A 115,343-nucleotide genomic window follows, 5' to 3' on the forward strand; every position below is an offset into this window, starting at 1 on the left:
CGCCGAGCTGGTGAACCAGCTGTCGCAGGGAGGCGTCCCCCCGGCCGGCGGAGACATCCCGCAGGTAATCCCGGGCGTTATCGTCGAGGCGCAGCCACAGCGGCAGCCACAGGCGCTCATAACAGAGTGCACGGGCACCGTTCCCAACACCTGCACGGCACAGGGCTGCCAGCGGGGCCACTGTCAACAGCGGCATGTCGACGGGGACAGCGAGGATTGCCGGCGGTCCCGCGCCCCCAGCGGCCGGTTCCAGCACCCCGGCCAGATCCTCGGCAATCGCATGCAGCCCACTGACCGGTCCCCGCGACGAACCGATATCCGCCACCCCGCCCCAGGCTGCCCCACTGACCCTGGTAGCCAGCCAGCGAGCGGGAAACTGCCGGCGCAACTCCTCCAGATGCCCCACCGCACGCTCTAACAGCGTTTCTCCGCCGGGCAGCACCATCGCCGCCTTGTCCTGCCCCATGCGACGGGACCCTCCGCCAGCCAGCACCACGGGGCAGATAATACTGGTACGTGTATCGGCCACGATCAGCCCCCCAGCATTGACAGGTTACGGGTTGCGCCGACCTGTTCCTGCTGCAGGTAGTGGCTCGGTTCCTTGGCACCGATTTCCCGGCGGATCCTCTCCGCAAGGGCAGCACTGTCGCCGGCAGCAATTTCGGGATAGAGGTCAATGCCGTGCTCGGCGAACAGGCACAGGTGCAGGCGGCCCTGGGCGGACACCCGCAGCCGATTGCAGCTATCGCAGAAATCTTCGCTATACGGGGTAATAAAACCGATACGGCCGAGGTAATCCGGGTGACGATATTCGCGGGCAGGCCCGGCATCCCGTGGCCGCTCTACCAGTTGCCAGCCATCCCGCACCAGTTCCCGCTCCACGGCGTCACCACGAATATGGTTGCTGGCAAAAAACTCGCGATTGTCACCGGTGCGCATCAACTCGATAAACCGCAATGTCACCGGCGTATGCCGCAGCCAGCCCAGGAACTCACGCAGGCGCCGGTCGGCGCCGCCCTGCAGCAACATGGCGTTCACCTTTACTTCAAGCCCCAGCGCCCGGGCCTGCTCGATACCGCGCAGTACCCTCGGCAGGCAGTCATGCCCGGTAAAATCGGCAAACTCCGCCGGGTCCAGCGTGTCGATGCTGATATTCAGCTGGTCGAGGCCGGCGTCACACCACTGGCCGATCACCCGTGGCAGCTTGTAGCCGTTGCTGGTCACCGCGACCCGGCGGATACCCGGGGTGGCCTTGGTGGCGGCAATGATTTCCGGGAGGTCTGCACGCAGGGAGGGCTCACCCCCGGTCAGCCGCACTTTCTGCGTACCGAGGCTGGCAAACGCGCGCACCACGGTCGATATCTCCGCAGTGCCCAGGTGGGGGGAATTGTCCGTCGCCTGGTACCCATCGGGCAGGCAATAGTCGCAACGGAAGTTGCAGACATCTGTGACGGACAGCCGCAGGTAATAGAACCTGCGCCCATGGTTGTCTGTAAGCATCAAACGCCTTTCCAAGTCAGCGAGCCCGCAGGGATTGCAGGCTCTCGGGAGGCCGGAGGATTTCTCCGCCGACCCTGGTGGCCCGGCCAGTGTGGAAGTTCCGCCAACTGGTGGCCACGGCCCGACTCCCCTATCCAGCCCCGGTACTCATGGGCTGGGCCGGACTTAGGGAAACGGGCTCGGTGTTTGTGATCGGTATCAGTGGTTTTATTGTCCTGCTCGGGACGCTCTCTCCTGTCAGGATTGTTTCTGTTTCCGGAAAAGGCGCTCCCGAAGTAAATATTCCCAACAAAAGGAAATATCCGGTTTCTTCGATTTACCTCTCCCGGCGAATTCACGGGGTGCCGGCAATTCCACAGGCAGCCACCCGATCCATAGCACGCAAGCTTTATGCCATAGATCGGCCAGGCCCGGCCAGCCGAGTGGCGCCCCAATACCCGCACAAAGCGAACTTGCCTGTTACGGTATCCCCGGCGCGCATCTGCGAGTGCCCACTCCCGGGTCACCGCACGCGCCATACCGGACGGCTCGCACCAAAAAAACACTTTGCAGGCAGGCTGGCACCAAAACGGCGCAAACTGCCCCGGGCCAATACCCAAAATAGCACGGGGCTTCACGCACGGACCATGGCATTTAGTGCTTTGCCTTAATTGGTATGATTCTTGATTGCCAATACCACAGGCAACGGGGCCCGGCGATAACAGGATTTATCGCCGGGCTTTTTTGTGGGCGCCTGCCCGGCCCAGCCTCCCGCAGTAACAGCCGGTGCGGTCTGGCACTGCGCTTGCACCGATTTAACCAGTGACACCCGGAACCAGAAAGACTCAAGCGACAAGACGGTGAGACAACAGCAGGTCCAATGAACGAACCCCTTGGCATCATGCTGGTCGACGACCAGCCAGAACGAGCAGAAATGGTCTGCCGGCAGCTCCGCGCTGCCGGTTACCGCCTGCTCGTGCACCTGAATAGTGCTGCCGGCCTGCTGCAACAGGTGGATAACCATCGTCCGGATATTGTCCTGATCGATATTGAGTCACCGGACCGGGATATCCTGGAGAGCCTGTCGATCATCAATCGACAGAACCCCACCCCGGTGGCCATGTTCTCCGCCCGCGGGGGCGCTGACTTTATTACCAGTGCTGTGGAGGCCGGAGTCAGTGCCTATATGGCCGAGGGACTGAGTGCCGAACGCGTGACACCGGCGATCGAGATCGCCATGGCGCAGTTTCGCAGCTACCAGCAGTTGCGCGCATCCCTGGAGCGGACCCAGCAACAACTGCATGAACGCAAGACCATCGAGCGTGCCAAGGGCCTGCTGATGGCAAGGAAAAACCTCGATGAACAGGCGGCTCACAAGACCCTGCGCAACCTGGCCATGAACAGCAACTCCACCATGCTCGCGGTGGCGGAACAGATCATTAACCACTTACAGTCCCAGTCATGACCCCAGCCTCACCACTGCACCTGGAAAAGCGACATATCAAACTGCTGTACCTGCGGCTGACCGACAGCGCGCCGCTGGTAGTAGCGCAGGAGGAGGGATTTTTTGCCCGGTTTGGCCTGACGGTGGAACTGCAGCGGGAAACCTCCTGGGCGACTCTGCGTGATCGCCTGATCAGCGGCGTCGCCGATGGTGCAGCCATGCTCGCCCCCATGCCGCTGACCCTGTCACAGGCCCTGCCCCAGTGCGAGGAGCAACTACTGACCGGCCTGATCCTGAGTTGCAATGGCAACGCCATTACGCTTTCGCAGAACCTTTTCGAGTCACTCGGACTGGGCAACGGTGGGGGCGATAGCAGCACCACCGGTGCGGCACTGCGGGACTACCTGCATGCACAGCCCGCGTCGGCCCCGCCATTGAAACTGGCGACGGTTTATCCCCACTCCAGCCACACGCTACAGCTGCGCCACTGGCTACGCCTGGCCGGTATCGATCCCGACCGGGACCTGCAGCTACATATCCTGCCGCCGGAACAGATGGTAACGGCACTGCAGCGGGGTGATATCGATGGTTACTGCGTGGGTGAACCCTGGAACACCATTGCCGCACAACGGGGACTGGGCGTAATCGTGGCAGCCTGCAATGCCCTGCTGCCGGCCATGCCGGAGAAAGTGCTTGCCGTTACTGCGGGCTGGCACACCAGGCACCCACAGACGCACCTGGCCCTGCGCGCCGCATTGCTGCAGGCCTGCACCTGGCTTGGCGACCGCGCCCAGCGACGTGATGCGGTGGCGCTGCTCGCGCAACAACACTACCTGGACCTGGATGCCGACAGCCTGGCCCCCTCACTGAATGACCAGCTGCACTGTCAACATGGCCTGCCCCCGGCAGCCAATCCCGGCTGGCACCTGTTTGCGCACACCGACAGCGACTGCGGGCGCCCGACCCGGGAAAAGGCAACGCAACTGCTGGAGCTATGCGGCAAGTTCTCACCGGTGTCCCCGCAAGCTGCCGGGGCTTTCCGCGAGGAGCTGTACCAGCAGGTGCTGGATTATCTCGGCAAGCACTGAACCCGGACAGCGTGCCCGGCAAATTGCACCGGCACCAGGAAATTAAAGCGGCGAATGCCGCTCACAGAGAAAACTAGAAACCTGGACAACGAAGTCCACCGGCCGCAGCCAAGGCTGCACCCGTGGGCTTTTTTTATGCCCGCGGCCGCGCGCGGTGTGCCATCGAGACCAGAGGATATCGACCGGCATGCCCGCATTGCACAGCGATAAGAGGAAGCAACCATGTCCAGCCAATCACTGAACCTGTTTTCATTCCGCGGGAATATACGGATTCTCCACCTCACCTGGGTGGCATTTTTCATCAGTTTTTTTGCCTGGTTTAACCACGCGCCCCTGCTGATGGCAATCTCCGCTAGCCTGTCGTTAAGCCCCGGGCAGGTAAAGACGCTGCTGATACTGAACGTGGCACTGACCATTCCCGCGCGTATCGTGATCGGAATGCTCACCGACCGCTATGGCCCACGCTTGACCTACTCCATACTGCTGGCAGTTGGCAGCATTCCCTGTTTTATTTTCGCCCTCGCTGACAGCTTCGTGCAGGCGGCCCTGGGCCGCCTGCTCCTCGGTTTTATCGGCGCTGGCTTTGTGGTGGGGATCCGCATGGTTTCCGAATGGTTCCCGGCCCGACAGCTGGGCACGGCTGAGGGAATCTACGGCGGCTGGGGTAATTTCGGCTCGGCGGCGGCAGCCATAACCCTGCCCACGATTGCCCTCCTGTTCGGCGGTGATGATGGCTGGCGCTACGCAATCGGCCTCACCGGCGTACTCGCGCTGGGATACAGCTTTGTGTACTACCGCAGTGTGACCGACACCCCCAAGGGATCGACTTACTTCAAGCCGCGCAGGATGGGCGGCATGGAGGTCACCAGCCGCGGCGACTTTGCCCTGCTGCTGGTGATGAAACTGCCGCTGTACGCCGCCCTGGCCCTGCTCACCTGGAAGTTATCCCCCGCGGGGGTAGCCTTGCTGGACGGAACCTGGGCCAGCCTGGTCTATACGGCGCTGGTACTCCTCTATGTCCTGGACGCCCGCCGCTGCTGGGAAATCAACCGCGAGGTACTGCAGACACCACCGGCGCCCGCGCATCGATACCAGTTCAAGCAGGTCGCGATCCTCAACCTGCTCTATTTCGCCACCTTTGGCTCTGAGTTGGCGGTAGTCTCCATGCTACCGCTGTTTTTTTCCGAAACCTTCAGCCTCGACCCGGTGCGGGCCGGGCTGCTGGCCTCCGGATACGCCTTCATGAACCTGGTGTCCCGCCCGGTGGGCGGCCTTTTCAGTGACAGGTTCGGTCGCCGGGCCACGCTCCAGGTCCTGATACTGGGCCTGATGGCGGGTTACCTGGCGATGAGCCAGATCGACAGCACCTGGCCACTGCTACTGGCCGTGGCCGCCGCCATGGGCTGTTCCTTTTTCGTGCAGGCCGGTGAGGGTGCGGTCTTCGCCGTGGTGCCCCTGATCCAGCGGCGCCTTACCGGACAGATTGCCGGCATGACAGGCGCTTACGGCAATGTGGGGGCAGTGTTTTACCTGACGGTATTGAGCCTGGTTTCCTACGAAGCCTTCTTCCTGGTGATTGCCGCCACCGCGCTGGTGGGCTTTGCCGTGCTCCTGCTGATGGAGGAACCGCAGGGGCAGATGGCGGAAGTGCTGCCGGATGGCAGCGTCTCACTGATCGATGTGACCTGAATACCATGCCTTCCGCGACCGACACGCACGTCCCGCAAGGCACAGACAGCCGAGCCAGGGCGGATGACAGGCGGCAGGAAGCGCTGGTCATGACCAGCGCTTCCTGTGCCGGACGGCGGGTCCATAACGATGATGCATGTGCGGTCTGTGCGCCCAGTGGCTCCGCACGCCTGTTCCGCGGAGCCCTGGCAGCGGTCGCAGACGGGGTTGCCAGTGCCGAAGCCGGCGGTGAGGCGGCGCGCGCGGCGATCAGTGGGTTCCTGTCCGACTACTACAGCACGCCCGAAACCTGGTCCGTCAAACAGGCGGCCGCGCGGGTGCTGCACGCACTGAACAGCTGGCTCTACCGCCAGGGCGGCGGCAGCCGGGAACTCCGCCAGGGCTGGCTGACCACATTTTCCTGCGTGATTTTCAAGGGCGCCAGTGCCCACCTGATCCATATCGGCGACTCCCGTATCTACCGGTTGCGCGGCGACACCCTGGATTGCCTTACTTGTGACCACAGCCGCGCTTTAGGACGCAACCGCACCTTCCTGGCCCGCGCCCTGGGTATGGACGCCCATATTGAGGTGGACTACCGCTGTGAGCAGCTGGAGCAGGGCGATATCTTCCTGGTCTGCAGCGACGGGGTGCACGACTACCTGGCCCCGGCGCGCATCGCGACAATACTGCGAGCACAGACCGACGACCCCGCCCGGGCACTTCTGGACGCGGCGCTCGCTGCCGGTTCGGAAGACAACCTGAGCGCAGCTGTGGTCCGTGTCCGGGTGTGCCCGGAACCGGAAAGCGAGGACCTGCTGGGGCAGCGCGACAGGCTGCCCTTCCCCCCGGACCTGCGCCCCGGCAACCGGCTCGATGGTTTCCTGGTCCTGCAGGAGCTGCACGCCAGTGCCCGCAGCCAGCTCTACCTGGCCCGCGATATCGGCAGTGGTGCCCTGCGTGTCATCAAGACACCGTCGGCCAATTTTATTGATGACCCGGCCTACATAGAGAACTTTATTGCCGAGGAATGGACCGGCAGGCGGCTGGATCACCCGGGTATCGTGCGCATCTATGCCCCACCGGCGTCTCAACAGTTCCTCTACCACGTGATGGAATATGTCGAGGGCCAGAGCCTGCGCCAGTGGCTGGAACTGAACCCGGCGCCGCCAATCGAGCAGGTGCGGGAACTGGTGCAGCAACTGGTCAGTGCACTGCGACGATTGCAACGGATGGAGATTATCCACGGCGACCTGAAACCCGAGAACATCATGATCTCCGCCGACGGACGCCTGAAGCTGGTCGACCTGGGCGGCGCAAATGCGGCAGGACTCAGGGAGCACCTGCACCATCGCAGCGACCGGGTCCCGGGAAGCAAGAATTATATTGCTCCCGAATACTTTCTCGGCGATGCCGCCAGTCACCGATCAGACATTTTTTCCCTCGGGGTAATCACCTATGAGTTGCTCACTGGCCATTATCCCTATCGCGAGCGAGCAGGCGACCGGCTTTACCGGCTGCACAACTACAGCGCGCTCCACTATCGGCCAGCCAGGAATCACCGCCCGGAGTTACCGTTGTGGATCGACAGGGCCCTGCAGAGGGCCTGCCATCCCAACCCCCGCCATCGCTACGCGGCCCTGTCGGAGTTTGTCCACGACCTGCACACACCCAACCCCGAGTTCACCCACGCGGACAGCGCGCCACTGATGGAGCGCAACCCGCTGCTGTTCTGGCAGCTCGTAGCACTGCTGTTACTGCTCTCGCACCTGCTGCATTTCCTGCAGTGACAAACCGGAACAAAACCTTGCGCAACACCCTGCCGGCACCAACGCGGTGCAACCCGGCCGCCCCTGCACCAGCTTGCCGCACACCAGTCACAGGCAGCAGCGGCAAACCCGCATAAACCGGTGAGACGCGTTTGGCACAATCCTTGAATCCCTGATTACACCAATACAGAAAATCCCTTACGAGGCAACGGCGCCTGTACCCTTCGGCAGAAGGGGTAGAGGCCGTGCCTACACCACCCTCCCCGCCCCACCCTGCCGGATCATTCAGAGACAACACGGCAGGAACTCACATGGTTGAACCGCGGGCTAAGCAAAAACTAATCGTTATCGGCAACGGAATGGTGGGCCACCATTTCCTTGAGCAGCTGGCTGCGCGCCCCGAGAACGCACTGTTCGAGGTCACCGTCTTCTGCGCCGAGCCACGACCGGCCTACGATCGCGTGCACCTGTCTGAATATTTTGCCGGCCGCAGCGCCGACGACCTGGCGCTGGGCAGGATCGACCAGTACCGCGACTGGGGCTACGACCTGCTACTGAACGATGCCGCAGTCTCCATCGACCGGGAAAAGCGGACCGTAACTTCCGCCAGCGGTGTGGAGAAAACTTATGACCGCCTGATCCTGGCCACCGGCTCCTACCCGTTCGTACCACCGATTCCCGGCCATGAGCACGGGAAATGCTTCGTTTACCGCACGCTTGAGGACCTGGACGCGATTCGCGCGGCCAGTGAAAACGCCACCACCGGCGTCGTTGTCGGCGGTGGCCTGCTGGGGCTCGAAGCTGCCAACGCGCTGAAAGAACTGGGACTGGAAGCCCACGTAGTGGAGTTCGCCCCGGGCCTGATGGGTATCCAGCTGGATGAGGGCGGTTCCGGACTGCTGAAAGACAAGATTGAGGACTTGGGCGTAACTGTCCACACCAGCACCGCTACCGAACTGATCGAGGAAGTAGACAGCGGTCGCCTGCGTATGCAGTTCAAGGATGATCGCGAACTGGTCACCGACCTGATCGTTTTCTCCGCCGGTATCCGCCCCGAAGACAAGCTGGCACAAGCCGCCGGACTGCAACTCGGTGAGCGCGGCGGTATCGTGATCGATGAATCCTGCCGCACATCCGACGGGAATATCTTCGCCATTGGCGAGTGTGCGCTGTACGAAAACTTCATCTATGGCCTGGTGGCTCCCGGTTACACCATGGCCCGCAATGTGGTCTCCCTGCTCTGCGGTGAGGAGGCCAGCTTTACCGGTGCCGACATGAGCACCAAGCTTAAACTGCTGGGCGTTGAGGTAGGATCCATCGGCGATGCCCACGGTCGCGCCGAGGGCGCCGCAGCAATCACTTTTGTCGACGAACAGAGCGGCATCTACAAACGCATAATTACTGACGGCGACGGCAGGAAGCTGCTGGGCGCCGTGCTGGTGGGTGACACCGGCGACTACGACCAGCTGCTGCAGTATCACCTGAACGATATCGACCTGCCGGAGCACCCGGAGCAACTGATCCTGCCCGCCGCGGACGGCGACGCCCCCACACTCGGTGCCGGGGCACTGCCCGCAACCGCCACCATCTGCTCCTGCCACAATGTCAGCAAGGGCCAGATTGTCGATGTGGTGCAAGGGGGTTGCTGTTCACTGGGTGAGGTCAAGGATGTCACCAGGGCATCTACCGGCTGCGGTGGTTGCTCCGCGCTATTGAAAAACGTTGTCGACGAGGAGCTCGCGGCACTGGGCATGGAGGTCAACAACCACCTGTGCGCGCACTTTGAATTTACCCGCCAGGAGCTGTTCCATATTGTCCAGGTGGAAGAAATCCGTACGTTCGAGGACCTGTTGCAGAAGCATGGCAGCGGTCGCGGCTGTGAAATCTGCAAGCCCACCGTGGCCTCCATCCTCGCCTCCCTGTGGAATGACCATATCCACCACAGGCCCCATGTGGGCCTGCAGGACACCAACGACACCTTTATGGCCAACATGCAGAAGAACGGCAGCTACTCGGTGGTACCGCGGGTACCCGGGGGCGAAATCACCCCGGACAAGCTGATCGTGCTGGGCCAGGTGGCCAAGAAATACGACCTCTACACCAAGATCACCGGCGGCCAGCGCGTCGACCTGTTCGGTGCCCGGCTGGAACAGCTACCCGAGATCTGGCGGGAGCTGATTGAGGCCGGCTTCGAAACCGGGCACGCCTACGGCAAGTCACTGCGCACGGTGAAGTCCTGCGTGGGCAGTACCTGGTGCCGCTTCGGGGTACAGGACAGTGTTGCCATGGCCCTGCATATCGAGAATCGCTACAAGGGATTGCGTTCACCGCACAAGATCAAGATGGCGGTATCCGGGTGCACCCGCGAATGTGCCGAGGCGCAGAGCAAGGATGTGGGCGTAATCGCCACCGAGAATGGCTGGAACCTGTTTGTCTGCGGCAATGGCGGCATGCGCCCGCGCCACGCGGACCTGTTCGCCACCGACCTGGATGACGAGACCCTGGTGCGCTATATCGACCGCTTCCTGATGTTCTATGTCCGCACCGCCGACAAGCTGCAGCGCACTTCAGTGTGGCTGGAAAACCTCGAGGGCGGGCTCGACTACCTGCGCGAGGTCATCATTGACGACAAGCTGGGCCTTGGCGAGGAACTGGAGGTGCAGATGGCGAACGTGGTCGGCACTTACCAGTGTGAATGGAAAACGGCCATCAACGATCCGGAGATGCTCAAGCGCTTCCGCCAGTTTGTGAATACCGACGAACCGGATGAAAAAATCGTTTTCGTGGAAGAGCGTGGCCAGCCACGACCCGCCCGTGAAGAAGAGGTCGTAAAGATCGCCGAGCCCGCTTGAGCGCGGCTGTTTTCCAGCAAACTGCACCAAAACGGCGCAATTAAATTAATTTTCGAATTTTGCTGCACAATCATTGCATTCTGGAGTATAAATAATGACAGAAGTTGCCATAACCCCCACTCCATGGCAGCCGGTCTGCCAGCGATCAGACCTGGTTGCCGATTCCGGAGTGTGTGTTCTCGTAGGCGATGTTTCTGCGGCCGGGCCATTAGCGCCCCGCAGGAGCATCGCCTTATTTTTTATTCCCCATGCCGAGCAGCAGCTCTACGCCATCGACAACTGGGACCCGATCGCCGGTGCCGGCGTGATTGCCCGGGGCATAATCGCCGAGGTAGATGGTGAACTGACGGTTGCCTCGCCCCTCTACAAGCAGCATTTCCGCCTGCGCGATGGCCAGTGCCTGGAGGATCCGGGGATCCGCCTCGACACCTTTGCTGCCGCATTTGATGGCGATACCGTCGTCATCGCCAGCATGCCGGACTCGCCCTGACCATGGCACCGCGGGAGCTTCTCCGCGCGCACCGGACGTGCACCACCTGTCCCTACTGCGGCGTGGGTTGCGGGGTGGCCGTAACCCGTGAGGCAGGCGACGACGGCGAAAACACCAGTGCCTGCGGCGATGAGCAGCACCCGGCCAACCTGGGGCGATTGTGCGTCAAGGGCTCGGCACTGGCAGAGACACTGGGTGAGCGGGACCGGTTGTTGAGGCCGCGCCTGCGCGGCGCAGATTGCGACTGGGAGACCGCCATGGACTTTATGGCGGCGCGCTTTGCCGAAACCATTGCCGAGCACGGCCCGGACTCGGTCGCGTTCTACCTTTCCGGGCAGCTGCTCACCGAGGACTACTATGTTGCCAACAAGCTGATGAAAGGTTTCATCGGCAGCGGCAATGTGGATACCAATTCCCGCCTGTGCATGTCCTCGGCAGTGGCCGCCTACAAGCGCGCCCTGGGTGCAGACGCCGTTCCCTGTAATTACGAGGACCTGGAACAGGCCGACCTGGTGGTGCTGGTGGGCTCCAATGCTGCCTGGACCCACCCGGTGCTGTTCCAGCGCATGCAGGCGGCGCAGACGAGGCTGGTGGTCATTGACCCGCGCGGCACCGCTACCAGTGATATGGCAGATATGCACCTGGCCATTGCCCCGGGCAGCGACGCGGCCCTGTTCAGTGGCCTGCTCAACTACCTGGCGACAACCGGTTGCCTGGACCGCGAGTTTATCAACCAGCACACCAGCGGTTTCGAGGGAGCGCTGGCCGCGGCAGCTGACTGGCCGCTGGAAAAAACCGCCCAGGCGTGCGGCCTGCATACCGGGGAAGTGCGGGCATTTTTCCAGGCGTTCGCTGAGACCGACAGGACCGTCAGTTTTTACTCCCAGGGCGTCAACCAGTCCAGCAGCGGCACCGACAAGAACAACGCAATTATCAATTGCCACCTGGCCACCGGCCGTATCGGCCGGCCCGGCTGCGGCCCCTTTTCGATTACCGGACAGCCCAACGCCATGGGCGGCCGTGAAGTGGGAGGCCTGGCCAATATGCTCGCCGCGCATATGGATTTCCGCGCCGACCATATCGACCGGGTCGGCCGCTTCTGGCAGGCGGAAAATATCGCCCGGCGACCGGGCCTGAAGGCGGTGGACCTTTTTCGCGCGGTGGAGTGCGGCGAGATCAAGGCCATCTGGATCATGGCAACCAATCCCGCAGTAAGCATGCCCGATGCCGGCCGCGTCACCCGGGCACTGCAACAGTGCCCGCTAGTGGTGGTGTCCGACTGCGTCGCTAATACTGATACCGCGCGCTGTGCTGACCTGCTGCTGCCGGCCACCACCTGGGCGGAAAAGGACGGCACCGTCACCAATTCGGAGCGCCGTATATCCCGGCAACGCAGCTTCCTGCCCGCGCCCGGGGAGGCCCGGCACGACTGGCAGATCATCTGCGACCTGGCGGAACGGCTCGGCCACGGCGACGCGTTCCGCTACCAGAAGCCAGTGGAAATATTTCGCGAGCACGCCGCCCTGTCCGGGTTCGAGAACCGGGGTGAGCGGGCCTTCGATATCTCTGCGCTGGCCGGGATTACACCGCGCCAATACGACCAACTGGCACCGCTGCAGTGGCCGGTCAACCGGGACAACCCCGCCGGAACTCCACGTCTGTTCACCGATCGGCGATTCTTTACCGACTCCGGCCGCGCCCGCTTCGTGACTATTGAACCCCGCGCACCTACCCAGCGCCGCAGCGAGTCGTTTCCCCTGTGGCTCAATACCGGTCGCCTGCGCGACCAGTGGCATACGATGACCCGCACTGCGCGCGCCAGAAAATTGCTGGATCATACCGAGCTACCAGAGCTGCGACTGAGCCCGGCGGATGCCAGCACTTACCAGGTCGAGGATGGCCAGCTGGCGGAAATTGCCAGTAGCCACGGCCGGATGCGCGCACGGGTGCTGGTCGATGCATCGCAGCGGGCCGGTGAACTGTTTGCACCGATTCACTGGAGCGAGAGCCTGGCCGGCCTCAGCCGCGTCAGCGCACTGGCGGGGGCGGTGACCGATCCCCATTCCGGACAGCCCGAATTCAAGCAGGTGCCGGTACAGCTTCACCCGCTCAGGGCAAAAGCTTACCTGAGCCTGGCCTGCCCCCCTGCCACTGCCGCCCGTGTCGGTGGCCTGCTGGAGGACATGACGGCCTCTGGCGAGCTGCTGCACTGGTACCGTGTTCCCTGTGAGGGCGGTGATCGCTTCGAGCTGGCCCTGTCGCTGCCGACAGACTGTCGCGCTCTGGCCCGGCAGCTGGTTCCCGAAGACAGCGTGCCACTGCGCTGGCAACGACTGCAGCTGCTGCAGTCGGAGCGCTGGCTGGTGCATACGGATACCCTGCAACTGCTGCTGTTCAGTGCCAGCCACTGGCGCCAGCTGCCGGACCGCAGGGCAATGGAACGATGGCTACTGCAACCGCTGCCCGATCAGCCGGCTCAGCTGTTGCGACGGGCTGCGCCGGCGTCCGCGATGGTCTGCAGCTGCATGCAGGTTTCCCGGGAGCAGATCGAAACTGCAATCAGGGACGGCGCCGCCAGCGTGGAAGCACTCGGCGAGCAGCTGGGCTGTGGCACCAATTGCGGCTCCTGCAAGCCCGAGCTCGCGGCACTGTTGCGAGCGCAGGCCCGGGATGTTGCCTGACCCATCCACCAATTTTCTTTTTCCGGCAATCGCGCTAAGGTCATGGGAAGAGCAGAATAAAGCCGTAACCCTGAGAAGCTGACAGTCCCATGACCATCGATTCCTGCCTGACCACTGGCCTGATTACCGTAGAGCAGGCGCGCGAAGCACTCCTGCAGACCATTACCCCGCTGCGGGAAACCGAAACCCTGCCGCTGGGCGAGTGCTGCGGCCGCGTGCTGGCAGAGCGCGCGCCGGCACAGGTTGACCTGCCCCCCTGCGACAATTCGGCCATGGATGGTTATGCCCTGTGCGGCGAGGCGCAACGCTATGAGCTGGTCGGCAAGAGCCTGGCCGGCCATCCCTTCACTGGCACCCTGCTCGCCGGCCAGTGTGTGCGCATCACGACCGGCGCCGCCCTGCCCCCTGGCGCCGACCGGGTGGTGATGCAGGAGCACGCCCGGGTTCATGGCGACGCTCCCGGAGATTCGGCGCCTGGACAAATACTGGTCCCCGAGACGGTTCCCGCCGCCGGCAGCCATATCCGCCGCCGGGGCGAGGATGTCCGCTGTAGCGATACGCTGGCGGCACCGGGCCGGGCAATCACCGTGCCGGATGTTGCCCTGCTGGCGGCCGCCGGTGTAAGGGAGCTGGTAGTGATGCGCCCGGTGCGCGCGGCGCTGCTGTCCGTGGGCGACGAGCTGCGACCACCGGGAACCCCCGCTGCAGATCTCGGCCCCGGCGAAATCTACGACAGCAACCGTATCGCCCTGGACGCGGCCCTGCGGCAGCTGGGTATCGAGACCATCGATATCGGCTGCCTGCCAGACTGTCCCGACAGTATTCGCGCCGCTTTCGAGCGCGCCCGCGACTGTGCCGATATAGTCATCACCAGCGGCGGGGTGTCGGTGGGTGAAGCCGACTATACCCGGGCGGTACTCGAGCAACTGGGGCAACTGGACCTGTGGCGACTGGCGATCAAGCCGGGCAAACCCTTTGCCTTCGGACGCTTGCCGAAAGCCGGGGGCGAGACGCTGTTTTTCGGCCTGCCGGGCAACCCGGTCTCCGCCCTGGTAACCCTCTACCAGCTGGTCCTACCGGCGCTGGAAAAGTTGCGGGGCGTTGCCGACAGCGAGCGGCGGGCACCCTTCCAGGGCCGTGCACGCCTGCTCAACCCGATTCGCAAGTCACCGGGACGGACCGACTACCAGCGCGGTTTCACCTACCGCGACAGTGATGGCCTGCAGGTGGTGGAAAGCACCGGCATACAGGGCAGCCATATCCTGTCGGGACTCTCCCGCGCCAACTGTTTTATCGTGCTCGCGCGGGAAAGCGGCGACCGCGACACCGGTGACTGGGTCACCATCGAGCCCTTCCGGCCGCCCCTGGGATAGCCGATATGTTCCGTATCCTGCAGATCGACCATGTTGTCCTGCGCGTGACCGACCTGGAAGCAATGCGGGATTTTTATGTCGACGTACTGGGTTGTGTCCCGGAGCGGGAAGAGCCGCACATCGGCCTCTACCAGCTGCGCGCGGGCAGCAGCCTGATTGACCTGGTACCGGTGGACAGTGAACTGGGACGTGCGGGCGGAACAGCCCCCGGGCGGTCGGGCCATAACCTGGACCACCTGTGCCTGCGGATCGAGCCATTTCACGCCGCCGCCCTGGTCCGCCACCTGCGTGCCTGGAATATCGAACCGGGCCCGGTTGAATACCGCTACGGCGCCGGTGGCCAGGGACCCTCACTCTATATACGCGACCCCGAGGGCAACACGGTGGAGCTGAAGGGAAACGTAACTGAGAGCTAAGATAAACGCTGCACAGGGGTTGAGACTGCCAGGGTTTGCCGCCTATATTCCCCCGATGGTAAACCGCCAACTGCACATTCAGAACAGGAGAGCCCGAATGCACAGTGAAACCGTGGAGTACACAGTCGATAGCGAATCTTTCACCGGTTACCTTGCCTGGGACGACAGCTCCAGTGGCAAGCGACCCGGCATCCTCGTTATTCACGAATGGTGGGGCCACAACGATTTTGTCCGCGAGGAGGCCGACAAGCTCGCCGCCGCCGGTTATACCGCCTTTGCCGTGGATATGTTTGGCACCGGCAGGCAGGCCGACAATCCGGACGATGCGGGCGCATTGATGAACGCTGCACTCGAGGCACCAGGCGCCATCGAACAGCGATTCCGCAAGGCGATGGAAATCCTGCAACAACACGACTCCGTCGACTCGCGACATATCGCCGCCCAGGGATACTGTTTCGGTGGCGCAGTGGCGCTGAATATGGCCCGCCTGGGACTGCCGCTGCAGGGCGTGGTCAGCTTTCACGGCGCACTGGAGAGCGATATCCAGGTGGAACCCGGCAGCGTCAAGGCGCAACTGCAGGTCTATACCGGCGGCGCCGACGACATGATCCCGCCGGCACAGGTAGCCGCATTTGTCGAGGAAATGCAGAAAGCCGGGGTGAAATTCGAACTCACCAGCTATCCCGGCGTAAAACACGGCTTTACCAACCCCGCTGCTACCAGCCGGGGGGAAAAGTTCGGCATTCCACTCGCCTACAGCGATGAGGCGCGACAGGATGCCTGGAGCGGCGCCATGGCGTTTTACCGCAAGCTGTTCGGCTGACAGGGTGAAATTCCAGCGGGCGCGCCGGGTGCAGGTTCCCGTGAGCGCCCGCAAGCGAAAGGAAGCCGACCTGAGGACAGTTGCATCATTCTTGAAGTCGCCCAGCTGGATATCCGGCCCGGCCAATGCGACGCCTTTGAAGCCGCGTTCAAACGCGCGCAGGCGATCATCTCCAGCATGCCGGGCTATCTTTCCCACCAGCTGCAGAAATGCATTGAGAAGGATCATCGCTACCTGCTGCTGGTGCAGTGGGAAACCCTAGAGGACCACACTGAGGGCTTCCGCCAGTCGCCCGCTACCAGGAGTGGAAAGCGCTCCTGCATCATTTCTATGAGCCATTTCCCGATGTAGAGCATTACCAGTTAATGCGCGAGCAATCCACTGGCTGACAGCCACTGGCCGCGGCCTACCCCCGCATCAGGTAGCGGGCTCCGGCTCCCTCTTTCCCGGCTTCGTCGCCGGGGTTCCACATCGGGCAGGTTTCCAGTGACAGGCAACCACAGCCGATACAACCATCCAGCCGATCCCGTAGGCCCCGCAGCTGCTCAATGCGGCGATCCAGCTCTGCACGCCACTTTGCTGACAGCCGTTGCCAGTCGCGCTTGTTGGGCGTACGAGCGTCCGGCAGCTCATCCAGTGCTGCCCTGATTTCCGCCAGGGAAACTCCCATACTCTGCGCCACCTTGATCACCGCCACCCGTCGCAGGACATCCCGGCTGTAACGGCGCTGGTTACCGGCAGTGCGCCAGCTCCTGATCAATCCCCGGCTCTCGTAGAAATGTAGCGTGGACACCGCCACCCCGCTGCGCCGGGCCACCTCCCCGACACTTAGTTCCCGCGCCGCACGCGACGATTTATCCCCCATGGGCATCCTCCCGCTAATCCCGGATGGCGTTGCTGATCGCTACCGGGAATTTTGGAATCCAGGCATTGACCTCAAGTTTACTTGAGGTTTTACACTGCTCCGCACCAGATGACAAGGACATGGAGAACAACGATATGATGGAAGGTATGGCTACCCATAAAGGCCCGGGCAACCAGGGGCACAAGAATCCAAAGCGGGACCGTAACGGGATACCGGTGGCACCAACACCGTACCGGGAAAACGGGGCTGATTCCGGACAGGCAGGGAAGGCTCCGGTAAACTCCCGCGAACGCGTTCAGCGATTCACGGCGGCGATCGGCAGGGCCGCATTGCGCCTGACGGTGCGCTGGGCAACCAGGGCTCAGGCGGCCAGCCCGCGCGGACCCTGGATCCCGAAGTGAGCGGATCCCCAAACAAGCCACCCACAAGCAAGGAGTTTCTGTGGAACCCATTATTTCGGCCAGGGGTGTTGGCAAGACCTACCAGGGAGGCTTTACCGCCCTGCGGGATGTCGACCTGGATATACGGCGGGGAGAGATCTTCGCCCTGCTCGGCCCCAACGGCGCGGGCAAGACCACGCTGATCAGCATCATCTGCGGCATCGTCAACCCATCGAGCGGCACGGTACTGGCAGACGGGCACGATATCATTCGCGACTACCGCGCCGCCCGCAGCAAAATCGGGCTGGTGCCGCAGGAACTTTCCACCGATGCCTTCGAGAGTGTCTGGGCCACCGTCAATTTCAGTCGCGGCCTGTTTGGCAAGGCACCCGATCCGGAATATATCGAGAAGCTACTGCGCCAGCTTTCCCTGTGGGAGAAAAGGGACAGCCGCATCATGGCCCTTTCCGGCGGCATGAAGCGCCGGGTAATGATCGCCAAGGCACTGTCCCACGAGCCCAAGATCCTGTTTCTCGACGAGCCCACCGCCGGGGTCGATGTGGAGCTGCGCCAGGATATGTGGCAGATGGTGCACGGCCTGCGGGAATCCGGGGTGACAATTATCCTCACCACCCATTACATCGAGGAAGCCGAGGAAATGGCCGACCGTGTGGGTGTGATCAACCGGGGCCGCCTGGTGCTGGTGGACGACAAGCGCACCCTGATGCAGAAAATGGGCGAAAAGGAACTGCGACTGCAACTGGCCCGCCCGATGAATGCACTGCCTGAGGCCCTGGCCGGCCTGCCGGTGGAGCTGGGTGAGGACGGCCAGCAACTTATTTATCACTTCGATATCAGGAGTGAGGATACCGGCATTACCGAATTCCTGCGCCGGCTGAATGACGCCGATATTGATTTCCGCGACCTGCACACCCGGGAAAGTTCACTGGAGGAGATCTTTGTCGGGCTGGTCAAGGGCGCACGAGAGGAGTCAATGGAAGAGGAGTCACAGCCATGAACTGGTACGGAATTCGCGCCATCTACAAATTCGAGATGGCACGCACCTGGCGAACCCTGATGCAGAGTATCGCCTCACCGGTGCTGTCGACCTCCCTCTACTTCATCGTATTCGGTGCTGCTATCGGCTCCCGCATGGGTGACATCGACGGCGTCAGTTACGGTGCCTTTATCATTCCCGGGCTAATTATGTTGTCGCTTCTGAGCGAGAGCATCTCCAATGCCTCGTTCGGGATCTTCTTCCCCAAATTCTCAGGCACCATTTATGAGGTCCTCTCGGCGCCGGTGTCGGCGTTTGAGGTAGTAGCGGGGTACGTTGGGGCCGCAGCCACCAAGTCGATTATCCTCGGCGGGCTGATCCTGCTGACCGCTCGCTTCTTTGTCGACTACGATATCCTGCACCCGTTCTGGATGCTCGCCTTCCTGGTGTTGACCGCCGTCACTTTCAGTATGTTCGGCTTTATCATTGGCATCTGGGCCGATGACTTCCAGAAACTGCAGATTATCCCGCTGATGGTGGTAACCCCGCTGACGTTTCTCGGCGGGGCCTTTTACTCCATCAATATGCTGCCGGAATTCTGGCAGAAGGTGACGCTATTCAATCCGGTGGTCTACCTGATCAGCGGCTTTCGCTGGGCCTTCTATGGCGTGTCCGATGTCAACGTCGTCATCAGCCTGGGAATGACCCTGCTCTTCCTGCTGCTTTGCCTGACCGGTGTCTGGTGGATATTCCGTACCGGCTACCGGATCAAGACCTGAATAGAAAATGGCGGCCTGCGCCGCCACTTTCTCCTTCCAGCAAATCCCCGGACTAACGGGCCAGGGAGTCATAGACTATGCCGGTCCAGACATCCGGCTTCATAAACCCCTGCCCGTACTGGTCGTCGTATTCCCGGGTAGGCTGCGCCGCAATCACCTCCTCACGACTCATTCCCTGGTCCACCAGCGCCTGGATCTGGTTACGCAGTTTTACCAACAGGTCCCGCTGGGCTTTCAACTCAGCCTTGTTGCTGAGGGGCCCGTGCCCGGGAATGATTCTGGTTGAATCATTCGCCAGGGACAATACATTATCCATCGCAGCCACTACACCATCCACGGAACCGCCGGAGGACAGGTCGATAAACGGGTAACTGCCGTTAAAGAAAGTATCCCCCATGTGGATCACATTGGCATTCCTGAAGTGCACGATGGAGTCTCCGTCGGTATGCGCCGGGTCCACATGCTGCACGTGCACATCCTCGCCGTTCCAGTGAAACGTGGTCGCATCGGTAAAGGTGATTACCGGCAGGGCCTCCGCCGGGGACGCCGGCACCTTGCGGTCGAACAGCTTCATAAACTGCTCAGTGCTCATCCGCTTGCGCACATTCTCGTGTGCCACCACCAGTGCGCCTGCCTCTCCAAAGTTCTCATTACCGCCGGTGTGGTCGCCATGCCAGTGGGTGTTGACTACGAAGCGCACCGGCTTGTCACTGATTGCCGCCACCGCGGCACCAATGCGCTCGGTGAGTGGCGCATACTGGTCATCCACCATAAAGACGCCGTCCTCACCGGAGAAAACCGCGATATTGCCACCGGCGCCCTGCAGCATATGGATATGATCGGTGACTTTCTGGGTACTGATTTCAACTTCCGCGAAGCGATCCTGGGCCAGCGCCGTGGATACTGCCGTGGTCGCCAGGGTCCCGAGGATGCCCGCAGTAGCGGTTTTCAACAGACTACGCATTATGAACCTCCTGCTTATTATTGGATTCAATACGGTTGATATTTTTCATGATGTCGGGCCGGTCAGTAACAATACCGTCTACCCCGAGCCTGGTGAGGTGTGCCATCTGACCGGGCTCATTGATGGTCCATACGGATACGTGCAGGCCCAGCGCGTGGGCGGCCCGCAAGAACCGGGGGCCAATCACCGGCAGGCCAAAATATCGCAGCGGCAACTGCATCGTCTGGTAGGCGGGGCGCAAGAGTTTCTCCAATCCCAGCAGCTGGGCGGCATAGAACAAGATGGCATCCCCCATGGCAGCGCCGGTAGTGACCTCGGGGCATATCCGGCGAAATTCATCGATCACACGCTTATGGAAGGTGGAGACAATTACCCTTTGCTGATGGCCCGTTCGCCTGATTACTTCACACATGGCCCGGGCGGCGGCCAGGTCGTTGTTCTTTAATTCGATGATCAGGGGCATATCGGGGATAGCCTCGAACACTTCATCGATGGTACAGATTCTCAGCGGTGCATCGCGATAGGGATAATGCTCGCCGTCACGGGTCCAGCGCATGCCCAGGTCAAGCTGCTGTAGCTCCGCGAGGGTATGGTCGATCACACGGCCTCTGCCACTGGTGATACGGTCCAGTTCCATGTCGTGCATCAGGACAAGGTGGCCATCCCTCGTCAGGTTCAGGTCCAGCTCTATGGCATCGACGCCCAGGCGGGACATCTCACGCATGTATAGAAGCGTGTTGCCGGGGAAAAGGCCACTGCCGCGCTCATCGCCGTGGGCAATCGCCATGGGAACCGGGGCATCAGGCAACTTTATCGTCAATGGGGGCGCGGGACGCCCCCGTGCGTAAAGCCAGAGTGCCGCCAATAGGCCGCAGAAAAGGACAAACCACAACATGGGGGCAGAAGGCCTCCTCACTTCATAACAGGAAAGGCCCTGGCAGCCATGGCCTCAGGGCAGGATTGCCTCGAGTTGGCCCAGGTCGTTCAGGACCCGCCAGGTGCCGCCAGTCTCCTCGACACGCTCCTGCCAGCGTGAAATACGTTCCAGGTATTCGTTCGGATCAACATTGTCACTGCGGAGCTTGGTGACGTTGAGCGCCACCAGATCGAATCCCTGCAGGTCCAGAGGCACATCGCGGTTATAGCCCGCCTTGATCTCTTCCTTCAGGTCGGAGAAGAGGAAGATTGTCTTGTGCCCCGGGTCCTTCTCATTGAGGAACTCGATCGCCTGCAGCAAGCCACCGGTAATATCGGTGTACTCCGCCGGCCGCGCGTCGTCCACGAACGTTGCCACCGACTGCTGGAATGCCTGCTTCTGGCGGTTGGTGACGCTGGGGCGGTCATCAAAAGTCACCTTGGCGTGGATATTTTTCTCGCTGAAGCTGGCCGTATTAATACTGGCCACGGCGAAGGTATCACCGGGCTGTAGCCTGGCCAGGGTGTAGTTGATCACCTGCTGGGCCTTGTCCAGCTCGCGGGTGTAGGTGCCCGAGGTATCCACCAGCATATAGATGCCGCGGTTATGCGCCCGGGACTCCCCACAGGCTGCCAGCAGTATTGTGGCCAGTGCCGTGACCAGCCCGACAATCATTGTCCATTGCCTGCTCATCCCGCCTCCTCCAGTGCCTTGCCCTGCTGGCCGGATTCGCGCCAACGCTCGAAACGGGCTTCCAGCCACAGGGGGAAGAAAATGACAATATCGTACAGACGGATCAGCATTGCGCTGCAGCGCAGCGATGCCGTCCCCAGCAGGCGCATAATCACCGACAGCGTGCGCAGCAGGAATGCAGCAAGCACGCCAATAACGGTCCGCGCCGAGGCAATAAAGTTCTCCAGTGGTATGGCGACAAACGTCAGGGCAAATGGCAGGATAAAGCCGAGTCCCATCTGGGCGGCGGTAGTAATCCAGTAGACCCCCTCGGTGGCTGCCGCCACTTCCTCCCCGCGCAATTGTGCGCTCACGGCCAGGTCTTCCTGCATCAGCACCTCGCGCATAAAGGCCAGGCCCGCCTCCACACAGGCCAGGAAAAACAGCAGCGCAAAAGCTACCCACATCATGCGCGTACGGAGCTTGTCATTAAGCGAACCGATGACCGGGAACAGGCGTGTGATCCGCAGGCACTCCATCAGGAAGAGTCCCATGGTGATTTCCAGCAGGATAATCACCAGGGCGGATATATCCGCCATCTTGAAATTACCGATATAGCTGGTGCCGCCCACCATCTCGGTCATGGGCCGCGCAATCAGGTGAAAATTGATCAGCGCGCCACCCACGGCGATTACCAGTACAAAAGCAGAAATAAAGAACTGGCTCATAGAGGAAGAGGAGAGTCCTCGCAGCGCCCGGTCGGTGCCCTGCTGGATCTCCTCGTAACGACGCATATGGCCGTCCAGGGCAGTCGCCCGGCGAATTACCGATTCCACATGCTTGTTCACCCGTCCCAGGCTTTTCAGGATCGAGCGCCAATGGGGCATCATGCGCTTGAGCAGCTGGTGGCGTTCACGGGCAGACTCGCGGTAGGCCTCCAGCGCCTTGGCCTCAGACTTGCGCATGGACTGGTGAATGATCTCGAGCACATCCCCGACTACCGGATCCTGCTTGGCCGGGATCTCGGAGACGGCCTTGATCGCCTTGGCCCAGTTAGTGGGCTCCGGCGGCACCTCGGCACTGCGCACATAATCCTCATCGATGGCAGTCAGCTGCTCACACAGCCGCCGGTGCAGGGCGGGGTATTGCGCCAGCTCCCGCTTCATGGTCGCTTCAATCCGGTCGAACTCCCGCTCCACATAGCGCTCGGCGGCTTCCTGGCCGGATGCCAGCAACACCTCGCGGTTACGCTGTTGCAGGCGCCGCTCCGCACCAGCCACCGCACTGGCCCCCATACGCAGGGACTGCTGGAAAAAGCGCCCGAGGGCACTGATGGCCTGATGCACCGGGCGACGCGCCACAAACAGGGCCACGAGTGCCAGGATGAACCACAACCAGAGCGGCAGACTGTCTATCATTTCCGTCACTTGCTCTCTCCTGTGTTTTTCTGGCGAAAAATTGATCACCCGCCGGTTACGACGGGCCCGGAGTCGCCAGAAAGCTCGAGAAACTACTCCGGATGTCAAAATACGACACTTTAGGTTTATGAACCAGTGCCGCGCGCCCGCGGGCTCCCGCAGCCCAGGGGTCGGACACCACGATCAAGGACGATGCCGCTCTCCCGTGTGTTACCTGACATTGCGACATTACCGCCCTGCTTGCCTGCCCGTATTGCCTCCCCCTGCCGACAACGTTTTCAGCTACACAGGCGCGCTTTGTCCTCACCATTGGAAAGGGGAGTGGCCGGGTTTGCTATGGATACACCTGCAGCGGCACAGTTCATTGCCGGCCAACAGTGCAATTACCTCCCCCGCCAGCGGGGACAAAATCCGTGCCCAAAGGCATACGGAAAAACCGAATCGACAGGCCTGTCAGGGACCTGAAGGGTACCTATTACGTTTGAGGCTAACAGGCCCTTTTTTAAAACCAAACCATTATCCCCCTGTAACCCCCTGTGACTCGCAAACCGGCAGGCACGGTCTACACTCCATACTAACTTCTCACCCGCTAAGTTTTTCGGCCTATCGAAAAATATTCGGTCGGAATTATGAGCGAGAAGCTCAAGCGAGCGGCAGAGGAGCGCAGACGTTCAATTTTCTGTCTGCTGTTGAAGACTGCGAAAGATTGAAATGGAATTTGAGGCGAAGTGATGGAAAATCCTATGCCGGCTCTTTTTTACAGCAACTCCGGCCTGCATGGAGAACTGCTGTTTTCCCTGGTTTCGGGGTCCCTCCCTTACAAATGGGAGAGGGCGGAGTTCGGCAAGCAACGTCACTGCCTGCCACATTACTTTGCCATCATTTTCGACTGTTCGCAGATCGCCGGCAATCAATACCAGGGCGCAACCCTTCGCTTTTTACTGTCGCTGAACCACCCGAAAATACTGCTCATCAATTATCCGCCTGACCTGGCCGACAACCTGACCGCACAGATTCGCAATCGCGGCATGCGATTCATTTGCGATTCCCACGGCAGCCAGGAAGTTCTGGTTGAGCGCCTTGCCAACGCCCTGCGCGAAGACGGCCGCGAAGAGCCGGCCGCGACCCATACCCCGCTGCTGACCCGACGGGAACAGGAAATACTGGCGCAGCTAACCTCCGGGGAATCGAATAGCGTCATTGCCACGCGGCTGCACCTGAGCGAACACACCGTCAAAAACCACATTTACAACATTTTCCGCAAGATCGGTGTCAAGAACCGTCTCCAGGCCAGCAACTGGGCAAAGCTGCACCTGGAAGGGGAGCGAATATGAGGCCACTGCCGGTGATGCTTGCCGTGCTCCTGAGCCTGCCTGTACTGGCACAGGACGACGAGCTGGAGGAGACCGTCAAGGCCGGCACCCTGGAAGAGTCGACCGGTCGTCTCGAGGATGAGATCAGTGGGTTCAATATCGACCAGACGATTACCCGGACCGGGCACGATTTCGCCCGCTATATGAGTGAGTACCGGAATTACCACTACCCGGACGCCCAATACAACCTCACCATCCGCGAAAGACCCTCGGCTCGGTGGGGCAACCTGATCTGGGTAACGTACAACTATAAAGTTGTATACCGGCGTTTTCTCCAGCCAAGAAACGCCGACGTGCAAAAACAGGCTGAACAGGCCGCCATACAGATTCATGAAATGGTGCAGAAAGAAAAGCTGCGCCAGGCACTGGAAGACCACTTTGACCTGGGAAAGGACGAATTTTAATGAAAGCAAAGTACATCGCTTGTTATTTCCTGGCTCCCGCCCTGACAGCCAGCTTTAACCCGGCCATTGCCACCGAATTGATTTACGAGCCAACCAATCCAAATTTCGGCGGCAACCCCCTGAATGGCAGTTACCTGCTGTCCAATGCACAGGCCCAAGATGACAACGAGGACCCGGATCGGCCTGAAGACCTGTTTGAGCAACCCAGTCCGCTGGACCGGTTCACAGATTCACTGGAGACCCGACTGCTCAACCAGTTACTGACGGATGTTGGTAATGGCAATAGCGGTGAACTGATCACCGACGATTTTATTGTGCAGATAGTGGATACGGATGGCGTCCTTACCATCCTGGTCACCGACCGGGACACAGGAGATGTGAGTGAAATCATAGTGAGTGGCCTGAACCCGACAAACTAAACGCTACCTAGCCTGGCCGAAGATAAATTCAATAATTCGCGATTCTCTATAGGAGAGATGTGCCATGCGAAAAATAATCAGCAAGTGTGGAGTGCCCCTGTTGGCGCTGGTTACAACATTGAGTGGCTGCACCCTGGTGAAGAGCACCAGCGATTCCCTGTTTGGCCCCGGACAGAATGACGCTGGCCTGACACCGAGGCACGCCACGTTCCGCGACCTTCTCAACCTGCCCGCACCCAAGGGCAAGATCCTGGTGGCGGTCTACAATTTCCGCGACCAGACGGGCCAGTATAAGCCAGCCCCTTCCAGCAGCTTTTCTACTGCGATTACCCAGGGTGGCGCGTCGATGCTGATGGATGTCCTCAACCAGTCGGGCTGGTTTATCCCGCTGGAGCGAGAAGGGCTACAGAACCTGTTGACGGAGAGGAAAATCATCCGCGCCGCGCAGAACAAGCCCAATATGCCCGCGAACAACAGTCATCCGCTGCCCAGTCTTGTCGCCGCAAACGTTCTGCTTGAAGGCGGCGTGGTCGCTTACGATACGAATATCCGTACCGGTGGTGCCGGTGCCCGCTACTTCGGGATTGGGCTGGATGACCAGTACCGGGTCGACCAGGTCACCGTCAACCTGCGGGCTATCGATATCCGCTCCGGTCGCGTATTGCACTCGGTACTGACCTCAAAAACGGTCTATTCGAAGGCAATCAGCGCGGATGTCTACCGGTTTGTGAGTTTCCGCCGCCTTCTGGAAATGGAAGCGGGAATGACACGCAACGAACCTGCACAGCTGGCCACCCTGTCTGCGATGGAGTCGGCCGTAATTCACCTGATCAGTGAAGGTATCGTTGCCAATTCCTGGGCACTGCAGAACCCGGACGAAATCAACAATGAGGTCCTGCAGTACTACCTGAATGAACCGGTCAGGTTCATGTGATGCCCCGACGGCATCCGGATTAACCAAGACAGAGATAAGTGAATGAAACTGTTCTGCCTGCATGGCAGCCGGCAGCGGCCCGCCCGGCTTTTTTCCCTGGCCATCGCCTGCCTGCTTTGTGCCGCGGCAATGACACAGGCGCAGGAACTGCAAGTCGCCGCTGAACTACCGACGCAAAGTGAGCTGGATGCAGCAACCGCTGTTTCCATCGCCAACCTGGCAGTAATTGTCCAGGACGGCAGTCTTAACACGCTGGACGGCCGCCAGGTTGGCGTGCTGAACTTTCTCTCGGCACTACAGCAGGGCAATCAGAACTTTCTCTCCGTAAACCAGTCCGGCATCGACAATGCGGCAATTGTCCGGCAATTGGGTGAGATCAACCTGGCGTACCTGCTACAGGTTGGCTATGAAAACCTGATTCAACTGGACCAGCTGGGCTTCGGGCACCGGGCGGGTGTCTCCCAGTATGGTATCCAGAACTCAGCCAACATCGAGCAGCTTGGTGCGGCACATAAAGTGGACATCTACCAGAGCGGTAATGGCCTGAGCACTTCCGTGTCACAGCAGGGCACCTCAATCACCACTGTCGTGAACCAATACAACTGAGCGGGCAAACACAAGCGGGGTCACGGAATGACAAGTTTCCACGGCGTAGTCCTGTTCTCGATGACGGTGATGACTGCATCGCTGGCAGCGGCGCAAAGCAACTCTATCGATCAGGAACAGGAGGGTTCCGGCAATTTCGCTTCTGCTGAACAGAGGCGCTCCAGTGCCCGGGGTAGTGCCATCGACCAGGACCAGGACGGCACCTACAACAGTGCCTATGCTGTACAGCAGAGTGAGCAGGGTGGCGAAATCCTGCAACTCCAGGAAGGTGGCCTCAATGAAGTCTATTCCCTGCAACAGTACGGGGACGACAATACCAGCATCCAGATACAACTGGGTGGACGTAATAGCGCATTGAACGTGCAACTCGCCAGTTATGGCAGCGAGACAATCACACGCCAGCGCGGCTTATCCAACAGTAGTGAAATCCGCCAGACACTGACAGTCCGCAACAAGGCACAGGTCGACCAGTCCGGTATCCTGCAGGATGCGAGTATCCGGCAATACGACAGCTATATCAGCACGGCATTTATCTCCCAGGCTGGCACCGATAACAATGCCGATATCGAGCAGTCCGGGATAGGCAACAGCGCGGTGGAAAGCCAGGCAGGTGAACTGAACCTCGCGGACACAGGGCAGGCGGGTTTTTTCAATAATGTCGATGTGACACAGGACGGTATCGCCAATCGTGCCCTGGCGGAACAGGACGAATGGTACAATAGTGCCGACATCACGCAGGGCGGCAACTTCAACGCTGTAACCCTGCAGCAGACCGGCGCCTATGGCCAGGGTGGAAGTCACCTGGCGATCATTTCCCAGGCTGGCAACCTGAATAGCGTGGGATTACTCCAGCAAGGGTTCTCTGCGACCGCCATCATCTCGCAGACCGGCGGCGGTAACACTGTGTCCCTGTCACAATAAACATCTTTACCCCCCGGACTAGCGCCCCCTCCTCCCATCCCCGGGAATGTCCCCCCGTTCGTCTCACTCACCTGATTGCGCCATATTCAACGTAAGCGGCTATTCATTCAACAGACTGATCAAAAAACGAACTTTTTTCCTAGTGTTTCGACACTTCCCTCCCATAGCGACATTCCGGCCAGCCAGCAAAACTGACAGTCGAGCGATCAAGTTTTGACCATAAAGATCGAAATTTGCTCGCCGAGCAGTGCCAGCTGATCCCAGGGATCTGCGGGCATGACTGGCAGGCGATCCATGCGCCTCCAGGGAAGGAATAGAGCCACATGGCTCAGGAGGATTTCCCTCCGATCAAAAAGGAATGCGCCGCTAGGCCAAGGGGCGTATTCCAGCCAGTAATAGCTGTACTGGTTTCTTAGCGTCAGAAGTAAAGGAGCAACTCATGAAGACGTTAACCCCGATCGCCGCCGCTGTACTGTTTGCTGTGAGCGGAACCGCACTTGCCGCAGGCAATACCGCCACACAGACCCAAATCGGCCTCGGCAATACTGCCGGCGCCTTCCAGATTGGCCCGGGAGTCGATGACAACACCATCGACCAGCTGCAGATCGGCATTGTCAACGATGCCGATGCTGTGCAGTTCGCTGGTGAGAACGACAGCAGCATTTCCCAGACCCAGGTTGGTATCGCTAACGATGCCTATTCACTGCAAGCATTCGGTGCGTTTAACAACGCTTCCGTACTGCAGGTTGGTATTGCCAACGATGGTGACACCTTCCAGCTGGGACAGCTGGGCAGTAACGCGCTTATTGTGCAGGTCGGTGCGGGCAACGAGGCAGACGTTCTGCAGGTCCTCGGTGCATTCAACACTGGCGTAGTACTCCAATCAGGCGCGGGTAACGAAGGTGAGGTGAACCAGTTCTTCAGCGTCGGCTCACTGGGTATCGTGAACCAGAGCGGACTGGCTAACGATGCCGATACCGACCAGGTAGGCCTGTTCAACTTCTCCGATACCACCCAGGTTGGCGTTGCTAACAATGCATGGGTCGATCAGGTAGGTATCCTCAACGTATCAGACGTTAACCAGTTCGGTCTGGCAAACACGGCTGACGTAGAGCAATTCGGTATCCTCAACAGCCAGACCACCAACCAGCTCGGTATCGTCAACTTTGCTGCGACCACCCAGGTGGGTCTGGGCCATATGTCCACAACCAACCAACTGGGTATCGCGAACGCGCACCTGACCTTCCAGTTTGGCTTCGCTGAAACAGCGATGGCCACCCAGGTTGGTCTGGGCAATTTCGGCGTGATCGTGCAGTAAAGCGATCCCCGGAAATAGCCAGCGTGACGCGGCTCCGCGCCCGTCACGCACCCACTGTCAGCGGCTTTTCACGGCCGCTGACTTTTACATGACTCAGGAGCAGAAAACCCTTACGGCCCACAAGGCCACTCAACCCACACCGTGAAGTAATCCTTTGAGGTGCGACGTAAAGGAGATGCGTGTGAAACCCTTCACTCCCATTGCGGCAGCTGTTCTACTGGCGACAAGCGGGTACGTCCTCGCAGCCAACAACACTGCCGACCTGTCACAGGATGGTGTCGCCAACAGTGCAGTGGCTGTCCAGGACAACCCAGCCACGATTGATAACACCATCATTCAGCGACAATCCGGTTTCTTCAATAGCGCCGAGGCAGTACAGGCTGGCGAAACCGGCAGCATGATCTACCAGGTCCAGGATGGCGCGCTCAATGACGCCTATTCGCTACAGCAAGGCGGCACAGGTAACACAGCGCACGTCAGCCAGTCCGGGATACTCAACCGTGCTTCGACATTCCAGATAGCCACAAGCAACAGCGAAGCTCGTATCGGCCAAACCGGCTTTGGCAACGATGCGTCAATCACGCAGGTAGATGGCAGTGGTAACGTGGCGGTCATCGAGCAGGTAGGTTCAGTGCATGGCGCGGCAATTGGCCAGTACGCGGCCTATGACTCCGAAGCCTATATTTTCCAGTCCGGTCAGGGTAACGAGGCATCAATTCTCCAGGCCGGTTCTGGACAATACGCCAGCATCGGCCAGGACGGCCTGCTGAATACGGCCAATATTACCCAGCTCGACCTGTACAACGAGGCAGAAATCTACCAGCAGGGGCTGGGTAACGAAGCCAACATCCTGCAGGCCTCCCAGTACAACCAGGCTGTCATCAACCAGAGCGGCCTGTTAAACCGTGCAGATATTTTCCAGTTTGGACCTGGTGGCAACCACCGGGCACTGGTGAACCAGTCCGGCGTACAGAACGAAGCACTGGTCATCCAGAACGGCTATTCGGAAACTGCCATCATCAACCAGGTTGGCGTAGGAAACTCGGCCAGCATCTTCCAGTAAGCATGGTCGCTTTCCAGGGAGAGGCCCACACCTGATAACCAGGGCCACCAAGCGCCGCCGCCCTGCCTGCGAAGTTCACTGGCAGGGCGGCGATTCCTGGTTCCGGGAGTCTCTCACGGGCGCTGTGGCTGTGACAGGTCCGCTTATCTGTTTGTCTCTACGCCGCCCGCGTCTGTTAACACTTTCTTCTCAACCAACTCCGTACTTCCTTCCCATGGCACCTCCACCAAGAACTGGCAACACTGTCATTTAGAAAGCACATTCATTGTCGAAACAGGCAGTACGACCCAATGAATCGAAGCAGTATCTGTACCCTGCAAGCGGATTGCCCCTTCCCCGGCCTGTCGTGCCGACAGGTTCCCCACCTGATTCCCAGTCTCAGCCCGGCTCCCCAGTGGACACGGATGGCCTGTGGCTGGAGCCCTCTATGGTGCTGAGTAAGGCACCATAAGAGATCGGTGCAAACTGGCACCGGTTTTACCAACGTCGGAAACTCAATGCAGTAATGGAGACACTCATGAAGACGTTAACCCCGATCGCCGCCGCCCTGCTGTTTGCTATCAGCGGCTCAGTCTTTGCCGCCGGCAATACCACCACACAGAACCAGTCTGGGGTCGGCAACAATGCTGCTGCCAACCAGACCGGCTTCCTGACCGTGAATAATACGATCACGCAGGATCAATCCGGCTTTTTCAATAATGCCTCGGCGACCCAGTCGGTGCAGTTCAACAGCTCCATCACCCAGGTGCAGGATGGTGCCCTGAACAATGCCGCGGCATTCCAGACTTTCGGTGCAGGCAACTCCGCCAACAGCATGCAGAGCGGGCTGCTCAATAACTCACTGACAGTGCAATCATTGCAGCTGGGCAGCAACTCAATGCATATGCAGGATGGCGCACTGAACAGTGCGGTCACAGTGCAGACCCTGGGTTTTGGTAACAACGCCAACATTAACCAGTCTGGACTGCTGAACTCGGCTTCAGTGACTCAGGTGTTCAGTTTCTTCAACACCGCCACCATCAACCAGACCGGCATCCTGAACAATGCCGATGCGCTCCAGAGCGGCCTTGGCCATACCTCAAGCATGACCCAGAACGGTATCCTCAATGATGCCGACACCCGCCAGTTCGGCTTCGGTAATGATGCGACCATTGCACAGAGCGGCATCGGAAACGAGGCAGATATCTCCCAGGCAGGTGTGAACAACGCTGCATTTGAAAGACAGGTTGGTATTGGCAACGACGTGTACGTCGGACAGATCGGCTTCGGTCACCTGGCCGTAACCTCTCAGACCGGTCTTGGCAACAACGCCCTGGTCGGACAGTTCGGCCTGGCCGAAACAGCCCTTGTCACCCAGATCGGCGCATTCAACAACTCCGTTGTGTTCCAGTAAAAGGGCAAAAAAAAGGGCGGCCTGCTGGCCGCCCTTTTTTTATTATCGTCCCGCTGCGGGATCAGATATGCTGCACAGTATCGATCTCGTACTCCACCGATCCTGACGGAGTCTGCACCTCGACAACATCCCCCACTTCCTTGCCGATCAACGCGCGGGCAATCGGCGAGTTCACCGAAATCTTCTTCTCTTTCACGTCAGCCTCATCATCGCCAACAATCCGGTAAGTCACTTCCTCGTCGGTTTCCATGTGGATGATGGTCACTGTGGTACCGAAGATCACCTTGTCGCTGGGCTCGATGGCTTTGACATCGATGACCTGCGCGTGTGACAGCTTGGCCTCGATTTCCTGGATACGTCCCTCGATAAAGCCCTGCTTCTCGCGGGCCGCGTGGTACTCGGCGTTTTCCTTCAGGTCGCCATGTTCACGGGCCTCGGCAATCGCCTGGACCACGGCGGGGCGCTCTACCTTCTTCAGGTTTTCCAGTTCGGCGCGCAGGGCCTCGGCGCCCTCGACAGTCATTGGTACCCGGTTCAAGTTGGGACCTCCAATTTTTATTACTAGAAAACCGGGCCTCCCCATGGGGAAGCCCGGCCGATATATCACTGATTGGTTGTGGCCGGTGGCCGCTCCGGGCAGTGCCGGATTTATTTCGACAACTCAACCACGCGCTGATGCAGGTCCTGCAAACGGCGTACCTGGAGCGGCTCGCCCTGCTGCATGGCCAGCGCCATGGCCTTGGCCGCCGCCAGCGTGGTGGTGTAACACACCTGGTGGTTCTCCGCGCTGCGACGGATATCGGCGGAGTCGCGTATCGCCTGGCGCCCCTCGGTAGTGTTGACCACCAGGGCAATCTCGTCGTTCTTGATCATATCGACGATATGCGGCCGGCCCTCGCTCATCTTGTTGACGGTTGTAACCGGAATATCGCTGTCTTGCAATACCTTGGCGGTACCACGGGAGGCAACCAGCTCGAAGCCGAGTCCCACCAGGTCCCGTGCCACATGGACTGCGGCATCCTTGTCGAAGTCACGGACCGAGATAAAGACCTTGCCTGATTCCGGCAATGTGTCGCCGGCGGCCAGCAGCCCCTTGTCGAAAGCTTCCGCAAAGGTGGCACCAACGCCCATGACCTCGCCGGTGGACTTCATCTCCGGGCCGAGGATCGGGTCCACCTTCGGGAACTTGTTGAAGGGGAATACAGACTCTTTCACGGAGAAGTAGTCCGGTACGATTTCCTTGGTAAAGCCCTGATCCGCGAGGCTGATCCCCGCCTGGCAGCGCGCCGCCACCTTGGCCAGGGAGGTACCGATGCACTTGGAGACAAACGGCACCGTGCGGGAGGCGCGGGGGTTGACCTCGATCACGTAGATCTCGTCGTCCTGCCAGGCCAGCTGGGTATTCATCAGGCCTACCACGCCCAGTTCACGGGCCATGGCCTTGACCTGCTCGCGCATCTGGTCTTGCACCCCGGCGGGCAGGTTATAGGGCGGCAGGGAGCAGGCGGAATCACCGGAGTGCACACCGCACTGCTCGATATGCTGCATGATGCCGCCGATGACCACATCCTGGCCATCGGACACCGCATCGATATCCACCTCGACCGCGGCATTGAGGAAGTGATCCAGCAGAACCGGCGAGTCGTCGGATACCTGTACCGCTTCCTTCATATAGTTGAGCAGCTCGTCTTCCTTGTAGACGATTTCCATCGCCCGGCCACCCAGTACATAAGAGGGGCGCACTACCAGCGGGTATCCCACGTCCTTGGCGGCCTGGATGGCCTCGGAGACGGAGCGCACGATGGCATTCTTGGGCTGCTTCAGCCCCAGGCGCATGATCATCTGCTGGAAGCGCTCGCGGTCCTCGGCGCGGTCAATCTGCTCGGGGGTGGTGCCAATGATCGGCACCCCTTCCGCCGCCAGGTAGCGCGCCAGTTTCAGCGGAGTCTGGCCGCCGAACTGTACGATCACACCTTCCGGCTTTTCCTTGGCCACGATTTCCAGTACATCCTCCAGGGTCACCGGCTCAAAATAGAGGCGGTCGGAGGTATCGTAGTCGGTGGAAACCGTTTCGGGGTTACAGTTGACCATGATGGTCTCGTAACCGTCCTCGCGCATCGCCAGTGCGGCGTGCACACAGCAGTAGTCGAACTCGATGCCCTGGCCGATACGGTTCGGGCCACCACCCAGCACCATGATTTTCTTGCGGTCGGACGGGTTCGCCTCGCACTCCTCGTCATAGGTGGAGTACATGTAAGCGGTGGACGTGGCGAACTCGGCCGCGCAGGTATCCACGCGCTTGAAAGACGGGAACACCCCCAGCTTGTGGCGGAACTCGCGCACGGTTCTCTGGCTTACCCCCAGCAACTTGGCAAGGCGCATGTCGGAGAAGCCCTTGCGCTTCAGGAAGCGCACGTATTCAGTCGTCAGGGCGGATGTGGGCAGGGCCTTGAGCGGCTCCTCGATCCTGACCAGTTCCTCGATCTGCACCAGGAACCAGGGGTCGATGCCCGAGAGCTCATAGACCTCCTCGACCGTCATCCCCATGCGGAAGGCGTCACCCACATACCAGATACGCTCTGCACCGGGAACGGACAGCTCGCGCCGCAGGCGCTCCTGCGCACCCTCCTCCTCGGGGTCAATCTTGCTCTCGAGGCCAAAGCTGCCCACTTCCAGGCCACGCAGTGCTTTCTGCAGGGACTCCTGGAAAGTGCGGCCGATGGCCATCACCTCGCCCACGGATTTCATTTGTGTGGTCAGGCGCGCGTCTGCCTCGCCGAATTTCTCGAAGGTAAAGCGCGGGATCTTGGTAACCACATAGTCGATGCTCGGCTCGAAGGAGGCCGGGGTCGCACCGCCGGTAATCTCGTTCTGCAGCTCGTCCAGGGTGTAGCCCACTGCCAGTTTGGCCGCTACCTTGGCGATCGGGAAGCCGGTGGCCTTGGAGGCCAGGGCGGAGGAGCGGGATACCCGCGGGTTCATCTCGATGATCACCATGCGCCCGGTGTTCGGGCAGACGCCGAACTGCACGTTGGAGCCGCCGGTTTCAACGCCGATCTCGCGCAGCACCGCGAGGGAGGCGTTGCGCATCAGCTGGTATTCCTTGTCGGTCAGGGTCTGCGCCGGGGCCACGGTGATGGAGTCACCGGTGTGCACGCCCATGGGGTCAAAGTTCTCGATGGCACAGACAATGATGCAGTTGTCGTTCTTATCGCGAACCACCTCCATCTCGTACTCTTTCCAGCCGAGCAGGGATTCGTCGATCAGCAGTTCGTTGGTGGGGGACAGGTCCAGGCCGCGCTTGCAGATTTCCTCGAACTCGGGCCAGTTGTACGCCACACCGCCGCCGGAGCCGCCCATGGTGAAGGACGGGCGAATGATAACCGGGAAGCCGAACTCTTCCGGGACTTTCATCGCCTCTTCCATGGAATGGACGATCTTGGCGCGCGGCGTCTCCAGGCCAATCGCACGCATGGCCTTGTCGAACAGGTCCCGGTCCTCGGCCTTCTCGATCGCCTCCTTGTCGGCACCGATCAGCTCTACACCAAACTTTTCCAGGACACCGTGCTTGTCCAGTGCCAGCGCACAGTTGAGCGCTGTCTGGCCACCCATGGTGGGCAGGATGGCATCGGGGCGTTCCTGCTCGATGATCTTGGCCACCGTGCGCCATTCCACCGGCTCGATATAGGTGGCGTCGGCCATGGCCGGGTCGGTCATGATGGTGGCGGGGTTGGAGTTCACCAGGATCACCCGGTAGCCCTCTTCCCGCAGCGCCTTACAGGCCTGGGCGCCGGAGTAGTCGAATTCGCAGGCCTGGCCGATAACAATCGGACCGGCGCCGATAATCAGAATGCTTTTGATGTCTGTGCGTTTTGGCATCTTTCTTCCGTCTCGCACCGGCCGCACCGGTGATGGTCAATTCAAAATTCAGTCAGTGCGTATGCACGTGTCCCGTGGCCGGCCGCAGCCGGCCCCTGTTACGCCTGGCGGCGCGCCTCCATCATTTCGACGAACTGGTCGAACAGTGGCGCCACATCGTGCGGGCCGGGGCTGGCTTCCGGGTGTCCCTGGAAGCTGAATGCGGGCCGGTCGGTCAGGCGGATACCCTGGTTGGTATTGTCAAACAGGGACACGTGGGTGATCTCCACATTCTCCGGCAGTGAATCGCCGTCGATGGAGAAGCCGTGGTTCTGGGCAGAGATCATCACCCGGCCACTCTTGAGGCATTTCACCGGGTGGTTGCCCCCGTGGTGGCCGAACTTCATTTTCTCGGACCTGGCGCCCACGGCGAGGCCCAGCAGCTGGTGCCCCAGGCAGATACCGTAGGTGGGGATCCCGGCGTCGAGAATCTCGCGAATGGCCTTGATGGCATAGTCACAGGGCTCGGGATCACCGGGTCCGTTGGACAGGAATACGCCGTCGGGATTCATTGCCAGCACCTCGGAGGCCGGAGTCTGTGCCGGCACTACGGTGAGTTCGCAGCCGCGATCCACCAGCATGCGCAAAATGTTGCGCTTGACGCCAAAATCGTAAGCCACAACCTTGTAAGGCTGCGCTGCCGGCGCCGGCTGGTGGCCCTGCCCAAGTTCCCAGGTGCCCTCATTGAAGTTGTAGGGCTCTTTGGTGGAAACCACCTTCGCAAGATCCATGCCCTTCAAGCCGGCGAATTCACGCGCCCTGGCCAGCGCCGCGTCCCGGTCGATATCGTCGCCGGCGACGATACAACCGTTCTGGGCGCCCTTGTCCCGCAGCAGGCGGGTCAGGCGGCGGGTGTCGATATCGGCGATGCCCACCACATTGCGGTCCCGCAGGTAGTCCTCGAGTGACTTCTCATTGCGGAAACTGCTGGCCAGCAGGGGCAGGTCGCGGATTACCAGGCCGGTGGCCCAGATATCCGCGGCCTCCTCGTCCTCACTGTTGGTGCCGGTATTGCCGATATGGGGATACGTCAGGGTGACAATCTGGCGCGCGTAAGACGGGTCGGTCAGGATTTCCTGGTAACCGGTCATGGAGGTGTTGAACACGACCTCACCGACGGCGCTGTCAAGGGCGCCAATGGCGCGCCCGTGAAACTCGCTGCCATCGGCGAGTACCAGCAGCGCTGGCGTAGTGCTTGGCATCAGGGGGCTGGGCATCTGGGGCTCCGGCGTGGGGACAGCTTTAGTCAACTTGATCTCCAATCTTCAGAACTGCTTCCGGGCGGGATTTGACGTGAGGCGCGGTGATACTGCTCCAGCTGGCCCGGGCGGCCCGACGGCGCCCCGGCAGCAGCGCTGTCCTTGGACAGGGCACCCTGGAACCGGGCCCCTATAAAAAAGCGAGATGAAACTCCTGCTTCATCTCGCTTTTTGGATTTCTTCACGCGCAGCTCTCACACTGTGGCCGGCGCTTGCCACCGGCGTTGATGGGACTCACTGTCCGGCGCGCAGCGAGCGCGCGACATGCCCAAACCGGGCGCAGATTCTACTCGAAATGCGCCCCAAGCGCCAGTATAAAAATACGCCAGTAGACGGCAACGGGCCATGCGTGAGGTTCGGTGACAACCGAGCGCTGCCAGAGCGTCCAGGGCAAGCCGGGAAAGCGCCACACTGGCAGCACAAATTCAGGCTTTCCCGCCGCAGGACCGGACATCCTGGCGCGGTGAACTGTCACCGGACCTTGCCCGCAGCGCGCTAATCTGCCCCGTTGGTCAACCGGAACAGGCTGCTGCCAATCTTGAGTTCCGAGCGGTCGAACATGGTTTTGTTCAGGCGCACCGCCACCTGTGGCCCCCGTCCCACAAAGCCGATCATGCCCCCCGCGGCAGTAAAGCCGCGGACATCGCTGACCGTCAGCACCGGGAAGAACTCCAGTGCCAGCATCAGCTCGCGCCAGTAATCCGGGGACACCTCGCCCAGCACCAGGATCTGGCAGCGGCGCGCCTCCAGTTTCTCCCCCGGCGGAAGGCCGGCAACCTCGACCGGTCGCCCATCGACACGATGGTACTTGAGCTGGGATGCCAGCGGCGCCAGCAGGTCTGGCTGCTCCAGCAGGCAGATTCGGAACGGTGCCCCGGTGCCGCTGAAAACCTCGATCGGCCACTGCAGGTGATGGGCGAAATGGACAATATAGTTGATCATCAGCCGGCGCCCCGCCTCGGTATCCGACAGCCGCGAGGGCGCCGCGGCGGCTCCTGCCGACAGGATCAGCTGCAGCAGCAACAACAACATAAGGTGCCCGAGCAGCTGCACTGCCAGGCGACGGAAGGAAGGGTCGGGGTGTCGTTTCATGCCCGCTCGCATGGCTTTATCGGTCTCGGTGGCGCGGGAATACGCTCACTGGCATCGACTTCGCTGCCACGACTACATACCAGCGTGTCTCAACACCAGATTAGTATCGCGGCGGGGCCTTCGCCAAAGGGGCAGGAAGAGGAAGCTGCCAGCCGTAACCCGGCCGGCGCAGGGGAGAGGACCCCGGGACCCTCGCCCCGGGACAGGGCCGTCAACCGGCCCCTTCGTCGGGAACCACGCTTTCAGCGCCATTGACCGGCGCCGCCGGGCGCCATTTCAGCGCTTTCTCGATCGACATGATCATGCTGCCGGCCACGTCCTTGCGGGTGGCGCTCTCAATGCCCTCCAGGCCCGGTGAGGAATTCACCTCAAGCAGAAGTGGCCCCTTGCGGGAGCGAATAATATCCACCCCAGCCACCTTCAGGCCCAGGGTCTTTGCCGCCTTCACTGCCAGGCGCTTCTCCTCGGGAGTAACCTTCACCACCGAGGCGGTGCCGCCCTGGTGGATATTGGCGCGGAACTCCCCGGGTGCGGCCTCCCGCTGGATGGAAGCCACCACCTTGTTGTCGATCACGAACAGGCGCAGGTCCTTGCCCTGGGCCTCCCGGATAAACTCCTGCACCAGCAGGTTGGCCTTGAGGGACTTGAATGCGTTGATCACCGATTCGGCCGCCTTGCGCGTCTCGGCCAGCACCACCCCGCGTCCCTGGCTACCTTCGAGCAACTTCACGATCAGCGGGGCGCCGCCAACCATTTCAATCAGCTCGTTGGTATCCACCGGCGAGTTGGCAAAGCCCGACGTGGGGATATTCAGGGCCGCCTGCTGCAGCAACTGGAGCGAGAACAGTTTGTCCCGCGACTGGCTGATGGCGTCGGAACCATTGAGGGCAAATACGCCGAGGCTCTCGAAGTGGCGCGTGAGGGCACAGCCATAGAAGGTCTGGCTGGGCCGGATCCGGGGAATCACTGCATCAAGGTTGTTCAGGATCCGCCCGTCGCGGTAGTGGACCTCCGGCTCGCTGGGATCCAGCTTCATATAGCACTGGCGGATATCGAGGAAGCTCATGCGGTGCCCGCGCTCGGCGCCTGCCTCCATGATGCGCTGGTTACTGTACAGGTCCGGGTTGGACGCCAGCAGCCCGATCCGCAGGCCGGTGCCCGCCATGTGATGCTCGTCCCGGTAGTACTCCTCCAGCTCACTGACGCGCATATCGCCGAGACAGAAGCTCTCCGCCGGGTCCACCATCATCCGGCCCATCATCGCCTCGCGGCCCAGCAGCATCCGGTAGCCCATGGAGTCCCGGTTGGTCAGGGTCAGCTCGATATCCCAGACACTGCCACCAATCGACAGGGCGGTACGGATGACCGGGCGCTTCTCTGCCTCCCCGGATGAACTGCGCACCGTGCGCTTGTCCAGCAGGCGCGCCTCGCAGCGTACCGACGGGCGCCGCTGGTGCTGCAGCGGGTGCGCCTCGAAGCTGACCCAGGACTCGCCGTCGCGCTTGAAGGTATGAATGTTGTAGGCGTGCAGGCAGGAGGTCTTGGCCCCCGAATCAACCCGCGCCTTGATGGCGGGAATCCCCAGCCCGGGGAAGCTGCACCACTCCTCGCTACCAACGATTATCTTATGTTCCAACGCCAACTCCTGTGACCTTGATGTTGCAAAATTCAGTCGCGATCAGGTTAACCGACTTTCAGCCCCAGTACATCGCGCATATCGTAGTGGCCCGGCACGCGGTCGCCCTTTTGTTCATTCCCAAGCAGCCACAGCGCCGCCCGCACCGCACCGCGGGCAAACGACAGGCGGCTGCTGGCCCGGTGGCCGATTTCAATGCGCTCGCCATCGGCGAGGAACATTACCGAGTGCTCCCCCACTACATCGCCGCCACGAACCGTGGCAAAACCAATGGTTTCGCGATCGCGCGCACCGGTTTGCCCCTCGCGCCCGTAGACCGCCACCTGCTGCAGGTCCCGGCCCAGTGTTTCAGCAATCACTTCCCCCATACTCAGGGCGGTGCCCGACGGGGCGTCCACCTTGTGACGGTGGTGCGCCTCGACAATCTCGATATCCGCCTCTTCCCCCATTACCCGGGCAGCAGTCTCCAGCAGGTTGAAGCAGAGATTGACGCCAGTGGAGAAATTGCTCGCCAGGCACAGCGGGATATGCTGTGCATGTGCCAGTAACGTCGCTTTTTCCGCCTCACTGAAGCCGGTGGTGCCGATTGCAATCGGCTTGCCCTGGCCGGCACAGAAGGCCGCATTTTCCAGGGTGGCAGCGGGAGCGGAAAAGTCGATCAGGACATCGAATTGAGCGCCGCCAAGGCTATCCACGATCGGCAGTCCCGACCGGCCCAGCCCGGCAACCTCGCCCGCATCGCTGCCCACCAGGCTGGACCCGGGGCGCACGATTGCCGCGGACAGTTCCGCGTTATCGGCCTGCGCCAGCGCCTCTGCCAGCGCGCGCCCCATGCGCCCGGCGAACCCCGTTACGGCTACCTTGACTGTCATCTCTCCTCCTTTCTGACTGCCGCCCTGAAAGCCGCGGATTCTACCCCGGCGCCGGAACATAGCTGTAGTAGTATTCCCCTTTATAACAACAAAAATGGCCCTACTGCATGAACGAATCGGAACTCGCGGACTTCCGCCTGCGGCTGCAGGCCCTACGGGCAGAACTGTTGTCGCTGGAAGAGACAGCGCAGCGCGGCAGCCAGACGGTAACCCTGGACCAGTCCAGCGTCGGCCGCCTGTCGCGCATGGAGGCCCTGCAGGCGCAGCAGATAGCACTGGACTCCGACCGGCGGCGGCAGGCCCTGCTGCGGGGCATCGACGGCGCCCTGCGACGCATCGACAGCGGCGACTTTGGTTTCTGCTTTATCTGTGACGATGCCATCGAGCCGGCCCGACTCAGCGCAGACCCCACCATCACCCGTTGTATCGACTGCGCCGGCAAGCCGGGCTGACTGCGCCAGTACAATTCAGGCGGACGGTTCCGCCCGGGGACCCACCGCACTGCCCGTGCCATCTAGAATCTGGTGCATACCCCCCTGGAGAGGCAACCATGCACCACCTGAGAAACACCAGATTCCCCGCCAATGCCGGCCTGGCCCTGGCTATCCTGGCCCTGCTGCTGGGGCTGGCCAGCGGCTGCGCCCGGGAGGAAGAAAAAGGGCTGGGGGAGGATTTCTGGGAAAAATATGACGACGTCACCGACTGGGTGACCCTGAAGCTCAACCTGACCCCCGAGCAGGAGGATACCGTCCTGCCGATCCTGCAGGAGAACTTCCGCCGCAAAAAGGAAATGCTGAAGGGCTATGGCTTCCTCTCCGGGGAGCCACCGGAACTGACGCAGAAACAGCGCGAGGAAATCGATGCGAAGATGATTGCCATTCGCGCCGAGACTCGCGCACAACTGGTGGACATCCTCGATGAACAGCAGTTGCAGTCTCTCAAGGAGTTACAGCTCGAGTACCACGAGGAGTTTCGCCGGCGACTGGCGGAGATGTGAGGGATTCCCTCCCGCTTCCCCGTGCCGGCCGGCGCGGTAAGAAGCGGGAGGGAGGAATTGGGGCCCAAGGCCCTTAAAGCTTCATGTCCCCGAAGAAATTCTTCACGCCCTCGAACCAGCCGGTCTGGCGGGGTGAGTTTTTCTTCTCACTCAGGGTGCCGGAAAATTCCTCCAGCAACTCCTTCTGGCGAGTGCTCAGGTTGACCGGTGTTTCCACCACCACCCGGCACAGCAGGTCGCCCGGGGCACCGCCGCGCACGGGCGTGACGCCCTTGCCGCGCAGGCGGAACAGCTTGCCGGTCTGGCTCTCTGCCGGGATCTTCAGCTTTACCTTGCCGTCCAGGGTGGGCACTTCCATTTCACCGCCCAGGGCCGCGGTGACAAAGCTGATCGGCACCTCGCAGTAGAGGTTCTTGCCGTCGCGCTGGAACAGCTCGTGCTCCTTCACCACCACCTGCACATAGAGGTCCCCGGGAGGACCGCCCTCTGGGCCCGCCTCGCCCTCGCCGGACAGGCGGATACGGTCGCCGCTGTCCACGCCGGGAGGAACTTTAACCGACAGGGTCTTGGTCTCCTCGAGCCGGCCGGCACCATGGCAGCTGCCACAGGGATCGGTAATGATGGTGCCGCGACCGCGGCAGTTGGGGCAGGTCTGCTGCACGGCAAAGAAGCCCTGCTGCATACGCACCTGGCCTACACCGCCACAGGTACCACAGGTCTGGGGATTCGAGCCCGGCTTGGCCCCGGAACCGTCACAGGTCTTGCAACCCACCAGGGTCGGCACGCGAATCTGCACAGTCGTACCGCGCACGGCGTCCTCGAGATCCAGCTCCAGGTCGTAACGCAGGTCCGAGCCGCGCTGCGGGCCGCCGCGACGGCCGCCGCCACCGCCAAAGATGTCGCCGAACACATCGCCGAAAATATCGGAGAATCCACCAAAACCGCCGGCACCGCCACCGCCGCCCATCTGGCCTTCCACACCGGCGTGGCCAAACTGGTCATAGGCTGCTTTTTTCTGCGGGTCGGACAGGACTTCGTAGGCCTCGTTGGCCTCCTTGAACTTGTTCTCCGACTCTTTGTCGTCGGGATTCCGGTCCGGGTGATACTTCATCGCCACCCGTCGATAGGCCCTTTTCAGGTCTTTTTCGGAGGCGTCCCGCTCGACACCGAGGACTTCGTAATAATCGCGCTTCGACATAAAAAGTGTGTTCTGTCTTAACTAACTGAGGCGCGGTGGCCAGTTCCGCAGAATTGCCGCCGCGCCTCGAAGGTTTGTCTTTGCGCGGGAAGCCACCAGCCACCCGCGCGCAGGGAGGGCTTACTTGTCCTCTTTCTTGTCGTCCTTCACTTCCTCGAACTCCGCGTCCACCGCGTCGTCACCACCGGACTGCTGGCCGCCCTGCTCCGCCTCGGCTGCGCCCTCGGCACCCTGTGCCGCCTGCGCCTGCTCGGCGTACATCTTCTGTGCCAGCGGGCCGGAAGCCTCGGTCAGCTTGTTGGTGGCCGCTTCCATGGCGTCCTTGTCGTTGCCCTTGACGGCCTCTTCCGCTTCGGAGATGGCCGCCTCGATCGCGGACTTCTCTTCGGCAGTGGCCTTGTCGCCAGCCTCTTCCAGGGTCTTCTTGGTGGCAGAGATCATGCCGTCGAGGGTATTGCGGGTGGTTACCAGCTCCTCGAACTGCTTGTCCGCCTCGGCATTGGCCTCGGCGTCCTGCACCATCTTGTCGATCTCTTCCTCGCTCAGGCCGGAGGAAGCCTTGATCACAATGGACTGCTCCTTGCCGGTGGCCTTGTCCTTCGCGTGCACGTGCAGGATGCCGTTGGCATCGATGTCGAAGGCGACTTCGATCTGCGGCACACCGCGCGGCGCCGGCGGGATGTCAGCCAGGTCAAAGCGACCCAGTGACTTGTTCTCGGACGCCTGCTTGCGCTCGCCCTGGACCACGTGGATGGTCACAGCGGTCTGGTTGTCATCCGCGGTGGAGAACACCTGGGACTTCTTGGTCGGGATGGTGGTGTTCTTCTCGATCAGCGGGGTCGCCACGCCGCCCATGGTCTCGATGCCCAGGGTCAGCGGGGTAACGTCCAGCAGCAGTACGTCTTTCACATCGCCGGCCAGGACCGCGCCCTGGATTGCAGCGCCCATGGCCACCGCCTCATCCGGGTTGACGTCCTTGCGCGGCTCCTTGCCAAAGAATTCGGTTACTTTCTTCTGCACCAGCGGCATACGGGTCTGGCCGCCCACCAGGATCACCTCGTCCACGCCGGAGGCCGCCAGGTCGGCATCAGCCAGGGCGGTCTTGACCGGCCCCAGGGAGCGCTCGACCAGCTCTTCCACCAGGCTCTCCAGCTTGGCGCGGGTCAGCTTCACCACCAGGTGCTTGGGACCGGAGGCATCTGCGGTGATGTACGGCAGGTTGACCTCGGTCTGCTGGCTGGAGGAAAGCTCGATCTTGGCTTTCTCGGCCGCTTCCTTCAGGCGCTGCATGGCCAGCGGGTCGCCTTTCAGGTCGATGCCCTGGTCCTTCTTGAACTGCTCTGCCAGGTAGTCGATCAGGCGCAGGTCGAAATCCTCACCGCCGAGGAAGGTGTCACCATTGGTGGACAGCACCTCGAACTGCTTCTCGCCGTCGACATCGGCAATCTCGATGATGGAGATATCGAAGGTACCACCACCCAGGTCGTAGACCGCCACGGTCCGGTCACCGCCCTGCTTGTCCAGGCCATAAGCCAGCGCGGCCGCGGTGGGCTCGTTGATGATGCGCTTTACGTCCAGGCCGGCGATGCGGCCCGCGTCCTTGGTGGCCTGGCGCTGGGAATCATTGAAGTAGGCCGGGACGGTGATCACCGCTGCATCGACGGTCTCGCCCAGGAAATCCTCGGCGGTCTTCTTCATTTTTTTCAGTACTTCGGCGGAAACCTGCGGCGGCGCTTTCTTGTCGCCCTTCACTTCTACCCAGGCATCACCGTTATCGGCCTCGACGATGCTGTAGGGCACCATCTTGATGTCCTTCTGCACCACATCGTCCTTGAATTTACGACCGATCAGGCGCTTGACCGCATACAGGGTATTCTGCGGGTTGGTAACCGCCTGGCGCTTGGCAGACTGGCCCACCAGGATCTCGTTGTCATCGGTGAACGCCACGATGGACGGGGTGGTGCGATCGCCCTCGGCGTTCTCGATCACGCGCGCCTTGTCACCATCCAGGACTGCCACACAACTGTTGGTGGTTCCCAGGTCGATGCCGATAATTTTTCCCATCAGTATGTTCCTCACTTTTTCGCCGCTTCCCGCCCGATACCGGCGGGAGCGCAAGTTTTCGTTCAGTTGCCAGCTATATTGGTGCCGGCCTTACAATTTCAAGGGGCTTTATGCCCGATCCTCTGCCCGGGCTGCCCGATTCTCCGGGCCTGCCCCCGACAAAGGGGTGTGCAGTCACGACGGGGACTTGCTCACCACTACCATTGCCGGCCGCAACAGGCGGCCGTTCAGTACATAGCCCTTCTGGAATACATCCAGCACCGTATTGGGCTCCACATCACCACTGGGGACCTGGGTCATGGCCTGGTGCCGTTCCGGGTCGAATGGCTCGCCGGCCGGGTTCACCACTTCCACGGAATGCTTGGCCAGGGTGTCCACGAAGGACTTATGGGTCAGCTCGATACCCTCGATGATGGCCTTGTTGGCCTCGTCCTCGCGGTCGATGCTGGACAGCGCCCGCTCCAGGTTGTCCACCACCGGCAGGAAATCCTGCAGCAGCTTCTCCACGCCGTACTTGTGCGCCCGCTCCACATCCTGCTGGGCGCGGCGGCGCGCGTTCTGGGCCTCGGCCTGTGCGCGCATGGCCAGGTCCTTCTGGATCGCCAGCTGCTCCTGCAGGCCCAGGATCTCCCCCTTGAGTGCCTCGGGGCTGTCGGGCTCCGCGTGCAGGGCCTCCTCTGCCTCGTGCTGCTCTTCGGGGGAGGGTTCCTCTACCTCGGCACTCGCACTGGTTTCCTCGGCTGCCGCCTCTTCCGCGGTCAGTGCCTCGGGATGCGGCGTCCCCTCGTCAATCTGATCTTCTTCGCTGCGCTCTCTGGCCACTGCTCTCTCCGTCGCGTCGACTGTCAGTTGGTTCAAATATGATGTCCGCCGGGGGCGCCAAGCCGGGCGTGCCATGCCAGGCGGACAGTGCAGGTGTATATGGGGCCTTGCCCATGCAGTTCAAGGGGTTATCCCGGAAACTCGCCACGCGCCCCGCCACCGCGGCGCTTGACCGCCTCCCCGCGCACTGTAATGTCACCGGGTGGCGGTAGCGACCCGCCGGCGATTACTGTATAAATACACAGATAACAATTGAGCCAGAAGCGATCCCTATGTTGCTGCACCTGTCTATCAGCCAATTCACCCTGGTGGACCAGCTGGAACTGGAGTTTGGCTCCGGCACCAGCACCCTGACCGGCGAGACCGGGGCCGGTAAGTCCATCACCCTCGACGCCCTGGGCCTGGCCCTCGGCGACCGCGGCAATGCGGAGCTGGTCCGCGCCGGGGCGAAACGGGCCGACATCCACGCGACTTTCGATATCAGTGACCATCCGGAGGCCAGCACTTGGCTGGAAGAGCAGGAACTGGACACCGGCCACGAGGTAATCCTGCGGCGCACCATCAGTGCCGACGGACGCTCCCGGGCCTATATCAATGGCCAGCCGGTGACCCTGCTGCAGCTGCGCGCCCTGGGCGAGCAGCTGATCGATATCCACAGCCAGCACGAGCACCAGTCCCTGCTCAAAAAAGACACCCACCGGCGACTGCTGGACGAGTTCGCCGGTGCCGGCGAGCTGGCTGCGGAGACCCGCATTCATTTCAAGACCTGGCAGGACCAGTACCGCCGCTACCGCAGCCTGGCGGACAGTGCCGAGGAAACCGAGGCGCGCCGGCAGTTGCTGCAATACCAGCTGGAGGAGCTGGACCAGCTGGACCTGCAAGCGGGCGAAATCGCTGAACTCGAGAGCGAGCAACGCCAGCTGGCCAATGCCGGCCAGATCCTCAGCGGCAGTTACCAGCTTGCAGCCATGCTCACCGGCGGGGAGGGGGATATCTCCGAGCACCTGCACCGGGCCCTGCAGCTGCTCACGGCCATGCCGGAGCAGTCGCCGGAGCTGACCGAGGTGGCGCAGATGCTCGACAGCGCCCGGATCCAGGTGGACGAAGCCGCCGGCACCCTGACGCGGCATATCGATCGCTTCGAGATGGATCCCGAACGCCTGGCAGAGGTGGAGGAGCGGCTCAGCGCCATTTACCAGGCCGCACGCAAGCACCGCGTGCAGCCACCGGAGCTGCCCGGGCTACAGGAGCAGCTGCAGGCGGAACTGGACGAAATTGGCGCACCGGATGCACTGGACCGGCTGGAATCCGAGTGCCGGGAACTGGAACAGGCCTACCGGGCCACCGCCGGCAAGCTGGGCAAACTGCGCGCCGGCGCGGCCGAAAAACTGGCCGCCGCGGTGAACGGGCAGCTGGCCGACCTGGCCATGCCCCACGCCCGGGTGGAGCTGGCGCTGCAGCCACAGGAAAAACCGGCGGCCACCGGCCTGGAAGAGGTGGAAATCCTGATCGCCACCAACCCCGGCCAGCCGGCACGGCCGCTGGGCAAGATCGCCTCCGGGGGCGAACTGTCGCGGGTCAGCCTGGCAATCCAGGTAGTCACCGCCCAGACCTCCCGCACCCCCACCCTGGTTTTCGACGAGGTGGACGTGGGTATCGGCGGGGCCACCGGCGATGTTGTCGGGCGCCTGCTGCGGCAACTGGGCGAGGGCCGCAACGGCCGCACCGGCCAGGTGATCTGCGTAACCCACCTGGCGCAGGTGGCGGCGCGGGCCCACCGGCAGTACCTGGTGGAGAAGCACAGCGACGGAGACGCCGCATTCGTGGCGCTGCGGGAACTCAAGGACCAGGAGCGCCGGGAAGAGATCGCCCGCATGCTGGGCGGCGAAACCACCGCACAGTCCCTGGCCCACGCCGGGGAGATGCTCTCCCGCGCCTGACGGGGGAGCATAGCGCCCCGGCTCCCGGGCCTTCCCTTTCCACTCTGGCGGGCGCCCCGGCTGTTGCAGCCGCGTGGCGGGGACAATTCACCCTACACTGATAAAAGCCGCAATTAACCGGAATTGGCGCCGAAATGCCTCTATAATTCGCCGCCAACATTCAATCTGGCTGATTTCATGCAGAGAACCATTTTCAACACACCGATTGTCACCCCGATCCTGCGCCAGGTCGCGAAGCTGTTGCTGAAACTGCACGGCTGGCGGGTGGTCGCTGACGAATCGGCGCTCAAACTGAAGAAATACGTACTGCTGGGCGCCCCGCATACCACCAACTGGGATGGCTACTACTTTATCCTCACCGCCCTCAAGCTGGGCCTGGTGCCCCAGTGGATGGGGAAGGACAAGCTGTTCAAGTTCCCGCTGGGCGGCATGATGCGGTGGTTTGGCGGCATCGCCGTGGACCGCAGCAAGGCCAATAACCTGGTCGAGGCAACGGTGGAGCAGTTCAAGCGCAGCGCCTCCCTGGTGATCGCCGTGCCGCCGGAAGGCACCCGCGGTATGGCGGAACGCTGGAAGACCGGCTTTTACCATATTGCCCGCGGTGCCGGTGTGCCGGTGGTATGCGGGTTCATCAATTTCCCCAGGAAAGAAGTGGGCATGGGGCCGGCCTTTGAAATGAGCGCCGACCTGGCCCGCGAGCTGGAACGGTTCCGTGACTTCTATGCCGACAAGATTGGCAAGTTCCCGCAGCGCTACACGCCGCCGGCGTAAGGCGCTCGGCGCAACCGATCACGACCATGGGCCGTCCCCACAAATAACGCAGCCTGCACACCCGCAGGGTGCATGGACCGCAGCGATATGCACCAGCCACGGGGCAAGGCCCGAGGCTGGTGGCCCGGGGCGCCTGACCCTAGCCTTTGGCGAGTCAGCGCTTTGTGAGGTGCCAGGCCATGCAGGAACTTCCCCACCAGTACCGGGTGGCCGCCCGGGCCGATCCCGGCAGTGATGTCGAGTTATCCACAGATGGGGTTGAACCCCTTACCTCCGCGCCGCCGGTACAGTTTGGCGGGCCCGGGGATCACTGGTCGCCGGAGGACCTGCTGGTGGCAGCGCTGGCGGATTGCTTCATCCTTACTTTCCGGGCGATCGCAACATTCAAGCAACTGGAGTGGCACTCCCTGGCCTGCGAGGCGAACGGCACCCTCGACCGGCGCGACCGCAAGACACAGTTCACCGCATTTACCATCTCGGCCGAACTGGAGATACCCGCAGGTGGTGACACCGGGGAAGCGGAGCGGCTACTGCACAAGGCGGAGGAAAGCTGCCTGGTGACCAATTCGCTGGTGGCCGGGGTAACGCTCGAGGTGAGGGTCCGCCAAAGACAGGCATGAAGGGAGGGGGAGAACCCGGGTTAACAGCCGGGTTGTCGCGGCCATGGGCCGCCCCCATAGTGGGGGAGCGGCTTTCCGGTTGACCGGTCAGGAATCCTTTTTCTTCACATACAACACCAGGCTGTGCCCGGTGAGCTCATAGCCGTGCTCCTCGGCGATCTGCTGCTGCAGGCGCTCGATTTCCTCATTGTGGAACTCGATTACCCTGCCGCTATCGGTACACACCATATGGTCGTGGTGGTCGCCGCGATCCAGCTCGAACACCGAGTGCCCGCCATCGAAGTTGTGTCGCATCACCAGCCCGGCACTCTCAAACTGTGTCAGGACGCGATACACCGTCGCCAGGCCAACATCCTCCCCGGCGTCCAGCAGCAACTTGTAGACATCTTCAGCGCTCAGGTGCTGCTCACTCGCGTTCTCGAGCAGCTGCAGGATTTTGACTCGCGGCAGCGTCACTTTGAGACCGGCTTTGCGCAGTTCCTGGTTTTCGTTCGACATGGATCAGTTTCCCGGGAAAATTCTTCTGGTTTCGGCGATACAGCCAGTTACCGGCCCGGATGTAACCGGGGCGGCCGGACACAGACAGGCACTCCGATGCCTGTCAGCTCGCCAACTCTTGCGGTATTATCCACGCCGAGCGTAGTCAGCGGAACCCCGGCGCTCCCTGGCCCGGCCCCGGCACAGCCGCCTCCCCTGATATGAGGGGGCGTGAGGCGCCGGCAACGGGAACTTTCAGCGCCCCGGGGCGCCTACCCTTACCCAGGTGGACCATTCCCGGCCCGGCAAGCCGGTTCCGCCAGCATCGAGATAACAATGGAGCATTGAATGCCAACGACCCTGAAAGCCCTCGCCATTGCCGGCCTCTGCGCACTGATCAGCGCCTGCAGCCTGTTCAAGTTTCCGGGCGTGCACCGGATCGAAGTCCAGCAGGGCAATATCATTACCCAGGAAATGGTAAACCAGCTCAAGCCGGGCATGACCCGCCGGCAGGTGCGCTTCGTGCTGGGTACACCGCTGCTCGAAGACACCTTCAACGCCAATCGCTGGGATTACGTGAACCGCGTGCGCGACCCAAAGGGCGAAGTGGAACAGAAGAAGTTCTCCGTCTACTTCAATGGCGACCTGCTGATTGCCACCAGCGGCGACTGGCAGCCGGCCGGCTGGCCGCAGTAACAGCGCCCTCCTTCAGCGGCGCCCGGCGGCGCCCCGGCTGCTGCCTGCCCAAAACACCGGGCAGCGCGGCCATTTAATCCGCTTTACCACCGGCCTCCTGCGCCTTGCGCCGGGCCTTCTCCGCACGCTGCTTGCGGGCCTCTTTCGGGTCTGCAATCAACGGCCGGTATACCTCCACCCGGTCTCCCGGCTTCAGCTCATACTGATCGGCCACCGCCAGCCCCTTGGTCCCCAGCGCCTGGCCGAAGATGCCCAGCCGCGCCGTCGCCGGATCGATCCCCGGGTACTCTTCCGGCAACCCGGAACGGACCAGGGCCTCGGTCGCCGTGGTGCCGGGCGGTACCAGCAGGCTCACCAGCCGCTGTTCGTGCGGCAGTGCGTACACCACCTCCACGGCAATTGTCTTCATATCGGTCATTGCGGTTTCCCGTATACGTGCTCGGCGCGTTCACACATGACCCGCACCATCTGGTTGGCCAGCTCACTGAACAGCTTGCCCACAGCCGCTGCCACCAGCCGGTTGCGCAGCCGGAAAGACAGCGCAAAGCTCACCTTGCAGGCGTCGTGTGCCAGCGGCGAGAAGTGCCAGAGCCCCTCGAAGTGCTCGAACGGGCCGTCCACCAGCTCCAGCGTCATGCGCGTCGGCCGCTCCAGCTGGTTGCGGGTGACAAAGCTCTGGTGGATACCGGCCCGGCTGAGCTCCAGGCGCGCCTCCAGGGTATTCTCGTCACTGTGCAAAATTTCAGCACTCTTGCAGCCGGGCAGGAACTGGGGATAGCTCTCCACATCGTTCACCAGGTCAAACATCTGCTCTGCACTGAACATCACCAGTGCACTGCGCTCTATCTCTGCCATGCTTTCCAATCTTTCCAATACTGCCGCCCACACGGCCATTTCCGCGCGCGGAGCGGGCAATTTTGCCAGTCGGCGCTACTCAAGCAAGTCAATTCCTGCAACAATCGCAGCTTTATCCGGCCGGGGTGCCCGGCCGGTCGCCGCTGCCGGCGGTGTAAAGACAAGAATAACAGGCAAGCGAGAGTACTATGTCCGCAGCAAGAGAGCATTTTGGATCGCGACTGGGGTTTATCCTCGCCGCGGCGGGTTCCGCCGTGGGAATCGGCAACCTGGTGGCCTTTCCGGTCGCCGCCACCAAGAGCGGCGGCGGGGCCTTCCTGCTGGTATATGCACTGTTTGTGTTCCTGATCTGCCTTCCCGTGATGATGGCCGAGCTGGCACTGGGTCGTAAAAGCGACAAGGACCCGGTTGGCGCCTACCGCCAGGTCTCCGGGGGCTCCATTGGCTGGCGTATTCCCGGCTGGTTTGCCCTGATCACCCCATTCATGATCGCTGTCTTTTACCTGGTGGTAACCGTCTGGGTACTCGGCTACCTGGTGGCAACCCTGGGCGGCAACCTGGACCAGCTGGCTGCCGGCGAGCATTTCGGCCAGTTCATCAATTCCCCCATCGTGTTCGCTTACCTGGTGGTGCTGATGCTGATCATCAACGGCATCCTCGCCATGGGGGTCAAGGACGGTATCGAGCGCGCCGCCAAGACCCTGATGCCGATGCTGTTCGTGATGCTGCTGGGTTTGGTGATATTCGTGCTGACCCAGGAAAACGCCATGCTGGGCGTCAAGTACTACCTGACCCCCGACCTGTCCAAGCTCAACGCCGAGGTGGTCAACAATGCCATGGCGCAGGCCTTCTTCTCCCTGTCGCTGGGTATGGGCATCATGATTACCTACGGCTCCTATATGAAGAAGCGGGACTCGATACCGGGTTCCGCCAAGGCCGTGGCCCTGACCGACACCCTGGTGGCATTTACCGCGGGCCTGCTGATCCTGCCCACCATTTTCCACTTCAATCCGCAGATCGACCCCACCGAACTGAGTGACTCCTCGGCCGGCATGATTTTCCTGTTCCTGCCGAAGATCTTCCTCGCCCTGCAGGAAAATATCGGCTACTTCGGGGCCAGCGCCTTCGCAGCGGTATTCTTCTTCCTGGTGCTGGTGGCCGCGATCACTTCGCTGGTCTCCATTATCGAGGTACCGGTAGCGACCCTGTGTGACGAGCGCGGCATGGAGCGCAAGAAAGCGATCTACAGCATCGCCGCCATACAACTGGTGCTGGCCATTGCCTGCGCCATGTCGTTCGGCATGGCCGACTGGCTAACCCAGTTTGTATCCATCGCCGGCGAGAACAAGTCTTTCTTTGATCTGGTAGAGCTGATCTTTTATTCTACGATCCTGCCACTGAACGGCCTGCTGGTATGCCTATTCGTCATCTACAAGTGGAAGCGGGCCAATTTCGACCGCGAGCTGCAGGAAGGTGACCCCAGCTTTGCCGGCAGCCTCTCCCAGAAGTACGTCAACTTCTCCCTGGGGACTTTCATCCCCCTGATCCTGCTACTGGTGTTTATCAACACAGTAGCCGAGAAGTACTTCGGGCACAGTTTCTTCTAATCAGGCACTTGTTGTATCCATGGCCAAAAAGAAAAGCGCAAACTCCTCCCGTACCATCGCCCTGAACAAGCGGGCGCGCCACGACTACTTCATCGAGGAGAAGTTCGAGGCGGGTATGGAACTGCAGGGCTGGGAAGTGAAAAGCTGCCGCGAGGGCAAGGCCCAGCTGACGGACAGCTACGTTATTTTCAAGAATGGCGAGGCCTGGCTGCTGGGTGCGCGCATCCAGCCGCTGCCCAGCGCCTCTACCCACTTCGTCACCGAGCCCGACCGCACCCGCCGCCTGCTGCTCAACAAGCGCGAGCTGGCCAAGTTGATTGCGTCTGTCGACCAGAAGGGCTATGCCGTCGTCTGCACCGCGCTCTACTGGAAGAAGCACCTGATCAAGTGCGAGATCGCCCTCGCCAAGGGCAAGGCCCATCACGACAAGCGCGAGACCGAGAAGAAGCGCGACTGGAACCGCGAGAAACAGCGCCTGATGCGCACCGAACACAAGTAGTAGGGCGCCGGCGCCCGATAGAAAAATAATTACAGGGTTACTCATGAGTGCACCGAGAGGACAATTCAGCTCCAACATCGGCTTCCTGATGGCCGCGGCGGGCTCCGCCGTTGGCCTGGGCAATATCTGGGGCTTCCCCACCAAGGCCGCCGGCAATGGCGGCGCCGCCTTCGTGGTGGTTTACCTGATCCTGGCCTTCCTGCTGGCCTACCCGGCCCTGATGGCCGAGCTCACCATCGGCCGCCACGCGCGCCGTAACATGGTCCAGGCGCTGCGCGGCGTGGCCGAGGGCCCGGTAAGCCGCTTCTTTGCCAACCTCACCGGCTTCGGTGGCATCCTGGTGGCATCGCTTATCCTGAGCTTTTACTCCATTGTTGCCGGCTGGATGGTCGCGCACCTGGTGGAGCCCTTTGCTCAACTGTGGGGAGCCGGCGGCGCCGCCGAGTGGCTGACCGGCAGCAGCACATCCCGCAACCTCCTGTTTACCGCCCTGTTCAGCTCCATCACCATGGTGATCATTGCCAGCGGCGTGGAGAAGGGTATCGAGCGCTGGTCCACCCTGCTGATGCCCGCGCTGATCATCCTGTTGCTGCTGTTGATCATCTATGTACTGACCCAGCCCGGCGCCATGACCGGCCTCGAGGTCTACCTGATGCCCGACTTCAGCCACCTGTCACCGCAGCTGCTGGTGTCCGCCATGGGCCAGGCCTTCTTCTCCCTGTCGCTGGGCGTGGGCACTATGCTGATTTACGGCTCCTACCTGAGCAAGCAGGAGAGCCTGCCGCGGCTGGGCGCCCTGGTAACCCTGATCGACGTGGGCATCGCCTTCACCGCCGGCCTGCTGATCCTGCCGGCCATGTACGTGGCCCAGGAAGCGGGCACCCAGATCTTCTCCGAAAGCGGCGAGCTGATCGCCGGGCCGGGCCTGATCCTGCAGGTGCTGCCGGCCCTGTTCGACACCATGGGCACCGCCGGCCTGTTCGTGGCCATCGCCTTCTTCGCCCTGATGACCATCGCTTCGGTGACGTCCTCCATCTCCATGCTGGAAGTCCCCGTTGCCTTCTCCATCGAGAACCTGAAGCTGGGGCGCAAACGGGCGACCATGTTGGTCGGCCTGGTCATTTTTGCCATCAGCAGCCTGATCATCTTCAATTTCGATGCCCTGTTCGGGCTGGTCATCAGCATCAGCACCGAGTACGGCCAGCCCCTGCTGGGCGTGTCCCTGTGTATCTTCGCCGGCTGGATCTGGCGCCGTGACCAACTGCTCACGGAGCTGGAGAAGGGCCACGAGGGCATCGAGAGAACCCTGTTCTGGAAGATCTGGCCCTGGTACGTGCGCATCGTGTGCCCGCTGCTGATCTTCGCCGCTTTCGCCCAGTCGGTATTGCTGGGCTGATGACTTTCTGGTCGCGACTGGCCGTCCATAACTGGCCATCCGCGACCATCTTCACCATCTGGTCGTGTCGGGGCATATTGTCCGGGAACAAAATCCGGTATACTAAGTCCTAGACCACACAGGGTTTTGCATCGGGGATGACTTGGATTCGACGCCGGTGACGAAACCATGGGTGCATGCCGTGATGGTAGCGAATCACGTAAATCCAAAGCTGCAATCTATTAGTTGCCAACGACGACAACTACGGTGCCCAACTCGCTGCGTAAGCAGCCTGTGAAGCACTAACTAAGGGTTCGTCCCTTAGCAGCCTTCAGCAAGGTTCCAGTACCGCGCTGCTGGCTGTCATACAGAACTGGATCGCCCTGAAGCGTGCCTGACGTGGAAGGGTTAAAACTTATTCAGGCTCGCCAATTACGTCCTGCCCATCGGGCTGTATGCGGCTAAATCAATAGATGGACCTAAGCATGTAGAGCTCATGGCAGAGTGCTGACGGACGCGGGTTCGACTCCCGCCATCTCCACCAAACAACTGTCTCAGACAGACTCAAAAAGCCCCGGAAGCCCAGCGTTTTCGGGGCTTTTGCTTATCTGGCTTATCCCAGTTAATCTAATTCAACCCGTCCAAATCTAGGAGTTTCTGGACGGGTTATTGGACGGGTTGAGCCCAGCGCCCCCGCCCAACCCGTCCAAACCAGCACGGAAGCCGCAGCCAATGCCGCTGTCAGACACCAAGCTACGGGCGCTCAAGCCCCGCGACAGGAAGTACATCGAGGCCGACGAGAAGGGCCTCGCTATCGAAGTCACCCCCACCGGCGCCAAGCGCTGGGTATTCCGCTTCCGCCTCCACGGCAAGCGCCCGGAGATGGCGCTGGGCCTCTACCCTGATGTGACCCTAAAGCGCGCGCGGGAACTGCGCGACGAAGCCCGTCGCCACGTGGCCGAAGGCATAGACCCCCGCGACGTCAGGCGCGCCCTCAAGGAATCCGCCCTGGAAGCCAACCGGAACAGCTTTGCCGCTGTCAGCCAGGAATGGTTTGCGGCCCGGATGGCCCACCTCTCGAAGTCATCCAGGGACCGGGCAAACCTCGCCCTCGACCGTGACCTGATTCCCTATCTGGGGAAGCGCCCCATTGCCGAGATTACGCCGCCCGAAGTGCTGCGCTGCCTGCGCCGGATCGAGAGCCGGGGAACCCTGGAAACCGCGCACCGGGTAAAGCGGGTAGCAAGCCAGGTATTCCGCTTCGCTGTGGCCACCGGCAAGGCCGACCGCGACCCCACCACCGACCTGAGCGGCGCGCTCACCCCTACCAAGAAAAAGCACTTGGCGGCCATTACGGACCCCGTGGAGGTGGGCCGCCTACTGGCAGGCATAGATGGATACCAGGGGACCCCCATAGTGCGAACGGCCCTCAAGCTATCCCCGCTGCTGTTCTGCCGGCCCGGCGAACTGCGCAAGCTGGAATGGACGGAAATCAACTGGGAGGCCCGCCAGATAGAGCTACCTGCCGAGAAGATGAAAATGGGCGAGCCGCACATTATTCCATTGGCTCAGCAGGCCCTGGCGCTGCTGCGGGAGCTGGAGCCCCTAACTGGCCGCGGCAAGTACGTTTTCCCATCCGCCCGGGGCCAGAGTCGCCCCCTGTCCGATAACGGCGTCAGGACGGCGCTACGTTCGCTGGGCTACGACAACAACACCATGACCGCCCACGGCTTCCGCGCAATGGCGAGAACACTGCTGGATGAGGTTTTGAGCTTCCGGGTGGACTACATCGAACACCAGCTGGCCCACGGAGTGAAGGACACTCTGGGGCGCGCCTATAACCGCACTAAGCACCTGCCCCAGCGGGCCGCCATGATGCAGAAATGGGCCGATTATCTGGACAACCTGAGAGTTCAGGCCGGGGCCGATAACATAGTTAGCGCGGCCTTTGGCGCAAATGGGGCAAGGTAAGCAAATAATAATCATTCCATAAAACTGGCCCATTGGCCGCACCCGACAACCAGAGAAGAACCCACCATGGATTTACACACGTTAGAGCAGCTCCAAGACTTGGAGCGACTGAGCGCCGGTCTTTCTCATGCACTCAAATGCGAGGACCCCGACACTCTGCGGGAAATGGTGAGGGTACTGGGGCAAGAAATTTCTGCGGTAGGGGGTGGGATTCGCTACCGGGTGGAGCAGCCCGCAAGGGTAGCGGCGCAGGTGGCTAGAGCACACGGCCACACTGAACAGCGAGCACAGGTGGTAGAGAAAGCCGTTATCCAGGATTTGACCTCAATGCACTCTCAGTACTAAGAGCGTAGCCACCGAATTTCAGCACCTAGGGCAGCTCACGAAAAGCCGCCGCCCGGCCTGGTGCTAATCCTATCGTAAGGGTTGTCTGCAAGGGGGAGAGCGTGAAACCTGTATTGGAGTGTGTACCCGCAGCCATGGCTAGACACTACCGCCTCATAATGGGCGGGGAAGACGGCGAATTCTGGGAGCATGGCGAAATTAAAGGAGCTGGGGCCGGATGCGGACTGCGCGCTACATACGGGCGCCCTAAAAGCGAGCTAGCCCCGGTAATTACCAAATTGTGCACCAATCCTGAGATGGTCACCGTTTGGCGGCACCTGAGACGAGCATTCGCAAAATTGGAGCTTATCGACTGGGAAACCGGCTTTTTTCAGTATGTGCTCATGGCTTTATACGACCGGTCCCCATGGGACTATGCCACCCCTGGAGAGCGCGAAGATAGCCATGCTGACATAACCAAGAAGCTGAATGAATTAGTAGCCCTTCTGCGCAAGTTCGAGTTAGACCACCCCGTTTGGAACTTGATGCGACCACTAGAATTTGAGGCCGCAATCAAGCGGCATTTCTACACAGGTTTCACCCCAGCCTACAGTGAGCCGGGGGGCATCGAGGGGCGTCGGGAACCAAGCCTTTTCCTTTGTGGGAATCGCCCGTATGTGTCGGAAGTGTTGGAGCGCTTGCGACAAAGAATAGCGGAGGAAAGAGTTCACGAGCGGGCACTAGTACAAAAGAACAGCAGTCCGCATGGCCCCGAGTACCTGATAGTTACCCGCCGCTTGGGCGTCTATTTCACACGCTTCCTGGGCTCTCCCCAATATGGAACAGTCAGAAAGTTAGTGTGGGTGCTATTGGGGGTGGACGTCAGCATGGCAACCGTGCGCGACACTGTAGGGAAGTCACCATGTGACAAGGAGGGAATTTTCTATATGCCGGAATCTACCCCCTGTGACTAAGAGCAGGAAATTTCTCTTTTTAGGCAGATTACGTCACGGCCGCCCGTTGTAAAGAATCCGTATTAGCCAATCTAACCCCAACCCGAAAAGGCTAATACATGAACACAACCAACCCAATTCCCGAAACAATCAACGCCGCCGCCATGTACCGGGCTCCAGAGTGTGCCCGGCTGTTTGGCATCGGCCTGTCCACTTGGTGGCACTGGAGTAAGACCGGACGCGCCCGACGTGGAATCAAGCTGGGACCGAAAACCACTGTATGGGAAGGCTCCTACCTGCTGGAGCTGAAGCAGAAGCTCATTTCAGAATCTCAGAACTGAGGGCGCGGCCATGAAAGGAAACAGAACCGCCCCGGCACAGGGCGATCCCGATACGGCAGATAGCAAGGCTAATGGTAACACCTCCACCGCGCTACACCTCACACCACGGCAGCGCCGTGCCCTGACAGCACTCTTGGAGCGCCCCCGCAGCCGCGAGGAACTGGATCGAATAGCGGGCACCAGTAATAGCCCTGACCTTGTAAGCCGCCTGAGACAGCGCGGGGTACTCATTCTGTGCGAGCACGTAAACCATACCGACCGTGACGGCGTCAAAGGCTGGCACGGCGTCTACAGGCTGCCAGAGAGCGAGAAACAACGCCTTGGGGGTGCCCTATGAGATACGTGGTCGAAATCGAGCAGGCTATTACCGTGCCCCTGGTAGTGGACGCCCGCAACGACGGGGAAGTATGCAAGCTGGCTAAGCGACTGCTGCTGCACACCATTGGCACTGATCCGGAAGCGGTCGGCGACCCTGTAGCAAAACCGCGCCAGATCCGCTCGGCGAGCAAGCCGGAGGACTGATGAGCGGGTCTGCTAGAGCGCTGCTAACGCAGCTTCTGGCGCGTGGAGACGTTATCGCGGTGGAGTGTGGCCGACTTACGATAGTCCCCGCCAGTGGCAGCCCTGTGCCCGCTGACTGGCTGGAACGGCACGAGCGACAATTAGTTATCGAGGCTGCGCGGATGGCCGACATGGCTGCACTGGAGTACCTGGACTATTCAGTCGGCAACTACGGCCCCAGCAAGCGTGGCGGTGTGGCACTGCAATTCCGCAACCTGATTGACGGTAGCGAGCGCTATTCCATATTCAACGCGGAGACGCGCCGTAATAGGAACACCAAGCACGGGAAGAAGGGCGGCCCCCTCCCGCGCAGGCAATTTCGGATAACCGAGAGATTCAAGTTCTACGGCTTCTGGGTATCCACAGGCTTACCTGTGCCCCGGCGTCTGAGCGCCTTTCACGATTACATGGGCAAGCTGGCCAGTCTGGTATTCACCTGCTCCACAGCCAGCGGTGAGCGGCTGCACGATCCGTCGCCACTGTCCCTGAGCCATATCGACCTGGTGCGCTTGGTGGGGGTGAATGCGGCATCAGACATCTCGGCGCCACGTAGGGCTGGAACGACCATTGTGAAAGGCGCTGATACTCTGCCCATAGAGGTGCGAGCCGGAGAGCTTCCGGACAGTTGCCTGACAGTTACCGGACAAATCCCGGACAACTGCCGGACAAGTGCGCCGGACAAGGAAACCGCGCAAAGCCAGCAACCACCGGAGATACAGCCGGATGGAAGTACGGGGCGACAAAAGAACGGTAATACGGTAACAAGGGAACACGGGTATACGGGCACCATGAGCCCCTCCCCCACTACCCCTGAAGAACAAACCAATGAGCAGTGGCTTGCCGACTACGTGGGCGCGGATTGAGTCGGCCCTCAGGGTGGCCCTTGTCACGCGGCCTTCTTAGCCATTGAGTGGCACGGGTCCTTCCCTGGGTGTTGCCCTCACGGGTCCGCAGCAGCGCGAGGCTCCACTATTTATAGGATTTTTCTTCAGGGGGTGGGTGGTTGGTCATTCGCCCATCACCATCCAACGGAACAGGTTAAAAACTACCATTTTTATAGGCTATTCAGCGAACCATTATGGAGCCACCGACCCACTGCAATGACCAACCTCTTACCTTAAGCGAAGCTCATCACCAGCGATTGAGCCTGACCTAGAAGCCAGCGCCGCCTCAAAATAACGCTTTAGTATCACATGAATAAGGTCATCGGCTTTGTTTTCGGCCTAAAACATCAATCCAAGCGCATCCATTTACGGCTACGAAAACCTATACGATAGATGATAGAATCCCTGCAACTAGAGTAATACGCGATTAGTGACAGCCTTGCCCGGAAATCCTTATTTCCAGAGAATTCGTCGGTTAGAGGCTTCTCGCAAGGTGACACACACCCCGGATCCCAGGATGCGCATAAAAATAACTGATCTGCCAGAATCATTACCATTAATCAGCGAATTCAAGGCTAAATTAACTGTAGTCGATTCACTCGACCTACTTCGTCGCCACATCATCTTTGGCCAAGCATTTGTATACCCTAATCCCGACGACGAATTTGAATTAGCCAGGTCAATTGCTGACCACTTTGACACTCACCCAGCGAATGTCATCTTGGTTGGATCAGGAAAACTGGGGTTCAGCATTGCTCCGCATAAACGGTATGTACCATTTAACGACAAGTCTGATGTCGATGTAGCTATCATTGACCAACGGCTTTTCGACACCATATGGTGGGAAATTCACAAGGCTAACATGACAAGTTCAAATTGGCCGAATCGTGATGCTTTTGCGAAGTATCTACTTAGAGGATGGATTAGGCCTGATAAATTCCCCAGCATTGAAGCACCAGAGGTTAGTGATTGGTGGGACTTCTTTAACAGTTTGTCGAGGTCAGTGGGAATAAAGATCCGAGGCGCAGTTTATAACGACTGGAAGTTCTTTGAGAGCTATCATGTACAATCCGTTAAAAAATGTGCAGATGAAATTGAACTCTCCACAAATGGATCCAGATAAAAAGGGAACAAAAAATGGCTGAGGTTAAATACGAATTAAGAACCAATGCGACCAACAGAAGGATCCGCGAAATAATATCTGCAGTTCGAACCGAAACGCTATTACCTAGGCCAGACTTCCAACGGCGACTAGTCTGGACAAACAAAGATAAAGTAGCCTTTATCGAGACAATCCTCCAGCACCTTCCATTTCCCGAAATATATGTTTGTGCCGGCGCAGTTGATCCCACCACAGCTCAGGGCACCGAGTGGCTTGTTGACGGTCAACAAAGGGTTTCAACTATAGTCGCATATTTTAACGGCGATAAAGACCTTAAACTCCCTTCAGAGGTTCCAGCTTACGAAAAGCTTGACCCTGATACAAAAACTGCATTTCTAGAATACACGGTTGTAGTCCGTGATTTGGGAAATGTTCCTGTGGATTACGTTAAGGAAGTTTTTCAACGAATTAACTCGACCAAGTATGGTCTTAACGCCATGGAATTAGCCAATGCGAGGTACGACGGCGCGATTAAGAAGACCGCCGAAACCCTTGCAGCGCACCCATTTTTTTCAGAGCACGGCGTATTCAAAATTTCTGACATTCGTCGCATGGGAGATATTTCATTTCAGCTATCAGTGCTCATCACTATTGAGCAGGGGTACTTCGATGATAGCGATGCACACGATGCTTTCCTCGAACGCTACAACGATGAGTATCCTAGAGGTGAAGAGTTCCAGTACCGAGTGACCAAATCTCTAGAGTTCATTGATTCCATGAGCCTAGACCCTAAGTCACGGTGGTTCAAAAAGGCCGACGTATTCTCACTCATCATTGAAATTGACCGGGCTCTACATGACGATAAACTAACTTTAGAACCCTCGGAAGTTCGCGAAATTCTTGAAAACTTTGAAAACCATCTTGAGAGAATTCGAGCTCATGAAGAGGTAGAGGGAATTTCCGATAGCTATAGGAATGCACTAGCTAACTATGCGCATGCCGCTGCTCAAGGGAGCAACCACAGAAAAAGTCGCACAGTTCGAGGCGAAACCATTGAAAAACTCCTACGCAACCAACTGCAACAATAGAGGGAATCTGCAAGGTAGAAGCGCCGAGAGCATTCATTTCCGCCGGCGCCTCTGCAATTAGCAGCAGCCCAGGCCTCCAGCTTGGAGCCCCTCTCATGGCTTCCATGCAATGGCCCGCACGCTGCTGGGAATAAGTACTGAGCTGCCGCCTGGACCAAATAGCGCACCAATTAGCCCACGAGATAAAACATCGAACACTTTGCTCAGCTGGACTGGTTTTGTGACGGGTTAGCCACCCTAGAACCCACATTACTCCTTTAATATCATATAGTTACAGCACCTTTTCGACTCCCGCCATCCCACCAAATTAAAAAGGCCCGCTACCGCAAGGTAGCGGGCCTTTTTTAATTTGGCAGAGCTGTCGCGAGTGGAATGCAAATGCGCCGGGTTCGATCAACGCGCGTCAGCGCGTTAAGACGGCCGAACGGCCGCCCCGAAGGGGTGAGGAGCGAAAGCGACGAATCACTCCCGCCATCATGAGTTCCAGCTCTCTACAACATCCGCTGACGGAGCAAGAGTGGAATACATAGCGCCCGGGTTCGATCAACGCGCGAAGCGCGTTAAGACGGCCGAAGGGCCGCCCCGCAGGGGTGAGGAGCGCAGCGACGAATCACTCCCGCCATCAGACTATCAGGGCGCCACCACAATCTCTGACTAAGCTATTCACAAGGCGCCCGGGGCCGCCCCGAAGAGCTCTAGTTGGATTGCAAGGCGTCTAGCCACTCCTGTCATCCCCCTTTCGCCTCCCTCCTGGGGCACCAACGGCCAGATCTACGTTTCTCTATCGGCATTATTGGCAGTAAAACCTCCCTCCAATGCCTGGAAATGCAGTACCGATATACCCAAGGTCCGCCCCTCTAAAAAACCTTTGACTTACTTCCCAAGAGGCCCTACAGTGCCTACAGTTAAAAGTAAGCCTCTTGTTTAAATCCTCAGTTTCGTCGCATCTGTATTTCTTCGTCCTGCAGCATCTAAATTCCAGTCTTTTTTTACTACCCGCGCCCCATAAAGGCTGATCAATAGTTGTTTACAGGAAATCACCATGTCTAATTCGACGACCGGTACCGTTAAGTGGTTTAACGAGTCAAAAGGCTTTGGCTTTATTGAACAGAAGTCTGGCCCTGATGTGTTCGCACACTTCAGCGCAATCGTCAGCTCAGGATTCAAAACCCTGGCCGAAGGCCAGGCTGTTGAGTTCTCCGTAACCCAGGGCCCCAAAGGCCCGCAAGCTGAAAACATTGTTTGTGTCTGAGCCAACAGGCTCACATTTACAGCCGGCCCTGCAAAGGTCCGCTGCTGGGTGGCCCGGATGCCACCCCGGTTGAGAGGCAACCTCCGGGTCTCCCAACCTGAAAGACCGGCCTTCAGACTTGTGACAGTCTGAATGGCCACTAGTAACACCCGCTCAACACCATTGAGCCATTCCGCCTGTATACCTTGCCGAGTAACACCTGATCTGCCCTGCCACATCACTCAAGTTCTCACCAAGCGCAATTTTATTGGCGGTTTTCCCGAGAGAATTTTATGAGAAAAGCCCCAGTAGCTGCGTTTAATCCCAGCGATGCTGAAAAATACAGCCACCCAATTCCCGCGCGCGAGTTCATTATGAGCTTGCTCGAGAACAATAAAAAAGCCCTTGACCGTGAGAAGCTGGCAACAGTCCTTGAACTCAACAGCGATGAACAGAAAGAGGCATTGCGCCGCCGGTTGCGGGCAATGGAGCGTGACGGACAAATTGCCTTTGACCGCCGCAAGGGCTACAGCCTGGTTAAAGCAGAGGACCTGGTAAGCGGCCGTGTCATCGGCCACCCGGATGGTTTCGGCTTCCTGAGTACTGATGCACTGAAAGAAGACCTGTTCTTGTCAGACAACGAAATGCTGACCGTCTTTGACGGTGACCGGGTGCAGGCCCGCATCAGTGGTACCGATCGGCGCGGGCGCAAGCTCGGCGTTATTGTCAGTGTCATTGAACGCAATACACAGCAGCTTGTGGGCCGGCTGCAGTTTGAGGATGACCACTATTTCCTCAAGCCGGAAAACAGCCGTATCGCCCACGAAATTGACCTCGATCGAGACGAATTGATGGGCGCAAAGCCCGGCCAGTACATCTCCGTAGATATCACCGAGTTCCCGAGCCGTCGCTACAATGCCTTCGGGCGCGTAACCGAGGTGCTGGGCGACTCGATGGGGCCGGGCATGGAAATCGATGTAGCAATCCGCAGCCATGAGATCCCCCACAGCTGGCCGCAGGATGCCCTGCGGGCGGCGAAAAAACTGGGCAGTGAGGTACCCGAGGCAGACAAGCTGCATCGTGCCGACCTGAGAAAACTGCCATTTGTAACCATCGACGGCGAGGACGCCAAAGACTTCGACGATGCCGTCTACTGTGAAAATGTTGCGTCCGGTGGCTGGCGCCTGTTCGTGGCAATTGCGGATGTTTCGCACTACGTAGCCCCGGGAAGTGCGCTCGACGAGGAAGCCCGGAAGCGCGCAACCTCGGTGTACTTTCCCGGCCGCGTGGTACCCATGTTGCCGGAATCACTGTCCAACGGTTTGTGCTCGCTCAACCCGCAGGTTGACCGGCTGGTTATGGTCTGTGAGATGACAATCAGCAAGTCCGGGAAAATGACTGGTTACACCTTTTCAGAAGGTGTTATTCACTCTCATGCCAGGCTGACCTATAACCAGGTAAACGCGTTCCTGACAGCCCCGGACTCCAAGCTGGGTCGCCAGACCGCTCGCCAACTCAAGGAAACGGCACCTCACATCCACGCACTGCATCAGTTGTATGCGGTATTGAAAAAAGCCCGTACCAAGCGCGGCGCAATGGATTTTGAAAAGCCGGAAGTGCAATTCAGGTTCACCGAAGACCGCAAGATTGACAGGATAGTACCCGTCATCCGCAATGATGCACACAAGATGATTGAGGAATTCATGCTGAGCGCCAACGTGGCGACCGCAGACTTCCTCAAGCAACGGAAGATGCCGGCACTGTACCGGGTGCATGAAGGCCCGCAGGATAAAAAGCTGACTACCCTGCGCGCCTTCCTTAACGCCAGGGGACTCAAGCTGGCCGGCGGCAACAAGCCCCGCCCCGCGCATTTCGACCAGCTACTGACCCAGGCAGGCGAACGTAGCGATGCACAAACCATCCGCACCATGATGCTGCGATCACTCAGCCAGGCGGAGTACAGCCCGGATAACCGTGGCCATTTCGGCCTGGCCTATTCCGCCTATGCCCATTTTACTTCGCCCATTCGCCGGTATCCGGACCTGATGGTACACAGGGCCATTCGCTCAGTGATCCGCCAGCCAGTGCAGCGTAACCTTTTGCCCCGGGCGATTAGATCCATCTTCGGCGCAGGCAAGGCAGCGGTGAAGCGCTTTGACAGCGCGGAACGCCTCGCCCCGCACAAGAGCTACCCCTACGACATGGCGGCAATGGAGACTCTCGCTGTACATTGTTCTACCGCCTCGCGCCGCGCCGACAAGGCGAGCTGGGATGTGGAGGCGTGGCTGAAATGTGAGTTCATGCAGGACTTTGTTGGCGAGACCTTCCCCGGCCAGGTAAGTAGCGTCACCAACTTCGGCCTGTTTATCGAGCTTGACGAGATTCAGGTTGAAGGCCTGGTACACGTGACGGCACTGAAGAAAGACTACTATCACTTTGATGCCGCCAGGCAGTGCCTTACCGGCGAGCGCAGCAATACGAGTTTTGCCCTCGGAGATGAGATCGAGGTGCGGGTAGTACGCGTTGATATGGAACGTCGCAAGATTGAATTTGCACTGGTCGATTAAGGCCCCGCCTGGAAATCTTGAGCAACAGTGAAGCAGCCGACTGTGATCTACCCGGATACCCCAGTCCCTCGCAACTGAGTTTGGGGGGCGGGGTTAGGTATCGACCAACAACCACCGGGGCATGCCTTGGTGGCTGTCATCCAGCAAAAGCCTGGGCTGCGCATGGTTGGCGGCCAATGACTTCTCCTCTCCAGCAAATGAAGCCTGCCAGCAGTCGCCTGTAGCCTTGCTGTACCGAATGGCAACTGGATCCAGCTCCACCCGGGTCAAATACGACTCCCCGTTCCGGCACACAAACAGCTCACTCGTACCATACCCAATAGACACTGCGGCCACGCGAGCCTGGTTAATCGAGCGAGCAAATATGGGGGAGGCATCGGTATTGGATGTCCCCTGTCCTGATTCACTCTCCCTGTCTTGTGCCAGAGAACCCCAAAGCTTCCCCTCAGTCCTAGTGAAAATATTTCCTATAAAAAGTGTGATGCGAGGCACTTTTTTCTACATCAGGCAAAAAATAGGTTGCACTGTGCCAGTTCCTCGTTGACTCTCGAGTGGTGAAGATGAATTTGGCGCTAGGGCTTATTCCATTCCCGCGCCGATCATTTCGCAAACAAACCTAGCTCCCAACCTGCACCATTACGGGGCTGGCAATTCATAGATGCAAAGGACCGTCGCTCATTGACGCAAGGGCAATTTGCAGTAGACGAGGGGGAACAGGGGGTAAAACACTTCGGGCAAAAGCTCGGCAATAGTAGTGAAAGGCCGCGACAGACGGCTCCACGAGCGATGTGACTTCCAGACACAACGACACACAACACTGTCGTACGCGAAATACCTTGGTTAATAAGCAATAAAACAAGGACAGAAGTGTATGAAAAATCAGCTGCAATCCGTCACAGAGACCCTCCAGCACCACGAGCTCTACCGGAGCATTACCACCCTTGACCAGTTACGTGACTTCATGAGCATCCACATATTTGCGGTATGGGATTTCATGACCCTCGTGAAACGGCTACAGAACTCCCTGACCTGCGTCACGCTCCCCTGGAAAAACCCGGAAAACATCTTCGCCGCCCGCCTGATCAATGAAATCGTGTTTTACGAGGAAACCGACCTGAACTTTGACGGGCAGCCTGCGAGCCACCTGACCATGTACCTTGAGGCCATGGAAGAAATCGAGGCGGATGCATCCTGCTTCCTCACGTTTATCGCAGCACTGGAACGTGGGGAGGACCTGGAAACAGCCCTGGAGGAAGCCGACACACCGGATTTCGTGCGGGAGTTCGTGCGCGCAAACATCCAGCTTGCCCTGACCGGTGGCAATGAAGAGGTTGCGGCAAACTTTCTCTACGGTCGGGAGGATGCCATCCCCGAGATGTTTACCCGGCTACTGGACCAGTGGGGGGTGGATGAGCACCGCATTCCCCGCATGACATATTACCTGAAGAGACACATTGATCTTGATGGGGATGAGCATGGACCTGCCGCACAGAAGATTCTCGAAAACCTGATTGGGGGTTGTGATCACGCTCGGGCCCGCGCGTTCAGGGCCGCGGAACAAGCGATAGAGGGGAGAATCCGACTCTGGGACGGCATTCTGGTGCAGATCCAGCAAGCCGAGCCATCTGCGCGAATCGCCGTCTAGGTATATCGCCAGGCCCCGGCAAGCCCGGTATCGGCGCTTTCCGGGGCGCTCACTCCCCCCGTCTTACCGATGTGCCCCGCCCCACCCTGTATTCCAGCGCACAAAGTTCCAGTTGGCCTATGGTGACAGCCATGGTTTACGGCGCCACTTTATTGGCAGCCCGGCAAGAAATAGGCTGGACACGAAATCTTGTCCTAAGTTGCTACTGCAAATCCCTCCAATACGATTAGGAGTATACAAATGGCAGGCAAAGTCATGTTAATCACCGGCGCCTCAAGTGGCATCGGGCGAGCTACGGCATTGAAAGCCGGCCACGCAGGAATGCGACTGGTCCTCACCGCCCGCAGGGAGGACGCCCTGGATTCGTTGGTAACAGAGCTGGGAGCTGATAACGCCGTGGCTGTCCCGGCCGATGTTGCGGATTGGAACCAGCTTGAAAAAGTGGTGAAAACAGCCATCAACCGGTTCGGGCAGCTGGACGTGGTATTTGCCAACGCCGGCACCGGCATCTCACAGCCAGGGACCGAGGCGGGTGACCCTGGCGAATGGCAAGAGGTGATAGACGTCAATATCCGCGCCCTGCTCTGGACAGCAAAGCTCGCCCTGCCGCACCTGCGCAGTTCCCGTGGTCACTTCATCATGACCGGCTCCCAGGCTGGCCGGATGCCGATCAAGGGATCGGTCTACGGTGCCTCCAAGTGGTTCGTACACGGCTTCGGGGCCAACCTGGCAGAGGAAATGGCGGAGTGGAACGGGCGCTGTACCGTTATTGCCCCGGGGATGGTAAACACGGAGTTCTTCGACGAGCCGAAGCCCGACAAACTCGACCCGGAAGACATTGCCGACGCTGTACTGTTCGCTGTCAACGCACCACCTAGGGCCAATGTCCGCGAGGTATTCGTAGTTCCCACGGAGTAACACCGGGCTGCCTACAGGGTCTGCTGGCCGGGTTCAGCTCAACGCCCCGGCACGTCGGGCATCGGGGCAGTCCCCGAGCTAACCGGAGTACAACCCTCTGCATCGGTAAAAATCTGGTTCTCGTCGTGCAACTCGCCATTATCCTGCCGGCAAGCTGGATTACTGTCATGGTACTGATTGCCCCTCAGAACAACATCTACGCCACCGACACGGACCTGGGCGGCAAGGTTATCCACGGTATCGGGGAAAAAGCGGCTGTTGAACATACCTGAATACAGGTAACCGGACGAGAGCTCGACAAAGGCTGCCGAATCGTGTTCCGGCATCAACACTGTGTCATTGAAAAAGCTGTCTACAACGAAATTGAATCTCGGTGCCCAGTGGTTACTGATATCCCCGGTGCGCAGGTAGTCCGTGCCAGATAAGTCCTCAGGATTTTTCGTGGTATTCAGGTTCTCGAATCCACCACTGCCCCGCAAGGCGAGCCGGTGCTTACCGCCACGCCCACCAATATGATTTCCCCTGTGCCAGACATTAGAAACTACCAGTCCCCACACGCCCATAAAGCGTGCATTGTGCTCCATCGCTGTGGTCACATCGTTTCCAATCAGGCCACCGTTGACCATCTGGCAACTGTCCATACAACCGATATTGACGTTGGGAAGATTGTCCGGATGACTTTTCAGCACGGAATCGGACAGGAAGATACCGTAGGGCCAGTGGAGCAGCGAGCAATCGAGGATGTCCGGATTCTTGCCGCAATAATTCGCCTGCGAGGTAAAGCTGAAGGTGCCCCAATATTGCCCGGTCTCCGACCAGTCCATATCCACATTGTGTACAGTCACCAGGGTTGCGGCCATACCACCGCTGATATTGCCAGCACGGATGCCAGTGACAGTCACATTGTAACTCCAGCCCTGGACAATATTACCCTGATTATCCTGAACAAGCTCCGGATACCCCTGGGCCTGTGCCGAAGTGGGGCTGCGGTCTTCACAACGCCCCGCGACACCAATACGCACGTCCTCGACTACGGGTCGTGCACCCTCACCGTAGCGGTCAATGGTGATATTCCCCTCGCCGTAATCGGTGCAGATTCTCCCGAAACTTTCGCCCGCATGGAGCAACACGCGCTTGCCAGCATACTCGCCAGTAGCCGGCAGGTCCGATGCCTGGACGGCCCCTGCAGGACAACCATTGTAGTCCCCGGCAGGAGAAACACAGATTGTGCTATCCGGCGTGTAGTAGGCCTCCTGTGCCAGTACCCGTACCGTCGTAAAAGCATCTTCGTAATCACCACTCGGGTTCTGCACCCTGACACCGACATTGTACTCGCAGGCACCGTCGACATAGCGGCTACTGGAGGGCGTACAGACAAACGTATGGATGGCACGGGGACTGGACCCTACCTGCTGGTTTCGGCTGCGCATTGTTGTGCTGAATTCACCGGACTCGGGATCGTCGAAATTGAAGTGATAGGCGAACCACTGGCCGGTGGCACAGGCCACCGGATCGGTGCCACCGGAAAGATCCTGGCAGGCAGTATCGGTTGAATCCTGGGCGGAGAAATAGATCGTCTCCGGCGACACCCCGCTGCTGCGCGTCAGCACCCGCAATATGGCGTCGATGTTGGCGCTACCCCCACCGCCATCATCACACTCACAGGGATCCTTCTTGGGCCCGTTGCCATTCCCCTGCCCCTGGCCTGCGACCAGAGGCATATCGGAGGGATCGACAGACTCCGGCGGTGACTGCATTTTTAGCACCCCGGTCAGGAGAATCAGGATCCCGGCGATGGCGATTGCCTGTGATATCCGGGGCATAGCGCACTTCCTGTGAATTGCCGCTCATTGTTACGATTAGAATAGGTTGCCTGACCAAAGAACATTGAATAATTACGTGGCAAGAAGGGTCAACCCTGCAACAGGGTTCTCATTTATCAACGGTCGTGCCGCGTTCCTTAACATCCATATCCCCGATTCAACACAGCTTAGTGCATGTATCAGCCCATCCGAAGGCGGACCTTACACATGCCCGGATTCCGGTCGACGGATATTGCCTGCCTGCGGTAACCTCTGGAATCATCGTCCCAGAAGGAGAACACCATGCTCAGGACAACCACATCCACTGTCGATGGTCGGGAAATTCGCGAGTATCTCGATGTCGTCGCAGGCGAGGCAATTATGGGTACCAATGTTTTTAAAGACTTCTTTGGTGCCATTCGCGACTTCGTTGGCGGCCGCGCTGCTGCTTACGAAAAGGAAATGTCCAGGGCAAGGGCGATCGCCTTCAAGGAAATGGAGGAGCAGGCCCGTGAACTGGGCGCCGATGGCGTTGTCGGTATCGATATCGATTACGAAGTTGTCGGCGCTGAGGGCGCAATGATGATGGTCAGCGTCAGCGGTACGGCGGTCAAATTCCGCTGAAACTGGCGCTCAATAATCACATAACAGCTGATCCGAATTGCAGGGTAGAGGAATGGACAAGGACCAGTATCTCGCTGAGGTGGAATCGCGGCTGCGGCGTATGTTCTCGGCCTCCAAGAGCGGTTACAAGACACCGGCGGTGGACCGGCACCGATTGGAGGGTTTTATGCAGGCCGGGGTATTTTTCGGGCTGACCGACAACCGGGAATTGACGCAGCTGATGGAAGAGACGCATTTCAGCGTATTCGGCAAGACGATCCGCGAGCGCCGCGAGGATAACCCGCTGAACTGGCAGAGCGAGCCGGTCGACTACCGGGCCTACGAGGCCCCCACCTTTATCCGCAACGGTGAACCCGGGGTTGAATAAAGCCGCACCCGACCGGGAACGGCTTCAGTGAAGAGAGAGGCAATAGTGGCTGGGATTCGGGCCTAGAAGCGTGAGAAATCCGCGGGGCGCTTCTCCATAAACGCGGTAGCCGCTTCCTTGAACTCCTCGGACTGCAGGCGCTTCTGGAAGTGACCGGCCTCCTCCTGGATCACTTCCAGGCCCCGGTCATGGGTGCCCTTACGCAACAGTTGCTTGCTCAGGCGCACCGCCTCCGGTGCTCGGGTTGCCAGCTCTGCCGCCACCTGGCGCGCCCGCGGCAATGCCTCTTCCGCCGCTACTGCGGCATTGCAGATGCCCAGCTCCACCGCCTCGGCGGCATCGAATTTCTTGCCCAGCAGGAGCAGCTCCGCTGCCCTGGCATGGCCCATGATGCGCGGCATAAAGTAGCTGGAAGCGTATTCCGGGCAAAGGCCCAGGTTCACAAACGGCATCTGGAACAGCGCGTCCTCGCCGGCGAACGCCATATCGCAATGCAGCAGCATGGTGGTACCGATCCCCACCGCCGGGCCGTTGATGGCAGCGATCACCGGCTTGGGGAAGTTGTACAGGGCCACCATGAACTGGAAGACCGGCGATTCCTCGCTGGAGGCGGACCCCCCGAGGAAATCCATCAGGTCATTACCGCTGGTGAATACGCCTTCGGCACCGGTAATGACCACTACGCGGACATCCCGGTCCTCCGCTGCGGTATTCAGCAAATCGGCCATGGCCTGGTACATGGCCATGGTGAGGGCGTTCTTGCGCTCGGGGCGCACGATGGTGATTTCCAGTACGCGGTCGGATACCTGCGCCTGGACTTCTGCACATGAGCTTTGCATGGGCATCTCCGGTTACAGTCTGCTGACAGGCGCCAGTCCCGGTGGGGCCGCGCGCCGCGATAATGCCACCATCTTAGCTGCTGGGCCGGGGCTTGGGAGTCCCGAATCGACCACATCCGTTGACCGGAGTCACCGCATCATGCAAAAACGCCGCCCCTGGGGCGGCGCCTGCCAGTGGCTGCTTACTTCGCGACCGAATCCCGGCGCAGGGGCTGGCACATGCAGTGCACGCCACCGCCTCCGGGGGTGATCATGGAGATATCCGGGTCGATCACCTCCAGGCCGTGGGCGCGGCACTTCTCCGCCAGCCCCTTGTTGGCACTGGGCAGCATCACCCGGTCATTGCCCAGGGCCACTACGTTGACCCCGAGCTCAAGCACCTGTGGGAAGGGGATATCGATGATCTCGATCTTGCGGTCGCGGAACCACTGCACCAGCTCAGGCTCCACCGCGTCGACACAGATAGCCGCCAACTTTTCCGCCAGCATTGCCACCATCACGTCGATATGCAGGAAGAAGGGGTCAAACGGGTAGCCCTTCACTTCCCAGCCCTCTTGCTCGATCCAGCCTTTCATCTGCTCGAAGCCCTGGGGACTGGTGCGCTCACCGGAATAGCCGCAGAGAATGACGCCCGGCTCCAACACCATAAAGTCCCCCCCCTCCAGGGAGCCGGCGGTGATGATGTCGTAGATGGGGATATCCAGCTCCTGGTAGAGCTTTACGATCGGCGCCCATTCGCCGCGCCGCCAGGGGCTGTACATCTGCGTGACAATCGGGCCCCAGGGGGTCATCACCGAGGAATCACGGCCATAGATCTGGTAAGGCAACGCGCTATCGGCGGGAATAATGTGAGTATTCACTCCGGCATGGCGATAGGCATCGACCATTTCTGCATGCTGGGCTGCAGCCACCTTGTGATCAAACTGCATCCCCAGACGCACCGCCCGGCGGGCACTGGCATTGCCGGTGCGCCAGCTGAAATTATCCACGGGCCCTATCAACACGTCGCGCAGGGTTCCATATTCGGAGTCCATGCCCCACTTATCCAGGGGCGGGGTACCGCCATTGTCGAGGCGGCGGCGAAAGGTGAAGTCACTCATTACGGCTCTTTCCAATTAACTGCTGGATTCCCGGGGCGACCGCAGGTCGCCCCTCTTTCTTTGCCGGCTGCTATTGCCATTCAGTCACTGGCGACGCCGGCGCGGGCGAGCATGGCCTGCAAAAGGACATTGCAGCCCTTCTCCAGGTGATCCGGTTCGGCGGATTCCGCCTCGTTGTGCGACAGGCCGCCGGCACAGGGGACAAAGATCATCGATACCGGGGCCACGCGGGAAACGTATACCGAGTCGTGCCCTGCCCCGGACACCATCCTGCGGTGACTGTAACCGAGCCCTTCCACCGCGGTGTTAACCGCGTCGATACATTGCGGGTCGAACGCCACCGGCGGGGAATGCCACTCATCGCGGATTTCGATCCCGCAGCCGGTGGCTTCCTGTAATTCCTGCGCCACCCGGTGCAGGGACTGGTGCAGGTGCTCGAGTCCCTCCGGTTGGGGATGACGCAAATCCAGCGCCAACACCACCTTTTCCGGGACGGTATTGCGGCTGCCCGGCTCTGCGCGCAGGTCGCCGCAGGTCATCCGCGCCTCGTCACTGTAAGCCTTAACCTCGCCATAGAGGCGCTCGCACAGCTGTGACAACGCCTGTACCGGGTCTCGGCGGTCCGCCATGGGCGTGGGTCCGGCGTGGCACGGCGTGCCATGGAAGGTAACGTCATACCAGCGGATGCCCTGGACCCCGGTCACCACCCCGATGACCTGGTCCTCCTTCTCCAGGATCGGGCCCTGCTCGATATGCGCCTCGAACGCCGCGGTAATAGGGAAGGGTTCCGCCGGCTGGTCTCCCAGGTACCCGATGCGCTCCAGCTCGGCACCGATGGTCCTGCCGTTCTTGTCCTCGCGGCCGTGGCCGTAGTCGAGGCTGAACTCCCCGCACCAGACCCCGGAGCCGATCATGGCAGGCGAGAAGCGCGCCCCCTCTTCGTTGGTCCACACCACCACTTCCAGGGGCGCGCGTGTCTGTAGTCCATGTTGTTCCAGGGTCCGCATCACCTCCAGTCCGGCGAGGACACCAAAGACACCGTCGTACTTGCCTCCGGTGGGCTGGGTGTCCAGGTGGGAGCCGGTGATCACCGGTGGCAAGTCCGGGTCAGAGCCCGGCCGCCGGGCAAAGATATTGCCCATGCGGTCCACCCGGATCTCACAGCCGGCCTCGCGGCACCATTCGGTGAACAGGTCACGACCGGCCCTGTCCTCGTCGGTTAGTGCCTGGCGGTTGCAGCCACCGGCCGGTGTGGCGCCAATACGCGCCATCTCCATTAGGCTGTCCCACAGGCGGGCGCCGTCGATTCGCAGATCTTGCGCGGTGTTTTTCATTCGAGTCGCTCCAGACCTTATAATGTGTCTAATATTACGCTTTTTCCCGCAATTTTAGTTTTGATCTGCGGCGCATAAAGAAAGCAAAGTTTCGCCGTTGATCAAAATACAGACAGGCAGTAAAGATTCCATGACCGTAACCTATAGCTCTTATCTTAAAGTCGACGACCTACTCAAGTGCCAGCAGCCGCTTTCCGACGGCCCCGAGCACGATGAAATGCTGTTTATTGTGATCCACCAGAGTTATGAGCTGTGGTTCAAGCAGTTGCTGCACGAGCTGGACTTCCTGATGGGCCTTTTCAATGCCGGGGAGAAGTACCGCGCCCTGCATACCCTGAAGCGGGTGGATGCCATCTACCGGACCCTGATCCAGCAGGTGGACATTCTCGAGACCCTCACGCCGCTGGAATTCCTCTCCTTCCGTGATCGCCTCTCCACCGCCAGTGGTTTCCAGTCGTTCCAGTTCCGGGAGCTGGAATTCGTCTACGGAGCCAAGGATGCCAAGAAACTGGAGAACTACCCCCGGGGCTCGGAGCACCGCGCCCGCCTGCAAGAGCGCCTCGAGGCCCCAACATTGTGGGATGCCTTCGTGACTTTCCTTGCCAAGGAGGGGCATTCAATTCCAGAGAGCGTGCTCAAGCGGGACTTCAGCCAGGTGGCAGAACCCTCCAGTGCGGTGCAGAAGGTGCTGATCGATGTCTATCGCAACGACCCGCTGGTAGGCGAGATCTGTGAAGCACTGGTGGATATCGACACATCCCTCCAGCAGTGGCGCTACCGCCACGTAAAGATGGTGGAGCGGACCATCGGCGCGAAGATGGGCACCGGCGGTTCGAGCGGGGTGGGCTACCTGCAGAGCACCCTGTTCCGGCCGGTATTCCCGGACCTGTGGGCAATTCGCTCCGAGTTCTAGTCCCGGCCGGGCAAGCCGGCGCTGCGGCGCCGGACAACCGCAGCGCTGCCCCGGGCAACTGCCAGGCATAAAAAAAGCCAGCATAAGCTGGCTTTTTGCTTTCCGGAGCAACTCCGGACAGTGAACCGGGACCTCAGTCCTCGAACGGTACCAGGGAAACCTGGATACCGGCATTCACTTCCTTGGCCGCGTCCGCGATGGTGACGTAGGTGTCGGCACTGGACTTGTTGTGCGCGCGTACAATCACAATCGCCTGCGGGTTCTCGGCGAACAGCTGGGCGATACGGGCACGGACAGCGCGGGAGTCAACACGGCTGGCGCCCATATAGATGTCGTCGTTGGCATCCACGGTCAGCAGGATGTTCTGCTTGTCGGGATCCGGCGGAGTCTGTTCTGTCTCATTCGGATCGGGCACGTTCACATCCAGCGCCTTTTCCTTCACAAAGGACGCCGTCACGATAAAGAAGATCAGCATGATGAACACAACGTCCAGCATGGGCGTCAGGTCGATATCTGCTTTTTCCTCTTCTACGGCCTTACCGCGTCGTCTACTCATAAAACACCGTACAATTATCTAATGCGAATGGCGCCGGATTGACCGGTCTGATCAGGGGGGCAAGATTGCCGCGAAATGCCCATCTTTGCAAGTGAAACCTTCACCGTAAGGAAAATATCCTTTTGAATCAAGCGCTTAAGGTCTATTCCAGGCAGGCAAAAGCATTTTTTGGGTAAAAATTGCACTATCGGGTCGACAGGTAGCTTTCGTAGTCCGGAACCTCGCGCTCAAAGCTGGTATCCATCAGGGCGGACTGGACCATCATATCGGCACTGCTCGAGTTACAGGCCACCGGGATATTCCACACCGCGGCGATCCGCAGTAGTGCCTTGACGTCCGGGTCATGGGGCATGGGCTCGAACGGGTCCCAGAAAAACACCAGCACGTCGATCTCCCCCTGGCAGATCTTCGCCCCCAGTTGCTGGTCCCCCCCCAGGGGGCCGCTGAACAGGCGCTCAACCGGCAGACCGGTGGCGGACTCGATCTTCGCCCCGGTAGTCCCGGTGCCGAGCAGCTCGTGCTGCTCCAGCAGTGCCCTGTGACGGTTGCACCAGTCGATCAGTGCCTGCTTGCGATTGTCGTGGGCGACCAGGGCCACCCGTTTCCTGGCCGGGAGGGGTTGGGCAATAAACTGCATCTTATATAGTGTCTCTTATTGGTCGGTAGCGGCTTGGAACCGGGGCCGGCCGTAGCGAGGCCCGGGCCAGGGTTGATTTACGCAATTTTGGCAGCGCGACACAAGCCTTCCCCCGAAGGCCGGTTCATCCCCCCCCCGACGAAAGCGTGCTGCCCGGTTATACTGCGCTACCACTCAAATATCGAAATCAGGAGGTGATCGCATATGAGCGTTGGTGCCTGGGAGCCGGAAGACACGGCAAGCAACAGCGATGCACAAGTCGCCATAGACCGCGCGCAACTGGAAAGGTTTATCGACGCGGTGCGGGACAACAACCAGTTGCCAGGCCCGCTGGGCCAGGATGACCTGGCTGCATCGGCCCTGATGCGGCTGCCGGCCGGCCAGTGGCTGGAAGCCTGCGAATCCCTCGACAATGAACAGGTGTGGAACCTGATCCGCTTCTTTACCCTGGCCGAGATGCAACTGTCGGGCTGGGATGGCGGCGCCGAGTCGCCCGTGATTCCACTGGCAAAGTCCCTGCGCCGGCGCAAGGCCGCACTCGATCGCGAGCAGTTGCTGTGGATTCGCGAGCACTCAGACAACCGCTACCTTCCCTACGGCCCCCTTTAACCTGCCGCCCTGGTGCCATCCCCTGGCAACAGGGACGGTGACGGCGACTGTCGACAGGCGTGCGGCCTGGCTCAGTCGCCGAGGCGCGACAGCTGGCTGCGCAGCAATTGGACGGGCGCTGGCTTGCGATAATTATCCGGGACAAATCGCCACAGCACATAGCCATCCCGGTCAAGCAGCCAACAGGATGGCCTGGCCGCACCTATCCCGGCCCGCCAGCGGCGCCCCGCACGCTTCACGCCAAAGATCCTCACCCACAGGGGCACCGCCCCGGCCTCTATCCAGGCCTGGTTTTCCCGAGCCACAATGTCCAGGCTGAGATAGCCCTGCCGCCTCCCGTTCGGGGGGCGGGGGGCGGACCAGTGCTCTTCCGGTTCGGCTGATGCCAGCAACAGCATCGCATCGTGTTTTTCCAGTGCCGGCGCCAGGCTGGACACTTCCGCGAGCGATTCCCGGCTACTGGCACAGAAGCTTCCCCGCAGCACTACCAATAGCACGCCGGAAACATTCTGTTGCCGCAGGTAATCAGAAATCTCTAATTTTTTGCCATCGGCGGTTACCAGCGGGGGGAATTTCGCTCCGGGCTCCGGCAGGGGGGGATGCTGAAGCGAGGAAAAATGGAAAAGGTACAGCAGCACCAGGCCCAGGTTAAGCAGCGCCAAGTACAGGGCATTTCCAATTTCCCTGTCGGTAAGTAATACAACTGCCAACCCTGACAAAACTACCGTCAGTCCCGCCGATTCGCGCTCGTCTGCCCTGAATTTTTCTGGCCGCCAGTAGCGCAACAATAACCAGCCGGGCAGGCCCCAGCCACTGAGAAATGTTCCCAGCCAGGCCAGTTTTCCACTGGCAATCCACTGGTCGATTGCAAAAAAACCGCAGCCCCAGAGCCAGGCAAACGCGATAAAAGTAAAAAATCCCTTAAATTTAGCCATAAAAGGTCATATTGGCCCAAAAACACTTGCAATTGATTATATAAATACGCTGCAATTAGCGCGATGAAATTCTTTCGTCCAAAACAAATTTAATTACAGGGATATTTTATGGCTGCAAGTAAAAAATCTGCCGGTTCGGTCAGTGATGTTACCAAGCTGCAAGCGGAACTGACTTCACTGAAATCAAAACTGGATAAAGCCCGCGAAAAGCAGGAGAAGGACGCGGCAAAAGCTGCCGACAAGCTGGCCAAGGACGCTGAGAAAGCGGCCAAGAAAGCTGCTGCGGCCCAGAACAAGCTGAAAACAGTCCGCGCCAAGAAAAAGACCGCGGCCCAGAAAGCCCAGCTGGCCACGGCCCGCTCTGCGGCAACAGCGGCCAAGAAGGCCGCCGACAACGCCAAGGCGGCAGCCAAAGAGGCCAAGACCCAGCTCGCTGCCATCAAGGAAGACAACAAGATGGCGGCCAAGGTGGCCAAGGCTGTAGCGAAGGAAGAGGCCGCCATTACCAAGAAGCTCGCCGCTGAGGCCAAGAAGAAGGCCGCCGCCGAGGCCAAGAAGGCAGCAGCTGCTGCCAAGAAGAAGGCTGCTGCAGAGAAGAAGAAGGCCGCCGCTGCTGCCAAGAAGAAGGCTGCTGCAGAGAAGAAGAAGGCCGCCGCCGCCAAGAAGAAAGCTGCTGCAAAGGCCAAGAAGGCCGCCGCCAAGGCCAAGACCAAGGCCAAAACTGCCGCCAAAAAAGGTCCTGGCCGCCCGAAGAAGGCTGCTACCAAGAAGGCTGCCACCAAAAAAGCAGCGACCAAGAAGAAGGCCACTGCCAAGCGCGGTCCCGGTCGCCCGAAGAAAGCCGCAGCCAAGAAGACTGCAGCTAAAAAAACTGCCACCAAAAAGACTGGCGCCAAGCGCGGCCCGGGCCGTCCGCCCAAGTCCAAGTAAGGCAGACTACGGCACGCCGTCGCCGGCCTGCCCGCAATGCAAAACCCCGGCCACAGGCCGGGGTTTTGCTTTTCCAGTAATGTTCGGTCGGGCTCTCAGCGCACTATTGGTTCAGGCGCAACCCGCAGACCCGGTGATCGCGACCCAGCTCCAGGACGCAATCCGCCCGCCGGGGCATTTCATCCAGCAGGGTGCGGGTCACCCGCTCATAGTGCTGCACGAACCTTTCCACCTCCGCATCACTCATTCCACCACCGGTAGCCTCACGTAGCTTCTCCTCCTGCAGGCGCCGCCACTCGAGCACACTGGCCATGTCTGGCACCCGCAACATCAATAACAGGTGGAGCCGGGAAAAGAGCTCCCGGTAGGGCCCATCCAGCTGTGCGCGGACGTAGTCGCGCCAGATCCCCCGGGGATCCTCTGAGCGTTCCAGCTCGTTGACCGGAGTTTCCTGGTCCTGCCAGGGAAGCGCACCGACACACCAGCCCTCAAACAACAGGATATCCACCGGCGAGTGCCGGCATGACCAGGTTTCCCGCGGAGCCCGGTCATCGGTGGCCTTGTCAAAGCGCGGAATTGGCACCTCCTGCCCGCCGGGCAAGCGGGTCAGGCGATCGATGGTATCTACACCCAGTTGCACATCGTGGGTGCCGGGTACGCCGCGTGTCGCCAGCAACGGATGTACCCGGCGGGCGAGTTGCTGGCGTTCGGCGCGCGTCAGGTAAATATCATCGAGGGAAAAGCCGGCGCTCTCGATGCCCAGGGATTGCCAGACCAGCTGCAGGAAAGCGGTCAGGGTCGACTTGCCCGATCCCTGGCCACCGCATAGTCCCACCACCAGAGGGCCTCCCCTGTCGCGCTGCTGCCGGGCAAGCCATACCGCCAGTGGCAGGTAATAGTCTTCAACAAGTTGCATGAATGCCGCAGGCAAGCGGTGCGTGGCGATAAATTGCCGGATTTCACCTTCCAGCTGTGCCTGTAGCGCCTGTGCCCGCTCCGACACCGCAGCAGGCCAGTGAGAATCCGCCATATTGGATTTTCCCTATTTTATTTTCTGGCCCTGGCCGTCCCGTCCAGAGGACGGTCATCCCCTGCCGGCCTTTAATCCTCACCCCACTGTGCACCGCGAATAACGGGTGGCGAAAAGGCGGCAAGGCCCTCGCGAATGCGCCCCGGCAACACCAGCATGATTGGCGTCACCACCAGCGTGAGCAGGGTGGAGAAAGTAAGGCCATAGACAATCGCACTGGCCAGTTGCACCCAGAAGGAGGCGATTACCCCGCCCACCACTATATCCCGGCCCAGCATATCGACGCTCACCCCCAGGGCCAGCGGCAACAACCCCAGGATCGTGGTGGCCGTCGTCAGGAAGACCGGGCGCAGTCGCTGCGCCGAAGCTTTCACCGCCGCCGCTGCGGGTGACAGGGCTGGCTCGTTACTGCGCACGAAATTGTAGGTATCGATCAGTACAATATTGTTGTTCACCACGATCCCGGCCAGGGCGACAATGCCGACACCGGTCATGATCACACTGAATGTGGTCTGGGTTAGCAGCAGGCCCAGCAGTACACCGATGGTGGACATAATCACCGAGGACAGTATCAACAGGGACTGGTAAAAGCTGTTGAACTGCGTCACCAGCAGGATAAACATCAGGAACAACGACAACAGGAATGCCACCCCCAGGAAAGCCAGCGACTCATTCTGTTCCTCATCGGCACCGCGAAACAGCAATTCGACGTCCGCGGGTACCGGGTTGTCCTCGAGCCAGGCCCGGATTTCCTTCACCTTGTCGTCGGCCAGCACGCCCTCCTCGGCATCCGCCTTGATCTGCATGCGGGTTATACCGTTGATCCGCTCGATCTTATCCACCTTGGGGCGCGCCTCGGTAGCGACAAAGCTGCTCACCGGCACTGTGCCCCCGGGTGTGTTCACCTTGAGCCGGTCCAGGGCGGCGATTCCGCGCGCCCGCTCCGGGTAACGGATGCGGATATCCACTTCCTCGTTACTGTCGTCCGGCCGGTACTCCGCCACCCGCACACCGGTGGTCACCAGTTGCACCGCGCGGCCCACCTCGGTGAGGTCGGCACCGTAGAGGGCCGCTTTCGCCCGGTCCACAGTCACTTCCCACTGGATGCCCGGCAGGGGCGCCGTATTGACGATATCCCGCAAGCCATCAAAATCGTTCTCCAGCGCGCGGTGCAGTCGCCGGGTCTCCGCCAGTAACTGGTCGTAGTCGCGACCGCGCAATTCCAGCACGATGTCCTTGCCGATCGGCGGCCCCCCCTCAAATACGTTGGCCGTCACCTTGATACCGGGGAAATTGGCGGTGCGAGCGCGCAGGTCGGCAAATATATCGCGGCTGCGCCGCTCACGTTGCTGCGCCGGGTAGAGCTCCACCAGCATATTGGCGATCTGGTCCGGGGCGCGGTCGCGATTGCCCGACAGGCCACCAGATCCCACCGCGGTATAGGCAATCCGCACCTCGGGCACCTCCAGTACAGCCTGCTCCACTTCCGCCACCAGGGCACGCTGCTCGGCAACTGACAGGTTCCCCTGTGCGCGTACCTCCACATTGCCGTACTGCTCTTCGGTATCGGTAAAAAACTCAACCCCGGCCCCGAAAGAACCATACGCAACAACAATGCCAACCAGTGTCGCCACGGCACCGAAAAAAGCCATTAGTGGCCGTCGCACAATGGCGTCCAGGGTTCGCGCAAAGGTCCCGGTAATGCCCGTGAGTTCCGTGGGTTGGCCGCTCTCCAACTGTTTCAGGTATTGCTGGGTGCGGCTGTCCAGGTTGCCCTTGCCAAACAGGCTGCCCAGCACCGGGGCAAAGAACAGCGCATACAGCAGCGATCCTGCCAATACCGCAAAGACAGTAACCGGCAGGTAGCGCATGAAATCGCCCACCACGCCGGGCCAGAACATGATCGGCAGGAATGCCGCCAGGGTTGTGCCGGTGGAGGCCACCACCGGCCAGAACATGCGCCGCACCGACAGGGTGTAGGCAACCCGTGCCGACATGCCCTCGGCCATTTTGCGGTCGGCGTACTCGGTGATCACGATGGAGCCATCAATGAGCATGCCCAGCGCCAGCAGCATGCCGAACATGACCATGAAATTGAATGAAAAACCCAGGTACCAGGTGATGATCGAGCCGAACAGGAGCGAGAACGGAATCCCCAGGCCCACCAGCAGGCCCGAACGCAGCCCCAGTGCCGCCACCACGATAATCATGACCAGCAACATCGCCGTGAGGATATTGCCCTCCATCTCGCTGACCATATCGCGGGCAAACCGTGACTGGTCAAAGACAAAGTTCACTTCCACACCACGGGGCAGGCTGTCGAGCTCTGCATTGACTACCTCGCGCACGCGATCCGCCAGTGCGACCGAACTCGCGTCGTTGCGCTTTTCCACGTTGATCGCCAGGCCGGGACGCCCGTTGACGCTGGTGTAGCTGGAGGCGTCCTTGAAAGTGCGCCGCACATCCGTGACCTCACCCAGCTTGACGACACCGTCCGGGGAGGACTTTACCGGGATCTCATAGACGTCGCGGGCGGTCTCAATCAGCCCCGGCACCTTGACCGAAAAACGCCCGCGCTCGGTCATCAGTTCCCCGGCGGGAATCAGCAGGTTATTGCCCACCACGGCATTGATCAGCTGGCCACTGGTGATCTGGTAGTGCTCGAGCCGCACCGGGTCGATGAGGGCCTCCACCACCTCTTCGCGGTTGCCGCGCAAATCCGCACTCAGGACCTCGCTGATATTCTCGATCCGGCGCTGCAGGTATTGTGCCGTCTGCAGCAGGACCCGCTCCCCGACACCCTCGCCCGCCAGCGTCACGACGATCGCCGGAAACGGCTGTGCCGCCGCCTCCTCCACAATCGGTTCATCGGCATCCCGCGGTAGTTCCGCCTTTGCCCGGTCAACGGCATTGCGCACCTCGTCGAGCGCCTCATCGACAGGGATTGCGGTATCGAATTCCACCACCAGGTAAGCCAGGGACTCACGTGCGGTGGCAATCATTTCCTGCACACCCTCCAGCGCCCGGATTTCCTGCTCCAGCGGGCGCACCAGCAGGCGCACACCGTCTTCGGGCGAAATCCCCTCATGGCGCACCTGCACGATCACAAACGGCGGATTCACTTCCGGATTTGTCTCGATCGTCATCATCTGCCGCGCGACGATCCCCACCAGTACCACCAGCAGCATCAGGCTGATGGTGCTGCGCGCGCGGGACACTGCGCTGTCGAGAATACTCATGGGCGGCCCCCGTCCCCGTCTTCGCCGACCGGATCCGCCACCTGCTGCATAGCCGGCAGGCCGGAATCCCGCTCGGGGGGTGGCAGGGCCGATTGCCCCTGCTCCTGCTCTACTGCCACCACCTGCCCGGCGGTGACATATTCCTGGCCCACGGTTATCAGGTTGGTTTCCCGGGGCAGCCCGGTCACCCAGACCCCCTCGCTCCCGTCCCCGACCAGCTGGACATTGGAAAACTGTACCCGGTTCTCGCTGTCCAGGTGGCGCACCCCGAGTTCGCCCCGGTCGTCCAGCGTCAGCAACGAGGAATTGATCAGGTGTGCCTGAACCTCACCGGTGGGCAGGGCCAGCTGGCCGCTGAGCCCGGCACGCAGTTCGCCGTCGCTGTTATCCACCGACACCTCGATCCGGTAGGCGCGGGTCACCGCGTGTGCCTCCTGGCTCACATAGCGCAGGCGCCCCTTCGCTACCCGGCCCCGATGCAGTTCCGCAACCGCCGGCGCGCCCGGGACCAGGCTGCCCACCTCTCCCTCGGCAACCTCGCCTACCACCAGGATGGGGTCCAGGTCGAGGAGGGTTGCGCATTCCTCCCCGCGGCGGATGTAATCCCCCAGTTCCACTGCCCGGCGGTTGATCACGCCGGCAAAGGGGGCCCGGATCTCCAGGTTGTCCATTTCCACACGGGCGCGCTCGTATTCGGCCCGGGCGTTGGCCAGCGCCACTTCCTGCTGCGCCAGTTCAGTCTCGGACTGCAAGCCCTTCTTGCGCAGCCGCTGGGAACCTGAAAAGTCCAGCTCGGCCTTGCGCAGGGCGGCGCGCGCACGTTCCAGGCGCTGTGGGCGATCTTCGGCCTCGAGGCGACAGATCACCGTTCCTTTCTCCACTGCCCGCCCCTCCTCGACTGGCAGCTTCGCCACCACACCATCGAGTTCAGCGCGCATCCGCACGCTTCGATTGGCCTCGGTATGGGCATTGACGGTCACCCGGGTAGTGTAGGGCCGGGCCTCCAGCCGGCGGGCCCGCACACTGATCGGTGCCATTTCCCCGCCGGCGCCAGCACGGCCAGCAGGCGACTCTTCCTGCTCACCGGAATCGAGCAGGCCGCTCGCCAGCCACAGCAGCGCCGCCGCCGCGACGCCCAGCGCGATCCGGTAATTCTTCCGGCGCCAGATATCAGACAAGGAACTCATTACCCAAACCCATCCTTCTAAAAAATTTGATTAACACGCATGCGCAGGTTCCCGAAACGGGAGCTGGAGTATAGGGGCCACCACCAGCGCAAAGTCTGCCGGAATGCGAAAATCACAAGCGCCACCCGCACGATTCCAGAATACACCCGGAAAATGACCCTGAGATAGCGCGGCCGGTCGGGAAGGCCAGGAGCGGAGTACAATGGCGGGGGAACCCGCCAATTGATACCCCGCCGGAGGGGATTCAGATCAGGAAAGCATGGATTCGAGGAAATCGGACATGTCGGATTCCTCATCCATCAGCTGGCCACTGCCGAATTCGGCATTCCAGTCGAGCAGGAATCGCGCCAGGGCACGAGCCTGGTCGGCGAGGGCCTTCAGCTCGTCGCGGCTGTTCTTCGGACCGGTATACAGCTTGACCCGGCGATGGCTGTCAGCCAGCTCATGATCCGGATACTTGGAACGGTATACTTCCAGTTTCCAGCGCAGCGAGTGCACCATATTCCGGTAAAAAATCAGCTTGGTGGAGAGATGCAGGAGCGAGAAGTCATCCAGGTCACCGAAGAGGGTACAGTCGACCCCTAGCACCTGGGTGTCCCGGCTGGTCGGCGCCGCGCTGACATTGGCTGTCCGTGGCTCCGCCAGCAACATCGACAGGTCCCCGAACACCTCGCCCGGCCGGATTACCGCCAACGGCCGGCCTGCAGCCAGGCTATCGTCGTCATCGGAATCTATGTGGACGTTCAGCTCGCCGCGCAGCAGGAAATAAACCCACTGATCCACATCTCCTTCCGCCAGCAGAGACTCCCCCGGGGCGAGCCCAACCAGGCGCGAGCGCTGCAGCACGACGTCATACTGCCAGTCGCTGGCCGCACGAATGTCACGAAACAAATGAATGACACTGAGAAGGCGGTCCACCGCCTCCCGGGGGTAGTCACTGAGAGGTTTTATATCCATCGGGTTATTTGCAAAAGAAATCTGTTGGATCGCGTTATGGCTTTGTGTGTTACAGGCGCGCCGGGGCGCCCATGCCGAAAATTTCATCAGGGCGGGTATATTTCCCGCGAAGTCCAATCCGTTTTTACGGGGCTCTCCTCACTGAGGAACACTATCCGGCTCGTCCCGATTGTACCGGCCCTATGACCACTGTCTCCCTGTTGCAAGTGCATTTTCGGAAAAACGAGACATTCTACCCGTTTTAGGCTTGAACTCCATTGCAGTTGAAGTAGAGTTAGGAACAGTCCGGACTAAATGAAGGGTTTGTACTACCGGGACGTTTTTCGACGCATCCAGTAGGACAAAATTTTTACCGGGCAACGCGCTTCGGGGGAGGAGAGCGTAAAGTAACCTATCCTACGGATTAATCCCATCCGGAAAGACAGACACCAAAATAAAATGAAATCGTTAAAATTCATCACCGCTGTAATGGTGTTTGCCGCGGCAGTGTCCGCCAGCGCTGCACCGTTATTGAACGGCCTTGCACTTGAACAACAATTTAACAAGGATCGCTACATTGCTGCTGTCTATTCCGACACACTTGCCGACAGCGCCGGCGTGATCCTGGATGAGAACACCACCCGCCGCCTGGAAATCCGGGTGGTCGCCGACAGTTTGTCTGCGCGTCGCCTGCGCAACCAGTGGATGGAAGCGATCGCCATCAACAATAGTGGCAGCTCGCTATCCGCCCAGGCCGACAACATGGTTACCTTCGCCAACCTGTTTTCCGGGCGCCTGAAGAAAGGGGACCAGCTGCGGATCGACTTTGACGGCGCTTCCGGAGCCAGCACGGTGAGCCTGAACGGGATCCAGCTGGGCAGGATCGAGGATCGCAAGTTCTTCACTACCCTGCTGCGCTCATGGGTCGGACCGGTACCGCCCTCCACAGAATTCCGCGAGGGCCTGCTGGCCGCAGGCGACGTTGATTCGGGCCTGCTGGGCCGGTACGAACTGCTGGAGCCCACGGATGCCAGGGTCCTCGAACTCAGCGAAGCCAATGAAGAGAACAGCGAGGAAGAGGAACAGGCAGAGTCCGGCTCCACGCCCGAGACCGAAAAGCCCAAGCCCTCTAAGCCCAAGGTAGCAGCCAATATCCCGCCGCCCTCCCTCGCCTCGGTCGCCAAGCCGAAGGCGCCGGCGACACAGCAACCGGCACCGGCCAGCAAGCCCGAGCCGGCCCAGCCGCGTCCGCAGCCCAAGCCCGCGCGCAAGGCGGCCCAGGAGGTAGAGGAAGAAGAGGACCAGCCGCTGACTGCCGATGTCCTGTTGGCGCGCCAGATCTACCATTCCATGCTGCTGCGACACACCTATGACTTCCTCCAGTACCCCCAGCGGGCACTGGAACGGAACCAGGAAGGCAGCATTCGTATCCGCGTCACCATCGACCAGGCGGGGCGCGTACGCGATGTCCAGACTGTCCAGGCATCCCGCTTCAACGACCTCAACCGGGCGGCGGTATCGGCGATCAAGTCCGCGTCGCCCTACCCCAAGGTACCGCCGGCACTGGCCAAGAACGACTACGAGTTCTCCGTGCCGATCACCTTCCGGCTGCCGGACTGACAGGTCAGCAGGCCTCACACATCTCCAGAGCCCCGCCCCGTGCGGGGCTTTTTCATTCCCCGCCTTCAGCCGAACCACCTCTGCACATCGCTCAGGGGCTACTGCTGGCCGCAGGCCGGTTGCCCGCCTGTGACGCCAAAGTTTACTATCCGACCGGAATAACTAGACCGAGAAAGGCCGTAGTATGAAAAAACTGATTCTTTCACTCGCCATTGCCGGCGCGGTAGCCGGCTGCTCCAAGCCGGAGAGCACCACCTCCGGGCAGCAGGCCGCCACCGAAGGGGCGCAGGCTGTCGCCGAGACAACGACCTCCCGGCAAGCCGAACTCGGCTCCGGTATTGACCTGGCAGCCATGAACACCGAAGTCCGCCCACAGGACGACTTCTTCGCCTACGTCAATGGCGGCTGGATGGAGAAGACCGAGATTCCTGCCGACAAGTCCCGCTGGGGTACCTTCGACCAGCTGGCCGAACTGAGCACCGAACGGGTCAAGGCCCTGATCGAGGAAGCCGGACAGCATGCGGAAACGCCGGAGGCCAAGAAGATTGGAGCGCTCTTTAACAGCTTTATGGATGAAGAACGCGTGGAGAAACTGGGCATGCAGGCGATCGCCGACGAGCTGGCCAGGATCGATGCGATCGAGGATCGCGACCAGCTGGCCCGCTACTTTGCCTACGCCGACAGTATCGGTTTCGATGCTCCGTTCGGTGTGTTCATCAACCAGGACGTGAAGGACGTCGAGTCCTACACCGCCTATTTCTGGCAATCCGGCCTGGGCATGCCCGATCGTGACTCTTACTTTGACGACAGCGAGAAGGGCCAGAAACTGCAACAGGCCTACCGGGACTACCTGGTGAAGGTCCAGCAGATCGCCGGCCTGGCCGAGGCTGAGGCCCGTGCCGAGACCATCTACCAGCTGGAGAAGAGCCTCGCGGAGCACCAGTGGACGCGCGTCGACAACCGCGACCCGGACAAGACCTACAACAAGAAGACCCTGGCGGAACTGGCCGAGCTTATGCCGGCGATCAACTGGGAGGCCTACCTCCCGGAAGCGAGCCTGGCAGGACTCGACAGCGTGATTGTCGGCCAGCCCGACTATTTCGCAGCTGCCAACCAGGTGATTGCCGACACCGACCTGGCCACCTGGAAGCGCTACCTGAAGATCAAACTGCTGACCTCCGTGGCTCCTTACATGCACGGCGAACTGGCACAGGCCCGGTTTGATTTCTACGGCACGGCGGTGCGCGGGGTAACTGAAATGGAACCGCGCTGGAAGCGCGGCGTACAGTTCGTAAACGGTACCGCAGGCGAACTGGTGGGCAAGCGTTACGTGGAGAAGCATTTTCCGCCGGAAGCCAAGGCCCGTATGCTGGAACTGGTGGACAACCTCAAGGCCGCATACCGCGATTCCATCGAATCCCTCAACTGGATGAGCGAGGAAACCAAGAAGCAGGCCCTGGACAAGCTGGCAAACTTCACCACCAAGATCGGTTACCCGGATGAGTGGCGCGACTACAGCGCCCTGGAAGTCAGGCCCGACGACTTGGTGGGCAACGTTATGGCAGCGCGCGCATTCGAGAACGCCTACGAGCGCGGCAAGCTGGGCCAGCCTATCGATCGCGGTGAGTGGCATATGAACCCGCAGCGGGTGAATGCCTACTACAACCCACCGATGAACGAGATCGTGTTCCCGGCCGCCATCCTGCAGCCGCCCTTCTTCAACATGGAAGCTGAGGACGCCGTCAACTACGGTGGCATCGGTGCCGTGATCGGCCATGAAATCGGCCACGGCTTCGACGACAAGGGCAGCAAGTACGACGGCCAGGGTTACCTGAATAACTGGTGGACCGACAGTGATCGCGCCAACTTTGAGCAGCTCACCGGTAAACTGGTCGACCAGTACAATTCATTCGAACCCCTCGAGGGCGACCACATCAACGGTGAACTGACACTCGGTGAAAACATCGGCGACCTGTCCGGCCTGGGTATTGCACACAAGGCCTACAAAATGTCGCTGGAGGGTAAAGAAGCACCGGTGATCGACGGCTTTACCGGCGACCAGCGCCTGTTCATGGGCTGGGCCCAGGTATGGCGCGGCAAGACCCGGGACGAGGCACTGCGCAACCGACTGAAAACCGACCCGCATTCCCCGAAGAAGTACCGGGTGCTGGGCGTACTGCCGAACATCTCCGGCTTCTACACCGCATTTGAGGTGAAAGAGGGCGACAAGATGTACCTGCCGGAAGAGGACCGCGTCACGATCTGGTAAGCACCGGAGCAACGCAACCCCAAAGCCCCGCCCTGCGGGGCTTTTTTATTGCCGGCCCGCCGGCAGATCCCTCCCGTCTGTTCTCCCCTGCAACTGGCAGCGCGGGATTCCTCCCGTAACCTGCAGGGTGAAATCCGCGTGCTAATGTAAATGTTCAGTGGCGGCAGTCCATTGCCTGACCGGAACAAACTGATCGACAAACCACCGGTACCCGCAAGATCCAGGCAATCGTGAATCGGGCTGCGCGCACCCGGCCGGAAACCAATAAGTCTGACGTTCCCCGGATGGAGCCCGTAATGAAAATTTGCCATGCCCTGCTCGCTGCCATTCTCCTGCCCCCCCTGGGGGCCAATGCCGGACCGTCGGGGGAATCCACCATCCCCGAGCGGCCGGAGGAATGGCACCGTATCGACTGGGGAGATTTCCTGGTCCGTGTGGGCGGCTCCTATATTCACCCCGAGGATCGCTCCAGCCAGCTCAAGTTTGCAGTACTCCAGTCATTCGACCTGTACCGGACACGCTGGGAGTTCGATAGCGAGACCACCTGGCATATCTCTGCCGCCTGGCGCCCCATGGAGCACTGGGGTATCGAGCTGATGTATATCGACGGGGCGGAGTATGACGTTAACCTGAGTAACTTCTATGTATACCCGGGCAGGAACTCCATTGACCTGGGCAAATTTGAGGCGACCTCCTCCAACGCCTTCTTAAACTGGTATCCACTGGACGCCTCCTGCCTGGCACGTCCTTACATTGGCCTGGGCGTCAATTACACCGATTACCACGACGACCGTCTCGACGAGGACTTCGCCAATTACCTGGTGGATGAGGGACTCGCGACCGGACCCGCCACCCTGACCCTCGGCCATTCCTGGGGGGCCGCAGGACAGCTGGGTGTGGATTACACACCGATGAGGGACGTACCGCTGCTGCTGAACCTCGCTGTGATCTACTTCGAGTCGGACACCAACGCCGTCGTCCGCTACCGCACCCGGCGCGGCAACAACCGTCTCTACTCCGACTTTGACTACGACCCCTGGGTGGTGAATTTCGCGATCGGTTACAAATTCTAGGGATCATCCGGACCCGCGTTCCAGCGTCCACGCAACGCCTGCTCCCAACGGCGCCCCGGAATCCACATAACGACAGGTATATCGGTGATCGAGCAAACCCAACCGGCACAAGGCATTCCACCAGGCAAGCGGGATTCCCGGGTGCCCCGTTTTTTCAGCCAGTCGCTGCTGGCACTGGGACTGATCGCCGCAACACAGGGCAGTTGGGCTACCTGCACCCCCGGTAATATCGGCACCGCCGGACCCGACCTGATCACCTGCGACGAGGAAAATGATGCCGAGGGTGCCGACGTTTCCTCCCTGCAGGGAAATGACACCCTGGACCTGCTGGGCGGCACCATTAACACCGTGGATGCCGGGGACGGGGACGACCAGGTCAATATACTGGGAGCGGTGATCGAGGGCAGCGTGCTCACTGGCGCCGGTCGCGATACCGTTATCCTCAACAGCCGCGCTTCCGATGTGGGCGACTTCCTCGAAGGCGGCGGCATCGATACCGGCGCCGGGGATGACACCGTCGAGGTGCTCGATGGGCTCGCATTCAGGGTCCATACCGGTGACGGAAACGACAACATCCTTCTCGACGGCGGCCTGATCTATGAATTTCTGGACGCTGGTGCCGGTGACGACTTCTTTTACTGGGATGAGGGGGTAATCTTCGAGTTCCGCGGTGGTACGGGCTCCGACACACTGGAGATGGATGCCTACGCCTACGAGGGCGAGGCGGTGCTCGATGGTGGCGACGATTACAGCGCTGAAGATGGCGATATCGACTTCCTGCTTTTCAAGCTCGACCACACCGTGGATGGCAGCCTGCTGCGCAACTGGGAGCGCATCGGCGTACAGGGCAGTTCCAAGATGATCTTTGTCGGCAGTCTGGAGGTGGGCGGTGGCTTTGTCGACGGAAACCACCTGGGGCTGGATGTCTTCTGGGGCGGGCTGGTGGAATTCGATCCCGCCGAATTCACACTGATCGGCAACATTGCCAATGCGGGTACCGTGAACCTGCAGAATGATCGTTACGATATCGTTTCAGTGGTACGCAACAGTGACGGTGATTACGGCAGCTTCGTCGGCCGCAATGGTCGCCTGTGGTTCGATGCACAACTCAATACCGATACATCCGCAGCCGACCTGCTACGCATCGAAAACAGCCTTTCCGGCCGCACCACGGTACGGGTCAAGAATCTCGGCGGGCTGGGTGCCCTGACCACAGGTGACGGTATTCGTATCGTTGAGGTAGGGGGGGATTCCCCCGGTGATGCACTGGTACTGGACGGCGACTACGTCAGCCGCGACGGTCCGCCGGCGGTGATTGCCGGAGCCTACGGTTATACCCTGCATCACAATGCCCTGTCGGATCCACAGGATGGCAACTGGTACCTGCGCTCATCCCTGGAATTTCCCCGCGGCAGCTCGGTAGAGGAGCGGTCGCGCTGGCAGCCCGGCGCCGTGATCTATGAATCCTATGCCCAGGTGCTGCGCTCGCTTAACCGCGCACCGACCCTGCGCCAGCGACTGGGCAATCGCTTCTGGATGGGCACCAGCCACTGGGATGTGGGAAGCTGCGATTACGTGGACTCACTCGAGCGCACCATCGACGGTGGCGGTCCGTGGATCCGCGCTGAGGCACGCTACACGGACGAGTTGCCGGGTTTCTCCACCACGTCCAGCGAATGGGAGCAGGATCGCTGGCTGGTCCAACTGGGTTTCGATGCCCCGCTTCACTACAGTATTTACGGTCGCGCTCCCATCGCCGGCATTGCCCTGCATTACGGTGAAGCTGACACCGACGTCACGTCTTTTTTTGGTAACGGTAAAATCGACACTGAACAGTTCGGTGTTACCGGCACTTTCACCTGGTATGGGACCGACGGCACCTATGCCGACTCCCAGCTCTACTTAAACTGGTTCCAGTCTGACCTCCGTGCCCGGGGACTGCGGCAGCTGCCCGAGGATCGCGATGCATTCGGGTACGGGTTTTCCGTCGAGGCAGGCCGTAGCTTCAAGCTATGCGACCACTATTCCGTCACCCCGCAACTACAGATGAATTACAGCAACGAGGACGCCGACGATTTTCGCGATGTGTACGATGTGCACGTCACCGATGTCGACAATGGCGGCTTCAGTATCCGACTGGGCGCCGCCTTCGAGGAGCGGGTGTCGCGCCGCAAGGCCGGCACTGATATGTTCGGCACTCGGGAGCTGGAGCGCTACAGCCTCTATTTTACGCCCAGTGTCATCTACAACATCGGTGACGAAACCGGGGTGACCGTATCGGAAACCCTGCTGGAGCAGGAACCGGACGACTGGTATGGGACCCTGGCAATGGGAGCCTCCTACGAAGAGTGCGGTGATCATTGCTCGGTCTACGGCGAACTCAACCTGTCCAGTAGCCTGGAAAACTTCGGTGACAGTGTCAGCACCGCGATAATAGTAGGCCTTCGGCTCAAGTGGTGATGCGGGGTTAATTGTGCCTGTGGCCAGTCAGCCACCCCTCGCCAGCGATCGGCGCCGGGTCTGGAGCTGGGCGTTTTACGACTGGGCCAATTCCGCTTTCGCCACTGTGGTGCTGGCCGGCTTTTTCCCCCTCCTGTTCCAGGATTACTGGAACGCCAGCGTCACTGCCGAGGCGGCAAACCTGCGCCTGGGCTGGACCAACGCCGCGGCCTCGCTGGTGATTGCCGTCACCGCCCCGTTCCTGGGGGCAGTGGCGGATCGCGCCGGTGCGCACAAGCGCCTGCTGTTTCTGTTCGCTCTGTGTGGCATGCTGGCGACCGCGCTACTCGGCTCGGTCCCCGGTGGCGAGTGGTTGGCGGCATCGCTGCTGTTCGTCTGTGCCACGGTCGGTTTTCTCGGCAGTAACCTCCTCTACGACTCCCTGCTGGTGTATGTAGCGCCGCCATCGCGCTGGCATACGGTATCCGGGCTGGGGTTCGGGCTCGGTTACCTGGGGGGCGGGCTGCTCTATCTCGGCTGCGTTGCAGCGGCACTGCAGCCACAACTGTTTGGCTTTAGCGACAGCACCGCCGCGGCGCTGTCCGCATTTGTGGTGACCGCACTCTGGTGGGCGCTGTTCTCCCTGCCTCTACTACTGTGGGTTCCGGAACCGGAACCGCTCGCCGGCGGCAACGAGCCAGCCTGGCGCCAGGCCATCACCCAGCTGCGTATCACAATGCGCATGCTACCGGATTACCGGCCGGTGGCCTTATTCCTGCTGGCTTACTGGCTGTACATTGACGGGGTCGGCACAGTAATCAGGATGGCGGTGGCCTATGGACGCGCCCTGGGGTTCGAGCGCTCTCACCTTATCCTGGCGCTGCTGCTGGTGCAGTTCGTGGGTTTCCCGGCCGCTGTTGCCTTCGGCTACCTTGGCGCGCGCATCGGTGCCCGGCGCGGCATCTATATCGGCCTGGGTGTCTACATCCTCGTCTGTAGCTGGGGGGCCTTTATCCGGTCCCCGTGGGAGTTCTTTGCCATCGCTGTCCTGATCGGACTGGTCCAGGGAGGCGTGCAGGCACTGAGCCGCTCGCTTTACGCCCAGCTTATTCCCGCGGAAAAGAGCGGCCAGTTCTTCGGTTTCTACAACCTGATGGGAAAATTCGCGGCATTGATTGGCCCGCCCCTGTTTGGCCTGTTTGGCGCCTGGTTCGGGGATGCTCGCTACTCCATGCTGGCACTGATCCTGCTATTTGTCGCCGGAGGGCTGCTGCTGGCCCGTGTACCGGAGCAGCCCGGCCAGTCACATCCACGACCGTGACAGCTTCCCATGCGCTGCCTATCATTGCGCCCGCAACCCCAATGGAAATGAACCAGCGGTATACAACATGAAGAGACGGCGCCCGCGCCTGCCGGCCGGCACCCCGACGGTGGAAATTGAACGACTCAGCCACGAAGTGCGCGGCATCGGCCGTGTCCGTGGCAAAACCGTGTTTGTGGACAACGCGCTGCCGGGGGAAACCGTGCGGCTCAGCTATACCGCCAGCCGCTCGAAATTTGCCGAGGGCGTCGCAGTGGAAGTGATCGAGGCCTCCGCCAATCGCTGTGCACCGCGCTGCCGGCATTTTGAAGACTGCGGGGGCTGCGCCCTGCAACATATGCAACCGGCGGCGCAGATCCAGGCCAAGCAACAGATTCTGCTGGACCAGTTACAGCGCTTCGGTGGCATCAGTGTCCCGGAGACATTGCCGCCGCTGGTTGCGGCTCCCTATGGCTACCGGCGCAAGGCGCGACTGGGAATCCGCGCATCGCGCAGCCGCGGCATCGTGCTGGGCTTCCGGGAAAAGCGCTCCAACCAGCTCACCCCCATCAGCGAATGCCCGATTATGCCGGATGACTTTGCCCGGCACCTGCCCGCGCTCACACAACTGATCGGGGCCTGTGAGAGTCGCGCCGGCTTCACCCACCTGGAGGTGGCCATCGGCGAGGATGCCACCGCGCTGGTCCTGCGCCACCAGCAACCCCTGCCACAGAAAGACCTGGAGCTGTGGCTGGCACTGGCCCGGAAAACAGGTTTCCACCTCTACCTGCAGCCCGGAGAACCTGACACCGTGCACCGGGTTTGGCCGCAGGCCGGTATCGAGCGGCTTCATTACCGGCTGCCGGCATTCAACCTGGAGATAGGCTTCCACCCGCTGGACTTTATCCAGGTGAACTTCGACATCAACCGGCAGATGGTAGAGCGAGCCGTGGAATTGCTGGATATCCAGCCCGGCGAGCGGGTGCTGGACCTGTTCTGTGGACTGGGAAACTTTACCCTGCCGCTGGCGCGCCATGCCGAAGAGGTGGTAGGCGTAGAGGGGGATGCATCGCTGCTGGCGCGCGGACGGGAAAATGCGGCAGCAAACAGCCTGGGTAACGTCGCCTTCCACGCAGCGGACCTGACCCGGGATATCACCGCGAAGCCCTGGGCCAGGGCCGGCTTCGACAAGATCCTGATCGACCCGCCGCGCACCGGCGCGATCGAGGTGGTACGGGAACTGGCCCGCTTCAAGGCGCGCAGGGTGCTCTATGTCTCCTGCAACCCCGCAACCCTGGCCCGCGATGCCGCTGAGCTGGAAAAGCTGGGCTACCGCCTGCAGAGGGCCGGCGTCATGGATATGTTCCCGCAGACCACACACGTCGAGTCCATGGCCCTGTTCGAACTGGGAAAATAGCAGGTGATGGCCGCCCGGCAACCCCGGACGGACATCGGTCAGGAGGCTTCTTCCATCGCCTTTTTGTAGAGGGATTTCCGCGGTTGGGCGAACACTCGCCGCAGCATGGGCTCAAAGAATTCCAGCGGCAGGGTCTCGGCCTCCCGGTCGAAAGCCGGGGCATCGTACTTTGACACGAACTCCAGGGTACGCTGGTAATGGGGATGCTCGCGGTACTGCTCGCGCAGGTTACGATCCATGCCCAGGTAGTGGAAAAAATAGTAGCCCTGGAAAACCGCGTGGTGCTTGATCATCCAGTGGTTGGCCTCGCTGACGAACGGCTCCAGCAAAACGGCGGCCACATCGGCATGGTTGTAGCTACCGAGCGTGTCCCCGATATCGTGCAGCAGCGCGCACACCACATACTCCTCATCCTTGCCGTCTCGGTAGGCCAGTGTCGCGGCCTGCAGGCAATGGGTCAGGCGATCCACCGGGAAGCCGCCAAAATCACCATCCAGCAGTTTCAGGTGGGCAATGATCCGATCCGGTAACCCCCGGGCAAAATCCCCGAAGGCGTCGGCGATTATTTTCCAGTCCTCCGCAGTGCCGTTTTCCATGTCGGCGAACCGGGCATGTTCCTGTACTTTTTGTTCCATGAACTCGGGCCTCAGTCGCGATAGCTCGGGTCGATACGGTCCAGCTTGCGCAGGAGGCCGGGCCAGATCAGCTTACCACCCTGGCTGCTGGTGACCCTGTCGCCCTCGCCAAGGATCTTGTCGAGGATAGGCTGCGGCACCGGCGTGAGGCGCTGGTTGCCGGCCAGTGCCGCCACCTGGATCTCACAGGAACGCTGCAGGATAAACATCGACAGGAAAGTATCGGCAACGCTCGGTCCGCAGGTCAGCAGACCATGGTTGCGCAGGATCATAAAATTGGCATCGCCCAGGTCCGAGACCAGCCGGGCTTTTTCGTCCTCACGCACGGCGATCCCCTCGTAGTCGTGATAGGCGAGACCGGACAGCGGGAACAGGGATTGCTGGGAAATCGGCAACAGACCCTCGCTCTGCGCCGCTACCGCCACCCCCGCAGTGGTATGGGTGTGCATGACACACTGCGCATCCTCGCGCGCCTCATGGATGGCACTGTGGATGGTGAAACCGGCGGGATTGACCGGGAAGGGACCGTCATCCACCTTCTCCCCATCGAGGTCGATCTTCACCAGGCTGGACGCGGTAATCTCCTCGAACATGGCCCCGAAGGGATTGATCAGGAAGTGGTGCTCAGGACCCGGCACCCGGGCCGACAGGTGGGTGAATACCAGCTCGTCCCAGCCGTAATGGGCGACCAGCCGGTAGGCCGCGGCCAGGTCGACACGTAGTTGCCATTCTTCCTCGCTGACCCTGCCCTGCAGGGACGGTATGGAATCCAGCATTGTGCTTCTCCCTCTATCACTGTGTGTTTGTCGTTATTGGTTTGCTACATTCTGGAACCCCTCTCGCCGCAACACTGTCAACTTGTTTACACTTGGCGGATGACTGATCTGCTGCCATTTCTCGACGCCTGCCCCCTGCTTGCCGGACTGCCGGAGACCGCCAGGCGTTCCCTGGCCAGACGCGCCCGCCTGCAGCACTACAGCGCCGGGCAGGAAATCTATCCACCGGGGTCCATGCAGAGCCGGCTGTCGATCGTGGCAGCGGGACGAGTGCGTATCTGTTCCGGCAACGCCGAGGGCCGCGAGGCGACCCTGGCCCTGCTGGATCGCGGCGCCTGGTTTGGTGATACGGTTTTTTCCCCTGGGATGCCCCGGGTATTCGGCGCGACGGCGCATGAAGACAGCCAGGTGGTGGATGTGGGGGGTGAGGAGCTGCGCGCGCTGATGGCGCAATACCCCGGGGCCTACCCGGTGGTGCTGGACCTGGTGAGCCGGCGCCTGTGGGCAGCCATGTCGATTATCCAGGACGATGTACTGCGCGGTACCGAGGCACGCATTGCCCGGCGCCTGCTGTTCCTGGCACAGATGCAGAACCCGGTGGAGAGCGCCGATGGCGCAGCAAGCTTCCGCATGACCAGGGAACTGCTCGCCAATATGATGGGCATGACCCGGCAGGGACTGCACCGGGTACTGAAAACCATCGAGGCACAGGGACTGGTCCAGTTCGAGTATGGCCGTGTGACCATTCCCGACCCGGTGCGCCTGCAGGCCTACATCGAACAACTGGACTGAGACAGCACGGCGCATTGCCCCGGGCAGCGGCGCAATGCGCCGTGGTTATTGCGCCCTGCCCGGTAAAAATTCAATCAACCCGCACCGGCCGCAGGTTCACCAGGCTTGTCCCGGGCAGTGCGGCGGACTGGCGGAATCACCCGGCGGCCGTATGCCGCCAGCAGGAAACCGACCGGGAACATCAGTACGCCGTAGATCGCCGAGGGCACCGACATCTCACTGGAGTGCAGCAGGGTCAGTGTCACCATCAGGCCCAGGGTACCGTTCTTGATCCCCAGTTCCGTGGCCACCGCCAGCCCCTCTTGCCGGGACAGCCCACAGAGGCGACTGGTCAGCAGTCCCAGGCCGACACCGGCCAGGTTCAGCAGGATGGCCGAGGGGCCCGCCTGTGCCATCAGCTCGAGGAAGCGGTCGCGGATCCCGTACACCAGGGCAATCACCAGCACGGCCAGCACCAGGCCACCGAAAATACTGACGACACCCTCGGCACGGGTAGCCAGCAGTGGTTTCCAGGCCCGCACCAGCATACCGATCACCACCGGCAACAGGACGATGACTGATAGCATCAGCACCGTGCGGCCGAATGGCAGCACGATTTCACGTTCGGTGCCCATAAACAGCTGCAACGCGTAATTGGTGAATACCGGCAGCGTCATGACCGTGATCAGGCTGGCAGATACGGTCAGCACGATGGACAGGGCCACATTACCGCGGGCGAGCAGGGTGAACAGGTTGGAGGTAGTCCCGCCGGGACAGGTGGCGATCACCACCAGGCCCACGGCGATGGCCGGCGGCAGGCTCAGGAGCCAGCATAGCGCGAAGGCGAACAGAGGCATCACCAGGATCTGGGCAATCGTTCCCAGGATCAGTCCCGCAGGCTTCACCGTCACCTGGTGAAACTCCCTCGCGGTGAGGGTCATGCCGATACCGATCATGATGATAAACAGGGAGATCGGCAGGCCGATCGAAATCAGGGGGCCGGATTCCACGGATACCTCCTTTCGTTATTATGTAGTTATGGAGGTTAAACCCTAGCACAGGGTGTCGCTTGCGCGCCGGGAATCTTCGCAACCGCAATATCCACAATCCATGCCCGGCCACACGCCGGGCAAGAGCAACAAGAGAAAGCCAATGGCTGCAGAGCAGTTGGGCGTAACACCCGATCACTGGGCCAACCTCGCCTGGGCAGTGGGCGCCGGGCATATCGTGAGCGATTTCGGCCTGCCGTGGCTGCCGCCTTCACGGCAGGCCGAGCTGGCCGACTACTTTGGCCGCAGTGATGTAGCCCGCAATCTGGCACCGCAGCTGGAAACTTCCATCACCTGCGATAACAGCCGGGGATCGGCGACACGGCTGGGCGTCTATTTTGAGAACCTGTGGGCATTCGCCTTCCAGCAACACCCCGATTACCGCTTACTGCATCGCAACCTGCCCCTGCGCGCCGGGGGCCGAACCCTGGGCGAACTCGATTTCGTTGTACATCACTTGCCGAGCGGGCTCACCGAGCACTGGGAAATCGCCGTGAAGTTCTACCTGCAGGTGCAGGGCGAATTCTGGGTGGGGCCGGGCCTGCGCGACCGACTGGATATCAAGCTGGCGCGGATGCGCGAGCACCAGCTGCCCCTGATCCGCCAGCCGGCAGTCCGGACGCTGCTGGCGGACCAGGGGATACAGATTGACCGCCAGTGGGCACTGATGCCAGGTCGCCTGTTCCGCCGCCTGGGAGACAGCGGGACAATCCTCCACCGGGCCATCAACCCGGCCACCTGCCGTTACTGGTGGGCACGGGTGGACGAATTCCAGCTCCACTTTGCAAACCGGCCTTATCGCTGGAGCCTCCTGCCCAAGCGGGCCTGGCTGGCAGACCGGGCTTACCGGGTGAACCGCGCCGACGATTGCGCGGCCATCGCGGCCGGATTCCTGCAGAATGAGTCCCGCGGGCCGGTCTGTGTTGCGGCTCTGGACCATACTGGCGAGATAAGTCGTGGCTTTATCGTGCCGGACAACTGGCCGGAACTCGCCCGGGCCGGTCTCTGAGCCCACTCCGCAGCCACCTACTGACAATCCCATTGACATGCATCAATTTACCTTTACAATTTTCAGAAATTTCTGAAACATTAAAAACTAATGAAACTATCCAGTCAGTCGCAGGCGTTCGTGCTGCACTTTGGCGAGATGGGCAGTCGCTGGGGCTTCAATCGCACCGTGGGGCAGATGCTGGCCCTACTGACGATACACAGTGAACCCCTCAATGCGGACCAACTCGGTGAGGCACTGAAAATCAGCCGCGGCAATGTGAGCATGGGACTCAAGGAGCTGCAGGCCTGGCGCCTGGTGGAATTGCATCACCGGCCGGGCGACCGCAAGGATTACTTTACCGCCGCCGGATCCATCTGGGATATGGCCCGCACCGTATTCGAGGAGCGTCGCAAGCGCGAGCTGGACCCCACACTGTCATTGTTGCGCCAGCTGCTGCTGAATGATCCCCAGGATGAAGAGGAAGTCCGCGCCCAGGAGCGCATGCAGGAGGTCTATACGCTGCTGGAACTACTCGATGAATTTGCCACCACATTGAGCCGCCTGAGCGAGGATGACCTCCTGCGGCTGATGAAAATGGGCTCCGGCCTCAGCCGGCTGCTCGACCTGCGGGAAAAACTCAAGGGGGGATCTTCCGGCGCCGGGGACTGACATCCTCCCCGCGCAGACCGCTTTTACCGTCCGGGCGCGCCAGAGCATCTATCCTATTAGCCTCGGGGTGCCCATCATCTACCGAGGTAGCCATGTTAGATACTCTGGTCCTGTCAAGGATACAGTTCGCCGCCAACATCAGTTTCCATATTCTCTTTCCCGCCATCACCATGGCACTGGCCTGGATACTGTTCTTTTTCAAACTGCGCCACCAGCAGACCGGTGATCCAGTGTGGATGCGCGCCTATCGCTTCTGGGTCAAGGTCTTCGCGCTGACATTTGCGCTCGGGGTCGTCAGCGGCATCACCATGTCCTTCCAGTTCGGCACCAACTGGCCCGGCTTTATGGAAACCGTGGGAAATATCGCGGGCCCCCTGCTCGGCTATGAAGTTCTTACCGCGTTTTTCCTCGAGGCCACCTTCCTCGGCATCATGCTCTTCGGCATTGATCGGGTACCTAACTGGCTGCATACCGTATCCGCCCTGGTGGTGGCGATTGGTACTTCCATCTCCGCATTCTGGATCCTGGCACTCAACTCATGGATGCAGACCCCGGCGGGATTCGAGATACGGGACGGCGTGGTGCATGCCACCAGCTGGCTCGAGGTCATCTTCAATCCATCTTTCCCATACCGTTATACCCATATGATGCTGGCCTCGGGGCTGACCGCTGCATTTTTTGTCGCCGGGCTTTCCGCGTACCGCATTCTCAGGGGCGACGAGAAACTCGCTCCACGCCTGTCACTCAAGACCGGACTGGTGATGGCAGCTGTGCTGGCACCAATCCAGGCTTATGTTGGCGACCTGCACGGCCTGAACACCCTTGAGCACCAGCCACAGAAAATTGCTGCCATGGAGGGTATCTGGGAAACGGAGCGCGGCGCACCCCTGTTGTTGTTTGCAATCCCCGACGAGAAGGAACGCACAAACCACCTGGAAGTCGCGATACCCCACTTGGCCAGCCTTATTCTCACTCATGATGCCGATGGCGAAATCCGCGGCCTGGACGAATTCAAGGATAATCACCCGCCAGTGGCACCACTGTTTTTCGGCTTTCGCATCATGGTGGGAATGGGAATACTGATGCTGCTCACCGCCTGGGGCGGCTGTTACCTGCTGCTCAGGCGGGGGGAACTACCACGCTGGACCCTACGCGTGCTGGTAGGTATGACCTTCTCCGGCTGGGTGGCGACCCTTGCCGGTTGGTATGTCACGGAAATTGGCCGCCAACCCTGGCTGGTTACCGGCGTGCTCAGAACCGCCGATGCGGTGACGCCCCTGGCGCCCGCGAACGTCGGTTTTTCCCTGACCCTCTACCTGGCGGTATACGTCATCCTGATGTACGCGTATATCCATACGCTTAAAGTCATGGCGCTCAAGGCCGTCAAGGTCGAGGAGTTCGAAACCGAGTCCCCGTCCGCCGAGGGCAGCACTACCAGCCTGCCCGGATCAGCCGAGGAGGGTTCAGCATGAATACCGAGATCCTGAGCGAAAGCCTGACCTATGCGCAGTGGCTACCAGTCATTTTTATCGGCCTGATGGGACTGGCCATTTTGATCTACGCCATCCTGGACGGTTATGACCTGGGGGTTGGCATACTCTTGCCCATGAGTTCCGCCGACGAGTTAAAACGTGACACCATGATTGCCTCTATTGGTCCCTTCTGGGACGCCAATGAAACCTGGCTGGTGCTGGCCATTGGCATCCTCCTGATCGCTTTCCCTGTCGCCCATAGCATGGTCCTGATGAACCTCTACATCCCTGCGGCGATTATGCTGGTTGGACTGATCATGCGCGGGGTCGCCTTCGACTTCCGCGCCAAGGCGGCGGTGGACCTGAAGCTGACCTGGGACCGGACTTTCAAGGCCGGCTCACTGCTCACCACTCTCGCCCAGGGATACATGCTGGGGCAGTATGTGATGGGGTTCGACACCCATTGGAACGCCCTGCTGTTCTCCGGGTTGAGTGCGTTCGGCGTAACTGCTGCTTACAGTTATGTTGGTGGCGCGTGGCTGGTAATGAAAACCGAGGGCGAGCTACAGAAACGTGCCGTGCGCTGGACACAGCAGGCGGGACGGGCAACATTCCTCGGGGTAGTGGCGGTGTCAGTGGTCAACCCCATGGTAAACCCCGGGGTTTTTGACCGATGGTTCACTTACCCCCTGGTAATGTTCGTCCTGCTGATACCGACCGTGTGCTTTGCCGTTTTCCTGTTCAATGACCGCCTGCTGAAACGGCTGCCCAAGGAAAACGACCGGCACTGCCGTGTGCCTTTCTTCCTGACGGTCGCGGTCTTCGTGCTCTGCTTCACCGGGCTTGCCTTCAGCTTCTTTCCCGAGATCGTCCCCGGCAGGCTCGATATCTGGGAGGCCGCCAGTGCCACTGAATCACTGACTTTTATCCTGGTAGGCGCCGTAATCGTCGTACCACTCATCCTGGCCTATACGGCCCTGGCCTACCGGGTTTTCCACGGCAAGGCCACTGCACTCAAGTACCACTGAAAAAAACCGGGGCCAAACAAGGGCCCCGGATAGCCCGGCGCGGCCGCAGTCATGTCGGTTCGCGCCAATCTCCCGGCTCCTTCACCAACCAGCTCCCTTTCAGGCACAAGCTCTGTGCCCCACTGGCACGATCACTGAAATCATTGAAATTACCGAAGGGTCGGCCTGAATGCCCGTGCACTCCCGGAGCCGCAGGCTGGCGTTCATTATCAAGCTGAATAAATGTTCGAGTTAAGCAGGTGCTTATAAAGTATTTGCGACCGGAAATATATTTTTTGAGACATACATCAAATTCATTGAATTGCTGCCACATTGCTCACAAAAAAAGGATGATAGCGATCTTTCCAACGCCAACAAAAGTTTATACCATTCAGGCTCTTGAAATAATCTAATAATAAAAGCCGTTCTATAAGTACAAGAATAAGTAGCGGCCATATAAGAAAAATAATCTCAAGAGCGAAACCGGTAGCGGCATGCCCATGGCATCCACTACCTACAATCCCGACAGTGTTATCACACGGGATAAACCTTAAAAAAATATTGTTATTGCAATGGACGCTAAAACTAAATGCCTCAACAAAAAACCCCAATTCCATCCAGAAAGTAGCACCGAAGGGCGACGCCTGTTGCGAGCGCCCGGGGATCCGGCCATCAGCTGATCGCTGACCGGAATCCATTCGAAGCCAGTGCTCGCGACGCGAGAGCCCCACAGCCCGTGGTGCACTCCGGGCGCGCCTGCGCACTGTTTCCTCTGCGTAACTGCCGTGGGTATATACCTGCCGGTTGGGCAGCGGATGCCTGAAGGTGAACTACTGGAGCAAGGAATTGAGCGAAACTGATCAACTGATCCAGACCAAGCGCAGCATAGCGATGCCGCGCAGACCGCAGCGACGGAATGGTCGGGAAAAATACGAGAAATTACTGGATAGCCTGGAAGCGCTGCTTTTCGCCAAAGAGGCCAGCGAAATCACCCTTGCGGACCTCAGCGATGCCGCAGGGGTGCCCACAGCTTCTATTTATCATTTCTTTCCCAGCAAAGACGCAGCGATTACTGCCCTGGCTGAGCGCTACTTCGATACCAGCTTTAACGAAGGGGCTTTTCGGCCGGGAGAAACCGAGTTCAGCAGCTGGCAGGAGATGGTATGCCTGGTCTGCGAGAGAGCCCTGTCCTATTACCAGTCCAACGAATCCATGCAGAAGCTGCGCTTCGGACCGGATGGAAGCTGGGCCATTCGCGACCTGGTCCTGTCGAACAACCAGCGACTGGCACAGATCCTCTACGATTCCTGTATGCGGGAATTCCAGCTGCCGGACTCCAACGACTGGAACAGCCGCTTCCTGGTCGCCATCAGCATCAGCGATACCCTGTGGTCTCTTTCCTACACCCTTTACGGGCGCATCACTGACGAAATGGTCAGCGAAGCAAAGCGGGCCACCATCGCCTACCTGAAAATGTATATTGGCGAGCTGTTGGAAAAACGCGTCGCTTAGGGGCTGGCAGCGCGAGCCGGACAGCCCCGCCACCCCCATACCTCAGAGGTGACCGGTCTTGACGTAGATCAGCGCCCCGTCTGCTTCTGTAAACGGGGCGTGATCGCTGAAGTGGGGGTTCCTGATCCAGCTTCCCCTCGGATAGCGACCAAACTCGTCTTGAAAGGTGCCCTCCAGTACCAGGATCTCCTCCCCGCCGGGGTGGGTGTGGCGCTGAAAACGGGTATTGGGGGCCCACCGTACCAGCGCCACCCGCTCTCCATGGAACTCGTGCAGGGGCATCACCGCCAGGCCTTCCACCAGCCCCGGGAACCACTCGCTGGCACGGGTATCAATGACTTTCTGTACCGTGTCCCCCGGGTCAAACTGGTGCAGTTTGACGAAAATCAGGCAGCCGTCACTGCCGATGCGCGGACTGTGGCTGGAACCGATCGGGTTGCGGATATAGGTGCCAGCGGGGTAAGTGCCGTGCTCGTCGGCGAACTCTCCCTCCAGCACCAGTATTTCCTCGCCGCCACCATGCTCATGGGCGGGAAACTCGCTGTCCGGCGCGTAGCGCACCAGCGAGGTCGCCCGCGCCACCTCATCGCCAACACGGTCCAGCATCATCCTTTCCACGCCCGCGGCCGGTGACGGCGCCCATTGATAGTCTTCCGGCTTTATCACCACGCGCTGGCTGAAGTCAGCATTCAGTTTCATCGAATGTTCTCGGGAAGATTCGGGATATTTACGACGACTGGGAACCCCTGAACGAGTCCATGGCCTCCCTGCAGCCCCTGAAGCGTGTAGATGCAAGACGCAACGCGCAGCAAATGGCCGTAGCCCTTTGCAAGTGCTGCAACGCCGCAGATGCACGCTTCAGGGTCTCCCTCCGGGGCGCCCAGGCAGGCCTCCACTCTACGTTGCAGCCGCTTGAGGGGCAACCAGCCCACGCGGCTGCGCCTTGAATGGAAACCTGCCTGAAAGCCAGAGAGGCCATGAACTTATGCAGGGTTTCCCAAGTCACAGATTACATGGTAAGCAATTGAAGCTGAATAACGCGCCCGCCAGGTAGACAATCGGGCGGGCCTGCAGAAAAACTGGCACCAAATCGCGCATCACTGGCACGACTTGGAACCAACTGGTCATGATACCGACATAAACTGCCGCCGGACCCTATCAATTCCCGGCCCGGCTGGTGGCTGCAAAAAGGAGATCAATATGCCGTTCATTGAAGCCCACACCCTCGAGCACGATTTCCCCGAATACGCAGAGCGGATCAGGCAGCTGTACCGGGAGAACCTGGAGTTCAAGCTGGAGAGTGAGCATTACCACCAGCTGGATAAAAAGATACGTGGGCTGGAGGCTTCCGGGATAACCACGGACGACGAAAACTTTTACGCACTGAAGAGAGAGCGGGTACAGCTGAAAGATCACCTGTACCAGCAGATTGTGGAATCCAGCACTATCCCCGAACCGGGCTGAGGGGAACACCGGCCGCCCGGCGGGCACGTCGCCTGGCCCGGGCGGTGCGCCGCTTTTCCCGCCGCCTGAACCAAAGGTAGAGACCGGTGATGGCAAGGAGTAGCGGGCTCAGCCCCAACAGGCACCAGAGTACCCGACTGGGCAGGCCGGCGAAATTCCCGAAGTGCAGGCGGCGGTAGCTGTCGACAAACTTTGCCCCGAAGCCGGCCTCCCGGATATCCGCGCTGGCCATGAAATCCCCGCGCCGGGCATCGTAGGTAACGCTGCTGGCATACTGGCTCAGCAGCGGGTTACCAGTAGGCACATCACCCCAGAAGGTAATATTGACCCCCGGCTCCCACGGCAGGGTGATATAGGTGGCCTCGAAACCGTCTACCCGGCGCGCCGTATCCTCACGCAGGGCCTGCAGCGATATCTCGTCGCTGTAAAGGCGCTGCTCCATCACGTAGTGCTCGTGGCCATCGGCGTGCTCCTCCATCTCGTGGGCGAAATGGGTGATGTTCCACCAGGCGCCCGTGAACCCGAGAATCAGCAGCACCGGCGAGGCGATCACTCCGGTAAGCTTGTGCAGGTCGGAAAAGTAAACCATCAATCGCGCATTCCAGCGCAGGGTAAAAAATTTCTTCCAGAACTTGCGATACAGCACTAGACCAGTAATCCCGAGCAGGCACAGCAGGATAGAAAACACACTGCTGGCCAGCATCCCCCAGTCCCCCATCAGCAGGGTGTAGTGCAGGTCCAGTAGCCAGTCGGTGAGGTTATGGGTAAGCCCGACCGGCTCCGCCAGGACCCTGCCGCTGTACTGGTCCAGCAATGCGTAGCGCCACTCGCTGCTGCCGTGCTCCATCACATACACAAGGTCTGCACGCCCGCGGTCCTGGAACAGCGCCCAGCCCACAACCTCGTAATCCGGTAACTGCCCATCCAGGGACTGGCGCAAGTGGTCCAGTCCCAGGCGCTCCTGCCCGCCCGTATCCACACGCACCCGATCCTCCATCAGCAAGGTATCAATTTCGTGCTTGAAGACCAGGATGCTGCCGGTAACGCAAATCACCAGAAGCGGAATCACCGCAACCAGTGCCATCCAGCTATGGAGTTTAAACAGGATCTTGTTCATGCCTTGCCTGCCTTGAAAATACAGAAGGGCGACGGCCTGCGCCGTCGCCCATGACTGAATCCCGGACTTCAGGAATACTGCGGTTTATCAGTACACCCAGCTGACAGAAGCGCTGAAGTTGCGCGGTGCAGCATAGAATGCCTGGTCCCAGTAGAGGCTGTTGAGATACTTCTCATCAGTCAGGTTGTTGCCATTCAGAGAAACCGTCAGGTTATCGCTCACTGAATAGCGGGCAAACGCATTCACTGTGGCATAGGCATCCTGCTTCACGGTGACACCGTAGTTAGTGATACGCTCGATATCGTCCTGCCAGTTGATACCGCCACCGATCTTCAGCTGCTCCAGTGTCGGCAGGCGGTAATTCGCATAGGCCCGCAGTACACGCTCGGGTACAAATTTCCGCGCCCCCTGCCCTTCCTGGTTCTCGATCTCAAGCTCAGTCCAGCCCAGGGAAGCGTGCAGTCCCGGTGCTACTTCGCCGACCAGTTCCAGCTCATAGCCCTGGCTCTCATAGTCGCGTCCTTCGTAAACCTGTGCGCCCAACTCGGTATCGAAGTAAGCCGACTCAGCAACGTTTTCGTGCTCGGCACGAAACACCGCCAGGGAGGTATTCACTCGCCCATCAAGGAATTCACCCTTGAGGCCAAACTCATCATTGCTACCCTCGGCCGGAGCCAGGCGATTCTTGTCCGCCCCCATCTCCCGTTGCGGCATGAAGGTTTCTGTGTGGCTGGCATACACAGAGAACCGGTCAGCAAAGGTGTAGACCAGCCCGGCGTAAGGCAACACCTCGCCTGATGCACTGGTACCGTGATCCTCGCCATAACTCTCACCCGCACTGTCCCAGTCGGTCACACGGGCGCCGGTGATCAGTGACAGTGCTTCAGTCAACTTCAGGCGGGTGGCGGCATACACCGACTGTTGCTCGTCGGTCCAGTCGCTACCATTCAGGCCGTCGATAAACACCGGCTTCACCGGGGTTTTTCCTTCCCACCGGGTGAAATCCCCGACCATCGGGAAGCCATTGGTGTAGTCGTAGAGGGAGCTGTCCTCCACACTGCCTTCGGCCCGGTTGTAACCGAACACGACGTCGTGCTCGCGACCGGCAAGGGTAAAGCTTCCGCTAAGGCGCAGGTCGAAGAGGTCCTGCTGTTCGTCCAGGTTGTACTCGCTCGCATACCCGACCAGCCCCACTTCGTTGACCGGGTCGGGCAGGCTGTACATGTAAAACAGCTCGCTGGCTCCCTCGATTTCTGAATGGGTGTAGTAAGCCCTGGCCTGCCAGCCATTGCTGAATTCGTGCTGCAGCTCGACAAAGGCACTGGTGTCCACAGTGTCCCACCAGGACCAGTCCGCCGAAGTGCTGGCAGACTCGTCGTAAGCGGTGAGTGAACCATCGGTGTAATGCAGCGGCAAGGCGCCCCACAGAGGGCTGTTGGCCCGGCTTTCCTGGTGGCTGATACCGCCAGTGAGCCGGGTGCTGGCACCCAGGTCCTGCTCGAGCACGCCATAGGCGACATTCTTGTCGATGCCATAGCGATCCAGGTAGGAGTCGCGGCTCTCGGTGGCGGCGACAAAGCGGCCCCGCAGGGAGTCAGTGAGTGGGGCACTGATATCCGCGTCGACCCGGCGCTTGTCCCAGGAGCCGGCCGTGCCGCTGAATGCCATGCGCAGTTCGTCGAGCGGGCGCTTGCGCACCATATTGATAGTGGCGGAGGGGTTGCCGGCGCCGGACATCAGGCCACTTGCGCCACGCACAACCTCGATTCGTTCGTAAATGGCAGTATCGATCTCACCATTCTGGTTACCGTAGGTAGCCGGCACCCCGACACCATCCAACTGGAAGTTGGTGATATCAAATCCACGGGCGGTGTAGTAGGTGCGGTCGGTTTCGACGCTTTCCACCATAATGCCGGGGGAAGTCTCAAGCGCCTCGTTGAGGCTGTCGATGGCAAAATCATCCAGCACTGCCCGGCTGATCAGGGAAACCGATTGTGGCGTTTCCAGCCCGGACAGGCCCAGGCCTGTGGCGGTATCCATTTCCCCCGGCAGGTACGAATCCTCCTCTTCACCGGTCACCTCCACCTGCTCCAGCGCAGTTTTCGCAGTGTCCTGCGATTGCGCGGTTTCCTGGGCCCAGGCGCCGCTGGCCGCGGCGCCATTCATCGCTATGAGGGCCGCGGCCAGCAGTGTGCGGCGCGAACCCAAAGGCTGATCAGTGCTCACAATCTATTCCCCTTATCGTGTCCCTGTTGTTACAGCCGGCATCATAATAGGGGGTAAACGCTTTTGCAAACCATTATCATTTAGCTTTACTTGAGAGCGGTCACTGTCACCCAATGCAACTACAATTATTCCTGTGGCAGATCAAAAATTAGCCAGGAGTCGACCAATGGCCATTGCCCCCCATACCCTGGAAGCAGACTTCCCCGAGCATTCCCGGACCATCCGCCGGCTCAACGAGGTGGACCTGGACTTCAAGACCCAGAGCGATACCTACCACAAGCTGGATAAACAGATACGGGGCCTGGAGGAAAGGGGCGTCGCTACCAGCGACCAGCACTTCAACGAACTCAAGATCCAGCGCGCCCACATGAAAGACCGGCTCTACCGGCGCATTACTGACAAAGATATCCATATCTGAGTGAGCGCCGGCCACCGGCCCTGAATCACGACTGGATTGCCGCCAGTCTGTTCGTCACACTGGAAGCCTGCCACAGGGTGCGCGTTTCCCATCTCGCGCACACCTGCAGGGACCTGCTGAGTAACCGGACAGACTGACCATGAAGCTTTTCATTACCCATGCTTCGCCCTATGCGCGGGCGACACGCATCGTTGTGCGTGAGCAATCACTACAGTCTCGCGTCAGCGAGCAGGTGGCCCACCCTTTTGATAACCCGCCGGAATTTATCGCCAGCAACCCGCTCGGCAAAGTGCCCTGCCTGCTGCTGGATAGTGGCGCATCGATCATGGACAGCCAGGTGATCTGTGACTACCTGGATCGCGGGGAAGGAGATGGACGATTGAGCCTGCCATCCGGGGAGGACTGGCAGCTGCAGACATTGCACAGCGTCTGCCAGGGGTTGATGGATACCCTGGTCCTGCGCCGGGTAGAGGATGCCCGCGCCCAACAGGGATTGCGCTCGGACTTCTGGTGGGATCGTTACAGTCATGCGGCGGGCCGCACCCTGCACTGGCTGGAACAGCGCTGCGATACGCTACCCGGAGCACTGTCCATGACCCATATCAGCCTCGGTTCAGCACTGGCCTACCTGGATTTCCGGCACCCGGATATTTCCTGGCGGGCCGACTTTCCCCGGCTGGCCCGCCTATCCGAACAACTGGAAGCGCGCCCATCGTTTGCGGACACCCTGCTGCGGGACTGAGCACAACTGGCCTTGCCCTGCCCCGGTGTCAGCTCCAGGCCATCAGCGCAGCGATCACCGCCGCCACCAGCAATGCCACCGCCCAGATAAGATCGAAGTTAACCCAGCGTTGGCGCAGGATGGCGAGCCCGAACCTACGGTAGACAATCCACGCCGTCGCCCCCATCACCAGCAACATCGCACCAGTGTGCAGCGCCACCGCTCCCAGCATCACCAGCCCGCCGGAGGTTCCATCTCCAGCATGACCCGCATGGCCTGCATGGGCACCCTCCATACTTCCGGCCACCCCCAAAAGTGCCGGCACTACCATCAGCCCGGCACCATGGGCTGTGGCCATCAGGAAAGACCACAGGAACAGGTCGCGGGCCCCGACCTTCATTCCCACCCAGCGTGGGTGACGGTAATAATTGAACAGTTTGTAGAGGCCAAAGAGCAACAGCATCCCGGCAGTGATCCACTGCAGTGCCGTCAGCGAGACTACCTGCAACCCCAGCAGCACCAGCACCACTGCCAGGCAGATCGCCAGGGCGTGACCGGCAGCAATGGGCAGGAGTGACAGCCAGATCACCCGCTCGCGCTGCTGCTGCAGGCCCAGCGACAGGGCAAATAGCCAGCCCATCCCCGGGTTGAGGCCGTGAAAGGCACCGAACCCGAGCATTGCCAGCCAGGGCCCCAGTGGCCCTAACATGTCCTGTACCACGCGATCATCAGGGGTAGCAGAATGAATCGGTGGAGGCGTCCCCGCCCTCCAGCCGCACCTGGTGCACCCGGGTTTCCCCGAAATCCACAAAGAAGTCCGGGTCCAGCTGGATGCCACCATCGGGGTCTACATCCACCTTCACCATCCAGCCGCCCATCCGGTCCGGGTAAAACTGGTCGTCCCAGGTGCTGTAAAGGGAATTGGTGAAGTAGACCCGTCGACCGTCACGGCTGATCTCCACCATCTGCGGCCCGCCCAGGAGAGGGTCCGCGGACTTCGGGTGCGGGGCCTTGTTGACGATACCGCCAATAGCCACCTTGCCGGCCAGCTTCGGTTTGAAGGGATCAGAGACATCATACTGGTGCAGCTCGCCGGTCCCCCAGCAGGAGACATACAGGAAGCGGTCATCCAGGGACAGGTCAATATCGCTCACCAGTGGGGGAACGGCACCGAAGTCCTTCAGGGCGGGGGGCAGGTCATCCGCATCGGCGGGTTCCGGCGGGATGGTGATCACCTTGTCCATTTGCCAGGTGCCGCCTTTCTGGTGCCAGAGCCAGATGGATGCGGACAGGTCCTCGGTGCTCACCACCACCCCGGCGAAACCATAGGTCTTGCGGGGATCGTGCGCGGGGCGTAACTCCAGCACCATCTGGTGCTGCTTGCCCAGGTCAATGGTCTGGCTGAGCTTGCGTTTGCGCAGGTCCCAGAAGTGAATACGGTGGCCGTACTTCTGTCCCAGCAGTTCCTCGGGTACCAGCCCGTTCTCGAACTGGCGCGGCGTGCCCCACTCGCTGGTCACCATGACGTCCTGTGCCAGGTGCCACCAGAAATCGTAGGCCAGCGACTGGTCACCACGATCGAGCTCCCAGGGGCCAATCACCTCGAAGCTGAAATGGTCCAGCAGGAAAATACCACCCGGGCCCTCATCACCGTTGGCGGACCCCATGGCACTGACATAAATGGCGTCCGGGCCACAGTGCACGGTATGGGGCCGGCTGTAACCAGACTTGGCCATCATTTCCTCCGGCTCGATCACCTTGGTGATCCGTGGCCGGCGGGGGTCGGGTTTGGTATCGATGATATACAGGCGGGAACTGCGAATTCCCGGTACCACCAGGTAGCGCCGCTCCAGGTGCGGGTGCGGTGCGTAGGGACACAGGGCGGAGCTGCAGGCATTCCAGCCGAAGTGGTGCAGCTCATCATCCAGGTGCGGCAGGTCCAGGGCATGGACCACCTCGCCATAACTGGACGAGTGCGGGTCCAGGTCCACCACCCGGATGCCATCGGGCTGGTCATTGCGGCCGGTATTCAGCGCCGCCACGTAGGCGTGCCGTTCCGGTGGCGCCTGCATCGCCATTTTGGCGGAGGGGTAGAAGGAGGGATCGGGTTTCCAGAGCGCCATGCTGCATTTCCTCTTTATTGTCATCCGTATGGAAAACTGCGAGGACTGCAGTATAGGAATTCAGCGCGCCCCCAGAGGCCAACTTCTCGCCGACAGGCGCCTTCTGGCACTTTATTTTCAATGGCAGGGACAGACCCGTAAAAGACCGCGCCAGAATAAAAAAAGGCGGGGCAAAGCCCCGCCCTGGTGTAGGGAAAATATAGCGGTTGTTATTGGTCTATAAACTCGCAGCGGCCCACTTCGGCACCCGCGGCCACCGCCTCACGGAGCCCGCCGGGGAAACCAACCTGCTGGGAAACGCCACTGTTACAGACGTAGGCCTGGTCCAGGTCGATTTTCCAGGAAAACTGTATGCCGGCCAGGCCACCCATGATTTCAGTGCCAGAGGCGCTGATGGAAATCGGGTTGTTCATCGGCAGGGAATCCATTTCCACTACGCCCTGCTTCCTCAGGAAGTCAGCGAGCTGCATCCAGCCAATTCCCTCGACCCAGAGCCCGCCTGCCAGGCCCATACGAAAGCTTCCTGCACGACCGATAGCGACACGGCCGTCATCGCTCATATCAGAAACGCTTAGCGGCACCGGCCCCACAGCGTCGGTGATCTCCTCCTCGCTCAGCACGTCACAGTAGTTCAGCCCGAAGAAGTAGAACGGCATATCCTCGCACCAGCGCAGGGAGCCGATATTGGTCACTGCGTCCGGGCTGGTTCCCTTGCTTGCATCCCATAGCTTCACACCATCAGCAGTTGTCAGGGCAACCCTGCGGCCGTCATAACTGGATGCGTACGCATCCCGTGCACCAAACGCATCGTGCAGCCTGATGATCGGGCCGTCGTTTACCCAGGCCACGGCACGCTGGTGGCTGTCGAGGCCCAGGACCACTTCACCATTACCGGAGATACCCTGTGCGCGGATAAACTGGGTCCTGCCCCAGTCGATACTGGAGGTATCCAGCTCGCGCATGCCGCCCTTCCTGTCCCAGATAAAGGGCACGATTTCACCGGTGAATGAGCGCTGGCAGAAGCCATCTCCGTCGACGTCCTTGTAGGCGAGCCCCACCGCGGTTTCCCCCTTGTCATCCATGGCCCAACCGCTGACCGCTGCCACGCCGGTCTGGGAGCCACCACCACAGCTGTTGCCGTTCAGGTCACCGAGACGGGTAATCCCCTGCTCCGACCAGATGGCTGCTTCCTGGATGCCATTACCGGTAAAGTCCTTCTGTACCAGCATCTTCTGGCCGTTGCGGTCCAGGGCGCCGTTGGCCGGGACAATATCCGCGGGCAGGACCTTGAAGCCTTTATCCTCATCCCACAGGAAAGCTGTCTGGCCCGCCAGGCCCGCACCCTTCTTACCGTTCTTGGCCATATCCAGCACAAAGGCCGATACAATCGGGGTCACCTGGACACCTTTCTGGTAACCGTTGAAGTAGAAATCCGCTTCACGGGTGACACCGGCTTCCGCGACTATCGGGGTCGCGTCACAGGCTGCATCCTGGAGCGGGTCGGTACCTTCTGACTCGTTCCAGTACTCCTGCTGGGACAGCAGCCTGGTACGTGCGGTCGGGTAGCCACCGCTATTGATTTGTTCCAGGTACAGGACATATTCCTGCCCCGGGGTCAGGTTGCGGATGGTGAACCGGCCATCCGGGCCCACCTTGCCCTGGGTGGCGGAACCAGTCATATCGGATACCGCATCAAACAGCGGATTGTCGACATTGCGGGCAATCACGTTGATACCACTGTACTCGGTCTTACCATCCTTCAGGCGCAACACACCGCTGATGGTGCCCGTGCTTGAAGCGTAATCAGCTGTCGGGTAAATGTTCGAAATCGCCGCCACGTCGTCCGGGTGCTCGATAGTGCTCTGCTCGGCACCGGCGCGGCCACTGTGGTTGATAAACGGGAACATGGTCTCGATGATTGCCGGGTCCGCGTTGTTCGCATTCGCATAAGCGGGATAATCCCAGCGATGCACAGGATCGACATCGCATCCCGGGACCCCGGGGTAGTTGGGGCTGTAGGTATAGCTCTGGTATGCCAGCTGGCCATTAACCTGCGAGTGGGACAGGTTGATCGCATGGCCGAATTCATGGGTAAAGACACCGGCCACGTTGTTGCCATCCACATCGGTGTCCCAGACATTCCAGCCGTTCATTACCGCGGTGGCCTCAATGATAGTGCCATTGCCATCTGTCCATTCAGGGAACGCAATGCCGAGCACCGCTTCCTTAGGCACCCCGAAAAAATCCTCCAGGATGGAGCCATCGGTATCGTACAGCACCCAGAAACCATAGCCGTTTTCTTTGGTATAGATTTCTGCCGCATTTTCACCGGTAACGTCATCAATACCGGCCATCTGCTCGATGGTCCCGGTAATTTCTGCGGCGAAGGTGGATGTCGGCACGTCACTCCAGTTCCTGAACGCATGAGCAGTAATTTCGTTGGCCCGGTCGATGGTAATAAACGGGGTTTCTGCATCGTAGTCGAAGGTAAACGCTTCACCACCATCGGTATATACCGGGATAGGTCCCTTACTGGTATCCCATTTCAGTGGCTGGGGGTTTTGCCCATCCGTCGTATAAAGCGGACCGGCCGCGTGCACAGAAGTAGCGGCAACTGCCAGGCCGACGGCGAGGGTCAGGTTGTTAAGTTTCATTATTTCATGTCTCCCTTGCCAATCCAGTTTTCCGAAACCGCCCGACCCACCAGGTCAATAAACTGGCCGGCATCCACGGCACCGGCGGTGGTCAGCATGCTCTGCTGCTCCGGGCTCAGGAGCTGCTGGTTGATTTCCACATCCTCAAACAGGCCTGCATTATTGAACTGGTTGCTCAACTTGCCGTTCATGACACTGAACTTACCCTGCGCCATGCCAGCCGTCGTCTGCAGTCCGGTGCGACCGGCCTTTTCATGCATAAAGGCGATCACATATTCGCCCTCATTCCAGCGCGGAAAACCCTCGGGAGAAATCGCCAGCATCTTGTGGCCATTGGCTGCGGTGTGCGGCTCGAGGAGGCCGAACTGCCGGAAGGTGTATTCACTGCCCTCTTTCACTTTGCCCTTGGCATCACTGCCGACCTGGATCGTAACTTCGGTATAGGGAATGCCCGCCGCATCAATACCGTCAGAAACGCTCATGACAGTGCCGGCAACAATTGATTCAGAACTGGTTATCAACTGGGTCAGGTTTTGGGTTTTAAGCTTCATGGCACTGGCTACCGGCGCAACCAGCGTCACCACAAGCATGGCGATCAGTGCAGCAACTGGCTTGCGACACTGTTGGAGTTTCCCAATCATATTTGATTCCTTATTTTAAATTGGACACATCTCCAGCAGACAACCTGGATCAATCGACAATAAAAATATGGATTCCGGGCCTGTATAGGGGAATCCCCTATATCCCCCTATACGGGAAGCCCATCATGAAACGCCTGCATACTACACCGCAGA

At 60.2% G+C, this 115,343-nt stretch carries 104 protein-coding genes, 1 other RNA gene and 1 riboswitch (1 of these 106 running past the window's edge); of the genes, 64 read left to right on the plus strand and 41 right to left on the minus strand.

From position 1 onward, the window contains the following. Together mobA and moaA are read right to left on the minus strand one after the other, a co-directional pair. A protein-coding gene (gene mobA, locus LVE68_RS06360; protein ID WP_233006187.1) for a molybdenum cofactor guanylyltransferase crosses the window boundary here: on the minus strand, positions 1–529 show its 5' portion. The gene continues 146 nt to the left of window position 1, outside the view; only the first 529 of its 675 coding nucleotides appear in the window; its start codon is at positions 527–529; its stop codon lies beyond the left edge, outside the window. Positions 530–531: 2 nt separating this feature from the next. Further along, positions 532–1,500, minus strand: a complete 969-nt coding sequence (moaA, locus tag LVE68_RS06365) for a GTP 3',8-cyclase MoaA (protein ID WP_233006188.1) — start codon at positions 1,498–1,500, stop codon at positions 532–534. Further along, positions 1,489–1,697, minus strand: a riboswitch (molybdenum cofactor riboswitch). It overlaps the preceding gene by 12 nt. Positions 1,698–2,359: 662 nt before the next feature. On the opposite strand from moaA, the gene LVE68_RS06370 reads away from it, so the two are divergent. From LVE68_RS06370 to LVE68_RS06420, 11 genes are all read left to right on the plus strand, one after another. Further along, the gene (locus LVE68_RS06370) at positions 2,360–2,944 is read left to right on the plus strand and encodes an ANTAR domain-containing response regulator (RefSeq protein ID WP_233006189.1); all 585 of its coding nucleotides are present in this window, start codon (positions 2,360–2,362) and stop codon (positions 2,942–2,944) included. Continuing rightward, entirely contained in the window at positions 2,941–4,011 is a 1,071-nt protein-coding gene (locus LVE68_RS06375) for a CmpA/NrtA family ABC transporter substrate-binding protein (RefSeq protein WP_233006190.1), read from the plus strand. The genes LVE68_RS06370 and LVE68_RS06375 overlap by 4 nt, the downstream gene beginning before the upstream one ends. 222 nt (positions 4,012–4,233) lie before the next feature. Continuing rightward, the gene (locus tag LVE68_RS06380; protein ID WP_233006191.1) at positions 4,234–5,700 is read left to right on the plus strand and encodes a NarK family nitrate/nitrite MFS transporter; all 1,467 of its coding nucleotides are present in this window, start codon (positions 4,234–4,236) and stop codon (positions 5,698–5,700) included. A gap of 89 nt (positions 5,701–5,789) precedes the next feature. Next, on the plus strand, positions 5,790–7,469 hold the full coding sequence (locus LVE68_RS06385) for a bifunctional protein-serine/threonine kinase/phosphatase (protein WP_233006192.1): 1,680 nt from the start codon (positions 5,790–5,792) through the stop codon (positions 7,467–7,469). Between the two features lie 290 nt (positions 7,470–7,759). Beyond that, positions 7,760–10,300 (plus strand): nitrite reductase large subunit NirB, encoded by a 2,541-nt coding sequence (gene nirB / locus LVE68_RS06390; protein ID WP_233006193.1) that lies wholly within the window; start codon positions 7,760–7,762, stop codon positions 10,298–10,300. Positions 10,301–10,394: 94 nt separating this feature from the next. Next, complete coding sequence (nirD, locus tag LVE68_RS06395) at positions 10,395–10,790, plus strand: nitrite reductase small subunit NirD (protein WP_233006194.1); 396 nt, start codon at positions 10,395–10,397, stop codon at positions 10,788–10,790. Positions 10,791–10,792: 2 nt separating this feature from the next. Further along, a complete protein-coding gene (locus LVE68_RS06400) occupies positions 10,793–13,471 on the plus strand; it encodes a nitrate reductase (RefSeq protein WP_255701161.1) in 2,679 nt (892 codons plus the stop codon). Between the two features lie 89 nt (positions 13,472–13,560). Further along, positions 13,561–14,844 (plus strand): molybdopterin molybdotransferase MoeA, encoded by a 1,284-nt coding sequence (gene moeA / locus LVE68_RS06405; RefSeq protein ID WP_233006196.1) that lies wholly within the window; start codon positions 13,561–13,563, stop codon positions 14,842–14,844. Between the two features lie 5 nt (positions 14,845–14,849). Next, positions 14,850–15,260: a VOC family protein gene (locus LVE68_RS06410; RefSeq protein ID WP_233006197.1), complete on the plus strand. Its 411-nt coding sequence runs from the start codon at positions 14,850–14,852 to the stop codon at positions 15,258–15,260. 97 nt (positions 15,261–15,357) lie between these two features. Continuing rightward, positions 15,358–16,083, plus strand: coding sequence for a dienelactone hydrolase family protein (locus LVE68_RS06415; protein WP_233006198.1), 726 nt, complete (start codon positions 15,358–15,360; stop codon positions 16,081–16,083). 87 nt (positions 16,084–16,170) lie between these two features. After that, positions 16,171–16,434, plus strand: coding sequence for an antibiotic biosynthesis monooxygenase family protein (locus LVE68_RS06420; RefSeq protein WP_441338257.1), 264 nt, complete (start codon positions 16,171–16,173; stop codon positions 16,432–16,434). A gap of 55 nt (positions 16,435–16,489) precedes the next feature. On the opposite strand, the gene soxR is transcribed toward LVE68_RS06420, so the two are convergent. Then, positions 16,490–16,948 (minus strand): redox-sensitive transcriptional activator SoxR, encoded by a 459-nt coding sequence (gene soxR, locus LVE68_RS06425; protein WP_233006199.1) that lies wholly within the window; start codon positions 16,946–16,948, stop codon positions 16,490–16,492. Between the two features lie 23 nt (positions 16,949–16,971). Here soxR and LVE68_RS06430 point away from each other — a divergent pair, with 23 nt between their 5' ends. From LVE68_RS06430 to LVE68_RS06440, 3 genes are read left to right on the plus strand one after another with little or no spacing between them, the layout of a single operon-like run. Next, a complete protein-coding gene (locus tag LVE68_RS06430; RefSeq protein ID WP_233006200.1) occupies positions 16,972–17,349 on the plus strand; it encodes a hypothetical protein in 378 nt (125 codons plus the stop codon). A gap of 40 nt (positions 17,350–17,389) precedes the next feature. Then, positions 17,390–18,346, plus strand: coding sequence for an ABC transporter ATP-binding protein (locus tag LVE68_RS06435; protein ID WP_233006201.1), 957 nt, complete (start codon positions 17,390–17,392; stop codon positions 18,344–18,346). After that, positions 18,343–19,104 (plus strand): ABC transporter permease, encoded by a 762-nt coding sequence (locus LVE68_RS06440; RefSeq protein ID WP_233006202.1) that lies wholly within the window; start codon positions 18,343–18,345, stop codon positions 19,102–19,104. The genes LVE68_RS06435 and LVE68_RS06440 overlap by 4 nt, the downstream gene beginning before the upstream one ends. Before the next feature lie 52 nt (positions 19,105–19,156). Here LVE68_RS06440 and LVE68_RS06445 read toward each other — a convergent pair whose 3' ends face one another. From LVE68_RS06445 to LVE68_RS06460, 4 genes are all read right to left on the minus strand, one after another. Beyond that, complete coding sequence (locus LVE68_RS06445; RefSeq protein WP_233006203.1) at positions 19,157–20,068, minus strand: MBL fold metallo-hydrolase; 912 nt, start codon at positions 20,066–20,068, stop codon at positions 19,157–19,159. After that, positions 20,061–20,888: a glycerophosphodiester phosphodiesterase gene (locus tag LVE68_RS06450; protein WP_233006204.1), complete on the minus strand. Its 828-nt coding sequence runs from the start codon at positions 20,886–20,888 to the stop codon at positions 20,061–20,063. Before LVE68_RS06450 ends, LVE68_RS06445 begins: the two co-directional genes overlap by 8 nt. A 129-nt stretch (positions 20,889–21,017) precedes the next feature. Next, positions 21,018–21,677 carry a VWA domain-containing protein gene (locus tag LVE68_RS06455; protein ID WP_233006205.1) on the minus strand — a complete coding sequence of 220 codons (660 nt, stop codon included), beginning with the start codon at positions 21,675–21,677 and terminating at the stop codon, positions 21,018–21,020. Then, positions 21,674–23,074: a hypothetical protein gene (locus LVE68_RS06460; protein WP_233006688.1), complete on the minus strand. Its 1,401-nt coding sequence runs from the start codon at positions 23,072–23,074 to the stop codon at positions 21,674–21,676. Before LVE68_RS06460 ends, LVE68_RS06455 begins: the two co-directional genes overlap by 4 nt. 743 nt (positions 23,075–23,817) lie before the next feature. Between LVE68_RS06460 and LVE68_RS18165 the strand changes: the two genes are divergently transcribed. The 9 genes from LVE68_RS18165 (at position 23,818) to LVE68_RS06505 (ending at position 31,505) form a co-directional block, all read left to right on the plus strand. Continuing rightward, the gene (locus tag LVE68_RS18165; protein WP_255701162.1) at positions 23,818–24,408 is read left to right on the plus strand and encodes a helix-turn-helix transcriptional regulator; all 591 of its coding nucleotides are present in this window, start codon (positions 23,818–23,820) and stop codon (positions 24,406–24,408) included. Next, positions 24,405–24,851, plus strand: a complete 447-nt coding sequence (locus LVE68_RS06470; protein WP_233006206.1) for a curli production assembly/transport protein CsgE — start codon at positions 24,405–24,407, stop codon at positions 24,849–24,851. Before LVE68_RS18165 ends, LVE68_RS06470 begins: the two co-directional genes overlap by 4 nt. Then, positions 24,851–25,270 (plus strand): curli assembly protein CsgF, encoded by a 420-nt coding sequence (locus LVE68_RS06475; RefSeq protein ID WP_233006207.1) that lies wholly within the window; start codon positions 24,851–24,853, stop codon positions 25,268–25,270. Before LVE68_RS06470 ends, LVE68_RS06475 begins: the two co-directional genes overlap by 1 nt. A gap of 64 nt (positions 25,271–25,334) precedes the next feature. Next, on the plus strand, positions 25,335–26,204 hold the full coding sequence (locus LVE68_RS06480; RefSeq protein WP_233006208.1) for a CsgG/HfaB family protein: 870 nt from the start codon (positions 25,335–25,337) through the stop codon (positions 26,202–26,204). A 42-nt stretch (positions 26,205–26,246) separates the two neighbouring features. Beyond that, complete coding sequence (locus tag LVE68_RS06485; RefSeq protein WP_233006209.1) at positions 26,247–26,810, plus strand: hypothetical protein; 564 nt, start codon at positions 26,247–26,249, stop codon at positions 26,808–26,810. 27 nt (positions 26,811–26,837) lie between these two features. Further along, positions 26,838–27,731 (plus strand): hypothetical protein, encoded by an 894-nt coding sequence (locus LVE68_RS06490; RefSeq protein WP_233006210.1) that lies wholly within the window; start codon positions 26,838–26,840, stop codon positions 27,729–27,731. 439 nt (positions 27,732–28,170) lie between these two features. Beyond that, entirely contained in the window at positions 28,171–29,049 is an 879-nt protein-coding gene (locus LVE68_RS06495) for a hypothetical protein (RefSeq protein WP_233006211.1), read from the plus strand. A 181-nt stretch (positions 29,050–29,230) separates the two neighbouring features. Beyond that, positions 29,231–30,112: a hypothetical protein gene (locus LVE68_RS06500; RefSeq protein ID WP_233006212.1), complete on the plus strand. Its 882-nt coding sequence runs from the start codon at positions 29,231–29,233 to the stop codon at positions 30,110–30,112. Positions 30,113–30,629: 517 nt separating this feature from the next. After that, a complete protein-coding gene (locus tag LVE68_RS06505; RefSeq protein ID WP_233006213.1) occupies positions 30,630–31,505 on the plus strand; it encodes a hypothetical protein in 876 nt (291 codons plus the stop codon). Positions 31,506–31,566: 61 nt separating this feature from the next. On the opposite strand, the gene greA is transcribed toward LVE68_RS06505, so the two are convergent. From greA to dapB, 6 genes are all read right to left on the minus strand, one after another. Continuing rightward, positions 31,567–32,043 carry a transcription elongation factor GreA gene (greA, locus tag LVE68_RS06510; RefSeq protein WP_233006214.1) on the minus strand — a complete coding sequence of 159 codons (477 nt, stop codon included), beginning with the start codon at positions 32,041–32,043 and terminating at the stop codon, positions 31,567–31,569. 110 nt (positions 32,044–32,153) lie between these two features. Next, positions 32,154–35,384: a carbamoyl-phosphate synthase large subunit gene (gene carB / locus LVE68_RS06515; RefSeq protein WP_233006215.1), complete on the minus strand. Its 3,231-nt coding sequence runs from the start codon at positions 35,382–35,384 to the stop codon at positions 32,154–32,156. A 98-nt stretch (positions 35,385–35,482) separates the two neighbouring features. Continuing rightward, positions 35,483–36,640, minus strand: coding sequence for a glutamine-hydrolyzing carbamoyl-phosphate synthase small subunit (gene carA, locus LVE68_RS06520; RefSeq protein ID WP_233006690.1), 1,158 nt, complete (start codon positions 36,638–36,640; stop codon positions 35,483–35,485). Positions 36,641–37,177: 537 nt separating this feature from the next. Further along, complete coding sequence (locus LVE68_RS06525; RefSeq protein WP_233006216.1) at positions 37,178–37,774, minus strand: YfiR family protein; 597 nt, start codon at positions 37,772–37,774, stop codon at positions 37,178–37,180. 211 nt (positions 37,775–37,985) lie between these two features. Next, a complete protein-coding gene (gene rimK, locus LVE68_RS06530; RefSeq protein WP_439651221.1) occupies positions 37,986–39,410 on the minus strand; it encodes a 30S ribosomal protein S6--L-glutamate ligase in 1,425 nt (474 codons plus the stop codon). Positions 39,411–39,457: 47 nt separating this feature from the next. Then, complete coding sequence (dapB, locus tag LVE68_RS06540) at positions 39,458–40,282, minus strand: 4-hydroxy-tetrahydrodipicolinate reductase (protein ID WP_233006217.1); 825 nt, start codon at positions 40,280–40,282, stop codon at positions 39,458–39,460. A gap of 107 nt (positions 40,283–40,389) precedes the next feature. Between dapB and LVE68_RS06545 the strand changes: the two genes are divergently transcribed. Beyond that, positions 40,390–40,734, plus strand: a complete 345-nt coding sequence (locus LVE68_RS06545) for a TraR/DksA family transcriptional regulator (protein ID WP_233006218.1) — start codon at positions 40,390–40,392, stop codon at positions 40,732–40,734. A 98-nt stretch (positions 40,735–40,832) separates the two neighbouring features. Beyond that, the gene (locus tag LVE68_RS06550) at positions 40,833–41,279 is read left to right on the plus strand and encodes a hypothetical protein (RefSeq protein WP_233006219.1); all 447 of its coding nucleotides are present in this window, start codon (positions 40,833–40,835) and stop codon (positions 41,277–41,279) included. 73 nt (positions 41,280–41,352) lie between these two features. Here LVE68_RS06550 and dnaJ read toward each other — a convergent pair whose 3' ends face one another. From dnaJ to grpE, 3 genes are all read right to left on the minus strand, one after another. Then, entirely contained in the window at positions 41,353–42,477 is a 1,125-nt protein-coding gene (gene dnaJ, locus LVE68_RS06555) for a molecular chaperone DnaJ (protein WP_233006220.1), read from the minus strand. Between the two features lie 120 nt (positions 42,478–42,597). After that, on the minus strand, positions 42,598–44,541 hold the full coding sequence (gene dnaK / locus LVE68_RS06560) for a molecular chaperone DnaK (protein WP_233006221.1): 1,944 nt from the start codon (positions 44,539–44,541) through the stop codon (positions 42,598–42,600). A 174-nt stretch (positions 44,542–44,715) separates the two neighbouring features. Continuing rightward, positions 44,716–45,363: a nucleotide exchange factor GrpE gene (gene grpE / locus LVE68_RS06565; protein WP_233006222.1), complete on the minus strand. Its 648-nt coding sequence runs from the start codon at positions 45,361–45,363 to the stop codon at positions 44,716–44,718. A gap of 272 nt (positions 45,364–45,635) precedes the next feature. On the opposite strand from grpE, the gene recN reads away from it, so the two are divergent. The 3 genes from recN to LVE68_RS06580 all read left to right on the plus strand — a co-directional run bounded on the left by recN (position 45,636) and on the right by LVE68_RS06580 (position 48,694). Next, positions 45,636–47,303, plus strand: a complete 1,668-nt coding sequence (gene recN / locus LVE68_RS06570; protein ID WP_233006223.1) for a DNA repair protein RecN — start codon at positions 45,636–45,638, stop codon at positions 47,301–47,303. A 177-nt stretch (positions 47,304–47,480) separates the two neighbouring features. Further along, positions 47,481–48,074 (plus strand): 1-acyl-sn-glycerol-3-phosphate acyltransferase, encoded by a 594-nt coding sequence (locus LVE68_RS06575; protein WP_233006224.1) that lies wholly within the window; start codon positions 47,481–47,483, stop codon positions 48,072–48,074. 179 nt (positions 48,075–48,253) lie between these two features. Then, on the plus strand, positions 48,254–48,694 hold the full coding sequence (locus LVE68_RS06580) for an OsmC family protein (protein ID WP_233006225.1): 441 nt from the start codon (positions 48,254–48,256) through the stop codon (positions 48,692–48,694). Between the two features lie 87 nt (positions 48,695–48,781). Here the strand turns inward: LVE68_RS06580 and fur are convergent, their stop codons facing one another. Next, the gene (fur, locus tag LVE68_RS06585; RefSeq protein ID WP_233006226.1) at positions 48,782–49,192 is read right to left on the minus strand and encodes a ferric iron uptake transcriptional regulator; all 411 of its coding nucleotides are present in this window, start codon (positions 49,190–49,192) and stop codon (positions 48,782–48,784) included. A gap of 327 nt (positions 49,193–49,519) precedes the next feature. Here fur and LVE68_RS06590 point away from each other — a divergent pair, with 327 nt between their 5' ends. Beyond that, positions 49,520–49,867, plus strand: a complete 348-nt coding sequence (locus LVE68_RS06590) for an outer membrane protein assembly factor BamE (RefSeq protein WP_233006227.1) — start codon at positions 49,520–49,522, stop codon at positions 49,865–49,867. Between the two features lie 73 nt (positions 49,868–49,940). Here LVE68_RS06590 and LVE68_RS06595 read toward each other — a convergent pair whose 3' ends face one another. Together LVE68_RS06595 and LVE68_RS06600 are read right to left on the minus strand one after the other, a co-directional pair. Beyond that, positions 49,941–50,285: an RnfH family protein gene (locus LVE68_RS06595; RefSeq protein ID WP_233006228.1), complete on the minus strand. Its 345-nt coding sequence runs from the start codon at positions 50,283–50,285 to the stop codon at positions 49,941–49,943. Next, positions 50,282–50,722, minus strand: a complete 441-nt coding sequence (locus LVE68_RS06600; protein WP_233006229.1) for a type II toxin-antitoxin system RatA family toxin — start codon at positions 50,720–50,722, stop codon at positions 50,282–50,284. The genes LVE68_RS06595 and LVE68_RS06600 overlap by 4 nt, the downstream gene beginning before the upstream one ends. A gap of 188 nt (positions 50,723–50,910) precedes the next feature. Here LVE68_RS06600 and LVE68_RS06605 point away from each other — a divergent pair, with 188 nt between their 5' ends. From LVE68_RS06605 to LVE68_RS06675, 15 genes are all read left to right on the plus strand, one after another. Then, positions 50,911–52,329, plus strand: a complete 1,419-nt coding sequence (locus tag LVE68_RS06605; RefSeq protein WP_233006230.1) for a sodium-dependent transporter — start codon at positions 50,911–50,913, stop codon at positions 52,327–52,329. A gap of 19 nt (positions 52,330–52,348) precedes the next feature. Then, complete coding sequence (smpB, locus tag LVE68_RS06610; protein WP_233006231.1) at positions 52,349–52,828, plus strand: SsrA-binding protein SmpB; 480 nt, start codon at positions 52,349–52,351, stop codon at positions 52,826–52,828. 43 nt (positions 52,829–52,871) lie between these two features. After that, positions 52,872–54,224: a sodium-dependent transporter gene (locus tag LVE68_RS06615; RefSeq protein ID WP_233006232.1), complete on the plus strand. Its 1,353-nt coding sequence runs from the start codon at positions 52,872–52,874 to the stop codon at positions 54,222–54,224. A gap of 133 nt (positions 54,225–54,357) precedes the next feature. Then, positions 54,358–54,747: a transfer-messenger RNA gene (ssrA, locus tag LVE68_RS06620) on the plus strand. Positions 54,748–54,935: 188 nt separating this feature from the next. Then, positions 54,936–56,174 carry a tyrosine-type recombinase/integrase gene (locus LVE68_RS06625; protein WP_233006233.1) on the plus strand — a complete coding sequence of 413 codons (1,239 nt, stop codon included), beginning with the start codon at positions 54,936–54,938 and terminating at the stop codon, positions 56,172–56,174. Positions 56,175–56,620: 446 nt separating this feature from the next. Then, complete coding sequence (locus tag LVE68_RS06630) at positions 56,621–57,472, plus strand: hypothetical protein (RefSeq protein WP_233006234.1); 852 nt, start codon at positions 56,621–56,623, stop codon at positions 57,470–57,472. A gap of 98 nt (positions 57,473–57,570) precedes the next feature. Then, positions 57,571–57,792 (plus strand): helix-turn-helix transcriptional regulator, encoded by a 222-nt coding sequence (locus tag LVE68_RS06635; protein ID WP_233006235.1) that lies wholly within the window; start codon positions 57,571–57,573, stop codon positions 57,790–57,792. 333 nt (positions 57,793–58,125) lie between these two features. Then, a complete protein-coding gene (locus tag LVE68_RS06640; protein ID WP_233006236.1) occupies positions 58,126–58,314 on the plus strand; it encodes a hypothetical protein in 189 nt (62 codons plus the stop codon). A gap of 170 nt (positions 58,315–58,484) precedes the next feature. Then, the gene (locus tag LVE68_RS06645; RefSeq protein WP_233006237.1) at positions 58,485–59,216 is read left to right on the plus strand and encodes a hypothetical protein; all 732 of its coding nucleotides are present in this window, start codon (positions 58,485–58,487) and stop codon (positions 59,214–59,216) included. Positions 59,217–59,754: 538 nt separating this feature from the next. Further along, complete coding sequence (locus LVE68_RS06650; RefSeq protein WP_233006238.1) at positions 59,755–60,360, plus strand: hypothetical protein; 606 nt, start codon at positions 59,755–59,757, stop codon at positions 60,358–60,360. A gap of 14 nt (positions 60,361–60,374) precedes the next feature. Further along, positions 60,375–61,427, plus strand: a complete 1,053-nt coding sequence (locus LVE68_RS06655; protein WP_233006239.1) for a DUF262 domain-containing protein — start codon at positions 60,375–60,377, stop codon at positions 61,425–61,427. 1,042 nt (positions 61,428–62,469) lie between these two features. Then, positions 62,470–62,679 carry a cold-shock protein gene (locus tag LVE68_RS06660; protein WP_233006240.1) on the plus strand — a complete coding sequence of 70 codons (210 nt, stop codon included), beginning with the start codon at positions 62,470–62,472 and terminating at the stop codon, positions 62,677–62,679. A gap of 272 nt (positions 62,680–62,951) precedes the next feature. Further along, positions 62,952–65,225, plus strand: a complete 2,274-nt coding sequence (gene rnr, locus LVE68_RS06665) for a ribonuclease R (protein WP_233006241.1) — start codon at positions 62,952–62,954, stop codon at positions 65,223–65,225. A gap of 871 nt (positions 65,226–66,096) precedes the next feature. Further along, complete coding sequence (locus LVE68_RS06670; RefSeq protein ID WP_233006242.1) at positions 66,097–66,870, plus strand: DUF3050 domain-containing protein; 774 nt, start codon at positions 66,097–66,099, stop codon at positions 66,868–66,870. 240 nt (positions 66,871–67,110) lie between these two features. Beyond that, positions 67,111–67,788 (plus strand): SDR family oxidoreductase, encoded by a 678-nt coding sequence (locus tag LVE68_RS06675; RefSeq protein WP_233006243.1) that lies wholly within the window; start codon positions 67,111–67,113, stop codon positions 67,786–67,788. A gap of 38 nt (positions 67,789–67,826) precedes the next feature. Here LVE68_RS06675 and LVE68_RS06680 read toward each other — a convergent pair whose 3' ends face one another. Continuing rightward, positions 67,827–69,611 carry a DUF5011 domain-containing protein gene (locus LVE68_RS06680; protein WP_233006244.1) on the minus strand — a complete coding sequence of 595 codons (1,785 nt, stop codon included), beginning with the start codon at positions 69,609–69,611 and terminating at the stop codon, positions 67,827–67,829. Positions 69,612–69,893: 282 nt separating this feature from the next. Here LVE68_RS06680 and LVE68_RS06685 point away from each other — a divergent pair, with 282 nt between their 5' ends. After that, positions 69,894–70,214: a heavy metal-binding domain-containing protein gene (locus tag LVE68_RS06685; RefSeq protein WP_233006245.1), complete on the plus strand. Its 321-nt coding sequence runs from the start codon at positions 69,894–69,896 to the stop codon at positions 70,212–70,214. 52 nt (positions 70,215–70,266) lie between these two features. Then, positions 70,267–70,581 (plus strand): hypothetical protein, encoded by a 315-nt coding sequence (locus LVE68_RS06690; RefSeq protein ID WP_233006246.1) that lies wholly within the window; start codon positions 70,267–70,269, stop codon positions 70,579–70,581. A gap of 62 nt (positions 70,582–70,643) precedes the next feature. Here LVE68_RS06690 and LVE68_RS06695 read toward each other — a convergent pair whose 3' ends face one another. From LVE68_RS06695 to LVE68_RS06705, 3 genes are all read right to left on the minus strand, one after another. Further along, complete coding sequence (locus LVE68_RS06695) at positions 70,644–71,420, minus strand: enoyl-CoA hydratase (protein WP_233006247.1); 777 nt, start codon at positions 71,418–71,420, stop codon at positions 70,644–70,646. A 182-nt stretch (positions 71,421–71,602) separates the two neighbouring features. Next, positions 71,603–72,520, minus strand: a complete 918-nt coding sequence (locus tag LVE68_RS06700; RefSeq protein ID WP_233006248.1) for a dimethylarginine dimethylaminohydrolase family protein — start codon at positions 72,518–72,520, stop codon at positions 71,603–71,605. Positions 72,521–72,600: 80 nt separating this feature from the next. Further along, entirely contained in the window at positions 72,601–73,854 is a 1,254-nt protein-coding gene (locus LVE68_RS06705) for a Zn-dependent hydrolase (RefSeq protein WP_233006249.1), read from the minus strand. A 130-nt stretch (positions 73,855–73,984) separates the two neighbouring features. On the opposite strand from LVE68_RS06705, the gene LVE68_RS06710 reads away from it, so the two are divergent. Further along, a complete protein-coding gene (locus tag LVE68_RS06710) occupies positions 73,985–74,767 on the plus strand; it encodes a tryptophan 2,3-dioxygenase (protein ID WP_233006250.1) in 783 nt (260 codons plus the stop codon). 133 nt (positions 74,768–74,900) lie between these two features. On the opposite strand, the gene LVE68_RS06715 is transcribed toward LVE68_RS06710, so the two are convergent. After that, positions 74,901–75,323 (minus strand): ExbD/TolR family protein, encoded by a 423-nt coding sequence (locus LVE68_RS06715; RefSeq protein WP_233006251.1) that lies wholly within the window; start codon positions 75,321–75,323, stop codon positions 74,901–74,903. 184 nt (positions 75,324–75,507) lie between these two features. After that, positions 75,508–75,960 (minus strand): methylglyoxal synthase, encoded by a 453-nt coding sequence (locus LVE68_RS06720; RefSeq protein ID WP_233006252.1) that lies wholly within the window; start codon positions 75,958–75,960, stop codon positions 75,508–75,510. 204 nt (positions 75,961–76,164) lie between these two features. Here LVE68_RS06720 and LVE68_RS06725 point away from each other — a divergent pair, with 204 nt between their 5' ends. Continuing rightward, positions 76,165–76,569, plus strand: a complete 405-nt coding sequence (locus LVE68_RS06725; protein WP_233006253.1) for a hypothetical protein — start codon at positions 76,165–76,167, stop codon at positions 76,567–76,569. 71 nt (positions 76,570–76,640) lie between these two features. Here LVE68_RS06725 and LVE68_RS06730 read toward each other — a convergent pair whose 3' ends face one another. Continuing rightward, positions 76,641–77,504 (minus strand): hypothetical protein, encoded by an 864-nt coding sequence (locus LVE68_RS06730; RefSeq protein WP_233006254.1) that lies wholly within the window; start codon positions 77,502–77,504, stop codon positions 76,641–76,643. Positions 77,505–77,612: 108 nt separating this feature from the next. Between LVE68_RS06730 and LVE68_RS06735 the strand changes: the two genes are divergently transcribed. After that, positions 77,613–78,434, plus strand: coding sequence for a hypothetical protein (locus tag LVE68_RS06735; protein ID WP_233006255.1), 822 nt, complete (start codon positions 77,613–77,615; stop codon positions 78,432–78,434). Between the two features lie 103 nt (positions 78,435–78,537). Here LVE68_RS06735 and LVE68_RS06740 read toward each other — a convergent pair whose 3' ends face one another. The 4 genes from LVE68_RS06740 to LVE68_RS06755 all read right to left on the minus strand — a co-directional run bounded on the left by LVE68_RS06740 (position 78,538) and on the right by LVE68_RS06755 (position 84,847). Continuing rightward, on the minus strand, positions 78,538–79,464 hold the full coding sequence (locus tag LVE68_RS06740) for a phosphoribulokinase (protein ID WP_233006256.1): 927 nt from the start codon (positions 79,462–79,464) through the stop codon (positions 78,538–78,540). Between the two features lie 71 nt (positions 79,465–79,535). Beyond that, a complete protein-coding gene (locus LVE68_RS06745; RefSeq protein WP_233006257.1) occupies positions 79,536–82,703 on the minus strand; it encodes an efflux RND transporter permease subunit in 3,168 nt (1,055 codons plus the stop codon). Then, on the minus strand, positions 82,700–83,890 hold the full coding sequence (locus LVE68_RS06750; RefSeq protein WP_233006258.1) for an efflux RND transporter periplasmic adaptor subunit: 1,191 nt from the start codon (positions 83,888–83,890) through the stop codon (positions 82,700–82,702). Before LVE68_RS06750 ends, LVE68_RS06745 begins: the two co-directional genes overlap by 4 nt. A 249-nt stretch (positions 83,891–84,139) precedes the next feature. Next, a complete protein-coding gene (locus LVE68_RS06755; RefSeq protein ID WP_233006259.1) occupies positions 84,140–84,847 on the minus strand; it encodes a cyclic nucleotide-binding domain-containing protein in 708 nt (235 codons plus the stop codon). Positions 84,848–85,285: 438 nt separating this feature from the next. On the opposite strand from LVE68_RS06755, the gene LVE68_RS06760 reads away from it, so the two are divergent. The 6 genes from LVE68_RS06760 to rlmD all read left to right on the plus strand — a co-directional run bounded on the left by LVE68_RS06760 (position 85,286) and on the right by rlmD (position 94,944). Next, positions 85,286–86,446, plus strand: a complete 1,161-nt coding sequence (locus LVE68_RS06760; RefSeq protein WP_233006260.1) for a TonB family protein — start codon at positions 85,286–85,288, stop codon at positions 86,444–86,446. A 184-nt stretch (positions 86,447–86,630) separates the two neighbouring features. Further along, positions 86,631–88,715 carry a M13 family metallopeptidase gene (locus LVE68_RS06765; RefSeq protein ID WP_233006261.1) on the plus strand — a complete coding sequence of 695 codons (2,085 nt, stop codon included), beginning with the start codon at positions 86,631–86,633 and terminating at the stop codon, positions 88,713–88,715. A gap of 296 nt (positions 88,716–89,011) precedes the next feature. Then, positions 89,012–89,788, plus strand: a complete 777-nt coding sequence (locus LVE68_RS06770) for an OmpW/AlkL family protein (protein ID WP_233006262.1) — start codon at positions 89,012–89,014, stop codon at positions 89,786–89,788. Between the two features lie 84 nt (positions 89,789–89,872). After that, positions 89,873–92,248, plus strand: coding sequence for an autotransporter family protein (locus tag LVE68_RS06775; RefSeq protein ID WP_233006263.1), 2,376 nt, complete (start codon positions 89,873–89,875; stop codon positions 92,246–92,248). A 13-nt stretch (positions 92,249–92,261) separates the two neighbouring features. Then, positions 92,262–93,548: an MFS transporter gene (locus tag LVE68_RS06780; protein WP_233006264.1), complete on the plus strand. Its 1,287-nt coding sequence runs from the start codon at positions 92,262–92,264 to the stop codon at positions 93,546–93,548. 67 nt (positions 93,549–93,615) lie between these two features. Continuing rightward, positions 93,616–94,944 carry a 23S rRNA (uracil(1939)-C(5))-methyltransferase RlmD gene (rlmD, locus tag LVE68_RS06785; protein WP_233006265.1) on the plus strand — a complete coding sequence of 443 codons (1,329 nt, stop codon included), beginning with the start codon at positions 93,616–93,618 and terminating at the stop codon, positions 94,942–94,944. A 38-nt stretch (positions 94,945–94,982) separates the two neighbouring features. Here the strand turns inward: rlmD and LVE68_RS06790 are convergent, their stop codons facing one another. Next, positions 94,983–95,579, minus strand: a complete 597-nt coding sequence (locus tag LVE68_RS06790) for an HD domain-containing protein (RefSeq protein ID WP_233006266.1) — start codon at positions 95,577–95,579, stop codon at positions 94,983–94,985. 11 nt (positions 95,580–95,590) lie between these two features. Next, positions 95,591–96,355 carry a class II aldolase/adducin family protein gene (locus LVE68_RS06795; RefSeq protein ID WP_233006267.1) on the minus strand — a complete coding sequence of 255 codons (765 nt, stop codon included), beginning with the start codon at positions 96,353–96,355 and terminating at the stop codon, positions 95,591–95,593. A gap of 99 nt (positions 96,356–96,454) precedes the next feature. Here LVE68_RS06795 and LVE68_RS06800 point away from each other — a divergent pair, with 99 nt between their 5' ends. After that, positions 96,455–97,147, plus strand: coding sequence for a Crp/Fnr family transcriptional regulator (locus LVE68_RS06800; RefSeq protein WP_233006268.1), 693 nt, complete (start codon positions 96,455–96,457; stop codon positions 97,145–97,147). 74 nt (positions 97,148–97,221) lie between these two features. Here LVE68_RS06800 and LVE68_RS06805 read toward each other — a convergent pair whose 3' ends face one another. After that, positions 97,222–98,136, minus strand: a complete 915-nt coding sequence (locus tag LVE68_RS06805; protein ID WP_233006269.1) for a bile acid:sodium symporter family protein — start codon at positions 98,134–98,136, stop codon at positions 97,222–97,224. 142 nt (positions 98,137–98,278) lie between these two features. Between LVE68_RS06805 and LVE68_RS06810 the strand changes: the two genes are divergently transcribed. The 4 genes from LVE68_RS06810 to cydB all read left to right on the plus strand — a co-directional run bounded on the left by LVE68_RS06810 (position 98,279) and on the right by cydB (position 102,335). Further along, on the plus strand, positions 98,279–99,184 hold the full coding sequence (locus LVE68_RS06810) for a DUF1853 family protein (protein ID WP_233006270.1): 906 nt from the start codon (positions 98,279–98,281) through the stop codon (positions 99,182–99,184). Between the two features lie 90 nt (positions 99,185–99,274). Beyond that, positions 99,275–99,835, plus strand: coding sequence for a GbsR/MarR family transcriptional regulator (locus LVE68_RS06815; protein WP_233006271.1), 561 nt, complete (start codon positions 99,275–99,277; stop codon positions 99,833–99,835). 92 nt (positions 99,836–99,927) lie between these two features. After that, positions 99,928–101,307, plus strand: a complete 1,380-nt coding sequence (locus LVE68_RS06820) for a cytochrome ubiquinol oxidase subunit I (RefSeq protein WP_233006272.1) — start codon at positions 99,928–99,930, stop codon at positions 101,305–101,307. After that, positions 101,304–102,335: a cytochrome d ubiquinol oxidase subunit II gene (cydB, locus tag LVE68_RS06825; RefSeq protein WP_370636803.1), complete on the plus strand. Its 1,032-nt coding sequence runs from the start codon at positions 101,304–101,306 to the stop codon at positions 102,333–102,335. The genes LVE68_RS06820 and cydB overlap by 4 nt, the downstream gene beginning before the upstream one ends. A gap of 293 nt (positions 102,336–102,628) precedes the next feature. Here cydB and LVE68_RS06830 read toward each other — a convergent pair whose 3' ends face one another. Continuing rightward, the gene (locus tag LVE68_RS06830; protein WP_233006273.1) at positions 102,629–103,012 is read right to left on the minus strand and encodes a hypothetical protein; all 384 of its coding nucleotides are present in this window, start codon (positions 103,010–103,012) and stop codon (positions 102,629–102,631) included. A gap of 148 nt (positions 103,013–103,160) precedes the next feature. Here LVE68_RS06830 and LVE68_RS06835 point away from each other — a divergent pair, with 148 nt between their 5' ends. Further along, the gene (locus LVE68_RS06835; RefSeq protein ID WP_233006274.1) at positions 103,161–103,826 is read left to right on the plus strand and encodes a TetR/AcrR family transcriptional regulator; all 666 of its coding nucleotides are present in this window, start codon (positions 103,161–103,163) and stop codon (positions 103,824–103,826) included. A 42-nt stretch (positions 103,827–103,868) separates the two neighbouring features. On the opposite strand, the gene LVE68_RS06840 is transcribed toward LVE68_RS06835, so the two are convergent. Further along, positions 103,869–104,525 (minus strand): cupin domain-containing protein, encoded by a 657-nt coding sequence (locus LVE68_RS06840; RefSeq protein WP_233006275.1) that lies wholly within the window; start codon positions 104,523–104,525, stop codon positions 103,869–103,871. 501 nt (positions 104,526–105,026) lie between these two features. Between LVE68_RS06840 and LVE68_RS06845 the strand changes: the two genes are divergently transcribed. Then, complete coding sequence (locus LVE68_RS06845; protein WP_233006276.1) at positions 105,027–105,290, plus strand: YdcH family protein; 264 nt, start codon at positions 105,027–105,029, stop codon at positions 105,288–105,290. On the opposite strand, the gene LVE68_RS06850 is transcribed toward LVE68_RS06845, so the two are convergent. After that, positions 105,271–106,407: a PepSY-associated TM helix domain-containing protein gene (locus LVE68_RS06850; protein WP_233006277.1), complete on the minus strand. Its 1,137-nt coding sequence runs from the start codon at positions 106,405–106,407 to the stop codon at positions 105,271–105,273. The two genes, LVE68_RS06845 and LVE68_RS06850, sit on opposite strands and share 20 nt — an antisense overlap. 87 nt (positions 106,408–106,494) lie before the next feature. Further along, positions 106,495–108,633, minus strand: coding sequence for a TonB-dependent siderophore receptor (locus LVE68_RS06855; protein ID WP_233006278.1), 2,139 nt, complete (start codon positions 108,631–108,633; stop codon positions 106,495–106,497). A gap of 166 nt (positions 108,634–108,799) precedes the next feature. Between LVE68_RS06855 and LVE68_RS06860 the strand changes: the two genes are divergently transcribed. Further along, complete coding sequence (locus tag LVE68_RS06860) at positions 108,800–109,051, plus strand: YdcH family protein (protein WP_233006279.1); 252 nt, start codon at positions 108,800–108,802, stop codon at positions 109,049–109,051. Between the two features lie 139 nt (positions 109,052–109,190). Then, positions 109,191–109,793 carry a glutathione S-transferase family protein gene (locus LVE68_RS06865; protein WP_233006280.1) on the plus strand — a complete coding sequence of 201 codons (603 nt, stop codon included), beginning with the start codon at positions 109,191–109,193 and terminating at the stop codon, positions 109,791–109,793. Between the two features lie 28 nt (positions 109,794–109,821). On the opposite strand, the gene LVE68_RS06870 is transcribed toward LVE68_RS06865, so the two are convergent. From LVE68_RS06870 to LVE68_RS06885, 4 genes are all read right to left on the minus strand, one after another. Continuing rightward, on the minus strand, positions 109,822–110,481 hold the full coding sequence (locus tag LVE68_RS06870) for a hypothetical protein (protein WP_233006281.1): 660 nt from the start codon (positions 110,479–110,481) through the stop codon (positions 109,822–109,824). A gap of 19 nt (positions 110,482–110,500) precedes the next feature. Further along, positions 110,501–111,895 (minus strand): selenium-binding family protein, encoded by a 1,395-nt coding sequence (locus LVE68_RS06875; protein WP_233006282.1) that lies wholly within the window; start codon positions 111,893–111,895, stop codon positions 110,501–110,503. A gap of 209 nt (positions 111,896–112,104) precedes the next feature. After that, entirely contained in the window at positions 112,105–114,549 is a 2,445-nt protein-coding gene (locus tag LVE68_RS06880) for a matrixin family metalloprotease (protein ID WP_233006283.1), read from the minus strand. Next, the gene (locus LVE68_RS06885) at positions 114,549–115,190 is read right to left on the minus strand and encodes a hypothetical protein (RefSeq protein ID WP_233006284.1); all 642 of its coding nucleotides are present in this window, start codon (positions 115,188–115,190) and stop codon (positions 114,549–114,551) included. The genes LVE68_RS06880 and LVE68_RS06885 overlap by 1 nt, the downstream gene beginning before the upstream one ends. Positions 115,191–115,343: the final 153 nt, after the last annotated feature.

Source organism: Microbulbifer sp. YPW16 (genome assembly GCF_021290385.1).
GTDB classification, from domain to species: Bacteria; Pseudomonadota; Gammaproteobacteria; order Pseudomonadales; family Cellvibrionaceae; genus Microbulbifer; species Microbulbifer zhoushanensis.

Excerpts from the sequence above, each read along its gene's own strand:
- cydB (WP_370636803.1), top strand. The coding sequence starts at position 101,304 with ATGAATACCGAGATCCTGAGCGAAAGCCTGACCTATGCGCAGTGGCTA.
- LVE68_RS06815 (WP_233006271.1), top strand. The coding sequence starts at position 99,275 with ATGAAACTATCCAGTCAGTCGCAGGCGTTCGTGCTGCACTTTGGCGAG.
- LVE68_RS06735 (WP_233006255.1), top strand. The coding sequence starts at position 77,613 with ATGGCTGCAAGTAAAAAATCTGCCGGTTCGGTCAGTGATGTTACCAAG.
- LVE68_RS06860 (WP_233006279.1), top strand. The coding sequence starts at position 108,800 with ATGGCCATTGCCCCCCATACCCTGGAAGCAGACTTCCCCGAGCATTCC.
- LVE68_RS06715 (WP_233006251.1), bottom strand. The coding sequence starts at position 75,323 with ATGAGTAGACGACGCGGTAAGGCCGTAGAAGAGGAAAAAGCAGATATC.
- LVE68_RS06640 (WP_233006236.1), top strand. The coding sequence starts at position 58,126 with ATGAGATACGTGGTCGAAATCGAGCAGGCTATTACCGTGCCCCTGGTA.
- LVE68_RS06870 (WP_233006281.1), bottom strand. The coding sequence starts at position 110,481 with ATGTTAGGGCCACTGGGGCCCTGGCTGGCAATGCTCGGGTTCGGTGCC.
- LVE68_RS06600 (WP_233006229.1), bottom strand. The coding sequence starts at position 50,722 with ATGGCAGAGATAGAGCGCAGTGCACTGGTGATGTTCAGTGCAGAGCAG.
- LVE68_RS06695 (WP_233006247.1), bottom strand. The coding sequence starts at position 71,420 with ATGCAAAGCTCATGTGCAGAAGTCCAGGCGCAGGTATCCGACCGCGTA.
- LVE68_RS06755 (WP_233006259.1), bottom strand. The coding sequence starts at position 84,847 with ATGGATATAAAACCTCTCAGTGACTACCCCCGGGAGGCGGTGGACCGC.
- LVE68_RS06845 (WP_233006276.1), top strand. The coding sequence starts at position 105,027 with ATGCCGTTCATTGAAGCCCACACCCTCGAGCACGATTTCCCCGAATAC.
- LVE68_RS06580 (WP_233006225.1), top strand. The coding sequence starts at position 48,254 with ATGCAGGAACTTCCCCACCAGTACCGGGTGGCCGCCCGGGCCGATCCC.
- LVE68_RS06730 (WP_233006254.1), bottom strand. The coding sequence starts at position 77,504 with ATGGCTAAATTTAAGGGATTTTTTACTTTTATCGCGTTTGCCTGGCTC.
- LVE68_RS06705 (WP_233006249.1), bottom strand. The coding sequence starts at position 73,854 with ATGAAAAACACCGCGCAAGATCTGCGAATCGACGGCGCCCGCCTGTGG.
- carA (WP_233006690.1), bottom strand. The coding sequence starts at position 36,640 with ATGCCCAGCCCCCTGATGCCAAGCACTACGCCAGCGCTGCTGGTACTC.
- LVE68_RS06525 (WP_233006216.1), bottom strand. The coding sequence starts at position 37,774 with ATGAAACGACACCCCGACCCTTCCTTCCGTCGCCTGGCAGTGCAGCTG.
- LVE68_RS06830 (WP_233006273.1), bottom strand. The coding sequence starts at position 103,012 with ATGGATTCCGGTCAGCGATCAGCTGATGGCCGGATCCCCGGGCGCTCG.
- LVE68_RS06840 (WP_233006275.1), bottom strand. The coding sequence starts at position 104,525 with ATGAAACTGAATGCTGACTTCAGCCAGCGCGTGGTGATAAAGCCGGAA.
- LVE68_RS06800 (WP_233006268.1), top strand. The coding sequence starts at position 96,455 with ATGACTGATCTGCTGCCATTTCTCGACGCCTGCCCCCTGCTTGCCGGA.
- nirB (WP_233006193.1), top strand. The coding sequence starts at position 7,760 with ATGGTTGAACCGCGGGCTAAGCAAAAACTAATCGTTATCGGCAACGGA.
- LVE68_RS06850 (WP_233006277.1), bottom strand. The coding sequence starts at position 106,407 with ATGAACAAGATCCTGTTTAAACTCCATAGCTGGATGGCACTGGTTGCG.
- LVE68_RS06550 (WP_233006219.1), top strand. The coding sequence starts at position 40,833 with ATGCACCACCTGAGAAACACCAGATTCCCCGCCAATGCCGGCCTGGCC.
- LVE68_RS06490 (WP_233006210.1), top strand. The coding sequence starts at position 26,838 with ATGACAAGTTTCCACGGCGTAGTCCTGTTCTCGATGACGGTGATGACT.
- nirD (WP_233006194.1), top strand. The coding sequence starts at position 10,395 with ATGACAGAAGTTGCCATAACCCCCACTCCATGGCAGCCGGTCTGCCAG.
- LVE68_RS06385 (WP_233006192.1), top strand. The coding sequence starts at position 5,790 with ATGACCAGCGCTTCCTGTGCCGGACGGCGGGTCCATAACGATGATGCA.
- LVE68_RS06670 (WP_233006242.1), top strand. The coding sequence starts at position 66,097 with ATGAAAAATCAGCTGCAATCCGTCACAGAGACCCTCCAGCACCACGAG.
- LVE68_RS06380 (WP_233006191.1), top strand. The coding sequence starts at position 4,234 with ATGTCCAGCCAATCACTGAACCTGTTTTCATTCCGCGGGAATATACGG.
- recN (WP_233006223.1), top strand. The coding sequence starts at position 45,636 with ATGTTGCTGCACCTGTCTATCAGCCAATTCACCCTGGTGGACCAGCTG.
- smpB (WP_233006231.1), top strand. The coding sequence starts at position 52,349 with ATGGCCAAAAAGAAAAGCGCAAACTCCTCCCGTACCATCGCCCTGAAC.
- soxR (WP_233006199.1), bottom strand. The coding sequence starts at position 16,948 with ATGGGGGATAAATCGTCGCGTGCGGCGCGGGAACTAAGTGTCGGGGAG.
- moeA (WP_233006196.1), top strand. The coding sequence starts at position 13,561 with ATGACCATCGATTCCTGCCTGACCACTGGCCTGATTACCGTAGAGCAG.
- LVE68_RS06740 (WP_233006256.1), bottom strand. The coding sequence starts at position 79,464 with ATGGCGGATTCTCACTGGCCTGCTGCGGTGTCGGAGCGGGCACAGGCG.
- LVE68_RS06415 (WP_233006198.1), top strand. The coding sequence starts at position 15,358 with ATGCACAGTGAAACCGTGGAGTACACAGTCGATAGCGAATCTTTCACC.
- LVE68_RS06720 (WP_233006252.1), bottom strand. The coding sequence starts at position 75,960 with ATGCAGTTTATTGCCCAACCCCTCCCGGCCAGGAAACGGGTGGCCCTG.
- LVE68_RS06595 (WP_233006228.1), bottom strand. The coding sequence starts at position 50,285 with ATGACCGATATGAAGACAATTGCCGTGGAGGTGGTGTACGCACTGCCG.
- LVE68_RS06375 (WP_233006190.1), top strand. The coding sequence starts at position 2,941 with ATGACCCCAGCCTCACCACTGCACCTGGAAAAGCGACATATCAAACTG.
- LVE68_RS18165 (WP_255701162.1), top strand. The coding sequence starts at position 23,818 with ATGCCGGCTCTTTTTTACAGCAACTCCGGCCTGCATGGAGAACTGCTG.
- LVE68_RS06875 (WP_233006282.1), bottom strand. The coding sequence starts at position 111,895 with ATGGCGCTCTGGAAACCCGATCCCTCCTTCTACCCCTCCGCCAAAATG.
- LVE68_RS06750 (WP_233006258.1), bottom strand. The coding sequence starts at position 83,890 with ATGAGTTCCTTGTCTGATATCTGGCGCCGGAAGAATTACCGGATCGCG.
- LVE68_RS06370 (WP_233006189.1), top strand. The coding sequence starts at position 2,360 with ATGAACGAACCCCTTGGCATCATGCTGGTCGACGACCAGCCAGAACGA.
- LVE68_RS06865 (WP_233006280.1), top strand. The coding sequence starts at position 109,191 with ATGAAGCTTTTCATTACCCATGCTTCGCCCTATGCGCGGGCGACACGC.
- LVE68_RS06615 (WP_233006232.1), top strand. The coding sequence starts at position 52,872 with ATGAGTGCACCGAGAGGACAATTCAGCTCCAACATCGGCTTCCTGATG.
- LVE68_RS06445 (WP_233006203.1), bottom strand. The coding sequence starts at position 20,068 with ATGCGTAGTCTGTTGAAAACCGCTACTGCGGGCATCCTCGGGACCCTG.
- LVE68_RS06545 (WP_233006218.1), top strand. The coding sequence starts at position 40,390 with ATGAACGAATCGGAACTCGCGGACTTCCGCCTGCGGCTGCAGGCCCTA.
- LVE68_RS06810 (WP_233006270.1), top strand. The coding sequence starts at position 98,279 with ATGGCTGCAGAGCAGTTGGGCGTAACACCCGATCACTGGGCCAACCTC.
- LVE68_RS06795 (WP_233006267.1), bottom strand. The coding sequence starts at position 96,355 with ATGCTGGATTCCATACCGTCCCTGCAGGGCAGGGTCAGCGAGGAAGAA.
- LVE68_RS06505 (WP_233006213.1), top strand. The coding sequence starts at position 30,630 with ATGAAGACGTTAACCCCGATCGCCGCCGCCCTGCTGTTTGCTATCAGC.
- LVE68_RS06635 (WP_233006235.1), top strand. The coding sequence starts at position 57,571 with ATGAACACAACCAACCCAATTCCCGAAACAATCAACGCCGCCGCCATG.
- LVE68_RS06625 (WP_233006233.1), top strand. The coding sequence starts at position 54,936 with ATGCCGCTGTCAGACACCAAGCTACGGGCGCTCAAGCCCCGCGACAGG.
- rlmD (WP_233006265.1), top strand. The coding sequence starts at position 93,616 with ATGAAGAGACGGCGCCCGCGCCTGCCGGCCGGCACCCCGACGGTGGAA.
- LVE68_RS06745 (WP_233006257.1), bottom strand. The coding sequence starts at position 82,703 with ATGAGTATTCTCGACAGCGCAGTGTCCCGCGCGCGCAGCACCATCAGC.
- LVE68_RS06480 (WP_233006208.1), top strand. The coding sequence starts at position 25,335 with ATGCGAAAAATAATCAGCAAGTGTGGAGTGCCCCTGTTGGCGCTGGTT.
- LVE68_RS06430 (WP_233006200.1), top strand. The coding sequence starts at position 16,972 with ATGGCGTTGCTGATCGCTACCGGGAATTTTGGAATCCAGGCATTGACC.
- LVE68_RS06790 (WP_233006266.1), bottom strand. The coding sequence starts at position 95,579 with ATGGAACAAAAAGTACAGGAACATGCCCGGTTCGCCGACATGGAAAAC.
- carB (WP_233006215.1), bottom strand. The coding sequence starts at position 35,384 with ATGCCAAAACGCACAGACATCAAAAGCATTCTGATTATCGGCGCCGGT.
- LVE68_RS06700 (WP_233006248.1), bottom strand. The coding sequence starts at position 72,520 with ATGAGTGACTTCACCTTTCGCCGCCGCCTCGACAATGGCGGTACCCCG.
- moaA (WP_233006188.1), bottom strand. The coding sequence starts at position 1,500 with ATGCTTACAGACAACCATGGGCGCAGGTTCTATTACCTGCGGCTGTCC.
- dapB (WP_233006217.1), bottom strand. The coding sequence starts at position 40,282 with ATGACAGTCAAGGTAGCCGTAACGGGGTTCGCCGGGCGCATGGGGCGC.
- LVE68_RS06650 (WP_233006238.1), top strand. The coding sequence starts at position 59,755 with ATGCGCATAAAAATAACTGATCTGCCAGAATCATTACCATTAATCAGC.
- LVE68_RS06660 (WP_233006240.1), top strand. The coding sequence starts at position 62,470 with ATGTCTAATTCGACGACCGGTACCGTTAAGTGGTTTAACGAGTCAAAA.
- dnaK (WP_233006221.1), bottom strand. The coding sequence starts at position 44,541 with ATGGGAAAAATTATCGGCATCGACCTGGGAACCACCAACAGTTGTGTG.
- dnaJ (WP_233006220.1), bottom strand. The coding sequence starts at position 42,477 with ATGTCGAAGCGCGATTATTACGAAGTCCTCGGTGTCGAGCGGGACGCC.
- LVE68_RS06885 (WP_233006284.1), bottom strand. The coding sequence starts at position 115,190 with ATGATTGGGAAACTCCAACAGTGTCGCAAGCCAGTTGCTGCACTGATC.
- LVE68_RS06400 (WP_255701161.1), top strand. The coding sequence starts at position 10,793 with ATGGCACCGCGGGAGCTTCTCCGCGCGCACCGGACGTGCACCACCTGT.
- LVE68_RS06760 (WP_233006260.1), top strand. The coding sequence starts at position 85,286 with ATGAAATCGTTAAAATTCATCACCGCTGTAATGGTGTTTGCCGCGGCA.
- LVE68_RS06470 (WP_233006206.1), top strand. The coding sequence starts at position 24,405 with ATGAGGCCACTGCCGGTGATGCTTGCCGTGCTCCTGAGCCTGCCTGTA.
- LVE68_RS06680 (WP_233006244.1), bottom strand. The coding sequence starts at position 69,611 with ATGCCCCGGATATCACAGGCAATCGCCATCGCCGGGATCCTGATTCTC.
- LVE68_RS06725 (WP_233006253.1), top strand. The coding sequence starts at position 76,165 with ATGAGCGTTGGTGCCTGGGAGCCGGAAGACACGGCAAGCAACAGCGAT.
- LVE68_RS06485 (WP_233006209.1), top strand. The coding sequence starts at position 26,247 with ATGAAACTGTTCTGCCTGCATGGCAGCCGGCAGCGGCCCGCCCGGCTT.
- LVE68_RS06655 (WP_233006239.1), top strand. The coding sequence starts at position 60,375 with ATGGCTGAGGTTAAATACGAATTAAGAACCAATGCGACCAACAGAAGG.
- LVE68_RS06685 (WP_233006245.1), top strand. The coding sequence starts at position 69,894 with ATGCTCAGGACAACCACATCCACTGTCGATGGTCGGGAAATTCGCGAG.
- LVE68_RS06575 (WP_233006224.1), top strand. The coding sequence starts at position 47,481 with ATGCAGAGAACCATTTTCAACACACCGATTGTCACCCCGATCCTGCGC.
- fur (WP_233006226.1), bottom strand. The coding sequence starts at position 49,192 with ATGTCGAACGAAAACCAGGAACTGCGCAAAGCCGGTCTCAAAGTGACG.
- LVE68_RS06765 (WP_233006261.1), top strand. The coding sequence starts at position 86,631 with ATGAAAAAACTGATTCTTTCACTCGCCATTGCCGGCGCGGTAGCCGGC.
- LVE68_RS06495 (WP_233006211.1), top strand. The coding sequence starts at position 28,171 with ATGAAGACGTTAACCCCGATCGCCGCCGCTGTACTGTTTGCTGTGAGC.
- LVE68_RS06675 (WP_233006243.1), top strand. The coding sequence starts at position 67,111 with ATGGCAGGCAAAGTCATGTTAATCACCGGCGCCTCAAGTGGCATCGGG.
- rnr (WP_233006241.1), top strand. The coding sequence starts at position 62,952 with ATGAGAAAAGCCCCAGTAGCTGCGTTTAATCCCAGCGATGCTGAAAAA.
- LVE68_RS06820 (WP_233006272.1), top strand. The coding sequence starts at position 99,928 with ATGTTAGATACTCTGGTCCTGTCAAGGATACAGTTCGCCGCCAACATC.
- LVE68_RS06460 (WP_233006688.1), bottom strand. The coding sequence starts at position 23,074 with ATGATAGACAGTCTGCCGCTCTGGTTGTGGTTCATCCTGGCACTCGTG.
- LVE68_RS06455 (WP_233006205.1), bottom strand. The coding sequence starts at position 21,677 with ATGAGCAGGCAATGGACAATGATTGTCGGGCTGGTCACGGCACTGGCC.
- LVE68_RS06410 (WP_233006197.1), top strand. The coding sequence starts at position 14,850 with ATGTTCCGTATCCTGCAGATCGACCATGTTGTCCTGCGCGTGACCGAC.
- LVE68_RS06880 (WP_233006283.1), bottom strand. The coding sequence starts at position 114,549 with ATGAAACTTAACAACCTGACCCTCGCCGTCGGCCTGGCAGTTGCCGCT.
- LVE68_RS06710 (WP_233006250.1), top strand. The coding sequence starts at position 73,985 with ATGACCGTAACCTATAGCTCTTATCTTAAAGTCGACGACCTACTCAAG.
- LVE68_RS06440 (WP_233006202.1), top strand. The coding sequence starts at position 18,343 with ATGAACTGGTACGGAATTCGCGCCATCTACAAATTCGAGATGGCACGC.
- LVE68_RS06645 (WP_233006237.1), top strand. The coding sequence starts at position 58,485 with ATGGCTGCACTGGAGTACCTGGACTATTCAGTCGGCAACTACGGCCCC.
- LVE68_RS06770 (WP_233006262.1), top strand. The coding sequence starts at position 89,012 with ATGAAAATTTGCCATGCCCTGCTCGCTGCCATTCTCCTGCCCCCCCTG.
- LVE68_RS06475 (WP_233006207.1), top strand. The coding sequence starts at position 24,851 with ATGAAAGCAAAGTACATCGCTTGTTATTTCCTGGCTCCCGCCCTGACA.
- LVE68_RS06590 (WP_233006227.1), top strand. The coding sequence starts at position 49,520 with ATGCCAACGACCCTGAAAGCCCTCGCCATTGCCGGCCTCTGCGCACTG.
- LVE68_RS06605 (WP_233006230.1), top strand. The coding sequence starts at position 50,911 with ATGTCCGCAGCAAGAGAGCATTTTGGATCGCGACTGGGGTTTATCCTC.
- LVE68_RS06690 (WP_233006246.1), top strand. The coding sequence starts at position 70,267 with ATGGACAAGGACCAGTATCTCGCTGAGGTGGAATCGCGGCTGCGGCGT.